The sequence below is a fragment of the Streptomyces sp. AB3(2024) genome, assembly GCF_041862025.1.
Classification (GTDB): Bacteria; Actinomycetota; Actinomycetes; order Streptomycetales; family Streptomycetaceae; genus Streptomyces.
Genome location: NZ_JBGWAB010000004.1, coordinates 55,774 through 156,518 on the forward strand (window position 1 = coordinate 55,774; position 100,745 = coordinate 156,518).

Genomic DNA, 100,745 nt, shown 5'->3' on the forward strand with positions numbered 1-100,745 from the left:
CCCGGACACGTAGGTGAACGACACCCCGTTGACGACGACGTCCCGGTCGGGGAGACAGGTCGCGGTGCTCTCCCGGGCGGTGGAGCCGTCCGGCGTGTAGCGGATCAGCAGGTCGATCCTGGGGCCGGTGTCGGTCGACCGGCGCCGGCCGCGGACCCTCCCCCGGCCGCCGGCCGACGGGGGACGCAGCGTCACCGCGCGGCCGGTCAGCACGACGCGGTCGGTGAAGGCGTCACCGAACACCCGGGTCACCAGCAGCTCGCCCCGCAGGGGCGGCCGGTGGATCCTGCGCCAGTACAGCCAGCCGGCCAGCAGCACGAGCGCGCCGCCGCCCAGCACCCCGGGCAGGAAGGCCGCCGACCCCACCGTGGCCCGCAGTGGCACCGCCGCCCGCGTGACGCGTACCCGCTCGGGCACGTTCAGCCGTACGTCCGGGGCGAGCGCCCGCTCCCACGGGGAGGTCACCCGGCCGGACAGCTCCAGCGTGGTGTCGGTGTCCTTCACCCGGCGGTACGGCAGGGGCCCCGCCGACAGCCGGCCCCTCAGCCGTACGTCGAAGGACCGGGACTCGCCCGGCTGGAGGGTCAGTTGTCCCGGCAGTCCGTCCAGCGTGACGGACGGGTCGCCGACCGAGGCGCTCGCGCCGGTGACCGTCAGGGGGACGTGCCGGGAGGTCGAGCGGAGCGTGAGCTTCGCGGTCGCCGACCCGTCCGTGAGATCGCTGCGCCCGGCGTCCTGCCACTCCGCGGTCACCCCCTGGCCGACGTCCCCGGCCAGCAGCAGCTGCGCCTTGCGGATCCGGGTGCGTTCCCCGGCCCTGGCCAGGTACGAGCCGAGGTCCTGGATGCTGTCGGGGCGCAGGACGGTGGTGTTCTTCACGACGTCGCCCAGCAGGCCCGCGCCCGTCGCTCCGTTGCCCAGCGGCAGCGCGTACCCGGCCAGTTCGGTGCGTTCGACGAGGGCCTGCGCGCGCCCGCGCAGCGCGGTCCAGGCGGGACCGGTGGAATCGGGGTAGCCGGAGCCGGCGACGGGGTGGTGCTCGCCGTCGGTGAGCAGCACCACGGAGGCGACCGCCGAGGCGTGGTCGCGTTCCAGTTCGGTCAGTGCCGCGTCGAGCGCCGCGCCGATGTCGGTGTCCCCGGCGGGGTCGGGTGCGGCGGGCAGCCTGGACATGATCGCGGCGCTGTCGCCGGCCGAGCCGACGTAGCGCGGCTGCGGACGGGAGTCGAAGGTGAAGAGCGCGACGTGGTCCTTGGGTGACATGCCGTTCAGGAAGCCGCCGAGGGTCGAGCGGACCGTGTCGTAGCGGCCGTCCTGGTTCATCGACCCGGAGGTGTCGACGAGGACGACGTAGTCGGCGGGCTGGTCGTCGAGCCCGAGGGCCTGGTAGACCTCCGCGCGGGAGGGGACCGGGTCGGTGGTCGTCGCCCGTGCGGTCGCCGGCGGGGCGGCCAGCAGGACGGCGGTCACCAGAGCGGCCCCTCCCCGCGCGGCGCGCGCGAACCGGGGTGCCCGTGGCGGGGTGGGGTGCTTCACGGACCTGCTCCCTTGAGGTCGGTCGGCAGGGTGCCGAGGGGGATTTCGCCGGGCGCCGCGGAGCCCAGCGGGTGCAGCACGAGATGGGCCGTGCCGTCGACGGCGATGCGTACTCCCACGTGGAAGCGGTCGCCCTCGCCCCCCGCGGGGAGGGTCAGGGTGCCCACGGCCTCGGCGCGCTCGCCCCGGGCGTCGCGCACCCGCACCCGTACGGGCGGCGCGGGACCGGCGGGGGGCGCCGTCCCCGTGGCCACCGGGACGCGGTGTCCGCCGGTTTCGGCGAAGACGGTGGCGCCGCCGGGTTCCAGCACTCCGGCGGGGCTGATCACCAGTTCCTCGGACCGCGGAGCGCCGCCGACGACGCGGTGGGTGCCCACGCAGACGGCGTGCGGGTAGCGGTCGCCCGGGTCGGCCCGGCCGGCGGCGACCAGCGCGGCGCCGAAGACGGCGGCGAGGGCGGGGTCCGTGGCACCGGGCAGCGCCACGAGCGGCCCGTGCCGGGCGGCGAGGTGCCCGACCAGCGGGCCGAAGCGGGCCGCACCCCCCACCGCGATCACCGGCGGGGCCGGCGCGCCGCCCAGGGCCTCGTCGAGCGCCCGGTCGAGTCCTTCCGTGAGCCGTCCGAGGGCCCGGCGCACCACGCCCGCGGTGATCTCCCGCCCGTCCACCCGGTGGACCGCCGTGTCGTCGTACCGCCCGCGATGGCTGTCCGCGCGGCGCAGGGCGATGCCGAGGCGCTCGGCGGCACCCGTCTCTCCCCGGGCCCCGGCCAGCGCCCGCAGTCCCGCGCCGTCGTCCGGCAGCCCGACGGCGGCGAGCAGCGCCCGGTCGAACCCGCCTCCGTAGCCGTCGGCGGGAGCGTGCCACGCCCGGCCGGTGACGGCCACGGTGCCGGAGACCGGTACGCACACCGACACCTCCGCCGCGCTCGCGCCGAGGTCGCAGACGGTGTAGCGCGCCGAGGGCGGCGCGCCCTCGTGCCGGAGCAGCGCCAGCACCGCGTGCGGCGTGCCCAGTACCCGGATCGGCGGTGCCGGGCGCGTGCCGTGGACGGCGGTCAGCGCGTCGGCCGCCCGGTCCGCGGCCCCGGCACGGTCCTGCTCCCGTACGACCAGCACCACCCGGTCGGGGATTCCGTGGCTCTCGCAGTACTCCCCGTAGGCGGCCCGCAGAGCGGCGCCGCGGCGGTCGGCCGTGTCCTGCGGTACGGGCACGCCCTCGCCGGGTACCGAGCCGGACAGCCGGGCCAGCTCCGGGGCACCGTAGGCGCCGAGCACGGCGATGCGCGTGAAGCGGGCGCCCGCGTCGACGGCGACCGCGACGGCCGCGGCGGTCACGGTTTCCCCCAGGGGAGCCGGTCGCGCAGCTTTCCCTTCTTCTTCTCCTCCTGCGACGGCTGCCACGGATCGGGCTCGTGGTGAGCCGGCGGTGCCTGACCCGGTGGAGAGGGCGGAGGGGATTGAGGGGGCGGAGTCTGGGGGGCGCCCCGGCGGGGGGCGCCCAGCCGGGTGAGGATCTGGTGGTGGCGTTCCGTCTCGGCGTAGCTGAACTGGCGCAGCTGCCCGCACAGGTCCCGGGCCCACTCGTTCCGCCCGAGTTCCCGGTACAGGGCCAGGCCCAGTCCGGGCGCCCGTCGGTCCAGCTCGCACCCGAGCTCGTACACGGCCAGGGGTCCCCGGCTGTACAGCAGGGGAACGAGCTCGACCACCAGCGGCGGGGAGACGTTCCGGTCGGGACAGGCCTCGACGATGACCCTGGCCAGCTCCCCGAGGTCCTCACCGGCGAGGACGGCCTTGCGCAGCTTCCAGACGGGACGCAGCCAGCCCAGCCGCTGCCGGCGGCCGAAGGCCGTCACCAGCTCCTCGGGCAGTACGTCGATCCACAGGCCGGGGTCCTCGGCGAGCCGCCGTTCCAGGCTGTCGCAGACGACCTCCTCGGTGCTGGGACGTTGTTTCATCAGCTGGGTCAGCACGGTCCACGAGGCGGGGTCGGGGGTGTCGCCCAGCAGCGCCTCGACCGCGAGCCTCTTCAGGTCGGGATCGGCGTCGATCCGCTGGATCACGGCGGACGCGTAGGGCCGGGCGGCGCCGGGGGCGGTGAGCTGCCGGAGCCGGGGCATCGTCGGGACCGGCCGGCGGCCGTCGTGCACGATGGCGCCGGCGATCGCGCACAGCAGGTCCGCGTCGGCGGCCACCTGAGGATCGAGTCCGGGCGCGCCCGGTGCGGCGACCCTGTCCAGCTCGGTGATCAGCTGCCGGGGGGCCGTCCTCAGCGCGACCTCGCGCAGGCGCGGCCACATGAGACCGACGACGTCCGGCGTGCCGTTGCGTGCGGCGGCGTCCAGCGCGATCAGCCAGGCGTCCTCACCGGCGTCGGTGAACTCGGTGACGTCGGAGGCCACCACCTGGCCGGCGCGCAGGTCACCGGTGAGCACCGCGGCGAACCGCAGCCATCCGGCAGGGCCGTTCCCCCCGTCCCGCAGGGCCGACCGGACGATCCGGCGGAGCGGCGAGAGGTCGTGGCTGCGGTCCTTCAGCAGCGTGCGCAGCCATGCGTCCCGCACCTCGCGCGAGCCGGTCAGTACCCGGTCGGCGGCTTCCGCGGTGTGCCCGAGCTCGTGCTCCGTCCGGTAGATGAGCGCGGCCACCCAGCCGGGCTCCTGGACCGGCGCCGTCGCCATGGCCGTGAACAGCGCGTCGAACGCGCCCGGCTGGTACGCCTCCAGGCCGCGCAGCACCCTCAGGTAGTCCGTGGCACGGGTGAAGGTGGCCTGCGACGCCCTTGCGGCCAGGACGTCTTCGGCGAGCAGCCGCGGGGTCAGCGGGCTCCAGTACCGCAGCAGCACCTCTGGCGGTGCGTGGCGGGCGAGGAAGGGCAGGAGCAGTCCCAGCTGCCGCTCGGTCAGGCCGTTCGGCGTGTACGTGTCCAGCACCCGCGTCACGTCGGCGAGTTCACCGCCGCCCCGGCCGATCTCCGTGAGCACGCTGTCCAGCAGGTCCGCCTCGCGCAGCGCCCGCAGGGCGGCCTTCGGGTCCTGGGAGGAGATGGCGTCGCCGGCGCCCAGGAGGTGCGCGACGAGTTCGGCGGTGGACTCCCGCCCGGCCCGGAGCCTGAGCAGCTCGTTCAGGTACTCGCGCCCCACGGCGGTCTGCGGCTCCGGCGGCCGGCTGCCCGCGTCCAGCCGGGCCTCGGCCTGGCCGGTCCGCGCGGCGGCCGCGAAGACCAGCATCAGGCGGTGCTCGGACTGGCCGGTCCAGGTGGCCGCGCTCAGCCAGGCGCGGCACCCGTACGGCAGGAGCGAGCAGACGGCGTCGAGGACCACGACCCGGTCGTCGGTGTCGGGGAGCCCGGCACCGGGGGCCGGCACGATCGCCACCTGCCGGCCTTCCAGCAGCAGGGCCGCGATCCCGGCCGTCCAGTCGAAGCCCAGCCGGTCGACGGTCCGGGCGAGTTCGTCGGCCGTGGTCCGTCCGGCCTCGATGCCCACGGCGCCCTCCGCCGGGTCCGGCCGCGTGTGGGGGGCGGCCCGGTCCAGTGCGGTCCACGTCAGCCGGACGGTGCTCGCGGGGATCCAGTCCACGACGAGCAGGCGCCAGGTGTAACTGGGGGCGCCGGTGCCGTCGACGCTGCCGTCCCAGGTCGTCTCGACCCGGGCGCAGGTGGGGCGTTCTTCTCCCGGCACACCGCTGAGGAACACCCGCCAGGGCAGTCCCCCGGCGGTCTCCCGGTCGTCGGGGGTGCCGGTGGCGGCACCCCAGTAGTAGCGCTCGGCCCGGTCGGAGGGGAGGCTGCCGCGCAGGACCTCGTAGCCCATGGTCCGCCCCGGATACTTGCCCACCACCGACCAGTCGGCGGACAGCGGGTGGGTGTCGGGGCCCTCGTTCACTGACCGCTCCGCTTCGCTCCGAAGAGGCCCGGCCTGGTGTGGATCCTGCGCTCCAGGTCGATCAGGGGTTCCAGGACGTTGATGGGCTCGGGGGAGGTGCAGATCCGCGGGCGCTCGTCGACCATCTCCACGTTGGCGTAGTTGTGGTAGTCGAAGACGTGCTGCGGGTTGAGCCGGAACCCGATGGCCGAGGTCGCGTAGTAGGAGATGCGGTCGGGGTGGAAGAAGGTGGCCAGCCCGTCGCGCACCATCCGGGCGGTGGACCCGCGGAACTCCTCGCACATCCACTGGAAGAAGCGGGCGCTGTGGTGCGCGGGCACGCGGGGCAGCCGGGATCCCACGGAGTCCTGGGTGACCCAGCCCGCCCGCACGGCGGGCTCGAAGATGGCGGGGTGGTCGAACTTGGCGACGCAGACGGAGACGTGGTGCGGAAGCCGGTTGTCGTGGTGCGCTCCCCTGTCCCGGACCCGGGTGTTCAGTTCGTTGAGCGTCGCGAAGAAGAAGCTGAAGCTCTCCGTCGCCTCCTCGGCGTCACCGAGCGGGTCGAAGAGGTAGATCAGCCCCTGGGCGCGTGCCAGTTGGTCGGTGATCTGCTCGTGCAGCGGATTGTTGCCCTGGAACACCTCGCCCGCGGCGTCGTTGATGTCCAGTACGAAGCTGGTCCTGCGACTGCGCTTGCGCAGGACGCCCGAGGACGGTTCCTCCCCCTGGACGGACCAGCTCATGCCGCGCAGGCCCACGCTCGCCTCCGGGAAGATCCGGCGGGTCGAGAGCCGCGTCACGCTGTCGTTCAGGAAGCTGTTCGCCTCCCTGCTCATGCCGCTGATCCGCCAGCTGCCCTGCCCGTACCGCTGGGCCTGCATCGCCGCGATCGGCAGCGCGCCGAGGAAGCTGGTCTTGCCGGAGCGCGGCGCGCCCCACAGTCCTATGCGGACGTGGTCCGTGGCATCCGCGCCGGCGGGCGCGGTGGGGATGGGCGCCGGAGCCGAGTTGCCGTCCATGACGGGAACCTGGTCCTGCTGGTACGGGTTCCCCGCGGGCCGGGTGGGGGGGCCGGACCACGGCTGCCCGTTGGGGTGCGGGGGCGGGGACTTCAGGGGACCGCCCGCCAGGGGTATCGGGGAGCCGTCGGCCGGCGCACCGCCCGGGGGCCTGTCGTTCGGGTCGTAGTATTCCTCGGCCATGGGGTCTCCTCGTGCCGGAGCGGTCGATCACAGCAAGGGGCTTGCGAAGGCCAACGGGCAGGGCGGACCCTCCCATTGCCAGGTGGGACCGAGCGCCTCGGCCACGTCGGCGGCCGTGTCCGCGCCGGGGTGGAAGGAACCGTCGCGGGACAGCTCGGCCCACGCCGTGGCCGCGTAGCGCTCGACGGCGGCCCGTGCCCGGTCGGGGGGCGTCTGCCCGGCCCGCGGGTCCGCCCTGGTCATCACGCGGACTCCGGCGGCGCGCAGCCGGTCGGCTTCGGCCCGCCAGTCGGTGCCGAGCGGGCAGGACGGCACCATGCCGTGCTGCCGGGGCGGCGCGGGCGGCCTGCGGGCGACGATCAGGGCGACCCGTCGTACGGCCTCGTCTCCGTGGGGCGGCGCCGTGGCGAGCGGCACCAGTGTCCTGAGCGCGTCCTCCAGCGAGGACACCGTGTCCTGGCGGCGCCGGGCGGGCTCCCAGGAGTCCAGCGCGGCGAGCGCGGCCGCGGCGGGCCCGGCCGGGACCGGTGGCATCAGCAGGATCCGCCGGGGGGCGTAGCCGTTCTCGTGGATCGCGTGGTCGTAGTGGCCCACGGCGCCGACGCGCAGGGCGCTCCCGGCACCGCGGTGGCGGGCCAGTGAACCGATGAGGTCCCGTACGAAGGCCAGCCGCTCTTCGGTCTCGGCCGCGTCCGCGCCGCTCAGCTCGACGGTGCAGTAGACCTCCAGCCGCGGCGGGCGGACGATCCGCCGGGGCAGGCCGGTGACCAGCGCGGTCAGGTTCAGATCGGGATCGTCCAGGGCGGTCGGGTTCGGATCGGGATCGTCCAGTGTGGTCGGGGCCGGTGTCGCCCCGTCCGGTGAGGGCGGCGCCTGCGCCCCGCCGCGCTCGCGGGGCGCGGGCGGGCCGTCGCCGGTCCCGGCGAGGGCGACCTCCCCGGGAGCCCGCAGTACGAAGGTGAGGCTGGCCGGTTCCAGGGCCCCGAGGGCGGTCCGCCCCACGCCCAGGACCGTCGGGCCCGTGTCGCGGCCCGCCGGGGGACCGGCCAGCACGGGGAGGAGCACGGAGGTGTTGCCGGTGACCCCACCGTGCACCGTGACGGTGGCGGTCGCGTCCGCCCCGGGACGGAGCCGGACGCCCGCGGGGAAGAGCACGTGGCGGTGGACGTGCACCGCGCCGGTCCGCCGGTCGGCGCTGGCCAGCAGCAGGCAGTGGTCCACGGGAAGCGGCGCGGTACGCAGTACCCCCCGCACGGCGTCCGCCGTCGTGGTGCCGTACGCCGGCCCGTCCCGCCGGTGCAGCTCGGCCCTCAGGGGACGGCTGCGGCGGAGCGTGGCGACGGCGCGGTCCAGCAGGGTCCAGCCGGGGTGGCCCACCAGCAGCACCGTGGAGCGGTCGCGGGGCGGCGGTAAGGACGCCGTCAGCCGGCGCAGCACCGCCGCGTCGAAATCCCTCCTGTCGACCGGGGACATCTCGCCGATGCCCCCGGCGAGCTGGAAGCGGCGGATTTCCGGGTGCGGGTCCAGTGCGGGGGCGAGGAACTCCCAGTCCACGGTCCCGGCGTCCTTCTGGCGGGGTATTCCGCTCTCGTCCAGATACGCCTTGATCACGTTCACGCGATCGGGGTCGAATTCGACGAAGAGCAATTCCCCGACGCGCCCGAAGATCAAATCGTCGAGTATTTCAAGCCACTGCGCCGGCCTCCGGACCGACACTTCCTCCCACGGACCCGCCGGCTGCTCCCGCAGGGCCCCCGACGCGCCCGGCCCGCCCTCCGGCAGCCCTCCCCGCACCACCGCGGCGAGCCGCCCGGAGGTGCTGCCGGCAGGCGCTTCCGGGCCCGTTTCGGCTCCCGTTTCGGCTCCCGTTTCGGCGCCTGCTTGGGTACTCGCTCCGGCGCCCGGCCCGGCACCCGGCCCGGCGCCCGGAGCCACGCTCCCGCACAGCGCCGCCGCCCGTACGTCCCAGCCGTGCGCGGCGGCCGCCAACGCGTCGGCCGCCCGGCGCGCGGCCTCCTCGGTCAGGTCCCCGAGGACCGGGTCGCCCCGCATCCGCCAACGACAGACCGTGCACAGGTCCCCCTCTTCGGGAGTTCCGCACACGGGGCATGCTTGATCAATACGGGTCCCCCGCATTCGACGACTCCCGCCCCCCGCCGCACAAACCGTCAGCACCGTTCACGCGTACGTGGTTCCGAAACCCGGCTGTCGCCCGACATGTAACCGGGATCACGTAGCGTTCAGCGGAATCATGGTGGCACAACCGAGCCGGAATGTGACGCGTTTTGCACAGCCCCCGGCCCGGCGGTCATCTGTTTGGTTCCGGGACTCCCCTTCGCCCCGCTCCCGGGCGGTCCGGGGCGGCCGGGCGGGCCGCCCCGGACCGCTCCGGACCGCCCGCCGTAGGCGGCTCGGCGCCGCCGGACCGGAGCCGGTCGGCGCGCGGCCGTACGGCCGGACACATCGCCGGTCAGTTGACCCCGCGGTCCAGGGCGGACCAGTAGGGCTCGCGGAGCTTGAACTTCTGGATCTTGCCCGTGGCCGTGCGCGGGATCGCCTCGCGGAACTCAACGCTCGTCGGCGCCTTGTAGCCGGCCATCCGCTGTTTGCAGTGGGCGATGATGTCGGCCTCCCCCGCCTCGGCGCCCTCGGTGAGGACCACGAGCGCCTTGATCGTCTCGCCCCACTTCTCGTGCGGCACGCCGATGACGGCGACCTCGGCGACCGCCGGGTGGCTGAAGATCGCGTCCTCGACCTCGATCGACGACACGTTCTCGCCGCCGGTGATGATCACGTCCTTCTTCCGGTCGGAGATCGTCAGGTGCCCGTCGGCCTCGTCGACGGTGCCGCCGTCGCCGGTGTGGAACCAGCCGTCCTCCAGCGCCGCCGAGGTCTCCTCGGGCTTGTCCCAGTAGCCGTCGAGCACGACGTTCGAGCGCGCCAGGACCTCACCGGACTCGGAGACCCTGAGCTTGACCCCGAGCGCCGGCAGTCCGGCGCGCGACAGCTTGCGCGCCCGCTCCTCGGCGGGCAGCTCCGCGTCGGAGGGCCGGGCCCGGTTGAAGGTGAGCAGGGGCGAGGTCTCGGTCAGGCCGTAGATCTGGGAGAACTCCCAGCCCAGCTCCTCGTCCATCCGCCGGATCATCTTGCTCGGCGGCGGGGCGCCGGCGCACACGACGCGCACCCGGTCACGGCCGGGGATCTCGCCCTCCCAGGTCGCCGCGGCGTCGAGGACCGCGTTCCAGACGGCGGGCGCCCCGCACATGAGGGTCACGCCGTGCTCCTCCACACGTCGCAGGATCTCGCCGCCGTCGACCTTGCGCAGGACCACCTGCTTCACGCCGAGGCCGGCCATCACGTAGGGCATGCCCCAGCCGTTGCAGTGGAACATCGGCAGCGTGTGCATGTAGACGTCGCGTTCCCACACCCGGGTGTGCAGGCCGAAGGTCAGCCCGTTGACCCAGATGTTGCGGTGCGTCAGCTGCACCCCCTTGGGGCGGGCGGTGGTGCCCGAGGTGTAGTTGATCGTCGCGGTGGCGTCCTCGTCCGGCTTCGACCACGGGCGCGGCTCGACGCCGAAGCGCATCAGCTCGGTCTCGGTCCGCTCGCCCAGGACGAACCGGTGGCGCGCCGTGACACCGGACAGCACGCCGTCCAGCTCCGGGTCGACGAGCAGGACGGAGGCCCCGCTCTGCCGCACCACGTACGCGACCTCCTCGGGCTTGAGCCGGAAGTTGACCGGCACGCACACGCGACCGCTCATCGGCACCGCGAACAACAGCTCCAGCAGCCGGGCCGAGTTGTGGCTGACCACGGCCACTCTCTCGCCCTCGCCGACACCGAGCGCGTCGAAGCCCGCCTGCCAGGCCCGTACGCGCTCGCCCAGCCGCCCGTACGTCGACACCGGCACCGGCGCGCCGGGCTGGTCCGGCTCGTCGATCACGCCGGCACTGGACGGGAACCCCAGCTCGGCCCGGTCGAGGAAGTCCGCAACAGTCATTGGAACCCGCATAGCCCACTCACTCCTGAATCCCGGATCGCCAGAACACCCGTACGGAGGAACGGCACCGCACGGCGGGGGCCGCCGGCGGCGCCGGACTCCGATCATGAAGGCATCGTGCCGTGCCGGACGGGCGCTCCACCAGGGTGGCGTCAGCCGTGGATCGACCCGAAGCGCACGGGCCCCGGACCTCGCCCCATGCCGGCGAGCAGTGCCTCCCCCTCGGCGACGATCTCCTCCTCGACGCCCCGGGGGTGCGTCCCGAACAGCTCCACGACCAGCCCGTCGCCCTCCGTCCGCCACAGCCCGGCGAGGAACCCGTCGACGAGCAGGGTGCGGTGGGCCTGGTTCCCGGTCCAGGCACGGCCCTTGTGCTCGGGAGCCACGACGCGGGAACGGTCGGCGTGGGAGAGCAGCAGGTTGTCGAACTCGGGGAGGAAGCGGGGCGGTGCCGGGGTGTCGGCGTCGGGGCGGGGCGCGTCGGGCAGGTCGAAGAGCTCGACCCCGTTCTCGTCGCGGAAGACGAGCAGCCGGGGCCGGAGCCGCTCGAAGGCCGCGCGCAGGCGGGTGAGACCGGCCCAGGTCTGCATGTCCTTGACGGAGGCGGGCCCGAAGGCACCGAGATAGCGCAGCACCACGTCGTCGACCGCCTGCGCCCGCGCTCCGTCGGCGTCCGCTCCCAGCCACCGCTCGACGGTGGTCAGCCGCACCTGCCCGCTGCGCCCCCACACCCCGCGGGGGGTGACCTGCACGAGCGGGAGCAGGCAGCGGGCGGCGACGGCCAGCGACTGGGGGTCGGCCGCGGGCCACGCCCGGAGCAGCTCCTCGCGGATCTCCCCCATGGTGCGCGGCTCGTCCTCGACGAAGGCCCTGGCGCGCGCGCCGAGCCGGTCGAGGTCCACGCCGGTCAGGCCCTTGCGGAAGTAACCCACCTCGCGGTCGCGGGCCGCCTGCACGAGCGGGCGCAGGGTGAGGGCGTCGTGGGCGGTGTGCGTGTGGATGGTGGAGCGCATGGTGACCATCCGGACCACCTCCCGCGACTCCATGAGCCCGGCCAGCCGCTCGGGCCCGAACCCGGCGAGGCGGGCGTGCAGCTGGTAGTAGGGCGGCTTCACGTTCTGGGCCTGGAGTCCGATGAGGTGCGCGACGGCGTCCCGCGCGGACATCTCGGCGCGGCTCAGCAGCAGCTGGCGGGCGAGCGTGGCACGGTTCAGAGCGCGGATGCCGAGTACGGGATTCGTCGTGGAGGCCATACACCCACGCTAGCCCGCCTTGCGGACACCTCCTGTCCGCAATCCCCACTCCCACCCTCACCCCCCTCTCCCCAAACCATTCCCCCTCCCCTCTCCCCTCCCCCTCCCTGCCCTATATCCTGCCTTTTGCCCGTAAACACCCGTTCGACCGGGAGCTGACCTGCGATGTCGGAGCGCCCAGACCGCCGCCCCTCCTCCCTGTCCGCGAAGCGCTCGGGGTGGCTGCGCCCGTCCGGCCCCTCCTCCCCGACCCCGCCGACCGCCTCCGGCCCGGCGGGCGCGGCCGCCCCCGTCCCCGCGGACCACCGCAGCGTGATCGACTCCGCGGTCTACCGCGACGGCCGCCGGGTCGCCTCCCCCGCCACCCTCGCGGACACCTTCCGGCAGCTGCGCGAACAGCACGGCGGCATGGCATGGATCGGCCTGCACCGCCCGACGGAGTCCGAACTCCACTCCCTGGCAGCGGAGTTCAACCTCCACCCGCTCGCGGTCGAGGACGCCATGGAGGCCCACCAACGCCCCAAGCTGGAGCGCTACGGCCACACCCTCTTCGTGGTCCTGCGCGCGGCCCGCTACCTGGACGCCCCGGAGGAGGTCGACTTCGGGGAACTCCACGTCTTCGTCGGCCCGGACTTCCTCATCACGGTCCGCCACGGCGCGGCCCCCGACCTCTCGGCGGTCCGCCGCCGCATGGAGGAGACCCCGGACCTCCTCTCCCTGGGCCCGGAGGCGGCGCTCTACGCGATCCTCGACGCCGTGGTCGACGGCTACGCCCCGGTCGTCGCGGGCGTCCAGAACGACATGGACGAGATCGAGACCGAGGTCTTCCGCGGCGACCCCGAGGTCTCCCGCCGCATCTACGAACTCTCCCGCGAAATGGTCGAGTTCCAGCGCGCCACCCGCCCCCTGGTCGGCATGCTCCACGCGCTGATGGCCGGCTTCGCCAAGTACGGCACGGACGAGGAACTCCAGCGCTACCTCCGCGACGTGGCGGACCACGTCACCCACACCAGCGAACGCGTCGACGGCTTCCGCCAGGCCCTCACCGAAATCCTCACGGTCAACGCCACCCTCGTCTCCCAACAACAGAACGCCGAAATGCGCGCCCTGGCCGAAGCCGGCTTCGAACAGAACGAGGAGATCAAGAAGATTTCCGCCTGGGCCGCCATCCTCTTCGCACCCACCCTCGTCGGCACCATCTACGGAATGAACTTCGACAGCATGCCGGAGCTGCACTGGACGGGCGGATATCCGTTCGCGATCGGCTTGATGGCGGTTGTCTGCACCGGTTTGTACATGATTTTCAAGCGGCGGGACTGGCTCTAGGGAGCGATCGGTCCCGCTCATGCCGCGTGCATGGCTGCTTCTGTACTCCCTCTACAAACCGCTGGTTTCGGGCTCTGGGGAGCCTCCGGGGAGAAGTGGAGCCGCTATCCGCTCCTCACGCCTGCGCCATCAAGCCCGCCCGCCGGTCGGTCGGTCGACGACTGGCCCGGTCCCGCTCCTGTCGTCGCGGAGGTCGGTCGGTCAGCTCGTCGCCCGTACCGCGTCCCTGATCAGGTCGGCGACCCGCGTGGGCTCGGAGAGGACGACGGCGTGGGAGGCGTCCGGAAGTTCGACGACGACGGCGCCGGCCCGTGCCGCGCCGAAGCGCTGGACCTCGGGGCTGATCGTGCGGTCCGCCCCGGCCACCAGGGCCCAGGACGGTTTGGTCCGCCACGCCGCCACGGAGGCGGTCTCGGTGAAGGCGGCCGTGGCGAGCGGGCGTTGGGCCGCTGCCAGGACGCCGGCGACGTCCTCGGGCACGTCCGCCGCGAACACGGAGGGAAAGGCCTTCTCCTCGATGGTGACCTCGACCCCAACGTCGCCGTCGAGGAGCGGGTAGGTCCACTCCTTCAGGCTGCTCGTCAGCGGAGACTCGGGGAAGCTCCCTTGGAGCCGGCCGAGGCTCTCGCCCTCGTGGGGCACGTAGGCGGCCACGTAGACGAGCCCCACGACGTTCTCCGCGGCGCCGGCCACGGTAATCAGCGCACCGCCGTACGAGTGGCCGACGAGTACGGCCGGGCCGTCGATCTGGGCCAGGACGGAGGCGAGGTAGGCGGCGTCCGACGTCAGGCCCCGCAGCGGGTTCGGCGGAGCGATCACCGGGATACCGCTGCTCCGCAGTTCCGAGATGACGCCTATCCAGCCTGTCGCGTCGGCGAAGGCGCCGTGCACGAGGACGACGGTGGGGTGGGGCATGCGAGTTCTCTTCTCGATATCGGGCTACCTGTGGGGCGTCGTCACGACGGTCAGGGCTCGGCCCGGAATTCGGCAAGAGGTCCGTGCGACTGTTACTCACGGTAGAGCCGTGGAAGTGGCACCTCTTGTACGTGCGCGTATCCGCGCCGTCATGACGGCGCACACGCGTCTCAGCGCCTTCGCTCGTCCCGGGCGCCGGCAGTCGTCGTCGCGCAGGCCGAGGTCGCCAGCGCCTGCCATTCGCTGGGGCTCATGCCGAAGGCCCCGCGGAACGTGCGGCTGAAGTGCGAGGGGCTGCTGAAGCCCCAGCGGTGTGCCACCGCGGCCATGGTGATCCTCCGGTTGGAGCGGCCCAGTTCGAGCCGGCAGAACTCGAGCCTGCGCTGCCGCACCCATTGGCTCACCGTGCTGCCGTCGTTCTGGAAGAGCTTCTGCAGGTAACGGACGGAGATGTGGTGGGCGCGTGCGATCGACTCCGGTGAGAGGTCCGGGTCCATCAGATGTTCTTCGATGTAGACGCGAATACGCGACAGCATCTCGTTGACGGTCCCGGACGCGTCGTCGGCCTCGTCCGTCGCGTCCGCTTCGAGGAGCTCCATGACCAGGACGGAGAGGAGATGTACGGCTGTCCGGGCACGCCGGTCCCCGATCGTGGAGTGGCGGAACCCCACCTTGGCGGCGAGCGCGGTCAGAAAGTCGGACACCAGCGCCCCGAGCCCCTCCCCGCCGCGTACGGGCACGCCGAGCACCCGGTCCAGTTCCGACTCCTTGACGCCCAGATAGCACCGGGGCACCCGGAAGAAGATCATCTGGCAGTCCTCGCCGAACCGCAGCAGATGCCGCCGGGCCGGGTCGCAGAAGAACAGGTCGTTCGGCTCCAACGGGGTCTTGGCGCGCTCGTGGTCGATGGTGACGGGCCCACGGACATGGACGCCGAGGTAGACGTGGGTCCGGTCGTTCGTCTCCGGCATCTCGGAAAGCATCTGGACCAGCCACCCCGAGGGGGAGGAGGGCGAGGTCGGATCGGGCGCTTGCCGGGGCACGCGTTGGGGCGCACGTGACATCAGTGTGAGGGTCATGGGGATTCCTGGCCGTAGGTGCGTGCGGGCGGAGGGCGGGTTCACACCCCGTTCGCCGGCTCCTCGGCCAGGAACTTCTCCACCACGGCATTGAAGGCCGGCGGGTTCTCCAGGAAGGGGAAGTGCGAGCTCGCCACGTCGGAGGCGAAGACGTGCAGGCGTGCACCGGGAATCCGCTCGGCGACGAAGCGCTGCGAATCGGGGTGGACATGGCTTCCCTCACAGCCGATCACCAGGGTCGGCACATCGATCCGGGGAAGCACGTCGCGCCAGTCCTGCGCGCAGTGGTCGAACAGCAGCGGCACGCCCGCGTAGGCGGGTGTCGACCGGATCTCCTCGCCGACGAAGGCCAGCACCTCGGGGTCGGGCTCGCCGGAGAACATGCCGCGCACGAAGTCGGCGCGGACCGCGTCGCCCTCCGGCCCCGCGAGGGCCGCACCCAGGTACAACAGCCCCGACACATCGAAGATGGCACCGGAGTCCCGTTGTTCCCGCTCGGTCATCCAGGGCACGGCGGCGACCGCCGCGGGCTGGTCGACGGCGACGAAGCGCCGGATCCGTCCGGTCCCGTACTGGTCGATGAAGCTCCACCACACCGAGACACCCATGGACCAGCCCAGTGCGTCGAAACGGTCAAGACCGAGATGGTCGACGAGTTCGAGCACATCGCGGGAGAGCCGGGCGATGCGGTAGCCGTGACGCGGCTTGCCGGACTTCCCATGGCCGCGGAGGTCGACGGTGACGACGCGACGGCCGGGCGCCAACCCCTCGATCTGGTGGCGGAACATCGCCTGCGTCTGCCCCCAGCCGTGCAGCATCACCAGCGGGACGCCCTGGCCGCCGGTGTCCTGGTACGCCAGCCGTGCGCCGTCCGTCGTGATCAGTTCCTTCATGACCTCTCCCCTGGTCAGAGGCGGTACATCAGTCCCGCCCGTCCCGAACATCATCGAGTGGGGCCCGCCGCCCGCACCACCGCGAGCTGTAGGAATCGGGCCGTGGATCCTCCTCGCTTTGTCGAAGCGAGTCCGTGGTCAGACGGCCCCGTCGCCGCCCGGGGCGAGAAGTTCCTCGATCCTGAGGCCGAGGTGCAGGGTGAGCCGCTGGGCGCCGTCGTCGAGGTCGAGTCCGGTGATCTCCTGAATCTGGCGCAGGCGGTAGTAGAGCGAGGTGCGGTGGATTCCCAGCGTGTCCGCGGTCCGCGGAATCGATCCCGCGCATTCGAGGAAGCAGCGCAGGGTGTCCCGCAGGCGGTCGCCGCCATGAGTGTCGCTCAGGGTACGGAGCGGCTTTGGAACCAAAGACGCGTTCAGGGCGTGCTCGGGGAGCTGGAGCAACACCGCGAGCTCCCCGAGCAGCTCCCAGTCGCCGACGCTCTTCAGGGTGGGCAGTCGGCGTGCCGCGCGTGCCGCCACGAGCGCCTGCTCGTACGACGTCCATGCGTCGTCCAGGCCGGGGTGCCGGCCGCCGACGCCGATCACGGGGGCAGCCGACGGATCCAGGAAGGTGCGGAGTTCGTCCAGGATGCGAGCGGACTGTGCGGTGACCTCGTCCTGGCCGGGCGGGCGGTCGCGCAGCTGGAGCAGTGTCGCCCGCTCCTTGCCGATCGCGATGAGGCCCGTGGCCGAACGCGTCTGCCTGAACCCCTCCAGCGCCCCCCACAGGGCCGCCTCGGACTGCCGCACCAGCTCCGTCGCGCAGCTCAGCTGGACGACGGTGACCAGGACGTGCTCGGCTGCTCCGAGCAGTCCGAGTTCCTTGCCCCGCCGCCGTGCGGTGCTACGGGCGGCGACGTCGGTGCCGACGAGTTCGAGGACGAGGTCCCGCTCCTCGGCCCTCCGGGTGTCGGTGGCGATGTGCTCTCCGTGCATCTGGGCGGCCATGGCGTCCGCGGCCCGGGCGATGGCACGTGTCTCGTCCTCTGGGAGCGTTTTCTCGGGCGCGACCACCAGGAGCAGTCCGAGGAGATGCCCGCGCTCGCGCAGGGGCACGACGTATCGGGGCAGCAGTCCGAGGTCGTCACGGCCATCGATGAATCCGGCTCGGGACCACTGGGTCACGCCCTGGGCGAGGACGTAGCGGATGGCCGCGTTGTCGGCACGGCCCTGCAACAGGGTGCCGATGCGGACCGGGTCCTCGTCGCCGAAGTGGCGGCTCGTGCAGACCATGCGGACCAGCGGGTCGTCGACGGCGACGGACCGGCCGAGCCGCTCCGCGAGCTCGTCGACAAGCGCCTGGAGCTCGGGGCTGCCGGGGCGGGCTCGCTGGAGCCTTACGGTCATGCGCTGTTCCTCTCTCGACCAACGGTTCCCCGCGGACTTCTCCATTCCGCGGCTGTTGATCATTCTGAGGAAACGGCGACGACGGCACATCACACGAATCGTCCATTGCGATGGTGCCCACGTGGGATACGAAGCGACTACTCTCCGCTGTCGCGATGCTTCACCAGCCGGGTCAGCTCCACGCGCGAGGTGATGTCCAGCTTGGTGAAGGCCCGGCGCAGGTGCGAACTCACCGTGTGCGGCGAGAGGGAGAGGTTCTCGGCCGCCTGTTGGTTGGTCAGCCCTCGGGCCACGAGCCGTACCACCCGTACCTCCGCGGCCGTCAGCTCGGGCCATGCACCGGAGAGTCCGGCCGTCGAGGGCCGACGGCGGACACCAACGGCCCGCAGGCGCCGGCGGACGCGTGCGACGTCCCGCTCGGCGCCCGCTCGCGCGTAGAGCGCGAGGGCCGTGTCGAAGTACGGCACCGCTTCGGACGTGCGGGTGGCCGCCAGCTTGCGTCCGGTGTCCTCCAGTGCCGATGCCCGGGCCAACGGCCGAGGGCAGTCCTCGTACAGCCGGACCGCGCGTACGAGAGGGGCGAGGTCGTTGTCGAGGAGCCCCCGGGCGTGCGCGGCGGTGGCGGTGAGGAACGTGAGGTCGGGGTTGAGCACGGCCAGTCGCTCGGCCAGGGCCACTGCCTGCGCGGCCCGTTCGTGCGCGCCGGCACGCAGCGCCAGGCGGACGAGGAACGGGGCATCGGCGGGGTCGACCAAGCCGGCGTAAGCCGGCCGGTCCGCGGCGGGCGACGTCATCACCTCGTCGAGTTCGGCCATGGCACGGTCGGGCCGGCCTTCGAAGTCGGCCATCAGTGCCAGCATCCAGGAGCCGAAGTGCCGGACGACGGGTGCGCCGTCGCTCCGCATGCGCCTCGCCTCCGCCGCGTACGTTCGTGCGGTCTGCTGGTCGTTGGTGTGGAGGGCGACGCGCATCATCACGTACCGGAGCGTGACGTCGGCGAAGTTTCCCGGGCCGAGATCGTCGGTCGTCGCGGACGCGGCTTCGGCGTCGGCCCGGGCGTCCGTCAGCCGTCCGGCCTCCAGAAGGATGCGGGACCTGGTCATGAGCCACATACGGGTGGCCGCCGTCCGGCCCTGCTCCCTGGTGATCCGGATGCCGTCCTCAGCGGCGGCGAGCGCCTCAGCTGAGCGCCCGGTGGTGTTCGACAGGAGAGCGTGCCACAAGGCCTCCGGAACCCACAGCGAGGTGCTGACGCCCAGGGCGTCGGCCAGCGCGGCGGCCCGCTCGGCCTGCCGGAACGCCTCGGTCAAGTCCATGCGGTGGAAACTCACGGCCGAGCGGACCGTCGTCAACGTGGCCTCGGCGGAGCGGTCCCGCGCTGCCGCTGCGGTCTCCCACGCCTCCGCGGCGACCTGCTCGGCCGCCGAGTGCTCGCCCGACATCGACAGGCCGACGGCGAGCATGGCGAGCAGTCGCCCCCTCACGTCCACGGGGATCCCGGGCACTGCCGCCCCGGCGCGGGCCTGCCGGACCGCCTCGGAGAAGTCGAACGGTGCGGCGAGGCGTGCCAGGGCAAGGCGTATGCGCGCCTCGTCCTCAGGTCCGAGACCGCCGGTCGCCAGGGCGGAGGCTCCCAGCTCACGCGCCTGGGCGGCCCGACCCGTCTGCCAGAGCAGCGGGATCGTCTCGGCGATGACCCTCGGCCGCTCCGGAGCGTCCGCCGCGGTGAGTTCCAGGGCCTTGAGGCTGCGTTCCGCAGCGGGTCCGGGAGCGGTGGCCGCGAGTTCCGCCGCGGCGGTGCGCAGCCGGTCGGCCTCCGCCGCGTCTCCCGGCCCCGCTCTCCCGGCCTCCGCCGCATCTGCCGGTGCTCTCCCCGTCGAAGGCCCGGGACCCTCGACGGGGGAGGCCGCGCTCCCCGGCGGCAGCTGGGCGGCTTGACCACGCAGGGCCTGACGCAGGGGCAGCGGGAGGCCGGCTTCCACCGCCTCGCGGATCAGGTCGTGGCGGAAGGCGAGGCGATCTCCGTTTTCGGTGAGCAGATCGGCGTCGAGGGATTCCCGTACCGCTGTGATGAGCGCCGCCGAGGGCCTGCCGAGCAGTTCGGCCAGCAGCGCGACGGTAACCGGGCCGCCCATGGCGGCCGCCGTCTGCACCAGCTCCCGTGCCTCGTCGGACAGCTGGTCGAGGCGGCGCACGACCGAGGGGAGTTCCCGTGGGGCGGGTGGTCCGGCCGACAGCCTGGCCGTGCCGTTCTCGATCGTCACTGCCTCCCGCAGCGAGCCGAGCAGCTCGACCAGCAGCTGCGGGACTCCTTCGGCGCGGCGGGCGACGCGGAGGACGTCCGGGTCGGGAGCGGCGCCGAGGACGTCCTCGGTGATCCGTGTGGTGGCCTGGTCGTCCAGCGCTCCCAGCGCCAGCTCGTGTGCGCCTGCCCGCCGGATCCGGTCCAGGGTCGTGCGCACTCCCGACGGCACGCTGCCGCCGCGCACGGCGACCAGCCACAGGATGGCGTACGACGAGAGTCCGGCCGCGAGGGTGTTGAAGGTGAGAAGGGTCAGGTCGTCGCACCACTGGAGGTCGTCGAGGACGACGAGCAGGGGGCCGTTTCGAGCCGTCTCCCGCAGGCGGTCCCCCAGTTCCTGGAGCAGCCAGAAGCGCTGGCCGGGCGTCGTGGCGAGGTCCCTGAGACGGACGGCGCCCGACAGCGGTTCCTCGCCGGAGAGCAGACCGTCGAGGAGCGGGCCCAGCGGCACGAACTGTTCGTCGGGGTCCGCCGCTCCCTCGAACACCCTCGTCCCGCGCCGCCTCGCGGCTGCCGCGGACTCCGCGAGGATCCTGGACCTGCCGATGCCGACGGGGCCTTCGACGCGGATGATCCCGCCTTCGCCCCGGTCGAGCGCGTCGAGCCGTGCCTCCATGAACGCCAGTTCGGCGTCCCTGCCGCGGAGGGGCGTCCGTACACCCGCGAGTTCCTCGGGCACGGTCCTTGTGGTCACTCGGTTCACGCTCATACGGCGGAACAGTATGAACCATATGAACCACCTCGCCGTCGCCCGGCCCAGGGGCCCGTCTCAGTCGAAGCGCAGGTCGGCGAGTTGCCGTTCGAGGACGGTGACGTCGTCCTCGGGCTCTTCACCGACCGGGCGCGCCGCCATGAGCGCGGCGAGCTCGACGCCCGCCCGGCGGACGCGGCCGGGAAGGCCGTCGGTGTACTCGTCTCCCCCCGAGCCCCAGTCCTCGGACGCCGCGAACACGGCGGTGGGGACGACGACGGCGCGGAGATAGGCGAAGAGCGGGCGCACGGCGTGCTCAAGGACCAGGGAGTGGCGGGCGGTACCGCCCGTCGCCGCGATCACGACCGGCTTCCCGGAGAGGGCGTCCGGATCGATCACGTCGAAGAAGGACTTGAAGAGACCGCTGTAGGAAGCCGCGAACACGGGAGTCACCACGATCAGGCCGTCGGCCGCCGTCACCGCGTCGATCGCGGCGCTCAGTCGCGGCGGCGGAAAGCCGGTCACGAGGTGGTTGGCGATGTCGCCGGCCAGTTCCCGCAGCTCCACGACCTCGGTCGACGGCGCCTGCCCCCGGGCGGCGAGTTCGTCGCGGGCCGCCTCGGCCAGCCGGTCCGCGAGCAGGCGGGTGGAGGAGGGGGTGCTCAGCCCCGCGGAGACGACGATCAGCTTCATGCGGCGGACACCTCCCGGGCGGCTCGAAGGGACGCGTGCGTGGGAGCCTCCGGCACGTCGGCCGGACGCCCCTTGGCGAATTCCCTCCGCAGCACTGGCACGACCTCTTCGCCGAGGATGTCGAGCTGTTCAAGGACGGTCTTCAGGGGCAGGCCCGCGTGGTCCATCAGGAACAGCTGGCGCTGGTAGTCGCCGACGGCTTCCCGGAACGACAGGGTCCGCTCGATGACCTGCTGGGGAGAGCCCACCGTCAGCGGGGTCTGCTCGGTGAAGTCCTCCAGCGACGGGCCGTGGCCGTACACGGGAGCGTTGTCGAAGTAGGGCCGGAACTCCCGTACGGCGTCCTGGGAGTTCTTGCGCATGAAGACCTGTCCGCCCAGGCCGACGACGGCGTCCTCCGGCCGGCCGTGGCCGTGGTGCGCGAACCGGCGCCGGTAGAGCTGCACCATGCGCCTGGTGTGGTCGGCCGGCCAGAAGATGTTGTTGTGGAAGAAGCCGTCGCCGTAGTAGGCGGCCTGCTCCGCGATCTCGGGGGACCTGATGGAGCCGTGCCAGACGAAGGGCGGGACGCCGTCCAGGGGCCGCGGTGTCGAGGTGAAGGCCTGGAGCGGCGTACGGAAGGTGCCCTCCCAGTCCACGACGTCCTCGCGCCACAGCCGGCGCAGCAGCGCGTAGTTCTCCTTGGCGAGGTTGATGCCCTGGCGGATGTCCTGTCCGAACCACGGGTAGACCGGACCGGTGTTGCCGCGCCCCAGCATGAGGTCGACCCGGCCGTCGGCCAGGTGCTGGAGCATCGCGTAGTCCTCGGCGATCTTCACCGGGTCGTTCGTGGTGATCAGCGTCGTGGAGGTGGACAGGATCAGTTTCTCGGTGCGGGCGGCGATGTAGCCGAGCATGGTGGTCGGCGACGACGGTACGAACGGCGGGTTGTGGTGCTCGCCGGTCGCGAAGACGTCCAGGCCGACTTCCTCGGCCTTGAGCGCGATGGCGACCATCGCCTTGATGCGCTCGCGTTCGGTCGGAGTGCGACCGTTGGTGGGGTCGGGGGTCACGTCCCCGACGGTGAAAATGCCGAACTGCATGGGGCGTCTGCTCTCCTGAGCTCGTCCGGTTCCCGCGCCGGGGAACCGGGGGCCGGGGTGACGCCGGGGGCTCCGGCGTCGCCCGGCGGGTCAACGGTGCGGCGTCACTTCGCCAGGAAGGCGAGGAGGGCGGTGTTGACCTCCTCGGCGTGGGTCCACAGCAGACCGTGCGGGGCGCCCTCGATCTCGACGTAGTCGGCCGACGGGAGCGCCTTGTGGAACGGGCGCGCCGTGCCCTCGGCCGGCAGGATGCGGTCGGCGGTGCCGTGCAGGATCAGGGCCGGCACGTCGACCGCGGGGATGTCGGCGCGGAAGTCGGTGTACCAGGTCGCCGGCGCGGCGGACGCGGCGAAGGAGCCGCCCCGGGCCGCGGTGTTCCAGCTGTTGCGGACGGCCTCCTCGCTGATGCGGGTGCCCAGGTTCTCGTCGAGGTTGTAGAAGTCGTTGAAGAAGGCCGTGTAGTAGGCGTAGCGGTCGGCCTTGACGGCGGCGACGACGCCGTCGAAGAACTCCTTCGGGGCGACGCCGTCCGGGTTGTCGTCGCTCTGGAGCAGGCAGGGCTCGAGCGAGGCCAGGAAGGCGACCTTGGCGACCCGGCCGGAGCCGTACGTGGACACGTAGCGGGCGACCTCGCCGGTGCCCATGGAGAAGCCGACCAGGACGGCGTCGTTCAGGTCGAGGGTCTCCATCACGGTGTTCAGGTCGGCCGCGAAGGTGTCGTAGTCGTAGCCGGTGGTCGGCTGCGAGGACTGCCCGAATCCGCGGCGGTCGTACGTAATCACGCGGTAGCCGGCGTCGAGCAGCGCGGCGCTCTGGCGTTCCCAGGAACGGCCGTCGAGCGGGAAGCCGTGGATGAGGACGACGGGCTGCCCGCCACCCTGGTCCTCGAAGTACAGCTCGATGGGGTTGGTGTTCTCCTGGCCCACGGTGATGTACGGCATGGGGATGCTTCCTCGATTCGGGTCGGCTGGTCCGCGCGTCGAAGCGGCGCGGTGTGCCCGTCACGCTAGGACCGGTCCCGCACCTCCTGTTGCCGTACCGCGCACCACACCTTGCACGGGGGCGCAGAGGTCACTCAGCCGCCGGTGGCGGTTGCGGTGTCGCCCTCCGCAAGCGCGATCCGGGCCAGGTGGACCCGTGAGCGCACCGAGAGCTTGCGGAAGATCGACGCCAGATGGGTGTTGACCGTGTGCGGGGAGACGACGAGGGCCTCCGCGGCGGACCGGTTGGTGTGGCCCGCGGCGATCAGCCGGGCCACCTTGCGTTCCGAGGCCGTGAGCGCGTCCCAGCCCTGGGCGGGGCGCGGCCGGAGGCTTCCGGTGCGCCGGCCGGAGCGGCTTGTGGCCCGTTCCAGATCGGCCCGGACCCGGTCGGCCTCGGCATCGGCCCCCGCCTGGGCGTAGATGTCGTGGGCCCTGGTCAGGGCGAGTGTCGCGGCGGGGTCGCCTGCTGTGAGGAGCGCGCGCCCGAGGTCGGCGGATGCGGCGGCGAGGGGCAGCGGCCGGGGGCCGGTGAGGAGGATGCGCACCGACCGCTCCAGGAGTCCGTGGTCGGCGTTCGCCAGGCCGGCCGCGTGGGCGGCCGTCCCCTGTACGGTCGGCACGGAAGGGTTGCGGGTGGCGTGCTCTGCCACCTGGGCCTCGAGGTCCTCGGCCAGGTTCCGGTCCCCGCCGCGCAGGGCGATCCGCACGGCCTGGACGACATGGGGGCGCAGGAGCCGCCATCGGAGGAAGGGATGGTCACGCTGCGCGGATCGGACCAGTTCGGCCGCTGCCGCGTGGTCGCCGTCGGCGTCGGTGACGACGGCCTCGAAGTACTGGTGCGCGGCGTGGTTGCCCGTGTTCGGCCGCTCGGCCACGGCCGCCCGCACGACGTCCAGGTGTTCCCGTGCGGCATCGCGGTCGCCGCGCAGCATCGCGAGGAGGCCCCGGTTGACGCGGATGTTGACCAGGTTGCCGGGCACGTGGAGGTCCGCTTCGAGCCGCTCGGCGGTGACGAGGTCGGCGTCCGCGTCGTCGAGCCGGCCGAGCCCCATGTTCAGGGTTCCCTGGGCCCAGATCAGCATGGCGGGGCGCAGGGGAGCGTCGCCGGCCGTCCGGAGCAGTCGCCGTACGGTGTCGAAGTCGTCCATGTGGATCCGGGCGACGGCCTCCTCGGGCAGGAAGGCCGTGTCGAACACGCTCAGTGCCGTGTGGTGTTCGACGGCGGCGGCGCAGTCGCCCGCGTTGAGGGCGATCTCACCGAGGCACCACAACGCGAGGACACGGGCCTCCCGGTCACCGGACCGCTCCGCCTCGGCGAGCGCCCGTTCGCCGGTCTCGCGAGCGGCCCCGAGGTCGCGCCCGCGGGACCGGGCGAGGGCCTGCCGGGCGGTGAGCCGGGCGCGGATCGTCGGGTCGGTGACGGCTGCCAGTGCTGCCGTCGAGCGGCGGGTCAGCTGGTGGACGTCGTCGAGGTGCCACAGCGCGTCGCCGAGTACGGACTGCAGACGGGCGAAGACGTCCAGGGGCGGCTGCCGGGCGAGCAGCGTGTCGCCGGTGTCCCGTGCCTGGGTGTACCGGCCCGCGCGGGTCAGCGCGACGATGGCCCGTTCTCCCACGTCGAACGCCATGGGCGCATGGGGCGGTACGAGTTCCAGGGCGCGTACGGCCAGGTCGGCGGCGAGGTCGGGCATCACGGCGATCACGGCCGTGGCGGCCGTGCCGAGCAGCCCGATCGCCTCCTGGTCGCCGGATTCGGCGCTCTTCAGCAGATGCGGGACCGCGTCGGTGGAGCTCCGGCCCGCCGCGACGAGCCGGCTCGCGGCCTCACGGTGGAGCGCCCGGCGTACGGAGGGGGCGAGATCGGCGTACACCGCCTGCCGGAGCAGGTCGTGGCGGAACAGGAGACGTTCGCCGTCGTCGTGGAGGAGGGCGGCGGCTCTCGCCTCGTCCACTTCGGCGCTGAGTCCGGAGGCGGGCCGGCCGCACAGGGCGGCGGCGTCCGCGAGCGAGAACGCGCGGCCGAGGACCGAGCCGATCCGCAGGAAGTGGAGGGTGTCCGGCCGGAGGTCGGCCAGCCGGTCGCGTACACCGAGGACCAGCCGCTCCGGCGGCTCCGGCGCCTCCGCGCCCGACGCCGCGATGCCCGTGAGCATCTCGGCGGCGAGGAAGGGGTTGCCTCCCGCCCCGTCGAGAAGTTCCGCGACCTGCGTCGGGACGTCCCCGCCGAGGACGTCCCGTGCCAGCTCGGCCAGGGCCGTGTCGGACAGCGGCCGGAGGGGGAGGGTCGTCGTCCGCGGCCCCTGCCCGTACGGTTCCGGGTCGTTCCTGCCCGTGAGCAGCCAGAGGACCGGGGAGCTGAGCAGCCGTGCCGGCATGACGCTCAGGGCGAACCGGCTCAGCGGGTCGGCCCATTGGACGTCGTCGACCGCGATCAGCACGGGTGTGCCCGCCGAGCGTTCCTCGATCAGCTGGGCCAGTCGTTCGACGAGCCAGATGCGCTGGTCGTGATGGCCCGCGAGGTCTGCGAAGTCCGTGCTGGACAGCAGTGGCGGGTCACCGTGCAGGAGGCCGGAGGCCAGTGAGGCGAGCGGTGCCAGCGCGTGCAGTTCCTCGGCGCGTCCATGGCTGACGACGAACCCGTGGGCCCGCGCGATCGAGACGGTCTCCTGCATCAGTACGGTCTTTCCGATCCCGGGCTCGCCCAGGAGCAGCGCGATCGCTCCTCCCTCGCCGTCGCGCACCGCCTCGACCAGGGCGCGCAGCCGCTCCAGCTCGGCTTCGCGGCCCCGCAGCCCGGGCCGGCTCAGCCCCGCGCTCCCGGGCACCGCCCGGCCTTCTCCCCCGGGCCGGTCGGGGCTCATCCCTTGACCGATCCGGCGAGCAGTCCGCGCGCGAAGTGCCGCCGGAGGGAGAAGAAGACGAGCAGCGGGACGAACGCCGCCACGAAGGCTCCTGCGGTGAGCCGCTGCCACTCGTTGCCGTACGTCCCGGCCAGGCTCGCCAGTCTGACCGTCATCGGCGCGGTCTCGGCCGTCCCGCCCGACAGCGTCAGTGCCACGAGGAGGTCGTTCCACACCCAGATGAACTGGATGATGGCGAAGGAGACCAGGGCCGGGCGGGCCAGGGGCAGCACGATCCGGAGCAGCAGCGTCCCGTGCGACGCGCCGTCGACGCGGGCGGCCTCGATCAGGTCCCGGGGCAGCCCCGCCAGGAAGTTGTGCAGGAGGAACACCGCGAACGGCAGCGCGAAGACCGTGTGGGCGAACCAGACCTGGCCGAAACGCGCGGGACCGGTGAGGTGCCACGCGGGCAGGAACAGCCAGCCCTGGGAGAACAGCTTCAGGAGGGGGACGAGCGCCATCTGGAGCGGCACGACCTGGAGCGCGAAGATGCCGACGACGAGCGCGTCCCGTCCCCTGAAGTCGATCCACGCCAGGGCGTACGCCGCGAAGAGCGCCAGCACGAGCGGGAACAGCACCGAGGGAAGGGTGATGACGACGGAGTTGACGAAGTACTCCGCGAGCCGCCCCGACCCGTTCCCGCCGCCGGACAGCACCTCGCCGTAGTTGTCGAGCGTGAGGTGCGGCGTACCGAACACGGTCCACCAGCCCGTCGTCTTGATCTCCTCCTCGGGACGGAACGAGGAGAGCAGCAGGCCGAGGGTCGGTGTCGTCCAGAGGACCGCGATCACCACGGCGATCGACGTGAAGGCGCGGGAGGCCAGACGCTCCCGGACGCCGTTCACGCTGTCCTCCGCTGTGCCCGGACCTGGTGGGCGACGAAGGGGGTGACGAGGACGAAGAGGAGCACGGCGAGCGCCGCACCGCGGCCCGTCTCGCCGTAGCGGAAGGCCTGGTCGTACATCTCGTGGGCGATGACGCCCGTGTCGAACTGTCCGCCGGTCATGGTCTTGACCACGTCGAAGGCCTTGAAGGTGCCGATCGCCTGGGCGAGGACCACGACGAGCAGCGTGGGCCTGATCGACGGCACGGTGATGCGCCAGAAGATCTGCCGGGGGGACGCGCCGTCGAGTCGGGCCGCCTCGGTCAGCTCGCCGGGAACGGCTCTGATCGCGCCGACCAGCAGGGCGGCTGCGAAGCCCGCCTGCGTCCACACCATCACCACGATGAGGAACAGGACGTTCCAGGGAGAGTCCACGAGCCATTGCCTCGGTTCGCCGCCGAACGCGACGACGAGCTGGTTCAGCAGCCCGATCTGCCCGGCCTCCGCGGGACGGTAGGCGTAGACGAACTTCCAGACGACACCCGCGCCGACGGAGGAGATCACCATCGGCATCAGGACGAGGGACAGCGCGAACGCCCTGAACCGCGACCGTACGACGGCCGCCGCGTAGAGCAGACCGACCGAGGCTGACAGCAACGGCACGAGCACCACCCACGCCAGGGTGTTGCGCAGCGCCACCAGCGCCCGGGGGTCGGTGACCATCCACACGTAGTTGTCGAAGCCGGCCCGCGCGTCTCCCCCGTTCTCCGTGAACGACAGCGCCAGGGTGCGCAGACCGGGCAGGAGGAGACCCACCGTGAGCAGCAGCAGAGCGGGGGCCAGCAGGATCAGGGCCGCGGCCCTTCTCCGTACCGGCCCCCGGTGCAGCGCCAGCAGGATCAGGGAGACCACCGCCGCGAAGGCGGCGACGCCCTGGAGCAGGTACAGCAGCTTGGGCTGCTGGGCGACGGCGTCGAACGACATCAGTGGCTCGGCCAGGACCGTTCGATGGCGTCGGCGACCTGCCGGGTGCTCGCGCCGCCGATCCAGTCGACGGATCCCTTCCAGAACGTCCCGGCACCGACCGAAGCGGGCATCAGGTCCGAACCGTCGAACCTGAACTGTGTCCTGGGGTCCTGGAGCAGCTGGATCGAGAGCCTGTCGACCGGGGTCGCGGCGTTCGCCGGATCCACGCCCCTGTTCGCCGAGACGAACGGGCCCTTCTTCATACGCGCGTTCGCGAAGTCCGCGGAGGCCAGATACTCCTGGAACGCCCGCACTTCGGGACGGTCGGCGAACGCCGCGGTGAACACGCCACCGCCCAGTACGGGGCGGGTGGCCGGGTCGGCCCCCGGCAGGAGGAAGGCGTAGACGTCCTTGTCCGGTCCGATCTCGGTGCCCTTCGGCCACATGCCGGCATAGAACGAGGCCTGGCGGTGCATCGCACAGCCGCCGGAGAGGATCGGTGTGCCGGCCTCCTGGAAGGAGATCGACGCCATCGAACGGGCCGGACCGAAACCGCCGTTGGCGTACCGGTCGTTCTTGAGGATGGACCCCACGGTGTCCATGGCCTTGATCACCCGCGGGTCGTTGAACGGGATCGTGTGGGTGACCCACTGGCCGTAGACGTCCGTGCCCTGCTGACGCAGCAGGACGTCCTCGATCCAGTCCGTCACGGGCCAGCCGGTCGCCTCGGCGGACTCGATGCCCGCGCACCACGGCTTGACACCCGACGCCGCGACCTTCTCCGTCACGGCCATCAGCTCGGACCACGTGCGGGGAACGCTCAGTCCCCTGTCGCGGAAGAACTTCGGCGAGTACCAGACGAACGACTTCACGTTCGCGACCAGCGGTGTGCCGTAGAGGGTGCCGTCCACGGTCGCGTAGCTGTTCCAGTCGGCCGACCAGCCCTGCTTCGCGAGGGCCACGACCCCGGCGCTCGCGGGCTTGAGCTTCCCCGCCCGCGCAAAGCGTTCCAGGAGCCCGGGCTGAGGGAAGAACGCCACATCCGGGGCACTCCCGCCGTCGACGCGGAGCTGAATCTGGGCCTCGAACTCCCCGTCCCCCTCGTACTGGACGTCGATTCCCGTGCAGTCCGCGAAGTCCGCCCAGGTCTCTTCGAACAGGTCGGCCTCGCGGTCCCGGTTCTCCGCGTAGACGGTGACCTTGGTGCCGGGGTGCTTGCCGTACCTGGCGTACGGCCCACAGTTCACCGCGGCGTGCGACTGCGAACCACTGTCCTGAAGAACACCGCAGGCGGTGGCAAGGGCGGCGAGGGCGATGACGGCGAGCGCGAGCCTCGCGCCGAACCTCATGGGTGTAGCTCCTCCGATCGCCCGCCGAAGGGTCTTCGGGGGCGATCAGAAGCTACCAGCGCTCGAACATCATCGACTAATCGTTCGATCCTGAACGATCGGGTCAGCGGGCGGTGGACCGGGCCGCGTCCTGGATCAGCTCGGCCACGGCCTTGGGCTGAGCGAGCATGACCAGATGGGAGGAGTCGACCTCGACGGTGGTCATGCCGGCGCGCTCGTACCCGTAGCGCTCCACATCGGGGTTGATCGTGCGGTCGGAGGAGGCGACCAGACCCCACGAGGGCTTGGTCTTCCACGCCGCGACAGGCGCCGCCTCCGAGAAGGCACGTGCGGCCAGGGGGCGCTGGGAGACGGCGAGCACCGCGGCGAGGTCGGGGTCGACGTCCGCCGCGAAGAGGGCGGGGAACTTCTCGATCTCCACCGAGACGTCGGTGCCGGTCTCGGTGGAGCCGGCCACCGGGAACGGGGTGTAGACGAGCGCGTCGGCGAGACCGGAGTCGGGGAAGCGGCCCTGCAGCTCGCCCAGGCTCTCGCCCTCCTCCAGCGCGTATCCCGCGAGGTACACCAGTGCGCGGACGTTGTCCTCCGTGCCGGCGAGGGTGATGACGGCACCGCCGTACGAGTGCCCGACCAGGATCACGGGGCCTTCGACGGCGCGGATCACCGAGGCGATGTACGCGGCGTCGTCGACGAGGCTGCGGTTGGGCACCGCCGGGGCCACCACGTCCATGCCGGCGGCGGTCAGCTCGGGGATGACGCCGGCGAAGCTGGAGGCGTCGGCGAAGGCGCCGTGGACCAGGACGACGGTGGGGCGGGCGTGTCGGGACATGAGGGAACTCCTCGGTGCGTGAGGGGGGATGGGACTGGGGATCCGGGAGATGGATGCGCGGTGCTTCACAGGCCGAAGCGGGCGCGCCTCGCCTCGGGCACCAGGTCGGTGTACTCGGGATGCTTGCCGATCCAGCCCCGGATGAAGGGGCAGTACGGCAGGACGCGCAGCCCACGGGCCCGGGCGTCGTCGAGCGCTCCCCGGGCAAGGAGACCGCCCAAGCCCTGGCCGGCGAACCGGCTGTCGATCTCGGTGTGGATGAAGGCGATCTCGCCCTGCGAGAGGTGGTACTCGGCGAAGCCCGCGGTCTCGGTGCCGTCGCCGCCGGCGAGGATCTCGTACCGAGACTTCTGGGGCCGGTCCGTCACCTGCGGTTCCATGGGTGCTCCTGTGCGGTCGTGGTGTGACGGGGTGGGTGGGCGCGGTCAGAGCGTGCGGCGTACGCCCGCCTGGCGTTCCAGGTTGCGGAGCTGGACGGCCAGGTCGCCTTCCACGGCGAGGTGAGCGGGGCCGCTGCGGCCGATGGGCAGGACCTGCTCGCTGCGCATGTCCTCGAGCATCAGGGCGAACGCCGTGTACATCGCGACCAGCGCCACCACGAGGCCGAGCGCACCGGACGTGCGCGTCAGCCATTCGGCGCCGGTGATGCCCCCGAGGCCGGTGGCCGCCCAGCGAGGGAGGGAGACCGCGAGGACGAGCCACAGCGCGCGCTTGGGCCGGGTCACGGCGGTCATCAGGGCCCCGAAGCAGAGGAGCGCCAGGTTGAACACGCCGAGGACCTGAAGGCCGTCGGCCGCGCCGCTGAGCATGATGAGCGAGTAGGGCAGCCAGCTGCCGGCGAAGACCGCCATCAGCGTCGCCGCGATCACGTCACGGGCGCCGAAGGCCAGTAAACTCACCAGGAGTTGGAGGACGAAGGCCGGAAGCACGGTGAAGGCGACGGCGGCGCGGGCCGCCTCGTCGAAGAGCCCTAGCTGGAGGCAGCCCGTCATCACGGAGGCGATGGCTATCGTGAAGAAGCCGAGCGGCATGGGTGAGGCGATGGGGCGCAGGTTGATCCGTGTCATCGACCGGAGGTCCGGTTCGAAACTGCGCCCCGGGGGCGCGTCCGGCGAGGTCGCCGGGGTGTCGCCGCCGGCGGCGGGGGAGGCTGCGGACATCGGGTGGATCTCTCTTTCAGTGCTCGAAGCAGGGGTCGACGAAGGACGGCGTCGTGTCGGGGACGGAGCCGCGGGCGACGCGCCAGCGGCGGTGCTGCTCGGACTCGGCGACGGCCTCGGCCACGGACACCGCCTGTTGCGCACCGCTCCGGTAACCGCCGAAGTGGGCCACCGGGCTCCACTCAGGGCTCACCGGCGGGACCGCCTCGTCGAGGCCCTCGTACTCGGCGGTCGCGTAGACGATGCGGCCGCCGACGACGGTGAGGACGGACTCGATGTCGGGGATGAAGGCCTCGGGCACGGTGAGGTAGTCGTCCGAAAGGACCGCGAGGTCGCCGTAACACCCCTCGCGCAGCACGCCCTTGACGTCCTGTTCGCCGGTGAGCTCCGCCCCGCCCCGGGTGTAGAGGCCGAGGGCGGTCGCCCGGTCGATCAGGTTGCCGGCCGGATAGAGGGCCGTGCCGCCGACGGTGCGCCCGGTGACCAGCCAGTGGAGGGCGACCCACGGGTTGTACGAGGAGACTCGGGTGGCGTCGGTTCCGGCGGCGACGGTCAGGCCTCGGTCGAGCATGGCCCGGACCGGCGGGGTGTGGGCGGCGGCCTCGGCTCCGTAACGGTCGAGGAACGCGGCGCCCTGGAAGGACATGCGGTTCTGGACGGAGAGGGCGCCGCCGAGGGCCGCGATCCGGTCGAGGCTGTCGGCCGAGACCGTCTCAGCGTGGTCGAAGAGCCAGCGGTTGCCGCCGGGGAAGAGCCCTTCGGCCGCGAGCTTCTCGAAGACGGCCAGGTCGCGGCGGATCGTCTCGTCGTAGGTCGCGTGGAGCCGGAAGCCCCAGCCGTTCTCGAGCAGCAGCCGGACGGCGCTCTCGAATTCGGTCTCGTAGCCGGCGGCGAGTTCGGGCCGGGGTTCGGAGAAGTTCTCGAAGTCGGCGGCGGCCCACGTCAGGTTCTCTCCCGCGCCGTTGAGCCGGAGCCACTCGTCCCCGTCCCCGGGCTTGACCATCTCGGTCCAGCGCTTCAGGTCGGCGAGCTCCTGACCGGCCGTCTGCGGAAAGAGGTGGTAGGCGATCCGAAGGGTCAGCTCCCCCGACCGGGCGAGGTCGACGACCGTGGCGTAGTTGTCGGGGAAGTTCTGGAACCCGCCGGCGGCGTCGACCGCGGACGTCAGTCCGAAGCGGTTCAGCTCGCGCAGGAAATGGCGCGTCGACGTCCGCTTGTCGGCCTCGTCGAGAGCCGGCGCCTTGGCCAGGGTCGAGTACAGGATGAGGGCGCTCGGGGCCGCGAGGAGCACGCCATTGGCTTCGCCGTCCCGGCCTCGGACGATCTGCCCGCCGCGGGGATCCGGGGTGTCGCGGGTGAATCCGGCTGCCTGCACCGCGGCCCGGTTCATCAGCGCCGACTGGTACAGGTGCAGGACGAACACCGGGGTGTCGGGGGCGGCGGCGTTCAGCTCCGCGACGGTCGGCATCCTGCGCTCGGCGAACTGCTCGGCGGTCCAGCCGCCCACCACCCGGATCCACTGCCCCTTCGGGGTGCGGCCGGCCTGCTCGCGCAGCATCGCGAGGGCGTGTCGGAGGCTTCGTACGCCGTCCCAGCGCAGCTCCAGGACGTAGTTCAGGCCGCCCCGGATGACATGCAGGTGCGAGTCGTTGAGGCCGGGGATCACCCGGCGGCCGAGGGCGTCGACGACCTTCGTTCCCGGCCCGACGAAGTGGGCGAGGTCGTGGTCGTCGCCGAGGGCCGCGACCCTGCCGTCGCGGATCGCGACGGCACGGGCCTCGGGCCGGTCGGGGTCACCGGTGAAGACCTTGGCGTTGCGGACGAGGAGGTCGGCGTGCTCGTGCTCCCGACGCGGGGCGGGGACGAGGCCCGCCACCGGCATGCTCGTCGACGGCCCGGTCATGCGAGGGCCTTGCGCAGGGTGTCGGTGGCGAGACCGATGGCGAGTTCCGCGGCCTGAGTCTCGCGCAGTGCGTTCAGCATCACGAAGTCGTGGATGACGCCCTGGACGCGCAGGGCGGTGACGGGGACGCCGGCGGCACGGAGCTTCGCCGCGTACGCCTCGCCCTCGTCGCGCAGGACGTCGGCCTCGGCGGTGATGACCAGGGTCGGCGGCAGGCCGCTGAGCTGCTCGGTGGAGGCGCGCAGCGGGGAGGCGGTGATCTGGGCCCGCTCGGCCTCGTCGGTCGTGTACTGGTCCCAGAACCACTTCATGGCGTCGCGGCGCAGGAAGTAGCCCTCGCCGAACCGGTGGTACGAGTCGGTGTCGAAGCTCGCGTCCGTGACCGGGTAGAAGAGGACCTGCTGGACGAGCATGACGTCGCCGCGCTGCTTGGCCATGAGGGTGAGGGCGGCGCTCATGTTGCCGCCGACCGAGTCGCCCGCGACGGCGATCCGCGTGCCGTCGAGGTCCTTGTGGTGTCCCTCGCGGGCGACCCACTGGGCGACGCTGTAGTTCTGTTCGATCGCGACGGGGTAGCGCGCCTCGGGCGAGAGGTCGTACTCGGGGAACACCACGGCCGCCCGGGTGCCGACGGCGAGTTCGCGGACGAGCCGGTCGTGGGTGTGGGCGTTGCCGAAGACCCAGCCCGCGCCGTGGATGTAGAGGATGACGGGAAGCGGGCCGGTGGCGCCGCGGGGGCGGACGATCCGGGCGCGGACGTCACCGGTCGGGCCGCCGTGGACGGTGATCCACTCCTCGTCGACCTCGGGCAGGGGGACGCCCTCACCGCTCTGGACACCGTCCACGGCCTTACGGCCTTCGGCGACGGGGATCTGGTAGAGGTACGGCGGCCGGGCGGTGGCGTCGGCGAAGGCCTGGGCGGCGGGTTCGAGGATCGGACGGTTCTTCATGAGGGCTTCTCCTTCTGGGGATGTACGAGAGGGCGCAGGTCCGGGGCTCAGCGGGTCGCCCGTACGGCGTCGAGGATCACGTCGGTGACCACGGCCGGACGGGAGACGGCCACGGCGTGCGACGCGTCCACTTCGGTGATGTGCGAGCCGGCGCGCCGGGCCATCCACCGTTCGGCGGCCGGCGGGATGTTCTTGTCGGCGGTGGCGATCAGCGCCCAGGACGGGATCGTCTTCCAGGCCACTTCCCCGGCCTTCTCCTCCAGGGCGGCGGTGGCGACCGGGCGCTGGGTCGCGGCCATGACGGCCGCGTCGGCGGCGGGGACGTCGGCGGCGAACTGCCGGTGGAACTTGGCCCGTTCGATGACGAGTTCGGTGCCGGTGCCACCGCCGGGCAGCGGGTACGACCGCGGGTTCACGGTGTCTCCGAGGGTGGAGCCGGGGAACTTGGCGGCGAGCTCGGCCGCGCTCTCGCCCTTGTCCGGGGTGAACGCGGCGATGTAGACGAGGGCCTTCACACGGATGTCGCCCAGCGCGGCGCCACTGATGACGGCGCCGCCGTAGGAGTGGCCGACGAGGACGACGGGTCCCTCGACGGCGGCCAACACGCTGCGGAGGTAGGCGGTGTCCGCGGCGAGACCGCGCAGCGGGTTGGCCGGGGCCAGGACGGGGTAGCCGGCGCGCTGAAGCCGCCTGATCGTGCCGCTCCAGCTGGAGGCGTCGGCGAACGCCCCGTGGACCAGGACGATCGTGGGCTTGGGACCGTGCCGGTCGGCGCCGGCGGCGGCCGGGACGCTCGCGGGTGCGGCGGGTGCGGCGGATGTGGCGGGTGCGGCGCCCAGCAGGGAGGCCACCGCGGCCGGCAGGGCGAAAGCGAGGGTGCGCCTCTTGGGATGCATGGGGTTTCCTTGTCGGGTGGTGGAGCATTCGGGTGCGCTCGGGCGGGCGGGGGTGCCTCGGTCGGGTGGGGCCTCGCCTCAGAGGCCGTACGCCTCCAGGAGCCGGAGCCAGACCTCGCTGACCGTCGGGAAGGCGGGCACGGCGTGCCACAGGCGCTCCAGGGGGACCTCGCCCACGATGGCCACGGTGGCGGTGTGGACGAGTTCGGTCGCCATCGGGCCGGTGAGCGTGCAGCCGACGACGACTCCCCGGGTCTCGTCGACGACGAGCTTGGCGAGGCCGCGGTAGTCGTCCGCGTGGAGCGCGGCGCCGGCGACGTCGTCGATGCGGTACTCCACCGTGCGTACCGCGAGACCCGCTTCGCGTGCCGCGCGTTCCGTGAGACCGACGCTCGCGACCTCGGGACGGGTGAAGACGGCCTGCGGGACGGCGACGTGGTCGGCTTCCGCGCTCCACGGCTGCCGGCCTCCGGTGACGGCCGGGCGCCCCGCGGCTCGCTCGGCGATCGCCGCCGCGCAGGCGCGGGCCTGGTACTTGGCCATGTGGGTCAGCGGCGCACGGTGGTTCACGTCGCCGACGGCGTAGAGCCATGCGCCCTCGACCGCGGTGACCCGACAGGTGTCGTCGACCGGGAGCCAGTCGCCTGCCGGCAGTCCGACGGAGTCCAGGCCGAGGTCTGCGGTGCGCGGGCGCCGACCGACGGCGGCCAGCACCTCGTCGCAGACGAGGGCGGTGCCGTCGTCGGTGTCCACGGTCACCGCGCGGGTGTCCTCGTCACGGGCGACCCGGACGGCCGACACCCCGAAGCGAATCGTGACGCCCAGATCGCTCAGACCCCGGGCGACCTCTTCGCCGGCGCACGGCTCCCAGCCGGTCAGCAGGGTCTGGTCGCGAACCAGCAGGGTGACGGAGGAGCCGAGCGAGCGCCACGCGGTGGCCATCTCGCAAGCCACCACTCCCCCGCCGATGACGACGAGCCGCTCGGGCACCGCGTCGGCCGTGGTGGCCTGTCGGCTGGTCCACACACCGATCCGGTCGAGCCCCTCGACTGACGGAAGGGCGGGTTCCGTGCCGGTACACACCACGACCGCGCGCCGGGCCCGCAGGGTACGGACCGTGCCGTCGGCCCCCGTCACCTCCACCCGGCGCTCACCGGCGAGCCGTCCGTGCCCCCGTACGAGCGCGATGCCCGCACCGTCGAGCCAGTCGGCCTGCCCGGTGTCGTCACCGCGCCCGGTGAAACGGTCACGGCGGGCCAGGACGCGCGCCGGGTCGAGTGCCGCCGTGACCGCCTGCCGGGCCCCGTGGACCGAGCGGGCCTCCGCCCGCGCGGCGCCGGGTCGCAGCAGGGCCTTGCTCGGCACGCAGGCACGGTAGGAGCACTCTCCGCCGACCGTCTCGGCCTCGACGACGACGGCTGTCAGCCCCGACCGGACGGTCCGGTCTGCGACGACCTCGCCGGCCGGACCGCCGCCGACCACGACGACGTCGTACGTGTCCATCAGCCGCGCACCAGAGGGGTGTCCACGAGGTGCTCGGCCAGGAACCACACCTGCGCCTCGCCGGTGCGGATGACATCGGAGACGAGCAGGTCGGCGCTGCCCTCGTCGCCCTCCCCGGAGAGCCGGGCGGCGGCGTCCCGCGCGTCGATCAGGATCCGCTCGTGCGCGTCGAGGAGCCGCGACAGCATGACGGGCACCGGCTCCACCCCGTCCGGCGGCCGGGGTATCGCGGTCAGCTCCGCGACGTGGCGCGGGTCTCCGACGGCGACGCCGCCGAGGCTCTGGACCCGCTCGGCCAGCGCGTCCACGATGGCCAGCTGGGCCTCCGCGTGCTTGTCCAGCATCAGGTGGAGCGAGTAGAAGGTCGCCCCGCGCATGAGCCAGTGGTGCTTCTTGTAGAGGGAGTAGAGGATCTGCGTGTCGGCGAGTACGCGGTTCAGCCGCTGGCAGGCGTACATGCGGGTGTCGTGGCCGAGGCCGATCGGCAGCTGCTTGAGCGTGCCGAACGCCTGGGTCTCGGCGCCCTTCTGGTGCAGCAGCGGCTGGCCGCCACCGTGCGGGGACGTGAGGGTGTCCATCGGGTGCTCCTGTTCGGGAGAGAAGGTGGGAAGGGCCCGGCCGCCCGGTCGGGGGTACGCGGGCGGCCGGACCCGGTCTGCGCGGCTCGCGCTCAGCGCTCGGCGATCGCCGGGGCGGCGGTCCGGTGCAGGACGAGCCGGGTGAGCAGTCCGCTGCCGAGGCCGGCCACGAGCGCGAGGGCGGCCCACCACAGCGGGTACGGCGTGAGGCCGAGGGCCGCGTCGAGGGACCAGGCGCCGGGGCCGGTGGCGGCGAGGGCGGCGGCGGTGCCGATGAGGACGAGCGGGTACTCGTACCCGTCGTTCTGCACCCAGAGCCCGTGGCGCCATTTCACGGTGAGCGCGACCGTCATGACCCCGATGGCGCCGGTCGCGGCGAGCGGGGTCAGGAGGCCGGCGGCGAGCAGCAGGCCCGATCCGATCTGACCACCGCCCGCCGCCAGGGCGGTGAGGGCACCGCCGCGGAAGCCGTCGGCGCGGAACTCCTCGGTACCGCCCTCGAGTCCCTTGCCGCCCAGGTGCGAGCTGATCTTCTGCACACCGTGGCCGGCGACGAGCAGTCCCACCAGCAGACGCAGGATCAGAATGCCGGTGTCCACAGGGGTCAGCCGGCGGCGTGCGCGCCGATGACGCTCTGCGCGTACACGACGCCCAGGCCGTACGCACCCGCGTGAGCCTTGACGATCTCCATGACCGCGCCGTACGACTCCTGGCGCGCCCAGTCGCGCTGGAGTTCCAGGAGCACCTGCACCCAGGTCACGGGCACCGCGCCGGCGGCGATCATCCGCTGCAGCGCGTGCTCGTGGGCGGCGGGGCTGACACCACCGGAGGCGTCGGAGACCACGTACACCTCGTATCCCTGCTCAAGCGCGGACAGCGCGGGCAGCACCAGGCAGACCTCGGTCCACAGGCCGGACAGGATGATCTTCTTGCGCCCGGTCGCCTTGACCGCCGCGACGAGCGCCTCGTCCTCCCAGGCGTTCATGGTGGTGCGGTCGATCACCTCGTGCTTGGGGAACACCTCGGCGAGCTGCGGCAGCAGCGGCCCGGAGAACGACTCGGCGGCGACCGTGGTCAGGACGGCCGGCACATCGAAGGCCTGAGCCGCCTTGGCGAGACCCACGGTGCTGTTGATGATCGCGGCGCGATCGCCACTCCCGGTGCCGAAGAACATCTGCGGCTGGTGGTCCACGAAGAGCATGACCGAGTTGTCGGGCGTGAGCAGGTCCTTGCTCGGGGCGGCCTGCACCTTGCTGATGTCGAACATGAGGGGTCCTCTCGAAGCAATCGGTAACGTGCCCGCCGCGTCCGCGGCTCGGCACTTCTGCAAGCTACGAGCGACCCGACGGACCGCGTTGACCTTCTGCGCCCAGGAGTTGGCACGACAGCGCACAACCGGTCAAGGACGAGATCCGCGCAGTGTCACGGGCGCGAACGCGCAAGGTCGCGACGCCGGCACAGATGTGCCGCGGAGGGGCGACCACGCTCAGCGCCGCCGCCTCGGCGCGAAGGCTCGCGCCGGGGCAGCGCCGCTGGTCCGGCCGTGCCTGCCCGAGCTGGCTGCCGCCGGGCTCATCCCGGCGGCAGCAGCCGCCGGTCAACGGGCCGAGTAGGCGGCCTGCACCTCGTCGGCGCGATCGGTCCACCAGTTCAGCAGTGCCTCGTCCGCCAGGAACATCTCGCCGAAGGCGGGGTCCTGGCGGACGAGGTAGAACTCCAGCTGCCAGAAGTCGGTCAGCCGCTTCCACCACAGCCGCTTCACCGCGTCGGCAAGGTCGTCTTCGGACAGATCGATCACGGACCGGTATCCGGAACGGAACGCGGCGACGCGGTCGAGGTCGAAGGCACCACCCACCCCGAACTGCACCTGCGCGGTCCGCGCGACCTCCTCCCCGTACGGCCGGACCCCGAGCCGGTCCCAGTCCAGGACCGCCACCACCCGGCCGTCGCGCCGCAGCAGGTTGCGGTACTGGAAGTCGCCGTGCGTCCACCCGTACGGCCCGGCCGGCGCCCCGCCGTCCGGCCGGGCATCGGCGTACCGGGCGAGGAGGCCTCGGCGGCCGCGCAGGGCCTCGGCGGCGGTCTTGTCGAGGTCGCTCACCGGATCGGTCGGGAGGCGGCTCGCGAGAGCAACGGCGGCCCGGTCGGCCTCGGCCACGTCGCGGACCTTCGCAACCGGTGCCCGCTCCGGAACCGGGCCGGGCCCATGCCGCCGCAAGCCCTCGTGCAGGCGTCCGAGGAGAGCACCGAGATCGCGCACCTGGTCGAGCGGGAGGTCCGTCCCTTGAACGTGCTCGCCGTCCACCCACGGCAGGACGCAGTAGCCGCGACCACCGACTTCCACCACACGGTCCCCACCGGCGTCGAACAGTGGCGCCGGCACCGGGACGCCCTCACGAGCCAGGTCCACGAGGACCGCGAGGTTCCTGCGAACCTTCGGCAGAGGAACGTCGGTGATCTCCTTGAGCGCGTACACCCCCGTAGCCGTCACGAGCCGCCAGTTCCGGTTCATCAGGCCATGGGCAAGGAACCGCTGATCGCGTACCTCGCCCAGCCCGAAGGCGCCGGACAGGGTGGGCAGTACTGCCGCCAGACCGTCTTCCCGAGTCGTGTCCGTCACCCCGAGCACGGTACGCCGAAGCCGAATCCCGCACCCGAATTCGTCACCCGGGTCTCTGCAGAGAGTCAGAGGGAGACGCGAGCCGGGGATCCCCCTCCACCGCCCGAATCGAAGACCTCCTCCAGACCGGCGTGCGCGAGGAGGTCTACCCCGGCGCGGTGTGGGCGGTCGGGGACGCCGACGGCATCCGCGCGAGCGGAGCCGTCGGCCTCCTCGCCCCCGGCCGGCCCGACGAGCCCATGCGGCCAGCCTCCTCACCAACAAGCTTCCAGCCACGTGACACTGTCGGGCTTCGTGTGTCCGCCCCTCTGCTACTCGGACCGCGGCACGGTCCGGTCCCGACGTGGAGCAGCCCGTTGTCCGGTCAGGTCGCGGAGGCATCGTCGGCGCCGCCGTCCGTACGGGATCGGCGTACGGCGAAGAGGGTGCCCGCGCCGGCAGCCAGCAGCACGCCCGCGCCGCCGAGTAGCCACGGGGCCGGATCGACTCCGGTGTCGGGGAGCATGCTGCCGTGCCGTGTGGACCCGGTGGCGCCCGTGGCGCCCGTCGCGCTGGACGCGGTCCCGTCGGTCGACGGTGCGCCGGGGGCAGCGGGTGTACCGGCGGTTCCTGTTGCCGCGGATGTGGGCGGGTCCGTGGCCGGGTCCGGGTCCGGGTGCGGGTGCGTGGCCGGGTCCGTGGCCGTACCGGGACCGGGACCGGTGATGTGGAACGAAGCCAAGGCGTTGCTCTGCCCGGCATCCGGTGTGCACCGGGCGTCGATCTCGCCCGGGTAGACGACGCCGCCACCCGCGTCCTTCAGCGCGAGGTGCGCGACGAGGTCGCCGACGGTGATCCGCGCGCTGCCCGCGCGTCTGAAGGTGAGCGGCGGTGCGGAGCCGTACGCCTTGACGGGGAAGGACCCGGACGCCGGAATTTCGGTTTTCATGTCGACCGGCACCTTCACCCGGATGTCCCCCTCCGGGGCCGTCACCCGCGCCTGGGCCACCACCGTGCCCTCGATGGTCTTCGCACCGATCCCGCCCAGCATCTTCGCGGCGTCCGCGGGCACCAGCACCGCCGCGTGGACGGGGAAGACCGGGGTGGCCTTTCCGACCTCGGCCCACCCGGGGACATCCGAGTCGATCCGCACCGTGACGGGCAGGTTCCCGATCAGCCCGGTCGAGCACGTGTACCGCATGGTGAGCGACACCGGATCCGCGGCAGCGGGTCCGGCTCCCGCAAGTCCCAGCACTCCTCCCGCGACCGCTGCGACCAGCGCCGTGCGCAGCGGGCCGCGTGGCGCCGCAGTGCTCCGGACGGCGGGGGCCGGCCGATTCCGTTCCCGCGGGTTCTGGGTGCGCTCGCCAGTGCTCATGCCGACCCCCATCAGGGTGTTTCGATCTCTCGGAGACATGCGTGGTGCGGTGATGTGCCGGCCACGGCCGGTTCGGTGCGTCACCGGCTCGGCCGGGTCCGGCGATGCCGGCCCGGCGAACCGGCGCCGGCGCCGGCGGGCACGGGACGGGCCGCCGGCTCCGGGTCCGCGTCGCCCGCGGTACACGACGCAGCGGCGGTGGCCGGCGGGCCGCTGCTGTCGCGGCCCGCACGATGGACCCGGGTCAGGTGGTCCTGGAGTCGGGCGTGCCGGAACTGATAGACGGCGCCGGCCTGACGCAGCACGTCCCGCTCGCACGCGTCGTCGAGGAAGGTGACCAGCCGCCAGGGCAGTCGCCCCGTGAGCGGCAGCCAGATGCGCGCGAGGGCCACCCACTGACCCCAGGCGGTGAAAGCGAGTCCGTACGCGAGTCCGCCCGCGAAGGCGGCTTCGATCCCGAACGCCAGCCCCAGCAGGAGTCCCCACACGGGCCCTCCCGTGACGGCGTTGGCGCATCCGGCTCCCGTCCCGAACACGAGGGCCCACACCAGCAGATGGAAGACCACGTTCCTGCGGTCCTGGGCGAGCAGCTCCGAGGAACTGACGCCGGATCTGATGTCGACGGGCACTTCCAGCCAGGCCATGAGCCCGAATACCGACCCGGCTCCGAGCCCGAGCCCGGGCACGAACACGAGGGCCCCCGCGAGCCCGCCGTCCAGGCCGTCCCCGAGCCCCAGGGACTCGACCACGACCCTGTCCAGGAACAGGAGCACGAGCGCGGCCAGGACCCCGCACCCGAGCCCCAGCCCGAACCTGCGCAAGACCCCCGTGCCCCTGCGCCCGGTCCGGCCGAAGACCTGTACGCGTACGCGCGACGGCTCCGCCCCGCCCCGCGACACGAATCCGTACACGAGCCCGAAGAACAGCCCGTTCACGAGCGCGTGCAGGAGCCCGATCACGAGCCCCCGCACGAGCGCGAACCTGAGCCCGAACGATGTCGCCACCAAATCCGCGGGAACGTTCCCGACGGCGGTCGTCACCCCGAGGGCCAGTGCGGCCAGGAACCCGATCACGAGCATCCGCGAGGAACGGCTCATCGTGGTGCCCAGTTGCCACCAGGCGAGGTCACGTGCCGGAGCGCCCGTAGCCGCCCTGCCGAGTCGGTCCAGGTGCGCGGCGAGGTAGCCGAGCCACTGCTGCGCACGGTCGGGGTTCCAGTCCGGCCGCCGCCGACGGCCGTTGCCGCCGTCGGCCGGCGAGGGCTCGTAGGCGGCCGGGGTGAACGCGGCCAGGAGGTGTCTCTGCAGGGCTTCCGGAGAGGCGAAGGTGGTGGTGTCCAGGAGTCGTACGGGATCGCACCCGGGGGTGTCGCTGTAGACGGCGCGGGCCATGGCGACCATCAGCGGGGTGGTGAGCACCCTGGCGAGGTTCTCCGCACCCGGGCCGCGCCGTTCTTTGCGCAGCGCGTCCATGACGGGTTCCCACACGGTGCCGCCCGTACCGCCGTCCGTCCCCGGACGGCTGGTGAGCGGCAGGTAGAGGGCGACGTCGGCCAGGGCCAGGTCGGCCAGCTCGACCACGGCAGCCTTCGGGAACGGGCGGGTCTCCACGGCTTCGGCGTACTCCCGGGGACGGCTGGTGAGGAGCAGCGCGGTGGTGGTGCGGTCGAGCTCTTTGAGCGCCGCACGCCGCAGGCCGCCCGCGATCTCGTCGAACCCGTCCATGACGGGCAGGATCCAGCCGCTGTCGACCAGCGCCCCGGCCAGGTTCCCTCCGCGTGCGGCAGGAACGGCGAGGCCGTGGTCGCGTACCAGCTGGTGGCACATCCAGTCGCGCAGGGAGACGGTGGTCGGGTCCCATGACCCCAGGCTGAAGATCACCGGTACGGGCTCGTCGGGCGTGCGGGCGCCCAGCCAGTCGAGGACGAAGCGCAGGGTCAGGATCGTCTTGCCCCCCCCCGGCCGCGCCGAGCACCACCAGCCGGCGGGACGGAACGGACCGGTACACGTCCACGATCCGGTCGATGCGGCCGGCCAGTGCGAGCGGCGCCGGATCCGCCCCGGGTGGAGCGTCGCAGATCGTGGCCCAGTGATCGAGCAGACGCGCGTCGGCGTTCCGGAAGGCCACGGGGAGCGGGAACGGGTCGTGCACCTGCCGCCGCCGCTCCTCTTTCCGCCATTGTCCGGCCACCTTGGCGGCGAGCAGCCCGGCGGCCTCCCGCAGCTCCGGCGCACCGGGCAGCGGCGCCGCACGAGGAAGCGCTTCGAGTCGGCCGGGATGCGCCGGCAGACCGATCAGCGAGCTGAGTTCGCCGATCTCCCGCGGACTCACCTGTCGGTACCAGCGGTCCACCGGGCTTGCCGCGAGCGTGCTCAGTCCGTCGGACCGGTAGTGCCTGGTGATGACGCCGATCACGTACCCGCCGCTCCACACCGGGGCCCCCGACATGCCCTCCCACGGCGAACGACCCCGCTGGGGGTCGTACTCCGGGGAGGACTTCAGGGTGATCTCCAGACTGCCCTCACGCTGGTTCGACAACGGGGTGGTCTCACCGCGCGCGTGGTGGGAATCCCGGTACGACACGGGCCCGCCGCCATCCGGCGACGTGGTCCCGGAACGCAGTCTGAACCTCGGGAATCCGAGCGCTTCGCACTCCACCGGCTTCGCGACACGGGCGAACCGGACCACCGGAACCGCGGCGGCGGCCGGGCTGCCCGGGCCGGAACCGTCCACGATGGCGATCAGCGCGACGTCCGAGGCGGAGTTCGCCCAGACCGGCGCGCCCGGCACTTCCCGCGTGCCGCCGTCCTCGGTGAGGAAACGCACCCGCACCGTCCTCGCGCCGCACACCACGTGCGCGGCCGTGAGCACCAGGTTCGCGGCCACCAGGTAGCCCGATCCGCGCCCTCCGGCGCCCGTGCCGTGCGTGGTGAGGACCTGGACGGCCCGCCGCCGGTCGAGTCCGCCCGGCTCCGTCCCTTCGCCCACGACGGCCCTCACCGCTCGTGCGCGTCAGCGCTGCCGGAGATGAACGGCGTGGCGTGCGACCCCGCCAGAGCCGGTTGCAACGCCAGCGAGATGCGCTGGGCGGAGGCGGCGCCCACGGCCGCCTCCGCATCGGACTCCACCACCCAGAACCGCACTTTCGCCCCCGCCCGCCCCGACCGCTCCAGTGCGACCGACAGCTCCAACTCGATCGGCCCCAGCTCGAAGCGCAGCGCCTCGCCCTCCGCCGCGACGATCGCCCGTCCCAGCTCCTCCCGTAGGTCCCTGATCACACTCGCCAGTTCGATCACTCCGCGCCCCTCGCGCTCCCCGGCTTCTCAGCCGTTGTCCGTCGCATCTCTGCAACCATGAGCGGACACGCTGCAAAGCAGATGAAATTCCGATGATGTGCGAAAGCGGGGCTCCTCCATGGACGGCGCACCTCCCGAGCAGCTCCGGTTCGCGGTGCTCGGTCCGTTACGGGCGTGGCGGGGCGCGGCGCCACTGGATCTGGGGCCGGTCAAACGGCAAGCCGTGCTGGCCGCGTTGTTGCTCGGCAAGGGTGCCGTGCTGAGCCATGAGCAGTTGATGCGCGGAGTGTGGGGGTCGGAGCCGCCCGCATCCGGTCACAAGGTGCTGGCCAGTCACGTCAACCCGCTGCGCCGGGCGCTCGACACGGAGGGCACGCGGCACACGGAGTCGGTGATCCGCAGCGGAAAGGGCTGGTACCGCTTCGCCCTCGACGGGGTCCGGCTCGATGTGGCGGATGTGACCGAACGGGCTGACGAGGCGCGACGTACGAAGGAGTCCGGCGATCTGGCCGGGGCCGCCGAGCGGTTGTCCGCGGCACTCGCACTGTTCCGGGGCGAGCCCCTGACCGGCCTGCCGGGGTTGTTCGCGCAGTCCGAGCGGGAGCGGCTGTCCGAGCGCCGGCGGGGGCTCCGGCTGGAGAAACTCAACTGCCTGGTTCTGCTCGGGCGGTTCGGTGAGGTCCTGGACGACCTCGGCGTCCTGTCCCCGTCCGACCGGTACGACGAGTCGTTGCTGGCGCTGCGGATGCGGGCCCTGTACGGCTGTGAACGCCAGGCGGAAGCGCTGAACGCCTACCAGGGCTTGCGCGTACGGCTGCGTGACGAGCTCGGCGTCGGCCCGGGGGAAGAGCTCCGCCGGCTGTACGAAGCGGTGCTGCGCCGCGACGACGAACTCCTTCTCGGTACGGGCGCCGCACGCTCCGCCGCACGTCCCGGCCGGCCCGGGACCCGCCGCTCCGTCAATGAGCTGCCGGGCGACGCCGGCCGCCTCATCGGCCAGGAGGCCGCGCTCGCGCAACTGACCGGGCCTTCCGCGCCCGGATCCGTATCGATCGTGACCGTGGACGGTACGGCCGGGGTCGGCAAGACCGCGCTCGTCGTACGCGCGGCCCGTGAGCTCAGCGACCGGTACCCGGACGGAAGTCTGTTCGTGGACCTGCGCGCGCACAGCACGCAGCGGCGCCAGTCCCCCGAGCAGGCGCTGCAGCGCCTGCTGCGCTCCCTGGGCGCGGCCCACGGCGAGTTGCCGAGCGACCTCGAGGAACTCGCCGCCGCCTGGCGCGCGGCGACCAGCGCGCTACGACTGCTCCTCGTACTGGACGACGTCCTGGACGCCGACCAGGTGCGACCGCTGCTGCCCGCGGGAGCCGGAAGCAGGGTGCTGGTGGCCGGACGTCGGCGGCTGGCCGAACTGGACGCCGACCGGCGGGTCACGCTGGAACCGCTGACCGGCAGGGATGCGGTGCTGCTGCTCACGCACCTCATCGGAGAGGAGCGCGCGAGCCGCGAGCCGGAGGCGACCCGACAGCTCGTCGGACTGTGCGACGGTCTGCCGCTGGCGCTGCGCATCGCCGGATCGCGGCTGCAGAACCGCCACACCTGGACGGTGGAGCACCTGGTGGGCCGGATGGCGGGCGACGAGCGCCGGCTCGGTGAACTGAGCGTCGGGAACCGCAGCGTCGAGGCTGCCTTCCGGCTGTCCTACGACCAGCTCGCACCCGAGCAGCAGCGCGGATTCCGCGCCCTGGGCCAGGCGCCGACGGTCGAGTTCGACGTACTGACGCCCGCGGCCATGCTCGGCGGGTCGTCCGACGACACCGAGCAGATCCTGGAGAGCCTGGTCGACACGAGCCTTCTGCAACAGCCGCGTCCGGGCCGCTACCGGTTGCACGACCTGGTTCGCGTGCACGCCCGGCGCCTCGCGGAAGCCCTGCCCGCCGAGGCCGCCGGCACGCGCACGGCCGCCCTCCGGCTCTACCTGGACGCCGCCCGGATCACCAGTGACTGGGGTCTTGCCACCGGTTTCCCCACCGGGCCCCGACCCGCCGGAGCACCGTTCACGCACTGGAAGGACGCGGAGGTCTGGCTGGACGCGGCCGGCGGGGAGCTCGCCGACGTCGTCGGGCACGCCGTGGCCCTCGGCGAGGTCGACCACGCGTGCTGGATCGCCGAGGCGCTGGTCGACTACTTCACACGGCAGGGCCGCTACCACGAGTGCCAGACCGCCCTGGAGATCGCACTCGCGCGCGTCGACGAGGCCACCGACCCGCGGATGGCCGTCGCCCTGCGCAACTGCCTGGCCTTCACGGGCGTGTACCAACGCCGGTACGCGCAGTCGCGGGCCTTGTTCACCGAGGCGCTCCACCTCAGCCGGCGCGGCCGCGACCCGATCGAAGAGACCCGGGCTCTCGTCGGGCTGGCGTCCGTCGACCTGAGCGTGGGCGAGGGCGGGCAGGCGATCGCCCGTGTCACCGCGGCGCTGGGCCTGTCCCGGCCGGCGGACAACGACTGGGTCGCCTCGATGGCATGCGTCATCCAGGGCCTCTCCCACCAGTTGGAGGGACGCAACGAGGAGGCGCTGGACTGCTTCGCCGCGGCCCGTACCCACGCCGACCGCAGCGGCAGACCGCGCATGCTCGGCAGGGTGCTGAGCTTCGCCGCCGACGTCCACCTCCGCCTCGGCCGGTACGCCGAGGCCGGGATCCTGCTCCGCCAGGCGGTCCACCTGGTCGAGGAGGGCGGGGACGTGTTCCTCTGCGCGCGCGGCCTGACCCGGCTGGGCACGGCGGTGCAGGCCGAGGGAGATCCGGACGCGGCGGTGGCCCTCCACCACCAGGCGCTGCGCCAGCACCGGTTGCTGTCCCCCCTCACCGAACCCGGCTACAACTGGCTGGAGATGGACATCCGCTCGCGGCTGGGCCGCGCCTACGTGGCGACCGGCCGTATCGACGAGGCGCTCGGGCAGTTTCAGGCCGTGCTGGACGTACCCGGGCGCCCGGGCTCGTCGCGCTGACCGTGCGTCGGCGACCGGGGAGCCCGAGGACCACGAAGAATGAAGCCGCATTGGGGATTCCGGCCGCCCGCAATCAGGGGGATCTGAAATGCGCCAGTGGCGGAAAATCGACCTGGAGAAAACGCGGGATTCGGCGCACGGGCGCCCGTCGGCCGCCGGTGGGGTCCTTCAGGAGTTCGGTCGGCGGGGCCCCGGGGCGATGTGAGAGATTGACGCTGCTCTCGTGAAGAACTCCTTGACGGACCGACAACGAAGGGGGTTGCCGGCGGCGGATGCGGAGCCGAAAGGGGCATGTCAACCCGCTGCCACGACGGCCCGGTTGAGCGCATGCGGAGCCGTGGTGGGGGTCAGGGGGGCGGAGATCCGGGTGATAGCATCCCGACATCTGTGATCTTGATCAATATTTGACTCAGATGCTGATCTGCGATCGGCGGCTTCATCTCCGCGTAACCGCAGGCGAACCGTGCCGATCAGCCGTGTTGCGGGGCCTCGCGAGGTGTATCTGCAGCCGTCGGCATGCCATGCGCCGGGAAAGGTTTCCATGAATCGAGACGCACTTGTGTGGTGCTTGGTTGCGGTGGCGGCGATAGCCGTTGCCGCAGTCGCGGCACTCGTCGCCCGCAACCGGGCGCTGGGGGCGAAGAAGCGGCACACCGAGGCCGAACTGAGGCAGGCGCTGCTCACGGCAGACGGCCACCTGCACTCCCTCCACGCCGACCTGCAGAGGTTCCGGAGCGAGCAGGACGCCACGCTCCGCGAAGCCCAGGAAGCGGCGGAGGAGAACACCAAGACCGTCCTCAAGGGTGCCGCCAGGTTCCTGCAGAGCCTCGCGGCCGAGCAGACGACGCTCCTGGACGACATCCAGCGCAAGTACGGCGGACACGCCGTCCTCAGCGACCTGATGGACGTCAACCACGCCAACGCGCAGATGGCGCGCAAGGCCCAGGGCATCGCCGTCATGTGCGGTGCGCCGCTCGGCCGTCGCAACAGGCCCGCCAGCGTCTACGACGTGGTGCGCAGCGCCCAGGGCCAGATCCGCAACTTCCACCGGGTCGCCATCATGCAGCAGACCGGTCTCGCGCTGAAGGCGTCCGCGGTCGCGCCCGTCGCACTCGCCGTGGCGGAGCTGCTCGACAACGCCGCGAGCTTCTCGCAGCACGACGCACCGATCGAGGTGACGTTCCAGCGCGTCCAGAACAACCTGTGCATCGTCATCGACGACGCCGGTGTGAGCATGAACGACGAGGACCGGCAGCGGGCGACCATGCTGCTCTCCGGAGAGGTCGCCCCCCGCCTGTCGGAGCTCGGGACCCAGCCGAAGTTCGGTTTCCCGGTGATCGGCCTGATCGCGCGTCAGTACGGTTTCAAGGTGGACGTCACCGGAGTCTCCCGATACGGCGGCGTCAGGGCCGTCGTCCTCTTGCCCGAGGAGCTGTGGACCATGGAGGAGATACCGCCCGCCCCCGCCCCCCAGGAGGCCCCGGTCAGCAACATCCGGCGCGCCGCCGAGAGCCGGCCCCAGAGCCCGCCGTCGCGCACGATGCACGGCCTGCCCAAGCGCGGCGCACGCCAGGCGCCCATCGCGAGCGTTCCCGATCCCGACGCCGCCCCGCCGGCGCCGCGGACCCCGGGAGAGCCGGGCCGCGCTTCCGGGCGCGGGCTGGGGGCCTTCCAGCGCGGCACGCTCTCCGGCCGCAACCTTGACGCCACCTCGTTCGAAGGGCCCGAAGACGCATGACCGCAGACCTGTCGTGGATGCTTGAGGACATCGTGCACAACGTGCCCCGCGCACGGCACGCCGTCCTGCTGTCCGCGGACGGCCTCCCTCGCGGCGCTACGGAAGGCCTGGCCGAGAAGGATGTACGCACCATCTCCGCCGCCATGGCCGGGATGCAGTCGCTCAGCCGGGCGACGGCCCACTTCGCCGGAACGGACGAGGACCGGCAGTGGAACCAGACCATCATCGAGTTCTCGCACGGCTGGAGCTTCCTGATCGGAGCCGGGCAGGGCTCCTATCTCGCCGCCGCGGCCGCGCCCGACGTGGACATGCAGCAGATCTCCTTCCGCATGCACCGCCTCGTCGCCCGACTGGGCACCAACCTCACCTCGCCCCCGAGGGTGAGCGCCGAGGACGCCGCAGGTGCCCGGCGCGGCGCCCCCCGGCCGCAGCGCGCCGGTGACTCGGGATTCGTCCTCCGCGAGCTCGACCAGGTGGTGTCCCGGGTCGAGGGCGCCCTCCACGCGGTGCTGCTGGGATCGGACGGCCTTCCCCGCGGGGCGACCGACGGGATGAGCCGCGACCTCGCGGACACGATCTCCGCGGCCATGACGGGAATCCACGCCTACAGCCGGGTGACCTCCCAGTTCGCGGGGGTCGTCGAGGACGCGGAATGGCGTCAGACGGTCATCGAGTTCCAGCACGGCTGGATCTTCCTGATCGCGGCCGGCCCCGATGCCCTCCTGGCCGCTGCCGCCGAACACGACTGTGACATAGAGGAGTTCACCATGCGTCTGCACGAGGTGGTTCCCAGACTGACCGCGGGGGCGACACCGGGGAAGGGAACAGGCCGTGCCTGACGGACCCGAACACGACGAACATCTGGAACTGACGTCTCCATTAGTCCCCCTCTTCGTGATCACGAACGGACGGGCGCTGCCCCCGGAGCACGAGTACGAGCACACGACGCTCGTGACGGCGACGGCGGCGGAGAGCGGACAGGTCACGGCGCGCACGCTCTCCCCGGAAGCGGGGCAGGTCATGGACCTGGTCGCGAACGGCTTCCTGTCCGTGGCCGAGGTGGCGGGGCACACGCACCTGCCCCTGGGCATCGTCCGCATCCTGCTGGCGCAGCTGGAGGAGGACCGTCTCATCCTCGCGAGGAGACCGATACCGCGTGCCGAACGTGTCGACAGAGAACTGGTCAGCGCCGTGCTCGAGGGCCTGAAGAATCGATTCGGAGCTTAGCCCGTGTACCTGGATCCAGACGTCTCCCACGCGGTGAAGATCCTCATAGTGGGGCACTTCGGGGTCGGCAAGACCACCTGCATCGGCAGTCTCTCCGAGATCGAGCCGCTGCGGACCGAGGAAGAGATCACCGAGGCCAGCATGGGCTTCGATGACCTGTCGGGCACGCCCGGCAAGAAGACCACCACCGTCGCCATGGACTTCGGCCGGCTCACCCTGAGCGACACCCTGGTGCTCTACCTCTTCGGAACGCCCGGCCAGGAACGCTTCAAGGAGATGTGGGAGGAGCTCTCCCGCGGTGCTCTGGGCGCGCTGGTCCTGGTCGACCCGGAGCGACTGCACGAGTCCTTCCCCGTCCTGGACCTCGTCGAGCGTTTCGGCCTGACGTACGCCATCGCCGTGAACCACTTCGAGGGCACCACGGACTACCCGCTCGACGAGGTGCGCGAGGCCCTGAACCTCACCGCCGAGACCCCCGTCGTCAAGTGCGACGTACGGGACCAGAACTCCTCGGCGCAGGCCCTCATCACCCTCGCGAAACACCTCATGTCCCAACTCGGCTAGGAGCGCAGGAATGCAACAGCCACGTGAACCGCAAGAGATACCCCCCGGCTGCCCCGCGCACGGGAACGTCCGGATGTACGGCCCCTCGTTCGGAGCCGACCCCGACAGCCACTACGCACAGCTGCGTCCGTACGGTCCCAGCGCGCCCGTGGACATCGCCCCCGACGTCGCGGCCGAGCTCGTCACCAGCTACGACGCCGCGCTGTACGTCCTGCAGAACCCCGCCTCCTTCGTACGCGACTCCCGCCGCTGGAACGCGCTGAGCGAAGGGCGCGTCCCGGCCGACAGCCCGGCACTGCCCATGATGGGTTACCGCCCCAACGCACTGTTCAGTGACGGTGCGGCGCACGCCCGACTGCGCAGGGCCGTCACCGACAGCCTCGCCACCGTCAACGAGCACCAGCTCATCAGGCAGACTCAGCAGTCCGCCAACTACCTGATCAGCCAGTTCAGTACCGACATCCGCGGGCAGGCGGAGCTGATGGCCGAGTACGCCCAGCCGCTGCCCCTGCTGGTGTTCAGCGAGCTGTTCGGCTGCCCGCCCGAGATCGGCGACCGGGTGATCGCCGGCATCAGTGGCATCTTCGAGGGAACGTCCGGGGCCGACGAGGTGCTCGGCGGTGCGCTCACCGAGCTGATCGCCCTCAAGCGGCGGCGCCCGAGGGCCGACCTGACGACGCGCCTGATGGAGCACTCGGCCCAGCTGAGCGACGAGGAGGTGCTCCACCAGCTGGTCACCCTCCTCTCCGGTGGCACCGCGCCGCTGGCCGCGGCCATCGGCACCAGCAGCGCCCTGTACCTCGGCGAGGACTGGCAGATCGGCCTCCCGGTCGAGGACGCGGTCTCCCAGACCCTCTGGAACTACGCGCCGATCGCCAACTACGCGGCGCACTACCCGACCCACGACGTCGAGCTCGGCGACAGGCTGGTCCGGGCCAACGACCCGGTCCTGATCTCGTTCGCCGCGGCCAACACCGACCCGAAGCTGACCAGGCACCGCGAACAGCTCAGCGCGAAGGCACACTTGGCGTTCGGGGCGGGCCCGCACGCCTGCCCCGCCAAGGACCCGGCTTTCATGATCGCCGTGACGGCCGTCGAGACGCTGCTCAACCAGCTTCCCGACGTCGAGATGCGCGTCCCGTTCAAGGCGCTCACCTGGGCGCCGAGCCCGTGGATCCGCTCGCTGGTCACCCTCCCGATCCGCTTCACCCCGAGGGCCGCTCCCCCGGCGGCCGAGTCGGCCGGATCGAACGCGGGCCAAACGTCCCAGCAGCAGGCAGCCGCCTCCTCTCCCTCCGGCACCGGCCCGTCGCGTGCGGGGGCCGGCGCCGCGCCGCAGCCCAAGGGCGGTCTTTTCAGCCGTTTCCTGGCGTGGACCAAGGGCGGGTGAATCGAGTGTGATTCTAGTAACGTCCTGAGTACTCAGTGGTAGTGGAGTCTTTAACGATCATGTGGGTATGCATGGCGGCTGGTTCTCAGAAAGGAGCCGCCATCATGGGCGTTGCCACAAGTCCGTCGTACGACCGCCGGGCGTCCGCCTCCCTCTTCTCCCGTCTGCGGACGGCCAGAGGGCAGGCCGACCCCTTCCCCATATACGCCGAACTCCTCTCGCGGGGCGAAGTGGTGCCCGCACCCTGGGGAGGCTCGGCGGTCACGGGCTTCGCCGCCTGCGACCAGGTTCTGCGCAGCCGGCAATGGCTGGAGCCCGACAGGGAATGGCGGGAGCGCCAGGGGCCGGGGACACGCTGGAACGCACCCAGCTCGCGCGAGATGAGCAACACGCTCGCCGCGCTCAACCCCCCGGACCACACCAGGGTGCGGCGGGCGGCGGGCACGTTCGACCGGGGCAGCGTGGAGCGCATCGGCCGCAACGTGCACCGGACCGCGGATCAGCTCCTCGACGCCTTCACGGAGCGAATACGCACCGGCGAGGCGGACATCTCGGAGCTCGTCTGCGAGGAGCTGCCCGTGGCCACCATCGGTGACTGGCTGGGGCTGCCCCGGGCCGACTGGCCCAGGCTCCGGCAGTTGACGCACGATCAGGTCTTCACCCAGGAACTCCTGCCCTCGGCCAGCCAGCTGGCTCTGTCCGACGCGGCCACGGCCGAACTCCGCACCTATTTCATGGAACTGGTGCGTGACCGGCGCTCCCACCCCGGCGATGACCCCGTCACCCGGTGGATCCGGACGTGGGACACGATCGAGCCCGACCGGGACAAGGCCGACGAGGCGGTCTACTTCCTGGTGTTGTTCGTCCTGCTGGCGGCCCTGGAAACCACCGCGACCCTCCTCTCGACGATGACGCTCCGGCTCGTCGAGAGCCCGGACCGCTGGGACATGGTCGCCGACAACCCGGACCTCGTGCCCGGGTTCGTGGAGGAGACGCTCCGCTACGACCCGCCCACCCATGTGATCAGCAGGGTCGCCTCGCAGGACTGCGTGCTGGGAGGCATCGAGATCCGCCGCGACGAGATGGTCCACCTCATGGTCGGAGCGGCGCACCGGGACCCGGCCAGGCACAGCGACCCGGACCGGTTCGACCCCGAGCGCACGCCCGGCCACCTCGCCTTCAGCGGCGGCATCCACTACTGCCTCGGCGCGCCGCTGGCCCGCCTCGAAGCCCAGACCCTCCTCCGCCAGCTGATCCGGCGGCTTCCCCGCCTCACCCTCGTACGCCCCCCGTCGATGGCGCCCCGCGTGGCGTTCCGGCGCCTTCTGAACCTGGACGTGGCCGTCGCATGACCGAATCCACCCACACCCGGACCGTTCCCAAGGCGGTCGTCGCCGAGCAGGACGGCCCCGTACTGCGCGTGCGCCTCAACCCCTGGGGGCAGGAGGACACCTTGGACTCCGCGGTCCTGGACGACCTCATCACCCTGCTGGACGACCTCCACGAGAGACCCGACGTCCGGATCCTGACGCTGTCGTCCATGGGTGCGGACTTCTGCCTGGGTGCCGACCGCGGCGAGTACGGGGAGGCACTGGCCGCCGATCCGTCCGGAGCGGGCCTGCGGCGCATCGCCGACAAGGCGCACCGGCTGTGCCAGGCCCTGGAGAACACGCACGCGGTCACCATCGCCCGGTTGCACGGGCGGGTCATCGGCGCGGGTCTCGCCCTCGCCTCCTTCTGCGATCTGCGCGCCGGGGCCGACACCAGCCGCTTCCGCATGCCGGAGGTCGGCATCGGGCTGCCGCCGGCGTGGGGCGGTGCGATGGGGCGGCTGGTCTCCGAGGTGGGCGCCTCAAGGATCCGCGAGCTCATGCTCACCTGCGACGTGTTCGACGCCGACACGGCCCACCGGATCGGTCTGCTGCACCGGACCGCCCCGCTCGACCAGCTGGACAAGGTCATCGATTCCTGGACCGGGCCCCTCGTCCGGCGCTCGCCCGAAGCGCTCGTCCTGACGAAGCGGATGCTGGCCGGCTACGCACGGGCGGACAGGACGGCGGACGTCTCCCTCCTCGACTCCCATCTCCTGGCGGCCACGCTCCAGCGGCACGCGACGGGCTGATCCTCCCGGGCCGACGCGGGCGGCCGGCCCCCTGCGGGTCGGCCACGGGGCCGTGGGCCGCCGGGCCGTGGGCCGCCGGGCCGTGGGCCGCCGGGCCGTGGTCCACCGGGCCGTGGGCCGCCGGCCCGGCTCACCGGCCGGGGTGGAGGGGTGCCGGTCAGGAGTCCGGGTGTGAGCGGTGCGCGGCCGGCGTGGATGCCCGGCGGTGTCGGATGTTGACCACCGCGGCCCTGGTCAGTGCCACGGGGTTCAGGAAGCGCGGCGGACCGATCAGGCGGGAGGCGAACAGGTACATGTGCCGCGCCATCGCCTCGTCGCGCGCCGCCGCCGAGAAGACCAGCCGCTCCCCGGGGTTGAACGGGCGGGCCTTGGCGAAGTCGACCGCCAGGTTCTGGTGGCCGCGCAGCCGGCGGCGGTGGGTACGGGCGTACGCCGCGAGGGACCTGTCGAGGTCGCCGCGGCCGGCCGCGGCCGGGGCCACCGCCCGCGCCAGCCAGTGCGCCGACTGCAGGGCCCAGCCGCAGCCCACTCCCCACAGGGGATCCCCGGTCAGGGCGGCGTCGCCGATCAGGGCGATGCCCGGTGCGGTCGGATCCCGGGTGACGAGGGGGTAGTCGACCGTACCGATGATCTTGGTGATGCGTTCGGCGGAGTCGATGGGCGGCGCCTCTGGCAGGGCGCGGACGAAGTCGAGGAAGCTGCCCTCCAGGTCTTCCCGGAAGGCCGGCAGTCGCTTCTTGTCCGGGAGCACCGCGAGGACCGTCACCCCGTCGTCGTTCGGGAACGCGTAGGCCATGTCGGGTTCGAGGAACCAGGTCTGCCCGATCCCGCCGTGCAGCGGAAGGTCGCGGAAGTGGGCGAGGTAGCCGAATCGCCCGTTCTCGTGCAGCCGGGTGGGCACCTCCGCGAGCTTCGCCACCGCCGAGTCCTTGCCGTCGGCGCCGACCACCAGGCGGGCCCGGATCTCCCGTTCGCCCCGCGGTGTCGACGCGCGCACGCCCACGGTCCGCCCGGCCTCCCGGATCAGCCCGGTCACCCGGTGGCCGGGGAGCAGGTCGACGCCGGGGGTCTGCGCCGCGCGGGATCTGATCAGCGGGTCGAGGACGCTGCGCCGGATGTTGTACGCGTACGGGAGCTCGGGGCCGCCCGGCGCGGCCCTCGGCTCGATCCAGCCCCAACGGGTGTACCAGCGCGCCTCGTTGCGGACGGCTCCGGCCTCTTCGAGAGCGGGAACGAGGCCGAGTTCGTCCAGCACGGGGTAGGCGTTGGCCGTGATGGAATGGGTGCACAGCACCTTGTACGCCCCGGGGTCCGAGTGGCGTTCCAGCAGTGCGACGCGGACACCGCGTCGAGCGAGCAGGATCGCCGCGGCGCTGCCGGCCGGGCCGGCTCCGCCGATGACGACGTCGTAGTCGTGTCCCGCGCTCTCAGGGTTGGTCATGCTCTGATCGCCCCCCTCGGGTAGTGCAGTGGCACTGCTGTCAGGAACATGACCAACTGTAGGCGGACTACCGTTTCTCCGGCACTCGTTCCAGTGCGCGGATCGCGGGGACGCCCAGCATCACGCCGATGCACACGACGCCCACGGCCGAGGAGAACAGCAGCACCCGGTCCGCTCCGAAGGCGGCCGCCGCCGGGCCGGCCAGGGCGCGGCCCACGGGGATGACCATGATCGAGCCGGCCACGTCGTAGGCCGAGACGCGGCTCAGGACGGCCAGCGGGATGTGGGACTGCACGCTCGTCGCCCACATGACGCCCCAGAACGCGAACCCGCAGCCCGCCACGGCCCCGGTCACCGCCGTCACGGTGAAGGACCAGCCCAGGGCGGGCGCGAGGGGGTTGAGGGAGAAGAAGAACATCGCGCAGGCCCCCGCGACGAGCGGGCGCCGGGGGCGGACCCGCATGCCGAGCAGGCCGCCGACGATCGTCCCGGCGCCGTCGGCCGAGGCGATCCAGCCGTATCCGCCGGCGCCGTGCTGTTCGGTGAGCAGCGTCGCGCCCAGCGGAAGGGCCGGGCCGAAGACGAAGAGGCCGTACACCGCCCATACGGAGATGACCCCCCACAGCCAGGAGCGGGACCGGAACTCGTGCCATCCGGCGGCCAGTCGGTGCCACATCGGGTCGTCGCTCTCGTCCCGGGCGGTGCCGAGCCCGCGCAGCGGCGCCAGGCCCAGGGCGCTGAGCGCGTACGCCGCCGCGATGACCACGAACGATCCCGCCACGTTCCAGTAGGCCACGAGGAGACCGGCAACCCCGGGACCGAGCAGGGTGCAGATGGCCTCGGAGATCCTCAGGAGGGCGTTGGCCCGCTGGATGTCCTCGGCGACCCGGGGCACCAGGCTCGCCAGGCCCGGCTGGAACATGGCGGTGGCGGCGCCGCTGAGGGCCAGCAGCGCCATGACGTGCCACAGCCGTACGTGGTCGCCGATCAGCAGCAGCGCGAGCGCGAGCATGACCACCGTGCGCACCACGTCCGCGCCGACCATCATCACCTGGGGGGTGAACCGGTCGGCGAGGACCCCGCCGAACAGCACGAGCAGGACGATCGGCGCCATCCACGCGGCCAGCGCGTAGCCGACGCCGGCCGCCCCGTATCCCGCCCCGAGCACGGCGGTCGTCAGCGACACCATCAGCATGCCGTCGCCGAGCAGCGAGGTGCTGCGGGCGGTGAAGAACAGCCGGAAGCGGCTCGACCGCCACGGGCTGGGCGGCGGGGTCTGCTGTTCCCGCCGCGCGGTTGCCTCATCCATCGTCATGTCACATCGGCCGCTGCCGGCCGGTCCCTTCCCTGAGGATCTTCCGGTGGAGCCAGGCGTCGCCGCGGTCCGCCTCGGCCGGCGGGTGCCGGACGATCACGTACCGGCTCGGGGCCAGTACTCCGGGGCGGCCTGGGAGCGCGTCCATCAGCGCGGTGTGGGCCTGCGCCGGGGTGAGCGGGGTGTCGCCCGCGGCGATGTACGCCGTCAGGGCGCTCTCCGCCGGCGCGTTCCCGGCCGGCGCGCTCCCGGCCGGGGCGTCCGCGGTGACGTGTACGGGCAGGCCGTCCAGGGCCCGGCTCAGCGTCGCGGCCACGAGCGGCGGCGAGGTCCAGGAGCCGTCCACCCGGAGCCAGTGGGGGCCGCGTTCCACCGGCCGGACCCCCGTCTCCCCGGTGAGCGACGCGAGCGGCACGTCCCGCGCGGCGACGGCCTCCAGGAGCCGCACCAGACCGGTGAGGAGACCCTCGGCCTCCTCCCGCCCGAACAGCACGGGGTCGGCCCACATGCCGAGGTGCAGCAGCGGATCGGTCGCGTGGACGAAGACGAGGGCGCGGGTCGGCAGGACCTGCTCCGGGCCCCAGGTCAGCTCCAGCTCCGGCCCGTACGGGTCCCGGCCCTGCGGCGGGCCGTCCGCGGTGAGGGAGGCCACGGTGGCGGGGAGCGTGCTCACGTCGTTGAACACGACGTCGCGCGCGAACCGGCTGCCGCGCTCGAAGGTGGCCCTGCCGATCACCTCCCACAGGCCGAGCGCGTCGAACCGGCTGTGCCGGTAGGCGTTCAGGGCCGCTCCCCAGGCCTTCTTGAGGAGCACGTCGAAGGACGGCACCCGGACGTCGAGGGAGAGCAGGGCGTCCTGGGAGAGGGTGTTCACCGAGCGCGCGAGCCGGGGGTGGTACCGGTTGGAGGTCGGGGCGGCGATGACGCAGGCGTCCTGCCCGGTGCGGTGGGCGACGAGCGCGCACCAGGCGGTCAGCAGGACGGTGGACGGCAGGGCGCCGGTGCGTTCGGCCGCGCCTGCCAGCGCTCGGGCGGCCCGCCGCGACCGGAGGGTGAGCAGGGGCGCCCGTACCTCGGTGCCCTCGGCGCCCGGCTCCGCGAACATCGCCTGGGGTCCGGTGCGGATGATCCGCTCCCAGTGCCGCAGCGATGCCTCGGACCTGCGCAGACCGGCCGGGGTGGCCTCCTCCGCGGCGAGGCCGAGCGGGGTGAGCGCGGCGGGCGGGGCGAGCTCCTCGCCCGCGAGCAGGCCGAGCCATTCCTCCTTCAGGACCGCGAGGGCGCCGGCGTCGGTCAGGGCGTGGCTCGCCGCCATGGCCACGCACACGGGCGTGCCGGCGCGTGTCACCAGGGAGAGGCGGAGGGGGAAGTCCCGGTCCAGCCGGAAGGGTTCCTCGCGCGCCCGTCGGGCCAGCGACTCGGCGTACCCGACGGGGTCCCCGGGGAGTTCCCCGTGGTCGAGGACGGTGACGGTGAACGTTCCCCGGGCCGCCACGGCCTGCTCGCGGGGCGCGCCGCCCGGGGCGTGCGGGAAGGTCGTGCGCAGGGCCTCGTGCCGTACGACGAGGGCGCGCAGGGCTTCGACCACCGAGTCCGTCCGGGTCCCCTCGGGGACCGGCCACACGTCGTGGATGTTGATGTGATCGGGCTCGTCCCGCAGCATGCAGCGGATCATGTTGGCCTGCCCCATCGTGACGGGGCCCCGGCGCTCCTCCCCGCCCGCGTACGTGACGGTGAGGACGTGCGTGCCGTTCGGCCGGCGGGAGCGGCTCATGCGGTGCATCGCGCGGACTCCCGGTGCGTCGGGCCGGGACGGCCCTGCGCCCGGCTCGCGCGGGTCAGGTCCTCCCAGGCGTCGGTCAGGACGGCGAAGTCCTCCATGTCCTGCCGGGCGTCGTCGAGGAGCCGTGCGCGGCGGGCGGTGAGCACGTCCGCGGCCGTGGTGTAGCGGCCGCCCAGGGTCCGGTAGGAGCGGTCGAGGACGTCGAGCCGTCCGGCGCCCTCCTCGGGGCCGACGCGGGCGCCGTCCCTGAGGAAGCCCGCGACGGCGGCGGCGCGGACGTGGCCGTCGGGGTCGAGCAGCGCCTCACCGGCCTGCCGCGTGGCGGCGTACACGGCGTCGAGGTGCGGGCCGGAGAGGAGGAACTTGGCGAAGCGCAGCTGGTAGGCGAGGAAGCCTTCGTCGGAACGGCGTTCGCGCGTATGGAAGTTGACGATGTGCCGGTTGTGGAGGACTCCCGGCAGCCGTGCGTCGTGGACCAGGTGGAGGAGGAAGTAGTCGCTGCCGATGGTGTCGGTGGCCGGCGGCAGGGGCACCCGGGCGTAGACCTCGCGGTCGAGGGCGATGTTGCACATGTCGACGCGCAGGGGGCTGACGCGGGTGAGGGTGGTGGTGTCGCCGGTGAACGCGGCGGTACCGGCGCCCCGGAAGGACTCGGCGATCAGGTTCCTGCGCCAGATCTCGGGGTGGCCTGCGGGGACGGAGAGGCCCACCACGTCCTCGTAGACGGACGGGTCGAGGCGGCGGATCTCCTCCACGTCCACGGACATCTCGCCGACGAAGGAGCCCCCGACCAGGGCCACCGGCCGGTCCGCGCAGGCGGGGTCGAGCCTGCTGCGGGTGACCAGGGCGGACACGTCGGCGGCGGGCCGCCCGAGGGACGTCAGCTCGTGGTGGAGGGGGAAGACCGGTTCTCCGTCCAGGTACTGGTAGCGGCTGTCCGAGTCCCGGCGGTGGACGGAGGTGCAGCCCAGGGCCTCCGCGATGAGGAAGGCGCGGTTGGTGCAGGCTCCGTAGGAGACGCGGGACGGCAGCATCAGGTCCAGCAGCCGTCCGGGTGCGGCGGCTGCGGACCGGGTGATCACCTCGTGCAGGAAGGCCCGTTGGGCGTCTTCGTCGAGGTGGTGCACGACCACTCCCGGGACCGCGGGCAGGGCGGCGACCGCCTCCCGGTGCCCGGCGAGCGCCGGGGCGTCGCAGGAGTCGAGGACGAGGAGGTGCACCTCGGCGCCGAAACGGCGGGCGCCGTACGCGGCCTCCTCGGCCACGGCCCTGATCGTCGCCGCGCAGGGCCGGTTGGTGGGAAGGGTCAGGCAGACACGGCGCACGCCGGCTCCCCGCTCCGGTCGGCGCGGGTGGCGGTGCCCGTCTCCTTCCAGGACGTGAGCCCGAGCAGCCGGCTGCCGAGCTCGTTCAGGGTGGCCGTGGGGTAGCGCTCGGACTCGTGCAGGACGGGGTCGCCGACCAGGGTGCGGTTCCAGCGCGGGGTCCTCAGGTGCCGCCAGGCGTCGACGCGGGAGCGCTTCAGCCGCTCGTGTTCCTCCAGGGCCGGCATCATCGACAGGTACTGGACCGCCCGCACCTGGTCCCGGGAGGTGTTGCGCGCCACGCCGTGGGCGAGCAGGCCGTTCCAGATCAGCAGGTCGCCGGGGTGCAGGTCGGGGCGTACGACGGGGTACTCCGCCCGGTCGGCGCCGGGGCGCAGGGGGTCCCGGTCGGCCGCCTGGCCGACCCTCCAGGCGTCGAACCGGCGGAACAGCTCCGGGCTGCACTGGAAGCCGCCCGACTCCGGCCGGGTGTCGTTGAGCGCGATGATCCCCTGGACGCGCTGCGGCGGAACGCCGAGCGTGGTGTCGATGTCCCAGTGCAGTTCGATGTCGAAGCCCCGGTCCGTGGGCTCGATCAGGGCGCGGTCGCGGTTCCCGACGTTGGGCGGGTTGAGGTTGAGCCGGTCCTGGGTGACCCAGAGTTCCTCGCAGTCCCATACGTCGACGAAGGCGTCGTAGACGCGCTGGGCCTGCCGGTTGTCCCAGAGGAGCTGGTGGTGGTACGCCTCCACGAAGCCGTACACGTGCAGTTGCCGGTCCAGGTCGGAGCGGAACGGCCGGTCCTCGTACCAGCTGTCCGGCCGGTCCGGGTCGAGGCCCTGGAATTGCCAGGTGAAGTCGAGGAGGCGCCGCGCCGCTTCCGCCGGGACCGCCTCGCGGACGATGACGTAGCCGTACGTCTGCCAGTGGGCGAAGTCCTCCTCGGACAGCACCCGCAGCGGTCTCGACTTCTTCAGCTCCCGCAGGGTGGTCTGGGCAAGGTAGGACTCGCCGTCCGCGCTGAAGTACGGCAGGTCCGAGGCCGCCCGGTGGAGACGGGGGCGGCGGGGAGCAGATGTCGTCATGCGGTCCCTCCAGAAAGGGAGTCGGGGCGGCGGTTCGGCTCGTCGGCGGGCGCGGCCGCGCCGCCGGGTACGAGGGGGAAGGGCAGCGGTGACGCGCGCTCCTCCTCGGCCGGAGGACAGCGCGGGGCGGCCCTCGGCGCGGGCCGGTGGCGGACGGCGGGGACGGGTGGTCACGCCGTGGCGCGGGTGCGTGGGCCGCGCCGTTCGACGGAATTGGTTTAGACCATAACCGCTGCCAAGTGGCATCTCAAGAGACGGAGTTGCGCCGAAACGGAGCCTGGAACTCCACTCGACCGTCCGCCAGGTTTGGTCTAGACAATAGCCGTGCGGGCGGCTTAGTGTCCTGATGCGCAGTCCACCCCTAATCGGACATTCGGCTTCTTCGCCGTCGCGCACCCGTCGCGGTCGACGCCGACCGCACGCGCGGACCTCCCCACCCGTCCGCGCCCCGGTGCAAGCGCGTCGGCGGCACCGCGCGGACGCCGTGGCGAGATCGCCGCGCCCACCCGTGCGGCCGACGCCGTCGACCGTCCACCCACGCCCAGAGGAAGCGGTTCCCATGAGCACACCCAGCACCACGGCCCTGCCGGACGGCGGCCTGAAGAGCCCAGGTGCGGGCCTGATCACGCTGGATCCGGTCCGCACCACCCTCCTGCGCGGACTGGACGACCTGCTCACGGGGCTGGCCGCACGGCTCCACGCCCCCGAGGTCATCGGTCCGCCGCTGCTGTCCGTGGAGGGGCTGGCCCGGCTCGACTTCTTCCGCAACTTCCCCCACCTCGGCGTCTCCGCCGGGCGTTTCGCCCCGGACGCGCTCGACGGGCTCGCCGCCGGCGAGGCGCCGGGAGAGCTGCCGCTGCGGCCGACCGGCTACCTCCTGCCGTCCGCCACCTGCTACGGGCTGCTGCTCTCCCTGGAGGGCAGGGACGTGGGCGAGGAAGGCCTGCGCCTCTCCGCCGCCGGCCGTTGCTTCCGCAATGAGACCCACTACGACGGGCTGCGCCGCCTGTGGGGCTTCCACATGCGGGAGGTGCTCTACCTCGGCACCAAACAGGGCGCGGTCGAGCACCTGGAACAGGGAGCAGGGTTCATCCTGGAGGCAGCCGCGCGCCTCGGACTGGAACTGGACAGGGCCGTCGCCGACGACCCGTTCTACGACAAGGGGGGCGCCCGGGCCCGGCTGATGGCCCTGGACCCCGTCAAGCACGAGTTCTGCGCCCCCGACGGCACGGCCATCGCCTCCGTGAACCGGCACCGCAACTTCTTCGGCGAGCGGCTGGACATCCGTGCGGGCTCCGGCGGCCCGGCGTACAGCGCCTGCGTCGCCTTCGGCCTCGAACGCTGGGTCCACGCGATGGTCCTCGCCCACGGCACCCCCGAGCGGGCCCTGGACCGGCTCCGCGACGCCGCCCTCTGAGGCGGCCCGCCCCACCCTCACGTCACCGCAACAGCAGCAAGGAGCGACTCTCCCCCATGGACCGCATCGCCACGTGGCTTCACGAGAAGAACCCCGGCCTCGACGGCCCCATCGGCACCGACGAGGACCTCATCGAGGCACGCCTCATCGACTCGATGGACTTCCTGGAGTTCGTCGACCTCCTGGAGGAGCTGTCCGGCACCACCATCGACCTCCAGGAGGTCACCATCGACGACTTCCGCACCCTCGACAACGTCCAGAAGCGCTTCCTGAGCGCGTGCCCCTGACCGACGGCGCGGCGCGGGGCCGGGACACGGGCATCGCGGTGGTGGCGACCACCCGGGAGGTCCTGGCCCGCCCCGGGCTCCACGAGGGCCTGCTCGCGCCCTGGGAACGGCGGCGGCTCGCCGGGATACGGGTGCCGGGCCGCCGTGACGACGTACTGGCGGCGCGGCTCCTCGTCCGGCTGTGCGTCGCCCGCCACACGGGCCTGACCCTGCACGAGTCGGCCCCGGCGCAGCTGTGCCCCGGGTGCGGACGGCACGGCCACGGGCGCCCGTACCTGCGCGTCCGTCCCGGGCTGGGGGTGAGCATGAGCCACGCGGACGGTCTGGTCGCGGCGGCCGTCGGTCCGGGCGCCGTCGGCATCGACGTCGAGCCCTCGACGCGCCGCCCGGGCCCGCCGCGCGTGCTCCGCCGCCTGCTGCCCGAGGCGGACCTCCGCGAGGCCGGCGCCGGTCCGGATCCCGGCCCGGCGCTGCTCCGGCTGTGGGTCCGCGCCGAAGCCCTGCTGAAGGCGGGCCGCCGCGACCTCCACGTCCTCGAATGGCAGGACCACGACCGGGCGGCCGTCGCGGCCGTGGCCGCCACCGCCCCCATCGCGGTCCTGCCCGCCGGCGCCGCCCTCGCCGGCCGCGCAGACCGCGGGGACGAGGGCGGGGACGGCGGTGGGGTGGTCACACGGGCCGGGCCGCGTCGGCTTCGTGGTGGATGCCCGTGAGCAGGGCCCAGACGACGAGGAGGTTCACGGCGATCAGCACCATGGCCCACCAGGGGTAGTACGGCAGCCAGAGGAAGTTGGCGATCGCTCCCAGGCCGGCGACGGTGACGCCGAAGTAGCGGGCCCACAGGGCCTCGCGGAGCACGGCGACGCCCGCGAAGACGAGCAGGGCGCCGAGGATGATGTGCACCCAGCCCCAGCCCACCAGGCTGAACTCGAACACGTAGTGGCGCGTCGCGACGAACACGGGGTCCCTGGAAGCGGCGGATATCCCTTCGAGGAGCGCCATCACGCCACCGAAGATCATCAGCGCCGCGGCCAGTTGGGTGCGGCCTGACGCGTGCGCATGATGGGGCCTGGGGTGTTCTTGCCCTGCGCGGGCTCTGCTGGCGTCACTGGCCATGTCGGCCTCCATGGGTTGCGGAGCCGGTCCGAAGTGACCGCGACCGGCGGAATACCCCGTTTCAGCCTGGCACGGCGGGCCCGCATCGGCACTCCGGGCGCCCCGGCACCGCCCGGAGCTACGCCGACGCCGGGTGCGGTGGGTACGGCGGGCGGGCCGGGGCGACCGAGGGCGCGGGCAGGGGCGGGAGCTCGGGGGTGTGCAGCCAGGCGGTGAGGAGGTCGTCCAGGGGTTCGGTGGCGTAGCGGGCCACGTGGGCGGTGAACACGGCGGTGGTGACCACCCCGTGGCGGTGCACGGCCGCCCAGTCGCGGAGCATGCGGAAGAACGCGGTGTCGCCCAGGGCGCAGCGAATCGCGTGGACGGTCAGCCCCCCGCGCTGGTAGAGGCGGTCGTCGAACATCAGCTTGCGGCCCGGGTCGGCCAGGCGCAGGTCCTGTGGCTGCGCGGAGAGCAGCCGGTGGGCGGTGGCGGCGAGGTCGTGCGCGGGGCGGCCGCCGGAGCGCTCCGACCAGAGCCATTCCGCGTACTTCGCGAGGCCCTCGTTGAGCCAGATGTGTCGCCAGTCGGCGATGGTGACGCTGTTGCCGAACCACTGGTGCGCGAGTTCGTGCGCGATGAGGCGCTCCGATCCGCGGGCGCCGTCGACATGGTTGGCGCCGAAGAGGGAGAGCCCCTGGGCCTCGACGGGGACGTCGAGTTCCTCGTCGGCGATGACGACGGCGTACTCGCCGAAGGGGTAGGGCCCGAAGAGTTCCTCGAAGAGGCGCATCATGGCGGGCTGCCGGGCGAAGTCGCGGGAGAACCGCGGCAGCAGGTGCGCCGGTACGTGGGCGGTCTGCGCGACGCCGTCGAGGCCGGGGTCGCCGAGCAGCACCGTCTGGTACAGGCCGATGGAGAGGCCGACCAGGTAGCTGGAGGTCGGTGCGGGCTGCTCGTAGACCCAGGTGGTGGTGCTGGCCCGGGTGGTCCGGGTGAGGAGGCGGCCGCCCGCCACGACGGTGTACGCGGAGGGCGTGTTGACGGAGATGTGGTACGAGGCCTTGTCGGCGGGCCGGTCGTTGCACGGGTACCAGGAGGGTGCGCCGACGGGCTGGCTGGCCACGAGCGCGCCGTCGGCCAGTTCCTCCCAGCCGAGGCCGCCCCAGGGGCTGCGCACGGGCTTGGGGTTGCCCGCCCAGTGCACCTCCACGGTGAAGGCGGCACCGGCGGGCAGGGGCTTGGCGGGTCGTATGCGCAGCTTGCCGCCCCGGTGGGCGTAGTGCGGGACGCGGCCGTCGACCAGGACGCGGCCCACCTTGAACTCGGCCAGGTTCAGGGCGAACTCGGCGAGCGGGGCCCGGCCGGCGATCGCGCTGAGCCGGGCCGTCCCGGACAGCCGGTTGGGGCCGGGTCGGTACTCCAGAGCGAGTTCGTACCGGTGCACGCGGTAACGGGAGTCGCCGTTGGCCGGAAAGTACGGGTCCGATGCCGCTGTCTTCTGGCCGCTGAGGTTCATGGCCGTCCCTGCTCCCTGCGGTGTGCCGCTGTGCCGCTGTGCCCGGCCGTTCAGGACCGCCACGCCTCGATCGGATTGCCCAGCCACCGGGTGTCGGCGGGGACGGATTCCCCGGCCATCACGAGCGAGGCGGGCCCCAGTGTGCTCCGGGCCCCGACCGTGCTCCCGGGCAGGACGATGCCGCCCGGGCCCAGGGTGGCGCCCTCGCGGAGGACCACAGTATCCGTCCTCAAGATCCGGTCGTGGAAGAGGTGCGTCTGCAGGACGCAGCCCCGGTTCACGCTGACGCCGTCGCCGAGGACCACCAGGTCCGTCTCGGGCAGCCAGTAGCTCTCGCACCACACTCCGCGCCCGATCCGGGCACCCAGCGCGCGCAGCCACAGGGACAGCAGCGAGGTGCCGGGCACCGATCCGACGAGCCACGGCACCGCCAGGACCTCGACGAAGGTGTCGGCCAGTTCGTTGCGCCAGACGAAGCCGCTCCACAGCGGGTGCTCGCCGGTGCGGTGGCGGCCGACCAGCAGCCATTTGGCGGCCACGGCGACCGCGCAGGCTGCGGTTCCGGCGGCGAGCAGGACGGCGCCGGAGAGCAGCGCGGCCTGCCAGAGCCCGGGGCCGGGCGCCGTGATCAGGGCGCAGAGCGCGGCCGTGGTCAGCACGGCCAGCGCGGCCGAGCAGAACACGGGGACGAGCCGGCACAGCTCGACCAGGCCGCGCGCCCACAGCAGGCGGGCGGGCGGGTCGTAGGTGCGGCTGTGGTCGGCGCCGACGGCGGACCTCGGCAGTCTGACCGGCGGCAGGCCCAGGTAGGAGCTGCCCTTCTTGGCCTTCTTCGGGGTGGCGGACAGGACCCCGACCAGTCCGTCGTCGGGGACGCTGCGGCCCGGCGCGGTCATCCCGGAGTTGCCGAGGAAGGCCCGGCGGCCGATCTCGGAGTGTCCGACCCGCATCCAGCCTCCGCCCAGCTCGTAGGGGGCGGTCAGGGTGTCGTCCGCGAGGAAGGCGCCCTCGCCCACGGTGGTCAGGCTGGGCAGGGCGAGCACGGTCGAGACCTCGGCACCGCGGCCGATCTTCATGCCGAGGAGCCGCAGCCACACCGGGGTGATCAGCCCGGCGTACAGGGGGAAGAGCGTCTCCCGGGCCAGGTCCATCAGCCGGGTGACGGTCCAGGCCTGCCAGCCGGTACGGCTGTGGGTGGGGTGGGTGCCCGTACGCAGTCCGAGGCTGAGCAGGCGTACGGAGACCAGCAGCAGCAGCGCGTACGCGAACCCGAAGGCGAGCGCCCCGGGAACCACGGCGAGCAGGGCCCCGCGCAGCGCCTGCGCGAAGCCGGCGTCGGCGGGCACGAACCGGCCCACCACGAGCAGGGCCGGCAGGGCGGCGAGCACGGGCAGGGCCGTGAGGCCGAAGCCGGCCGCCCCGTAGGCGGCCCGCCAGGGCAGCCCGCGCGGCGGGCGTTCCCTGGGCCAGTTCCGCTTGGCCCGGCCGAGTTTGACGGCGGGCGCCCCGGCCCAGCGCTGCCCGGTCGGGATCTGCCCGGCCACGGCGGAGCCGGGTGCCACCTCGGCCCGCTTGCCGACCCGCGCGCCGGGGAACAGCATGCTGCGGGTGCCGACCACCGCGCCCGCACCGACCTTGACCGGGCCGATCTCCAGCCGGTCCCCGTCCAGCCAGTGCCCGCAGAGGTCCACCTCGGATTCGACGGCGCAGCCGCGGCCGAGCTTGAGCATGCCCGTCACCGGCGGCAGCGAGTGCAGGTCCACCTCGGGGCCGACCTTGGCGCCGAGCGCCCGCGCGTAGCGCTCCAGCCAGGAACCGGTGAGCGAGGTCGCGCCGACGTACTCGGCCAGCCGCTCGGCCGTCCACAGCCTCAGGTGCACGCTTCCGCCGCGCGGGTACCGCCCGGCCTTCACCCCGCGCAGCAGCAGGCGCGCCCCGCCGGCCGCGATCGCGAGGCGGCCCGGCGGGCTGAAGAGCAGCGCCGCGCCGGCGGCGACGAGCCACCACGAGGCGGTCGGCGCCCACGGATAGGGCCCGAAGTGGTGCAGTACGTTGCCCAGGGCCAGCAGCGCCACCGTCCAGCGGGCTCCTACCAGGGTGAACAGGGGGAGCAGCAGGAGCGCCTGCGCCGCCTTGGTGCGCCGCGGCACGGGCGCGACGGTGCGGGTGGCGTCGTCCTCCCGTACGGACTTCTCCAGGCGCCGGGCCAGCTTGCGCAGGACGGGCTGCTGGTAGATGTCGAGGACGGCCGCTCTGGGGTAGCGGGTGCGCAGGCGGGTGGTGAGCTGCGCCGCGGCGAGGCTGTTGCCGCCGATCGCGAAGAAGTCGTCGGCCGCGCCGGTGACGGCCACCCCGAGGGTCTCGCTCCACTGTTCGGCGAGCCAGGCCTCGGTGCCGTACAGCTGTTCCGCCGGTCCGGTGGTCTCCAGGTCGGGCAGCGGCCAGGGCAGGGCGTCGCGGTCGACCTTGCCGGAGGTGCGGGTCGGCAGTTCGGTGACGGGTGCGAGCAGGGGGACGAGCGCGGCGGGCAGTTCGGCGCGCAGCCGGGTGACGGCCGCCGCGTGGTCCCAGCCGTCCTGGGTGACGAGGTAGCCGACGAGCAGCTGGTTGCCGCTGCGCGCGGTGCGGACGGCCGCGGCGGCGCCGGCGACGCCGGGCAGGGCCTGGAGGGCGGCGTCGACCTCGCCGAGTTCGATGCGGCGGCCGCCGAGTTTGATCTGCTCGTCGGCGCGGCCGAGGAAGACCAGCCCTTCCGGTTCGGCGCGGACGAGGTCGCCGCTGCGGTAGGCGCGCCGCCAGCCGAGGGATTCCAGCGGGGCGTACTTCTCGGCGTCCTTCTCGGGGTCGAGGTAGCGGGCGAGCCCGACGCCGCCGATGACGAGCTGGCCGCTGCCGCCCATGGGCACCGGTTCACCGGCCCCGTCGACGACGGCCAGCTCCCAGCCGGCGAGAGGAAGGCCGATTCTGATCGGTTCCTCGCCGGTCAGGAGCGCGGCGCAGGCGACGACGGTGGCCTCGGTGGGGCCGTAGGTGTTCCAGACCTCGCGGCCCTCGGTGACCAGGCGCTGGGTCAGTTCGGGCGGGCAGGCCTCGCCGCCGAAGATCAGCAGCCGGACCTCGTCGAGGGTCTCCGGTTCCCAGAGGGCGGCCAGGGTCGGCACGGTGGAGACGACGGTGATCTCCTGCTCCACCAGCCAGGGGCCGAGGTCGGCACCGCTGCGCACCTGGGAACGGGGTACGGGGACGAGGCAGGCGCCGTAGCGCCAGGCGAGCCACATCTCCTCGCAGGAGGCGTCGAAGGCGACGGAGAGCCCGGCCATGACGCGGTCGCCGGGGCCGATCGGTTCGTCGGTGAGGAACAGGGCGGCTTCGGCGTCGACGAAGGCGGCGGCGCTGCGGTGGCTGACGGCGACGCCCTTGGGTCTGCCGGTGGAGCCGGAGGTGAAGATGATCCAGGCGTCGTGCTCGGGTCCGGGCCGCGCGGCCGGTGCGCGGACCCCGGCGCCGCCGGGGGTTTCGACGGGGTCGATGCGGCCTCCGGCGCCCAGGACGGCCCGTACGCCGGCTTCGCCGAAGACCAGCTCGGCGCGTTCGTCGGGGTCCTCGGCGTCGACCGGCACATAGGCGGCGCCCGCGGCGAGGACGGCGAGGATGCCCGCGTACAGCTCGTTGGTGCCCGAGGGCACGCGGACGCCGACGCGGTCGCCGAGGCCCACTCCGGCGGCGTCCAGGGCGCGCCGGCGGCGTTCCACCTCGGCGGCGAGGGCCCGGTAGGTCAGACGGGTGGTGCCGTCGTCGAGGGCGAGCTCGTCGGGGTGGGCCCGTAGGGACGCCTCGAAGACGTCGACGAGGGTGCGTACCGGGGCCGCGGGGCCCGCGGTGAACCGGGCGGACTTCCCGGGCTCCTCGTACGGGTGCCCGTCCGTGCGCCCGCCGTCGTCGAGCAGGGTGACTTCACCGTGTTCCGGTGTGGCTGTCATGGGCCCTCGCGTCTCGTTCCCGGAAACGTCCGGGTCGCCGGACGGAGCCCGGGTTCGCCCGGGTTGTTCCGGTCCAGCGCCAAACAACCCGCCAGTCTAGTGCGGCATCAAGGATTTTCTCGTTGAAGCCTGTGGCGTGGCCGGGAAGGAGACACCGTCCGGCGGCCCGTCCGAAGGCGTTCGGACGCGGTCGGGCGCCGGATTCAGACGCGCACCAAGCGCGAGACGGCGCGCGAGGCCTCCGCGACCTTGTCGCGGGCGGCGTCCCCGCCTTCGGCGACGGCGTCGGCGACGCAGGAGTGGAGGTGGTCTTCGAGCATGGCGAGCCCGAAGGACTGCAGGGCCTTGGTGGTGGCGCTCACCTGGGTGAGCACGTCGACGCAGTACGTCTCCTCCTCGACCATGCGCTGGAGGCCGCGCACCTGGCCCTCGATGCGGCGCAGCCGCTTGAGGACGTCGTCCTTGTGTCCGCTGTACCCCTGCACGGCGGTTCCTTCCCTGGCGGTATCCATGCAACGACGGCCGGCGGCCCCGTGTTCCGCCGGGGCGCTCCGCACGCGCGGCGCCCCGGCCCGCGACGGGGCGTCGCGGGCCGGGGCGGGCGCGGTCAGTGGGAGTGCCCGTCCGACTGCTCGGGGGCGGCCGGGGAGGCCGGGGACGCGGGCGATGCGGCGGGGGCTGCCTCGGGAGCGGCGGCGCCCGCCCGGACGGTGAAGGCCGCGGTGCGGACCGTGCCCTGGTGCTGGAAGTCCAGGAAGAGCCGGTAGGTCCCCGCGCTCGGGGCCGTGGCGGTGAAGGAGACGTCGGGGCCGGGCCCGCCCTCGTTGGGGTGGACGTGGAGGTAGGCCAGGTCCCCGTCGCGCAGGGCGACCAGGTGGCCGTAGGCCCCGAGGTACGGCTCCAGGTCGGTGACCGGCTTGCCGTCCTTGCTGACGGTCAGTTTGAGCTCGCCGGCCTTGCCGGGGTCGAGGTCGCCGGCGAGGGCGACCCGGTAGCCGTCCACCTCCGCGGTCCTCTCCGCCGGGGGCAGCGCCTCGGGGGTGTAGGCGCCCGCGACCGACAGGTCCGCGCCGAGGGTGACGCCCTCGGCGCCTTCGGCGGCGGGGGTGAAGTCGGCGAAGGCCTTGTACGCGCCCGCCGCCGGGAGGTCGACGGGGGTCGACCAGGTGCCGTCGGAGGCCCGCACCGGGTGGAGGTGGCGGTAGACGGTGAGGTCGCGCGAGGCGACGATGAAGTGCAGTTCCTTGCCGTGCTCGGTCTTGAAGGCGGTGACGGGGCGGCCCGCGGCGTCCTTGACGGAGAACCGCAGCTCACCCTGCCCCGATGTCCTGCGCGGGGATTCCAGGCTCAGCGTGTACCCGCCCTCGGAGACCTGGAGCCCGCCGGCCGCCGGGCCCTTGCCGGGCTTCTCGTGCTCCGCGTGTCCTGCGGCTCCCCCACCGGCCGGCGCCGTGTGGCCCGCCGCGTGTGCCGCACCGGCCGGGGCGCCCACGGGGCCCACGCCCACGCCGACCCCGTACGCGGTCCCGAAGGTCGCTGCTAGCGCGGCGGCGAAGACGGCGATCCTCACTCCGGTGTTCATGGCTGCTCTCCCGTACGAGGTAGACGACGTAAGGCCGCATCCAGCGGTTTCATGACTTCACCATACCCCGGGGGGGTACCAAGTCAAGCCCGGCCGACGCTTGCGCCGGATACCTGTGGGGGGTATATCTGAGAGCAGAAACCGGATACCCCCAGTGGGTATCTGAACGGATCAAGGAGAAACGTATGTCTTCCTGCTGCACCCCTGACGGCAGCTGCGGTACCGCCGCCACCACCGTCACGGCCGTCGTCGACAGCACCGCCACCGCCTACCGCGTGTCCGGCATGAGCTGCGGCCACTGCAGGACCGCCATCACCGCCTCCGTCGGCGCCCTCGAAGGAGTCCTCTCCGTGGACGTGGACGTGGACGGCGGCCTGGTCACCGTGACGACGGCGGGGGCCCCCGACGACGCCGCGATCGGCGCCGCGATCGACGACGCCGGCTACGAGCTGACCGGCCGGGCCTGACACACCGCCCGGCCCCGATCCACCGGCCGCCGGGGCCCCGTCCGCATCCCACCGGGCCCCGGCCCCCACCCCGCGCTCGAACGAGGAGCAGCCCTCATGACCACCATCACTCCCGGCGCCGCCCAGGTCGAGCTCGCCATCGGCGGCATGACCTGTGCCTCCTGCGCCGCCCGCATCGAGAAGAAGCTCAACCGCATGGACGGGGTCGAGGCCACCGTCAACTACGCCACCGAGAAGGCCAGGGTCACCTTCGACGCCGACATCTCCGTCGCGGACCTGATCGCCACGGTCGAGGCCACCGGCTACACCGCCAAGGAGCCGGCCCCCGCCCGCGCCCAGGGCCCGTCCGGCGCCGGGGAGGAGCCGGAGGAGGCCGACGAACTGCGCCCCCTGCGCCAGCGGCTCACCGCCGCCGTCGCCCTGGCCGTGCCGGTCATCGCGATGGCCATGGTCCCGGCCCTGCAGATCGACTACTGGCAGTGGCTGTCGCTGACCCTGGCCGCCCCCGTCGTCACCTACGCCGCCTGGCCCTTCCACCGCGCCGCCTGGACCAACGCCCGGCACGGCGCGGCCACCATGGACACGCTGATCTCGGTGGGCACGACCGCCGCCTTCCTCTGGTCGCTGTGGGCCCTGTTCTTCGGCACCGCGGGCACGCCCGGCATGACCCACGCCTTCGAGTTCACCATCGCCCGCACCGACGGCGCCGGGAACATCTACCTGGAGGCCGCCGCCGGCGTCACCGCCTTCATCCTCGCCGGCCGCTACTTCGAGGCCCGCTCCAAGCGCAAGGCCGGCGCGGCCCTCAAGGCGCTGCTCGAACTGGGCGCCAAGGAGGTCACGGTGCTCCGCGACGGCCACGAGGTCACGGTGCCGACTGCCGACCTCCAGGCCGGGATGCGCTTCCTGGTCCGCCCCGGCGAGAAGATCGCCACCGACGGCACCGTGGTCGAGGGCTCCTCCGCCGTGGACGCCTCCATGCTCACCGGCGAGTCCGTGCCCGTCGAGGTCTCCGTCGGGGACTCCGTCACCGGTGCCACTCTCAACGCGGGCGGCCGCCTGGTCGTCGAGGCCACCCGGGTCGGCGCCGACACCCAACTGGCCCGGATGGCCAAGATGGTGGAGGACGCGCAGAACGGCAAGGCCGCCGCGCAGCGCCTCGCCGACAAGATCTCCGCGGTGTTCGTCCCGGTCGTCATCGGCCTCGCCCTGGCCACCCTCGGCTTCTGGCTCGGCACCGGCTCCGGCCTCGCGGCCTCCTTCACCGCCGCCGTCGCCGTACTGATCATCGCCTGCCCCTGCGCCCTGGGCCTGGCCACCCCCACCGCCCTGATGGTCGGCACCGGCCGCGGCGCCCAGCTCGGCATCCTGATCAAGGGACCCGAGATCCTGGAGACCACGCGCAAGGTCGACACCATCGTCCTCGACAAGACCGGCACCGTCACCACCGGCCGGATGACCCTGCTCGCCGTGCACACCGCGGAGGGCGTCGCCGAGAACGACGTACTGCGCCTGGCGGGCGCGCTGGAGCACTCCTCCGAGCACCCGATCGCCCAGGCCGTCGCGACCGGCGCGGCCGCCCGGGTCGGCTCCCTGCCCACCCCCGAGGACTTCGCCAACATCCCCGGCCTCGGCGTCCAGGGCGTCGTCGACGGGCACGCGGTCCTGGTGGGCCGGGAGAAGCTGCTCGCCGAGTGGGCGATGGCGCTGCCCCCGCACCTGGAGCGCGCCAAGGCCGCGGCGGAGGGCGCCGGCCGCACCGCCATCGCGGTGGCCTGGGACGGTGAGGCACGCGCGGTCCTGGAGGTCGCGGACGCCGTCAAGGACACCAGCGCCGAGGCGATCCGCCGGCTGCGCGCCCTGGGCCTGACCCCGATCCTGCTGACCGGCGACAACAAGGCCGTCGCGGAGTCGGTCGCGGCCGAGGTCGGCATCGACGAGGTCATCGCCGAGGTCATGCCGCAGGACAAGGTCGACGTCGTGAAGCGGCTGCAGTCCGAGGGCCGCAGCGTCGCGATGGTGGGCGACGGGGTCAACGACGCGGCCGCGCTCGCCCAGGCCGACCTGGGCCTGGCCATGGGCACCGGCACCGACGCCGCCATCGAGGCCGGTGACCTGACCCTCGTACGGGGTGACCTGCGGGCCGCGGCCGACGCGATCCGCCTCGCCCGCAAGACGCTCGGCACCATCCGCTCGAACCTGTTCTGGGCCTTCGCCTACAACGTGGCCGCCCTGCCGCTCGCCGCGGCCGGACTGCTCAACCCGATGATCGCCGGAGCGGCCATGGCCTTCTCCTCGGTCTTCGTCGTCGGCAACAGCCTGCGTCTGCGCGGCTTCCGGGCCGCCGCCAACTGAGGAGCTCCCGTGGCCGGTTACGAACCACACAAGGAAGACGTCATCAGACGCCTGCGGCGGATCGAGGGCCAGGTCCGCGGCGTGCAGCGGATGGTCGCCGAGGACGTCTACTGCATCGACGTGCTCACCCAGGTGTCCGCCGTCAGCGCCGCGCTCCAGTCCTGTGCCGTGACTCTGCTCGACGGGCACCTGGGCTCCTGCGTCACCGAGGCCATCGCCGAGGGCGGGGACGCGGCCAAGGTCAAGGTGGACGAGGCCACCCGGGCCATCGCCCGGCTGATCCGCGCATAACCCGCCCGGCGCGCCGGCCGCCCCTCCACACACGGGACTTCGTGGAGGGGCGGCCGGCGTCCGCGCGCCCGGGACCCGCGTACCGGACCCAACCCGGCTGCCCGACCACCCGAATTGCCCGCCATTCTGGGCCCGTGCGGGCTCAGGACCGGCATCAGGGGAGTTTCAAAGTCCCGTTGATCACGCGAGTCTGCAGGCCACAGCAGCGCGAGGGGTCTGGGCTAGCCCATCACGAACGCAACGAAACTCCGGTTGCACGGGGCGACCTTGCCAAGTCGCCCTGGACCAAGGGAGTTTCGAGCTGCCGCCGGTCTGCCACCGCCTGCCTCGTCAAGTCGCCCGCTCTGGATGGCGTGGCGGGACTCTCGCTGATGGAGCGGCTGCGGATGCTGCCCGATCCGCGTCGACGGCGCGGTGTGCGTCACCCGTTCGTGACAGTGCTGCTGCTTGCCGCGTCAGCGGTGGTCGCCGACGCGCGCTCGTACGCGGCGATCGGCCAGTGGGCCGCGAGCGCACCGCAGCACGCCCTGACCCGCCTCGGTGCCCGCACGGTCGGCGTGTTCGGGGTGTGTGTCGCGCCGAGTGCCGCCACGATTCGACGGGGCGGCAACCTGGTCCGTACCGGTGGCCTGGCCGACCTGACCGGCGCCGATCCCGGCGGCGCCAACTCGGTGCCCGTGGACGGCAAGGCCGCCCGCGGCTCCCGGCACGGCCAGACGCCCGCCGCCCACCTCCTTGCCCGCCTGACCAGCACTCTCACAAGATTACGGGGCTTCGCAACGGCCCTGCCCTGCCCTCGACCCTGCCCGTTCGGACATTGTTCACTCAAGGACCAGGTGGTTGCATTTGAAACCGGTTGAACAGTCAGGTAACAACTGTTCCACCGGAATCCATTTCAGAGCTAGAAACCGGAGGAATTTCTCATGGTTCGTCACCACGCCGTCAGCCTGCGCCCTCGCCTCGACAAGATCCGGGTGCGCGCCGGTAAGTGATTGACCGGTGTGCCGCGGGTCCCGTACCCGCGGCACACCGTCCCCACTCGTACTGCCGGAAGTCGGAACATCGCGGCGTGAAATCGCGCCGGTAATTCAGGAGAAGTGGATCCGTACATGAGAGTCACTGAGGAAGGCCACGGCGTTCCGGTCCTGATCGGGGCTGATTCAGCGCGGCGTACGACGTCCCTCTGCTTCTCCATCGCGTTCGGCGGGCGGCACGACTCGCCGGAGGGCTCGGGCGCGGCACACCTGATGGAGCACTTGCTGATGTCCGCTCCGCTGGACGGTGGCGCCTCGCTGGCCGAGCGCATCGAAGGCCTCGGCGGTGAATGCAATGCTTCCACCGGGCCTGAATCTCTCCTGTTCTTTGCCCAGGTGATGAACGAGGATGCCTGTGCCGTTGCGCAGTGGATGACGCAGGCGGTACTCCATCCGGAAATAGACAACAAGATATTCGAGTCCGAGCGCCGCGTCGTGCTCACGGAATTGGCCGCCGCAGCGGCCGACCCGAGTGACATCGTCCAGGAGAGGTTCCTCGCCGAGCTCTTCCGGGGGCACCCCCTTTCGCAGCCCTCCGGTGGCACCGAGGAGAGCGTCCGGGAATTGTCCCTGAACATTGTCGAGGAGTCGCACCGGAGGGCGACGACGACACGCCCCATGGCCTTCTCCGCAGTCGGCGGAGTAGATCCGGAAGCCCTTCGCGCCACGCTCGGCAACTCGGCGCTGGCCTCGGCCGCGGTCGCACCGCTGACGTCTGGCGGACCAGTGGCCGAACCGCCTGCGCTGCCCCTCGTTTCGCAGCGGACCGACCCGTCCTGGCCCGACGAGTTCTGCTGGCTGGTTGCCGGCGGACGGGCCCCGCGGCTCGCGGACCGGGAGCGGTTCGCCTCCGTCGTGCTGGGCCATCTCCTCGGTTCGAGTGCCGCCTCCCCGCTCTACCAGCGGCTCCGCGGGGAGAACGCCCTCGCCTACATGTTCCGTTCCTGGTCCCGCAGCTACAGCGACACGGGCGCCTGGCGCTTCCTCGCCGGCGCCGAACCCGAGAACGCCCCGCGCGTCCTGGAGGAATTCCGCAGCGCCCTGTCCGAGGTCGCGAACAAGGGGCCGCTGGACGGGTCGCTGGCCGCGGCCCGCCGACTGGCGGTGATGGAGGCCGTGCGGGAGGCGGAGGACCCGCTGGAGCACGCGATCACCCTGGCGAACCAGCGTTGCGCGCTACCCGGGCCGTGGGATCCGGAGCAGCACATCCAGGCCGTGCTGGCGACGACCGGCGAGGAGGTCGCCGCAGCCGCAGCCCGGCTCTCCGACGAACTCCTGGTCGTGGCAAGCCCGGAGGGAGCATGACCTCCTTCGCTGTCGCACCTGCCTTCCTCGACGCCGTCGGCCCGGCCGGGATGCTGCTGCGGGTCCAGGGGCAGGACTGTGTCGCCGGTTCGTACCACGATCCGGTCGCCGACGAGACCCGCTGCCTCGTCGAGTACGCGGACCAGGCGCTCCTGGCCGACCTCTCTCCGCTCCTGCCGGTGCTCCGAGCACGGTACCCGGAGTGCACGAGCCTGCTGGTACGCGTCCTGCCGGGGGGCGAGGTCGACGCGAGGCTGAGCCCGTTCCTCACCTACGTGCGGTATGCGGCCGAGCCGGACGGGCCGGCGGCTGACGTGGCGGAGCCAACGATTCTGCGGGTGACCGAAGTCGACGACGACTGCGCCCCCCTGGTCGAGGAGTGGATGGCGCGGGCGATCAGTGACGGAGCGTCGGTCCAAGGGGGGCGGCCCGATCCTTCCGTGGCACTGGACGCGGCCCGCACGCTACTGGCCGGTGCGGAGCGCACCTCGTTCGTCGCCTGGCTGGACGGGATGGCGATCGGCCACGCCACGGTGCGCCGCGACGGCTACGACGACCCCAGTGATACCGAGTTCCTCGAGCTCATCGACATCCTCGTCGATTCCGACGCGCACCGGTCGGCCGCCACCCGAGCACTGGTGCGGGCCTGTGCGGAACTGGCCGGGACGACCGGCCTCCCGCTGGTCGGCCACGTCAGTCACCCGCTCCCCGGCACCGGAACGGACAGCGGAGCGCGGATCGTCGCCGGGCTGGTGAGCCAGGGTTGGCAGCCGGCCTTCGGCTACCGGCACCTACCGCTCGCCTGAGCTCAACGCCGCGGCCGTCCAGGCCGTCCGAGCCGTGCGCCCCATGAAGCCCTGTCACATCCGAAGCTCCGTCATGCCTGATGCCACGTCACGAAGGGACGCGCATGTCCGACTCTCCCCCCGCGTCGCCGCCGCTGCTCACCTTGGACCTGCTCTACACGGCGCTCGGCATGGATCCGCAGGAGCCGCTCCGTGACCTGGTCCGGGCCGCCCGTACCCAGCGCGGCCACCTGGCCCCGCTGGTCCTCTCCGTCGCCACCGGGCAGGGCGAGGCGTTGGGCAGCGGGTCGTCGGACGAACTGCGCCGGATGCGGTTACGGACGGACGACTACCGCACCCTCGCCGCCCAGCTGGCGGCCGCCGTTCCCGGAGCCCGCGTCCTCAAGGGGCCGGCGCTGGCACAGCACTACCCGCCCGCGGTCCTGCGCCCCAGCGGCGACCTCGACGTCTACCTGCCGGGCGAGTCCGCCCTGTGGCACGCCGTGCACGAGGTCTTCCGCACCCGGCCGGTGAACGACGTCGACATCACGCTCATCGGCCAGGGCGCCGGAGCGCACTGGGTCGTCGTACTGCGATGGTCCGCGGAGGACCCGGTCCTCGACCCCGACCACCGTGTCGAACTGGTGACCTTCGCCTACCCCGAGCGCGCCGGGGCCGCGCCGATGCGGGTGCGGCCCCCGCAGGACCAGGTCACCTCCGATCTGCTGGCGATCGCCGACGAGCGATTCGACCGCCCCTTCACCGTCAAGGACGTCCTCGACCTGGCCTTCACGCTCGACAGCCCGCACTGCCCGCCCCCGGAAGCACTGGTCTCGGCAGCGGACGCCTACCGGCTGGCTCCGGAACTGCTCCTGCTGAGCCAGGCGCTGCGCAATGCCGAGGAGTTGACCAGTCCGCGGAACGAACTGCTGCTGCCGCTGCTCACCGAAGCCGCCGCGCGCGAGGAGGCCGCACGCGAGGAGGCCCTGCGCAATGCCCAGGCCGCGCAAACCGCCGCCACGCCAACGGCCACAGCACAGACCGAGCCGAGCGCGCGAGAGTGCCTGGAGGACGGTCGGCCGCTGTACGGCCTGCGGCTGAACCCGGACCTGGCCCCGCGAGACGGCGACGCAGTACAGCTCCGCATCCTCGGCGACGACGTCCTGCTGCGCTGCCCCGTCGGGGACTTCCTCCTGGTGGCCTCGGAGCTGGTCGACCCCGGTGCCTACGAGGCGGCGCTCGAAGCGCTCGCGGCGGAGGAGAACAACCAGGCGGTGGCACGGGCATGAGCGCGGACATGGTTCAGGTCGAAGCCCTCACCCGCCGCTTCCGCAACCGCAAGGGCAACGAGGTCACCGCGCTCGACGGGGTCACCCTGCACGCACGGGAAGGGGAAGTCGTCGGTCTCCTTGGGCCCAACGGTGCCGGAAAGACGACGCTCTCGCGGATCCTGACGACACTGCTGCTCCCCACCAGTGGCATCGCTCGGGTCGACGGCCTCGACGTGGTCCACGACGCACGTCAGGTGCGGGAACGCATCGGGCTGGTGCTCGGTGGCGAGCGGGGCCTATACAACCGGCTGACTGCCCGTCAGAACTTGCGCTACTGGGGCGCGATGCAAGGACTGCAGGGAAAGGCCTGCCGCAGCCGCGCCGACGAGCTGCTGGAGCGGCTGGGCCTGAGTGCGCGTGCTGACGACCGAGTGCAGACGTACTCGCGCGGCATGGTCCAGCGCGTCCACCTGGCCAGAGCCCTGCTCCGCAGCCCCCGCCTGCTGATCATGGACGAGCCGACCAGCGGCATGGACCCGCATGCCGCGCAGGGCTTCCGCGGACTCGTCGAAGAGCTCCGCGACAGTGGTTCGACCATCCTGCTCGCCACCCATGACATGCAGGAGGCGCAGTCCCTCTGCTCGCGCGTCGCCCTGATCGACCACGGCCGGATCCTGCAGGAGGGGACAACCGAGGACCTCCTCCGCGCCATCGGTACGGGCCGCACCGTGACCGCTGCCGGCGTCGCGGCGCAGCTCGCCCTGAGCATTGCAGCGATCGCCGGAGTGAGCGTCCAGGAGTCGACGCCGGACGGGCTGTTGACCCTTCGGGCCGACGGCGACGGCGCGATCGCCGCGGTGCTCCAGGCCCTCACCGCCGCCGGTGTCCACGAGCTGTCCGTGGCCGCACCCTCCCTGACCGAGGTTTACCGCACCATCATCGAGGACCGGGAGTTCGCCCTCTGATGACCGCCTTCGTGCAACTGCAGTGGCTGCTCCTGATCCGCTCTCCGCGCCTTCTGGCCACGCTGGTCATCGTCCCGTTCTACTCGGTCGTCTTCTTCACCACCGTGCACGGGTACGGGGCGCCCGGACTGTCGGCCACCGTGGCTCTCACCGCGTTCGTTATGAGCATGTGGTCGCAGGCAATGTTCGTCGCGGCGGAGGTCGTGGACGATGACCGCTGGGACGGCACCCTCGAGCCGGCCCTGCTCACCCCGGACGCCTACGTGCGCGCGCTGGCGGTCAGGGTCTGCACGACCACCGCGCTGAGCCTGCCGGTGCTGGTCGAAGTGATCGCGATCGGCCGGATCGGCTTCGGTTTCCCGCTCCCCGTCCACCGGCCGCTCCTGGCGCTGACGGCCTCCCTGCTACTGGTCGTCGGCACCGCCGGCTTCGCGCTGATGGTCAGCGCGTTGATGATCCTCATGCCTGGTGGGCGCAACCTGCGGAACGCCCTGACCTACCCGTTCTACATCCTCGGCGGACTGATCCTGCCGGCGGCCGCGCTGCCGGTACCGGTCCGACAACTCACCAAGCTGTTCTTCCTCTCGTACGGCGCGCAGCTGCTGCGCGCGGCGATGGCCGGATCCTCCGGGAGCCACTGGAAGGACCTCTCGCTCCTGCTGCTCCTGACCGTCCTGCAGCTGGTCGCGGGCGCGGCCCTGCTGCGCCGCGCGCTGTCGCGAGCCCGTCACGGGGAGGCCCGACTCTATGCGTAAGGCCGAAGCGCTGATCCGTCAGATCGGCTACGGGCTGCTGAGCAGCTATCAGGACTACCGGGCTCTCTACACCTGGCGCTCCTGGCTGTTTGGCTGGCTGGCGCGGCTGCTCTGCCAGGTGCTGTTCTTCTCCATGGTAGGCTGGGCGATCGGCTCGGCCGACACCCAGCGGTACATGGCGCTGGGCAATGCGGTGGTCCTGGGGCCCCTCGGCGCCTTCGGGGTGGTCTCCTCCAGTGTCGGCGAACGCCGTGGCGGCACCTTGCAGTTCCTGCTGCTCAGCCGCAACGGACCGTTCCCCGTGCTGCTGGCGCGCGGGCTCTACTGGGCCGCCGACGGCATCGTCACCTCCTGCATCGCCCTGTTCGTCCTGCGCTGGCTGGCGGACGTCGAAGTGAGCCCGCCCATGCTCCTGGTCTGCTTCCTCCTCCAGGTACTGATCACCCTGAGCGGCTACAGCCTCGCGCTGGCACTGGCGGGAATCAGCCTCCGCTGGCCGGAGAGCCGGATGTACCTGACGGCCGGTACGACAATCCTGCTGATGACGCTGGCCGGGGTGAACACCCCACTCCCGCGTGGCGGAGTCGTCGGATCGATCGCCGCCGTACTGCCTGCCGCACACGGCCTCCAGGCGATCCGTGCGCTCGTCGCCCATGGCACGGTCCCGGCAGGCGAGGTGTTCGCGGAATTCGCAGTGCTCCTCCTCTGGGGCGCGGTGGGCTACTTGGCGCTCACCGGATCCCTTCGTCATCAGGTCCGTACCGGAACGCTCAACCTCCGCTGAAGGCGCGCTGCAGCCACACGGCAGCCCCCACGGCAGCCCCCGTTCCGGAACCGTCCGACCGTCCCCACCACGGAGAACCACCCCATGAGCAGAGCGAACGTCTTGAGCCTGGTCGGCCCACCGGGGTCGGGGAAGTCCACCCAGGCGGCGCGTCTGGTCGTCGCCCTGGGCCGGTCCCGGGGAACCCCGGTGCTGTGCGCCTCGGTCCCGGCACTACTACGCGGCGACCCTGCGCTGCACGAGCGGCTGACCCGGCAGGAGGCGGCCCAGGTGGCCGCCGTACGCCGCGCCGCGCACGAGTCCGCCGACCGGGGTGCGCTGATGCCCACGGAACTCGACCAGGTGCTGGTCGAGTTGGTGGCCAGGGCGGCCGCCGAGGGGCCGGTGGTGCTGGACAGCGTGCCGCGGGGACGGCAACAGGCGCGCATCCTGCTCGCCGGCGCCGTGCCGCTTGCCGAGCTGATGGTCCTTCATCTCCAGCTTCCAGGGGACGTCCTGGCGGCCTCCCTGGAGCGCCAGATCACCCGGGCTGCCTCCCGAGGGGAGTGGCCGCCCACGCAGCGGCAGCTCTCCCGGATGGCGGGCAAGGCGGGCGTCTATACCGACGAGACCCTCCCCGGCCTGGCCGAACTCGCCCGAGCTGGCGTCGACATCGCCCGGTTCGATGCTTCCGGCCCTGCCGACCTGGTCGCCGAGGAGATACACGCCCACCTGGTCCACCGGGGAGCCCTGCCGGCGTTCGCCGCCTCCGCTGCCGTCACCGGTGCCGTCATCCCCGCCGCCACCACCACTTCCACTCCCGCCCTCACCGCCGCCCTTGCCGGCGTCGACCCGGGGCAGCCGGAGGCCGGACCGTGCAGCTGATCCTCGCCCGACACGGACGCACCGAGTCCAACGCGCTCCACCGCTTCCCCCTCTCCCCCGCTGTACCGCTGGACCGGACCGGCATCGAGCAAGTCCGGTGCACCGGGCGGCAGATCGACGACTCCGGGTTCCACCCGACCGCCATCCACGCCAGTGACGCGGAACGGACCCTGCAGACCGCCCGCCTCCTCCGTGACCTGATCGCCCCGGAGCTGCCGGTCACCCCGCAGCCAGGCCTGCGGGAGCTGGACTGGGGCCTGCTGCGCGGCCGTTCCACGCTCTCCGGCCCCTCGGGCGACGCCGAGTACACCCGCTGGCAGCAGGACCCGCTGCGCAGGCTCCCCGGCGGGGAGAGCCTGGCCGACGTACAGGCCCGGGCAACCCCCGTGCTGGAGCGACTGATTGCCGACGGCCGCCCGGCACTCGTGGTCTCACACGCGGTCACCCTCACCGTCCTCACCGCCTGGCTGCGAGGTTGGGACCTCATCGAGACATGGCAGTCCCACCGGGCCCATCTCCCGACGGGCGGATACCGCCGGCTCGAACTCACCGGCCCCCCGGGCCTGCCCCACCCCCTACCCGTGTCGCAATGACAGGAGCAACCCCCATGGCCTATCCATCGCTGTCCCCGCTGGTCGAACAAGGTCTGCTGGACGAAATCCTGGACAACCTGGGCTTCATCCACGCGAATGACCACTGCCGCCGCAACTGCACGCACTGCCCGGCCTTCGGCGACACCTCACCCGTGCAGATGACCCCGTTCGCGACCCTGACCCGGCTGGTCCGGGACGTCGGCGAAGCCTTCCGGGACCGGGGCATCTCCCCCAAGCGCAGCATCGTCTCCTGGCGGATCAGCGACCCGCTCGACTACCACGTCAGGGACGGCGAGACCACGCGGAACACCTTCGACGTCGCCCGGATCTGGCGTGAACACCTGGGGCAGGGACTCTACCTGGTGACCAACGGCAGCGAGGGCAAGCGCTTCGCCCGGACCGCGCTGCGCCAGATCGCCGCCCGGCCCGACGTGCTCTCACAGGCCAAACTGACCATCACTCCCTGCGACCAGGGCTGGGGCAGCGAGCGTTACCTGCAGAACATCGCCGATGACATCTCGGTGCTCGCGCCGCTGTGGGATCTGGGCTCGACGCGGATGGAGGACCCCGACGGCCTGCGCTTCCGGATCAATCTGAAGTCGACGGCGGACCGGCGCGAGGAGGCACTGGAATTCATGGCCCGCGCAATGGACTTGGCCGGTCTGGACGCTGGCGCGGCGCAGAAGGCATTGGCCGATCCGCGCCGCATCTCGGCGAAGGACATCTACGACCTCGGCTCGTACGTCGGCGACAGCCCCGTGGTGAACGCGATCAGCATCAAGGGCGAGAGCGGCAAGCGCTTCAAGGACACCGCGCAGACCCGCTCCCACCACCAGTACGGCATCTACCCTGACGGGGCCGTCCGCGTCATTGACATGTACGAGTTCAAGGTCTACGAGGCGACCGGGGAGGGCGGCGCCCCGCTCCGGGTCGACCTGCGCGCCGCCTGACCCGCTATCCGACCCGGAGTCTGACTCACTGTCTGACTCAAGGTATGAGTCGCCGTCATGGCAGACCGGAAGCATCAAGGAACAGGAATCAAGTGAACGACATCCGAGTCGTCCCGCTGTACCGGGCCGACGAGCATCCCGTGCTGCTGACCGGCGCGAAGGCGCAGGCCCTGGCACGTCTGCACCGCGCCGGCTTCCGGGTCCCGGACGGCGTCTGCGTGACCTCGGCCTGGTTCCAGGACGTCATGTCCCGTACCGGGATCGGCGACACCGTCGAGCGGAACCTGCGGGATCTGAGCGCCGTCCCCACCGGTACCGGCCGCGCCCTGGAACTCATCCGACGGGCCGTCATCCAATCGCCGTGGCCGGCGGACCTGGTCGAGGAGGCAAGCGCCGCGGCGCAGTCGCTCCTCGACCAGGGGCCCGTCATGGTGCGCTCGTCCGTACCCGTCGAGGACGGCGCAGGGCAGTCCTATGCCGGAGTGTTCCACTCCGAGGGGCCACTGCACACGGTGCCGGAGGTACTGTCCTCACTCGCCCGCTGCTGGGCGGCGCTGTACTCGGCCCGCTGCTACTCCTACTCGCGCGGCCAATTGCCGCAGGAGTACGCCGCGTTCCTGCAGACCTGGGTGCAGCCGCAGGCACACGGTGTGCTGTTCACCAAGGACCTGTTCACGAGCGACGGCGGCCCGGTCACCGACTTCGCGTGGGGCAGTGCGACCGACTCCACCTCGGGCGAGGGTCCGACGAACCGGCTCCTCCTGTCGGACGAGGCCGCGCTGCCCGACGGGCTGCCGGATGCTCTGCCCGACGGTCTGCGCGAGGAGTTGCTCTCGCTGGCCAAGCGCAGCGAACAGCTCTTCGGTCTGCCGCTCGACGTGGAGTGGGTGTGGAACGAGGGCCTGTTGCACACGCTCCAGGCCCGACCCATCACCCACGGCCGGCCGCCCGCCAAGGTGACCGGCGGCTGGTGGCCGGATTCCGACGTCAGCGGCCTGTACGACGTCGACCTCGGCAACTGCCGCGCCCGTTTCGAGGGCGCGCTGCAGAAGCACATCTGGCTGCGCAGGCAGTGTGCGGCCGTCGGCGTGGAGACCTACCGCGAGGCGTACATCGTCTACGGGGAGCAGGACGTCCGCCGGCTCGCCGACGACCTGGCCGGCTACCTGCGCACCGAGTTCGTCCAGATCAACTGGGGTGGCCGCGGCACCGGAACCGTCGCGAAGCTGGCCGAGCTGGCCGACCACCTGCTGCGCGGACGCGAGCGCAACGCCCTGTCCGACCCCGCGTTCAGCGCCGCGCACATCGGCGAGATCGTCCCCGCGGAGGCCTCCGGCTTCTCCGCACTGCTCGGCGACGGAACCGTCATCGTCGAGGCTTTCCCCGCCGGCCTGCCCGGCATCAAGGAAGGCGGCCTCGTCCCGTCGGTCTTCACCATCGCCCCCGGCGGACCCATCGTCCGCGTGAACATCGCGGAATTCAGCCGTCGTTGTCACATCGAGCCCGGTGAGGGCTGGTGGTGGCGCCCCGAGGACACCGCCCCATACACCTTCGACCGTGCCGACGGCGAGGTCCTCGACATCGCCCGGATCACCCGCGACCTGTGCGGCGCCCTGGGCGAGGCCCGGCTGGAGTGGTACACCGCCGACGGCCGGGCGATGATCCGCGACGTCAGCCTTGAGGGCCGCGGTCTGGAGGCCCGCACGGCCGATGTCGGGAGGGTCATCTCCACCGGGATCGCCGCGGGCACGGTGCTCGCCTTGCCGGACCTCTCCGAACTCGACGAAGCGGCACGGGCATTGGAAGTCAGTGTGGTCGGCTTCGGCATGGACAACCCCGCAGTGCTGTCGGACGACCGCATCACCGCCGCCGTCGATGCCATCCGGCAGAAGAACGGTGTGATCGTCGTCGCCGAGTACCCCTCCGCCGGGCTCATCCCCCTGGTGGACCTCGCCTCGGGCTTCGTCTTCGAACGCGGCAACCTGCTCTGCCACACGGCCATCGTGCTGCGCGAGCGCGGCGTGCCGGCGATCGTGGCACCCGGCGCCGGGCAGTGGCTGCGTGACGGCATGAAGGTCGAGCTCTCCCCAGCAGGCCTGGCCGTCCTCGACCCCGAGGACCGGACTTGCTGAAGGACGAGCACCGGTGAACGCGCTACAGGTCGGCCTGTGTCCCCTCGACCTCACCGACGAACGGCACGTGCGGCGCCTTCTCTGCGACGACTCCCGGGGAAGCGCGGCAGGCAGTCGGCTGCTGACCCGCCCGGACTTCGTGCCGGACGGCTTCACCGTCGCCGAGCGGATGACGGGGCAGGTCCTGCTGCACCCCTCTGAGCGCGCGTTCGACCCCTGGCTCTCCCGGCTGATCGCGGACAAGCTGACCCGGATCGCCGCCCCGGCAGGGCGCAGCGCCGTCACCGACCCGGCGGTTGCCGCGTTCTGCCGGGACCAGACGCTTCGGCTGCTGGACCACACCCGGGAGGAATCGCCTGCGACACAATCCGCGAGCGACTGCCCAACCAACGCGCTGAGCAACCAGGAACTGCCGTCCGTAGTGGACCGGGTGATCGCCCACTGCGTGCTCGGTGATGTCCGCGCGCCGGTCGCCACCCACCTGCGGTACGCCGATCGCGGGGTGAGCGTCGCCTTGGCGCTCGCCCCGCTCGTCCTGGAGCGGTGCGGAACCGACCTGGCGCGCCTGCTGCGGTACAGCCTGGCGGCCGGCCTGCTCGGCGCCGAGCAGAAAGCACGTGCGCCCGGCCCTGGCGCGCGCCTGCCCATCGACGCGTCGACCACCCCCGTGGCCACCGCGCGGAAACTGTGGCCCAGGTACCGGGCGCTGGCCGAACGGCCGCTCCAGGTCGACCACTGGGCGGAGTTCGCGAGCGATGTACTCGACGGCCCGAGACGGCTGGTGTGGTTCTTCGACGACTGCGCCGAGACGGTGATCGACCTCCTCCTGCTCACCCGCTTGAAGGAAGCCAACCCCCAGCTGAAGATCACCATGGTGCCCAAGTCCCTGCCCTGCTACACGGACGCCGACACCGGCCTGCTGCTCCGGCTGCTCGCCACTCCCAGCCTGCAGGCGCTGGGCGTAGGAGAGGCGCTGCAGGCCTCGGACGTCTGCCGCACCGGCCCGACCATGGCCACGGCCAACCTGCGCAAGCTCTCCCCTGAACTGGCCGGGCAACTGGACGCGGCGGACTGCGTCTTCGTGAAGGGCACCAACATCCACGAGATGTTCCAGGGCGGGATCGACAGGCCGATGTACACCGGGTTCGTCCTGGTGAGCGAGTTCAACGAGAGTGCGATGGGGGTGGACGCCTCGTCCGCCCCCCTCTTCCTCGTCCACTCCGGGCCCGGCGAGTACGCCCACTGGGGCTTCGAAGGACGCGAATCCCGTACCGTCCGGTACTCGGACCAGCGCCTCGTCCGGCTTTGCTGGAGTACCTTGACGGATCATCAGCTCAGAAAGAACTGCGACGACCCCGCCGTACTGCGCGAGGAGCTACGCTGGCTGGACTCCCTCACCGAACGCGTGCTGCCCAGGACCCGCCCCGCACTCGACGGCGAAAAGGCACTCGTCCACCGGGCACTGCGGCGCGTCACCGGCAGCGCCCCGCGAATCCCGTGACCGACACCAGTGGAGCAGACGTGCACGACCCCCGAAACGACTGGCTCGACGACCTGGCGGCCCTGACCGCCGGAGCCGTCGAACGCTTCCCGCGCCACAACGACGCCTTCCACCTGGTCTCCCGCCTGGCCGAAGAGGCCGGTGAACTGGCCCAACAGGTCAACCACATGGAGGGCATGGGCCGCAAACGCGAAGCCCACGGCGAGCCTGACCCCGACCACCTCACCAAGGAGGTCCTCGACGTTGTCCGCTGCGCCGTCGCCATTGCCGCCCACTACGGCTGCCTGGCCAACCTCCGCACCCTCACGTCGGCGAAGCTGGACTCCTATCGCCGCGAAGGGTGGGCGCGCTGACCGTCGGTCCTCCGCCTGACCGCTCATCGCCGTGCCGTCAGTGCCGGTCCGCGGAATCGGTCCCTGGCCCTGGCAGCGTTCAGGCCGAATCGGTCCTGACCAGCACACTCACGAGGTCACGGGACTTTGCGACGGCCCTGGTTCCGGTACGGCGAGATCGGGCGGGCTTGTCCGCCGTCAACGCCGCGCTCCGGTCCTGTGCCGTGACCCTGCTCGACGAAGACCTGGGATCCTGCGTCACCGAGGCCATCGCCGAGGGCGGGGGCGCGGCGAAGGCCAAGGTGGGCGAGGCCACCCGCGCCACCGCCCGGCTGATCCGCGCATAACCCGCCCGGCGCGCCGACCGCCCCTCCACACAAGGGACTTCGTGGAGGGGCGGTCGGCGTCCGCGCGCCCGCCCGGGGCCGCGTACCGGACCGGGGTATGCCCCCGCCGCCGGCGCGGCCCGTACGATGAGCCGCTCGCGAGGGGGAAGGCGGAAAGCGATGCGCGTACGCCGGCTGGGAGAGCTGGAGGCCGAGATCATGGACCGGGTGTGGCTGTGGGAACGGCCCGTCTCCGTCCGTGAGGTCGTCGACGACATAAACCGGCGCCGCAAGGTCGCCTACACCACCGTGATGACCGTGGCCGACATCCTTTACCGCAAGGGCTGGCTGAGCCGCGAGAAGTCGGGCCGCGCCTGGATGTACGAGGCCGTGCGCAGCCGTGAGGAGTACACCGCGGCGCTCATGCAGGACGCGCTCGGCGACAGCCAGGACCGCAAGGCCGCGCTGCTGCGGTTCGTCGAGGTCATGTCCCACGAGGACGTGGAGGCGCTGGACGAGGCCCTGCGCGCCGCCCGTCCCGCCCGGCCGGCCGGCGAGCCGGAGGGCGGCCGGTGAACCACCACGTCCTGCCGCCCCTCGCACTGGCCCTGATCACCGGTCTGGTCGTCCCCTGGATGCTGGTCCGTGCCCGCTGGGCGCAGCAGGTGCCGCGGCTGGGACTGGCCGTGTGGATGCTGTGCGGAGCGGCCTTCGCGCTCTCCGCCGCGATCCTCCCGGCGCAGCTGCTGCTCCCCGAGGAGACCAGTCACCGGCTCGTCGACCTGGTCCTGACGCTGCACCCGCCCCCCTGGGACCGGCTGGCGTCCGGTACGGGCCGCGAGCACCTGGCCGCGGCGGCGGCGTTCGCCGTCCTGGCGCTGCCGGGGGCCGCCTTCGTGCGGGAGGTCGTGCGGGCGCGGCGCGCCCGCGGCCGGCACGCCGAACTGCTGCGGCTGGTCGGCCGCTACGACGCCCGGCTGGGCGCGACCGTACTGGACGACGCGCGCCCCGCGGTGTATTGCCTGCCGGGGCGCTCGCGCCGGGTCGTGGTCTCGTCCGGGGCGGTGGCGGTCCTGACGGAGCAGGAGCTGGCCGCGGCCCTCGCGCACGAGCGGGCCCACATCGGCGGCCGGCACCATCTGCTGGTCGCCGCGGCGGGGGCGTACGCGACGGTGTTCCGCAGGCTCCCGCTGGCCCGGATCGGCGGACGGACCGTACCGCTGCTGCTGGAGATGGCGGCCGACGACCGGGCGCTGCGCGGCTGTTCCCGTGACGCGCTGGCCACGGCGCTGTACGCGCTGGCGGCGGGGCACGCGCCGCGCAAGGCGTTCGCCGCGGGCGGGCCGTCGGCGGCCGTGCGAATGCGGCGCATCCTGGTTCCCCAGCGTGCGGGCCATCCGGTGCTGCGGGGGCTGCTCGCAGTGGCCACGGCAGTGGCCGCCATCGCCCCCACGGTCGTCGCCTGTTGCTGGACGGGCTGATAGCGCGGCCCCAACCCGGCTATTTACTAAGCCAATTCGTAGATTTACCCTCGCTCCCGACCAATCGAATTGCCCGCTATTCTGGGCCCGTGCGGGCTCAGGACCGGTACGGCGAGAGGTGCGGAAACAATGCTGCTGGCTGACGTGCGGACGGCAGCGCCCGGTGACGCGACGGCGATTTCGCGGCTCCTCGCCGAAGCGATTCGCACCGCCTACGGTGAGATCCTCGGGGATATCCGTGTCGGCCGGCTGGTGTCGGAGCATTGCGCACTGCCCCGTATTCGAGCGGAAATTGAAATTCCCGGCGGGGCGCCCGGCTGGCTCGGCTGGCTGGTGGCCACCGACGCGGACGGACGCGTGGTGGGGGCCGTCTCGGGCGGGCTCCCCGTCGCCGGGCAGGGCGAGGTCTACGCCCTGTGCGCGGATCCGGCGCGGCTGCGGCAGGGGATCGGCACGGCCCTGCTGGCGGGTGCCACCGAGCGGATGAGGGAGCACGGGGCGGTGGCCCAGCGGATCGGCCTGCCCGCCGAACAGGCTCCGGCGCTGCCGTTCTTCACCCACCACGGCTTCACCGCGCTAACCCCGGTCAGGCTCGGCCGCACCCTCTGACGGCCGCCCGGATCCGTGGCAGATCCACGCCATCGCGTGTTCACGCAGCCCGCCGCTCTGGTCCAAGTCCCGTGCCACAGGCCAGGATTTCACCAGCGGCGCGGTCCCCGGCGGCACGGGAGCCCCGCCCCCGGACCACCGGACCGAGCGAGCCCCTGGAGGAGCGATGCACACAACGAGCGGCACTTCCCTGCCCGTCAGGCCGGTCGTGCCCGCCGCGCTCGCGCAGGTCCCGCCGTCCGCGCACGCGATCACACACCCGCTCGCGCTCACGGGCACCCCGGCGGACTTCCCGCCCGGCCTGGAATCGGTCGCGCCGGCCGACGAGGACGCCGCCTGGCTGCACGACGCGCTGCTCGGCCCGCACAGCGCGGACGTCGTCGGCTATCTGCGCCTCGCGCGGCACTGTGGCGGCCCGGTCCTGGACCTGGGCTCCGGTGCCGGGAGGCTGGCGGTGCCGCTGGCCCGTCAGGGGTTCTCCGTCGAGGCCGTGGACCGGGACCCCGCCTGCCTGGAGCGGCTGCGCACCTGGGGGGCACGGATCGGGCCGCAGGTCTCGCGGCTGCTGGTCACCACCCGGGCCGAGCTGGCGGACCTGAGGCTGCGACGCACGTACCGGCTGGCCCTGCTGGCCGGGACGATGGTCTCGGCCGTGGCCCCCGACGCCCGCCCCGGGCTGCTGCGCGAGATCGCCGCGCACCTGGAGCCGGGCGGCGTGCTCGCCCTCGACTACACGGCGCACCGGATGCGGGACCTGGCACGGGAGCCCCGGCGCGCGTACGCGTTCCAGGTGCCCCGGTTCGACGGGGTCGAGGAGTGGGCCGCGGCCCGGCAGGTCTTCGACCTGGACGGCATGAGCGAGCACGTCACCTACCACTGCGTGCGCACCGGCAGGCTGAGTACGCAGCGGACGGTGCGCAGCACCCGCAAGTGGATCGTCGACCCGGAGCGGCTCGACGCCGAACTGCGGGCGGCGGGGCTGCGCGTGGAGCGCACGCGGCGCCACCGCCTCGACGAGCGGACCGAGAGCGTCCTCCTCGTCTGCCGCGCCGACGGCTGACCGGCCCGGCGCCGGCCCGGCACGGCCCCGGCCCCCCTCCCCTCCTCCGCCGCCCGCTCCGGAGGGACGGGCAAGAGGTACGATGGCCCCAAAGGTTTGATCGGACCAGATGGCGGAGAGTGGCGGAGTGGGGGCTGTCGTGCAGGAGCCGACCGGACGCGAGGCGGTGATCCAGCGCCTGCGCGACGTGGGCCTGCGCGTCACGGGACCGCGCCTCGAAGTGCTCCAGGTCCTGGCGGCGGGCGGCCACATGGACGTCGAGTCGATCACGGCCGCCGCCCGCGAGCGGCTCGGGACGCTGACCAGCCAGGCCGTCTACGAGATGCTGCGCCACTTCCTGGAGACCGGCCTGGCGACGAAGTTCGACCGTCCCGCACTGCCCGCCGTCTTCGAGATCGCGGGCCCGCCCCATCAGCACGCGCTCTGCGTGCGCTGCGGCCGGGTGGAGAACGTCGCGGCCGAGGTGCCGGAGCCCACCGACCCCGCGCTCCGCTCCTGGCGGATGGGCGAGGGCGCGGAGATCATCTTCAGGGGGCTGTGCCCCGACTGCCTCCGGGCGGAAGAGGACTAGACCCCTCCTCACCCCGACCGCAAGGGAGTTGGGCCCGCGGGACCGCTCCGGACCGGCTCCGCGGGGGCCGGGTGGCGACCCGCCCGAGGTCACCTGACGCGGAGGCGCGCACCCCAGAGGACCATTGTGACCCCCGTCACATCCGAAACGCGGGGGCACGGGCCCTCCCCCCGGCATGTGCCAAAGTGTGACTGTCGATTCGTAAGAAGAGGGGGTCGCTTCGCGATGGCAACGGGCGACGGCAGGGACGGCATCCAGTCCGCCGACAGGGTGCTGGCGCTCTATCAGGAGCTGCGCCTGCGCGGGGTGTCCAACCTCCACGAGGTCTTCCGGGAACTCGGCCTGGAGCCCGAGGAGTCCGAGAAGTGGCGCGCGGAGCTCGCCTCCCTCGGCCTGATCGTACCGACGGGCACCACCCACGCCACCCGCGACGACCTCCAGTCGGGGGCCTGGGAGCCGGGCCCCGACGCGGTCGCCGTCGTCGATCCGGAGATCGCGCTGCTGCGGATGCTCCAGGGCGAGCGCGAGCGGCTGCGCGAGCACCTGGACCAGTCCGACCGCGCGTACAGCGCGCTGGAGACCCTGGTCGGACGGTTCCTGCGCCCCGGATCGCTGAACGGTTCGGAGGTCGAGGTGGAGATCCTCGACGACTACGGGCGCATCCAGCAGGTGCTGGAGGACATCACGGACGTCATCCGGCACGATCTGACGTCCATGCACGTGACGGCCCTGGTCCGGGAGGTCGCGGACCGGGTGCTCAGTCGCGACCGCCGGCAGATCGACAACGGGGTCCGCATCCGCGCCATCTACCACCAGCGGATCACCACCTCCCCCGAGGCGGTGGAGATGCTCCGCCGCCGCGTCGAGGCCGGTGTCGAGATCAGGCTGTCGCCCGCCGTCCCGATGAACATGATCATCGCGGACCAGCAGTTCGCGGTGCTGCCCGTACACCCCGACGACCGCGGGGCCGGCGCGATCCTGGCCCGCGGCCCGGCCCTCGTCCGTTCCTACCTGGCGCTGTACGAGCACTGTTGGCACGCCGCGACCCCGTACGGCGACGACGTCGCCCCGGAACTCGGCGGCGACGGGCTGTCCGAACAGCAGCGGGCCGCGCTGAAAATGCTCGCCTCCGGCATGAAGGACGAGAAGGTCGCCCGCAATCTGGGAGTTTCCCTGCGGACGGTGAGCCGCATGCTGTCCGAGCTGATGCAGGAAATGGGCGCGTCGAGCCGCTTCGAGGCCGGCGTGCGCGCCCAGCGGCTCGGCTGGCTCGACTGACCCGAAATACCGCCGCAATACTCCGCAACACCCCGGGAACCGGAGAACGGGCCGCGGCGGGGGGCCTGGGAACGGAAAAGGCCCCGCGGTCGCCCGGGGGCGATCACGAGGCTTCGCCCCGCGGCGGCGTGACCGTCAGTCCCAGCCGTTGCCGTCGGTCCGGACCGACGACACAGTGGTGACTGCCGCGGTACAGCAAGGACGGGCGGTGACCGCGGGGCGGGCGGTGGCGGGCGTTCCGGTGGCGTGCGCAGCGGACATGATTTCCTCCAGGAATTCAGAACGTCAATTCCGTCTCCGGGGATCCGTGCCGCCGGTATTCCTTCGAAGACATCTCCATTGTCCTACGGAATCCACGACCGGGTCGGATTCCTGTAGCGCCTCTGAGGCAGAACTGAAGTCCGGGGCCCGGCATTCCGGGCGGAGTTCATACAGACGTTACGCCTGCGCACCTTTGGTCAGCCCAAAAGAGCTGTTAGGGTGGGCTTCCGGCCTTCTCGGCCCTCCAGGAGAGAGGCGCCGGCGAGGCAGGAGCGTGCCGTCGCTCCTGCCTCACCCGTATCCGCCGCCGTCCGCTCCTCGCGCAGTACGTCCCGGTACACCTCCAGCGTCCGGGCCGCCGCGGCTCGCCAGCTCAACGCCCGCGCGTGCCGCACCGCCGCCTCCCCCATCGCGGCGCCCGCCGCCGGGTGTTCGGCGAACCAGCGCAGCCAACGGGCGTACTCGACCGGGTCGTTGCCGTGCACCAGCACTCCCGTCACCCGGTCGCGCACGGCGGTCGGCAGTCCGCCGACCGCCGAGGCCAGGACCGGGGTCCCGCATGCCTGCGCCTCCAGCGCGACCAGCCCGAACGACTCGCTGCGGGAGGGCACCAGCAGGACGTCCGCCGCCCGGTACCAGTCGGCCAACTCGCCCTGTGGCACGGGCGGGTGGTGCCGCAGAACGTCCGACACCCCGAGCTCCCGGGCCAGTTCCCAGGCATCACCGCGCGGCCCGGCGCCCGAGTCCCCGCCCACCACCGCGACGAGCGTCCGCTCGCGCAGCCCCGGTGCGTCCGCCAGCAGGCGGGCGATCGCGCGCACCATCACGTCGGGCCCCTTGAGGGGCTGGATCCGGCCCGCGTACAGCGGGACGAACGCGTCGGCGGGCAGACCGAGCCGGGCCCGCGCCGCGGCCCGGCCCCGGCCGGGGCCGAACGTGCGCAGGTCGACGCCCGGCCGGACGATCTCGGTACGACGGGCCTCCGCCCCGTACAACTCCACCAGCGCCCACGCCTCTTCGCCCGTGTTCGCGATCAGCCGGTCGGCGGAGCCGACCACCTGGTGCTCGCCGCGCACGCGCAGCTCCGGCTCGGGGGTGTCGCCGTCGGCGAGGGCCGCGTTCTTCACCCGGGCCAGGGTGTGGGCGGTGTGCACGAGCGGGATCCGCCAGCCGGCGGCGGCGATGCGGCCCGCCTGGCCGGAGAGCCAGTAGTGCGAGTGGATCAGGTCGTAGCGCCGCCGCTCCTTGAGCAGCGCCAGCGAGAACGGCACCACGAGGGCGGGCATGTCCTCCTTGGCCAGGGCCGCGCGCGGGCCCGCCTCCAGATGGCGCACCCGGACCCCGGGGGCGAGGAGGTCCCGGGGCGGGCGGGCCTCGCCCCGGCAGCGGGTGAACAGGTCGACCTCGACGCCCTGTTCGGCGAGCGCGCGGGAGAGCTGGACCATGTAGACGTTCATGCCGCCCGCGTCCCCGGTGCCGGGCTGGTGCAACGGCGAGGTGTGGACGCTGAGCATGGCAACGCGCAAGGACACGTGGGGCTCCTACGGGGAAGGGCCACGTGCGCCCGCCGCCACCGGGCGACCGGCGCGCGGTCACGCGGCGAAGGAGGGATTCTGTCGTCGTGCAGTCGTGCGGTGCCGGGCCGCCTCTCCGGGCCGGGCGGCCGGAGCCGGTCAGAAGCCGAACACCGGCCCCGAGGGCGGGGCCAGCCGGGTGCCCGGCGCGGGCGGGGCGAGCGCCTCGGCCCGGACCGGGCCCCCCGCTTCCGTGCGCAGGGCCGCGGCGAGCCGGTCGGCGCCCTCCGGCATCACCGGGCGGGCCCAGGCGCCGAGGGCGCGGGCCACGGCCAACTGAGCCGCGAGCACCGGCAGATGCCGGCCGCCGGGGGTGGGGCGGTGCGCCTCGTGCGCGTTGACGTGGCCGAAGTCGGACACCGACCGCACCATCTCGTCGAGCAGCGCGACCGCCCTGCGGGGGTCGAAGGCCTCCGGCGAGTAGGCCTCGCGCAGGTCTTCCAGCCCGCGCAGCAGCCTGCGCTCCAGCACCTCCCATCCGGTGCCGCCGGGCAGCGCCTCCGGTACCCGTCCGGAGCTCTGCTCGCGCACGGCGGCGAACAGCCGGGACAGCCAGCTGTTCCAGCTCTCGTCCAGCTCGCGGCGGGCGGCGGCGAGCCGCTCAGGGTCGAAGGCGGTGCGGCGGCCCAGCGGCCGGGCCTGCAGGACGTGCCGGCGCAGGGTGTCCGACCCGTACTCGGTGATCAGGTCCAGCGCCCAGGCCTTCTGGCCGGTGCCCCAGACCAGCGCCTCGTCCTCGATGACGTACGCCTCGTTCACGCAGAAGTGCTGCGGCAGCTTGACGCCCCGGGCGAACAGCAGGACCGGCAGCAGGACGGCGTGGCAGAAGGCGTGGCCGAAGCCGCAGAAGTGGATGGCCCGCTCGGGCAGCGGGCGCTCGCCGTGGCCGAAGAGGTGCATCGCGGCGGCCTCGAAGCAGCCGTCGATGCGGTGTTCGGGGAAGCCGTCCACCGGGACGGGCAGCCCCCACTCGGCGGGGTGGGCCACCGCGATGTCCGGCAGCCCGTCCTCGACGAGCGACTCGCACAGCGCGGCCAGGCGCGGCGGCAGCCCGGTGGCGGCCCAGTACTCGGCGAGCGCCTCGCGGTGCGGCTCCAGCGGGATGTAGAGGCGGCGGCAGCGTCTGGGCACGGCCGGGGTGCCGCACTGGGCGCAGCGCGGCCCCAGCAGGTCCCCGCCGTCGTTGGGGCGGGCGCACTCGTGGCACATGCCGCCGTCGCTGACGGCCGCGCAGTGTGGGCAGGAGCCGGTGACGTGCGCTCCGTGGAGGAAGCGCCCGCAGGGTTCGCACCAGGGCGTCAGGCGGGTGCGGGCGGCGATGACCCCGTCCGCGTACAGCCGCCGGAAGAGGTCGCCCAGCCAGCGCGCGTAGCCCCGGTCCTGGCGCGGGCGGACGATGTGGTCGAACTCGACGCCCGAGCGCAGCCAGTCCGCCGTGATCGCGGCGCGGTACCCCTCGGCCACCTCCTCCGGCTTGCGCCCCGCGCGGAGCGCCCGGACGTGGACGGAGCTGGTGTGATCGGCGGTACCGGTGGTGAACAGGACGGGTTCGCCCTCGGCCCTGAGGTACCGGGACAGCACGTCCGCCGCGACGTACGGTCCGGCGAGGTGGCCGACGTGAAGTTCGCCGTGGGTGGCCGGCGGGGTCGCGGTGATCCAGACGGGGGTGCTCATGGGACCTCCTTGACGCTGAGGTGCGAAGTACGCAGCGAGGCTCGGAACGGAAGGGGCGTGACCCCTCCCCGCTCCGCACGGCGCACGAGGGGGGCGGCGGAAGCGGAGGAGAGCGGGGTGTCCACCTCAGAGTGACAGAGAAACGAACCGCGCGGTCTGGTATTGGCTTGCGCGTTCACGCCGTTGCGCGGACACGCCAGACGGGCGGCCGGGCGGGTGGCCGGGCGGGACCCGCCGGACCGGCGCGTGGCGTACTCGCGACATGACGCCTGTACGCCAAAGGGGCCGCCTTGCGGCCCACGGCCGCGCCCAACAGGCTGACGGCATGGAACACTTCGCGACCGATCGCATAGACCGCAGCGCCCCCGAATCCCTGCTGGTCGTGGCCGCGCACCCGGACGACATCGAGTTCTGCGTGAGCGGGACGGTCATGCGGTGGATCGCGCAGGGCACCACCCGCGTCACGTACTGCATCGTCACGGACGGCGGCGCCGGCGGGTACGACGAACAGCTCCCCCGCCAGGCCATGGGCGACCTGCGCCGCGCCGAGCAGGTGCATTCGGCCAAGCGCAGCGGCGTCGACGACGTCCGCTTCCTCGGCTACCCCGACAGCTACGTGGAGGCCGGCGTGGAGCTGCGCCGCGACCTGTGCCGGGTGATCCGGCAGGTCCGCCCGCAGCGCGCCGTCATCCCGAGCCCGGAGATCAACTGGTCCCGCATCGCCGACCTGCACCCCGACCACCGGGCGGTGGGCGACGCCGCGCTGCGGGCGATCTACCCGGAGGCGCGCAATCCGTTCGCGCACCCGTCGCTCCTCAAGGAGGAGGGCCTGGAGCCGTGGATCGTGCCGGAGCTGTGGCTGATGACGGGCCCGACGCCCAATCAGTACATCGACGTCACACCCGTCTTCGACCGCAAGGTGGAGGCCCTGCGCATCCACACCTCGCAGACCGCGCACTTCGACGATCTCGCGGGGCTGCTGCGGGAATGGCTGGGCGAGCACGCGCGGGCGGCGGGGTTGCCCCCGGGCCGGATGGCGGAGGCCTTCCAGGTCGTGCGGATCGACTGAGTCCCGCCCCCCCTCCTGATCGGTGGGGGCGGGACCCGTCGGTTCCGGCGCTCACCGGTAGATGAGCAGCTCCGCCTCGGTCGCGCCCACCAGCGCGTAACGCGTCGCGACCAGCGGGCGGCCCGAGTAGAGGCGGATCAGCGTCGTCGCGTCGCCGTCAAAGCGGGCGGCGGGACGGCTGGGCTCCTCACCGCCGAGGACCAGCGGCCCGGTGTGGCCGTCGACGGCCGCGACGAGCCGGGGCGTGCCCCGCTTGCGGCTGGTGGTGCCGAGCAGGGGCAGGGCGAGCGCCAGTCCGTCGCCGCCGTACGCCCCCGGCTCCCCCCACGCGTCACGGACGTCGCCCGCGTGGATCCACTCCCCCAGGGCCACCGCGTCCAGCGTGCCGTCGCCCGCGGCGATGGCCGCGCCGGCCTCACTGAGCCCGCGTTCCAGCTCGTCCACGATCCGGCCCACCGGCCAGTCCGCCCTCTCGGCCACGTCGGCGGCGTTGGCGGGGGGCAGGAAGACCCCCTCCTCCAGCCGCCCCTCGACGATCCGTACGAGGGCGGCCGCACAGTGGGCGAGGACGTCCCGCACGGTCCACCCCGGGCAGGCGGTGCGCAGCCCGTACGAGGCCTCGGGCGCACGGCGCAACAGCGGAAGCAGTGCGTCGCGTTCGGTGCGCAGCAGGAGGTCCGGGAGCCAGGGATCACGTACTGCTTCGTCGACGCTGTCCATGGCCGTCAGTAGCGGTAGTGGTCGGGCTTGTACGGGCCCTCGACGTCGACGCCGATGTAGGCGGCCTGTTCGGGGCGCAGGGTGGTGAGCCTGACGCCCAGCGCGTCGAGGTGGAGGCGGGCGACCTTCTCGTCGAGGTGCTTGGGGAGCACGTAGACGTCGGTCGGGTACTCCGAGGGCTTGGTGAAGAGCTCGATCTGGGCCAGGGTCTGGTCCGCGAAGGAGTTCGACATCACGAAGGACGGGTGGCCGGTCGCGTTGCCGAGGTTGAGGAGGCGGCCCTCGGAGAGGACGATGAGGACCTTGCCGTCGGGGAACTTCCAGGTGTGGACCTGGGGCTTGACCTCGTCCTTGACGATGCCCTCGATCTTGGCCAGGCCGGCCATGTCGATCTCGTTGTCGAAGTGGCCGATGTTGCCCACGATGGCCTGGTGCTTCATCTTGGCCATGTCGGCGGCCATGATGATGTCCTTGTTGCCCGTGGTCGTGATGAAGATGTCGGCGATCTCCACGACGTCGTCGAGGGTGGCGACCTGGTAGCCGTCCATCGCCGCCTGCAGGGCGCAGATCGGGTCGATCTCGGTGACGATGACGCGGGCGCCCTGGCCGCGCAGGGACTCGGCGCAGCCCTTGCCGACGTCGCCGTAACCGCAGACGACCGCGACCTTGCCGCCGATCAGGACATCGGTGGCACGGTTGATGCCGTCGATGAGGGAGTGGCGGCAGCCGTACTTGTTGTCGAACTTCGACTTGGTGACGGCGTCGTTCACGTTGATCGCGGGGAAGAGGAGGGTGCCGGCCTGGTGCATTTCGTAGAGGCGGTGGACGCCGGTGGTGGTTTCTTCGGTGACGCCGCGGATCTCGGACGCGAGGGCCGTCCAGTCGATGCCGGTCTTCGCCAGCAGGCCCAGGACCAGGGCCATTTCCTCGTTGTCGGCGGTGGACGGGTCCGGGACCGCGCCGGCCTTCTGGTACTCGACGCCCTTGTGGACCAGCAGGGTGGCGTCACCGCCGTCGTCGAGGATCATGTTCGGGCCGGAGTGGCCGGGCCAGGTCAGCGCCTGCTCCGTGCACCACCAGTACTCCTCCAGCGTCTCGCCCTTCCAGGCGAAGACCGGGATCCCGGCGGCGGCGATGGCGGCGGCCGCGTGGTCCTGCGTCGAGTAGATGTTGCACGACACCCAGCGGACCTCGGCGCCGAGGGCGACGAGGGTCTCGATCAGGACAGCGGTCTGCACCGTCATGTGCAGCGAACCGGTGATCCGCGCGCCGGCCAGCGGCCGCGCCTCGGCGTACTCCCGGCGGATCGACATCAGACCCGGCATCTCGTGCTCGGCCAGGGTGATCTCCTTGCGGCCGAAAGCGGCGAGGGAAAGGTCGGCGACCTTGAAATCCGTGAATGCGGCGGTCATGCGGTGCGCTCCTTGAAGGTGTCCGGCATCGGAGGTCATCTGCGGCCTCCCGCGTTGAAGTAATTGGCTTCGGGGTGGTGGACGACCAGAGCATCCGTGGACTGCTCGGGGTCGAGCTGGAACTCCTCCGAGAGGTGGACGCCGATCCGCTCCGGCCGGAGCAACTCGGCGATCTTCGCCCGGTCGGCGAGTTCGGGGCAGGCCGGGTAGCCCAGGGAGTAGCGGCAGCCCTGGTACTCGGTGCGGAACATGCCGTCGACCGAGGCCGGGTCCGACCCGTCGATGCCCAGTTCGGTACGGACGCGGGCGTGCCAGTACTCGGCCAGGGCCTCGGCGAGCTGGACGGACAGGCCGTGCAGTTCCATGTAGTCGCGATAGGCGTCGGCGGCGAAGAGACGGGCCGTCTCCCGGCCGATGCGACTGCCCACGGTGACCACCTGGAGGGCGACCACGTCGACCTCTCCGGAGTCCTCGGGGCGGAAGTAGTCCGCGAGGCACAGGCGGCGGCCGCGGCTCTGGCGCGGGAAGGCGAACCGGCTCCGCTCGCCCCCGTCCTCGTCGAGGACGATCAGGTCGTCGCCCTTGGAGACACAGGGGAAGTAGCCGTAGACCACAGCCGCTTCGAGGAGCCGGTCCGTGTGCAGGCGGTCCAGCCAGCCGCGCAGGCGAGGACGGCCCTCGACCGCGATCGACTCGGACGACTTGAGGCCCCACTGGCCCTTGAAGAGCGCCTGCTCGTCGAGCCAGTCCGCGTACTCCTTGAGCTGGATCCCCTTGACGACCCGGGTGCCGAGGAAGGGCGGCTCGGGCACCGGGTGGTCGACGGACACGTCCGAGCGGCCGGCCGGTTCGGGTTCCCGTACGTCGAGGACGGCGCCGCGCCGGGCCACCCGGCGCTGTTTGAGGGGTGGGAGGGTGGCGCCGGGGACGCCGCGTTTGATACCCATGAGGGCGTCCATGAGGCGCAGTCCTTCGAAGGCGTCGCGGGCGTAGCGGACTTCGCCTTCGTAGATCTCGTGGAGGTCCTGTTCGACGTAGGCGCGGGTGAGGGCGGCGCCGCCGAGGATGACGGGGTAGTCGGCGGCGAGCTTGCGCTGGTTGAGCTCCTCCAGGTTCTCCTTCATG

The 100,745-nt window shown here is 72.4% G+C and carries 84 protein-coding genes and 2 pseudogenes (1 of these 86 running past the window's edge); 37 read left to right on the top strand and 49 right to left on the bottom strand.

Annotation, left to right across the window (positions count from 1 at the left end; all coding sequences use genetic code 11):
- The 7 genes from ACEPPI_RS02775 to ACEPPI_RS02805 all read right to left on the bottom strand — a co-directional run.
- Positions 1-1,536, bottom strand: partial view of a VWA domain-containing protein gene (locus tag ACEPPI_RS02775; RefSeq protein WP_373913638.1) — the 5' portion only. Its footprint begins 48 nt before the window's first position; the window shows 1,536 of its 1,584 coding nt (coding positions 1-1,536); the start codon lies at positions 1,534-1,536; its stop codon lies beyond the left edge, outside the window.
- Positions 1,533-2,873 carry a hypothetical protein gene (locus ACEPPI_RS02780; RefSeq protein ID WP_373913639.1) on the bottom strand — a complete coding sequence of 447 codons (1,341 nt, stop codon included), beginning with the start codon at positions 2,871-2,873 and terminating at the stop codon, positions 1,533-1,535. The genes ACEPPI_RS02775 and ACEPPI_RS02780 overlap by 4 nt, the downstream gene beginning before the upstream one ends.
- A complete protein-coding gene (locus ACEPPI_RS02785) occupies positions 2,870-5,422 on the bottom strand; it encodes a hypothetical protein (protein WP_373913640.1) in 2,553 nt (850 codons plus the stop codon). Before ACEPPI_RS02785 ends, ACEPPI_RS02780 begins: the two co-directional genes overlap by 4 nt.
- Positions 5,419-6,606, bottom strand: coding sequence for a hypothetical protein (locus ACEPPI_RS02790; protein WP_373913641.1), 1,188 nt, complete (start codon positions 6,604-6,606; stop codon positions 5,419-5,421). The genes ACEPPI_RS02785 and ACEPPI_RS02790 overlap by 4 nt, the downstream gene beginning before the upstream one ends.
- 27 nt (positions 6,607-6,633) lie before the next feature.
- Positions 6,634-8,658, bottom strand: a complete 2,025-nt coding sequence (locus ACEPPI_RS02795; RefSeq protein WP_373913642.1) for a hypothetical protein — start codon at positions 8,656-8,658, stop codon at positions 6,634-6,636.
- Between the two features lie 418 nt (positions 8,659-9,076).
- Positions 9,077-10,618, bottom strand: coding sequence for an AMP-binding protein (locus ACEPPI_RS02800; RefSeq protein WP_373913643.1), 1,542 nt, complete (start codon positions 10,616-10,618; stop codon positions 9,077-9,079).
- Between the two features lie 140 nt (positions 10,619-10,758).
- Positions 10,759-11,859, bottom strand: coding sequence for a winged helix DNA-binding domain-containing protein (locus ACEPPI_RS02805; RefSeq protein ID WP_373913644.1), 1,101 nt, complete (start codon positions 11,857-11,859; stop codon positions 10,759-10,761).
- 165 nt (positions 11,860-12,024) lie between these two features.
- Here ACEPPI_RS02805 and ACEPPI_RS02810 point away from each other — a divergent pair, with 165 nt between their 5' ends.
- Positions 12,025-13,185 (top strand): magnesium and cobalt transport protein CorA, encoded by a 1,161-nt coding sequence (locus ACEPPI_RS02810; protein WP_373913645.1) that lies wholly within the window; start codon positions 12,025-12,027, stop codon positions 13,183-13,185.
- A 201-nt stretch (positions 13,186-13,386) separates the two neighbouring features.
- On the opposite strand, the gene ACEPPI_RS02815 is transcribed toward ACEPPI_RS02810, so the two are convergent.
- The 23 genes from ACEPPI_RS02815 to ACEPPI_RS02925 form a co-directional block, all read right to left on the bottom strand.
- Positions 13,387-14,100, bottom strand: a complete 714-nt coding sequence (locus ACEPPI_RS02815; RefSeq protein WP_373913646.1) for an alpha/beta fold hydrolase — start codon at positions 14,098-14,100, stop codon at positions 13,387-13,389.
- 170 nt (positions 14,101-14,270) lie between these two features.
- Positions 14,271-15,071, bottom strand: coding sequence for a helix-turn-helix domain-containing protein (locus tag ACEPPI_RS02820; RefSeq protein ID WP_373913647.1), 801 nt, complete (start codon positions 15,069-15,071; stop codon positions 14,271-14,273).
- A gap of 149 nt (positions 15,072-15,220) precedes the next feature.
- The gene (locus tag ACEPPI_RS02825; RefSeq protein WP_373913648.1) at positions 15,221-16,072 is read right to left on the bottom strand and encodes an alpha/beta fold hydrolase; all 852 of its coding nucleotides are present in this window, start codon (positions 16,070-16,072) and stop codon (positions 15,221-15,223) included.
- 138 nt (positions 16,073-16,210) lie between these two features.
- Entirely contained in the window at positions 16,211-17,458 is a 1,248-nt protein-coding gene (locus ACEPPI_RS02830; RefSeq protein WP_373913649.1) for a PucR family transcriptional regulator, read from the bottom strand.
- A gap of 137 nt (positions 17,459-17,595) precedes the next feature.
- Complete coding sequence (locus ACEPPI_RS02835) at positions 17,596-20,469, bottom strand: AAA family ATPase (protein WP_373913650.1); 2,874 nt, start codon at positions 20,467-20,469, stop codon at positions 17,596-17,598.
- Between the two features lie 60 nt (positions 20,470-20,529).
- Positions 20,530-21,144 carry an FMN reductase gene (locus ACEPPI_RS02840; RefSeq protein ID WP_373913651.1) on the bottom strand — a complete coding sequence of 205 codons (615 nt, stop codon included), beginning with the start codon at positions 21,142-21,144 and terminating at the stop codon, positions 20,530-20,532.
- Entirely contained in the window at positions 21,141-22,226 is a 1,086-nt protein-coding gene (locus ACEPPI_RS02845) for an LLM class flavin-dependent oxidoreductase (RefSeq protein WP_373913652.1), read from the bottom strand. The genes ACEPPI_RS02840 and ACEPPI_RS02845 overlap by 4 nt, the downstream gene beginning before the upstream one ends.
- Before the next feature lie 104 nt (positions 22,227-22,330).
- On the bottom strand, positions 22,331-23,167 hold the full coding sequence (locus tag ACEPPI_RS02850; protein WP_373913653.1) for an alpha/beta fold hydrolase: 837 nt from the start codon (positions 23,165-23,167) through the stop codon (positions 22,331-22,333).
- A gap of 134 nt (positions 23,168-23,301) precedes the next feature.
- Positions 23,302-26,070 (bottom strand): AAA family ATPase, encoded by a 2,769-nt coding sequence (locus tag ACEPPI_RS02855; RefSeq protein ID WP_373913654.1) that lies wholly within the window; start codon positions 26,068-26,070, stop codon positions 23,302-23,304.
- Positions 26,067-26,954, bottom strand: coding sequence for a carbohydrate ABC transporter permease (locus ACEPPI_RS02860; protein ID WP_373913655.1), 888 nt, complete (start codon positions 26,952-26,954; stop codon positions 26,067-26,069). Before ACEPPI_RS02860 ends, ACEPPI_RS02855 begins: the two co-directional genes overlap by 4 nt.
- Positions 26,951-27,916, bottom strand: a complete 966-nt coding sequence (locus tag ACEPPI_RS02865) for a carbohydrate ABC transporter permease (RefSeq protein WP_373913656.1) — start codon at positions 27,914-27,916, stop codon at positions 26,951-26,953. Before ACEPPI_RS02865 ends, ACEPPI_RS02860 begins: the two co-directional genes overlap by 4 nt.
- Positions 27,916-29,247 carry an ABC transporter substrate-binding protein gene (locus tag ACEPPI_RS02870; protein WP_373913657.1) on the bottom strand — a complete coding sequence of 444 codons (1,332 nt, stop codon included), beginning with the start codon at positions 29,245-29,247 and terminating at the stop codon, positions 27,916-27,918. The genes ACEPPI_RS02865 and ACEPPI_RS02870 overlap by 1 nt, the downstream gene beginning before the upstream one ends.
- A gap of 103 nt (positions 29,248-29,350) precedes the next feature.
- Positions 29,351-30,076, bottom strand: a complete 726-nt coding sequence (locus tag ACEPPI_RS02875; protein ID WP_373913658.1) for an alpha/beta fold hydrolase — start codon at positions 30,074-30,076, stop codon at positions 29,351-29,353.
- A gap of 65 nt (positions 30,077-30,141) precedes the next feature.
- The gene (locus tag ACEPPI_RS02880) at positions 30,142-30,456 is read right to left on the bottom strand and encodes a GNAT family N-acetyltransferase (protein ID WP_373913659.1); all 315 of its coding nucleotides are present in this window, start codon (positions 30,454-30,456) and stop codon (positions 30,142-30,144) included.
- 45 nt (positions 30,457-30,501) lie between these two features.
- The gene (locus ACEPPI_RS02885; RefSeq protein ID WP_373913660.1) at positions 30,502-31,236 is read right to left on the bottom strand and encodes a GPR1/FUN34/YaaH family transporter; all 735 of its coding nucleotides are present in this window, start codon (positions 31,234-31,236) and stop codon (positions 30,502-30,504) included.
- Positions 31,237-31,252: 16 nt separating this feature from the next.
- A complete protein-coding gene (locus ACEPPI_RS02890; RefSeq protein WP_373913661.1) occupies positions 31,253-33,139 on the bottom strand; it encodes an amidohydrolase in 1,887 nt (628 codons plus the stop codon).
- Entirely contained in the window at positions 33,136-34,089 is a 954-nt protein-coding gene (locus tag ACEPPI_RS02895; RefSeq protein ID WP_373913662.1) for an alpha/beta hydrolase, read from the bottom strand. Before ACEPPI_RS02895 ends, ACEPPI_RS02890 begins: the two co-directional genes overlap by 4 nt.
- Positions 34,090-34,136: 47 nt before the next feature.
- Positions 34,137-34,985, bottom strand: a complete 849-nt coding sequence (locus tag ACEPPI_RS02900; protein WP_373913663.1) for an alpha/beta fold hydrolase — start codon at positions 34,983-34,985, stop codon at positions 34,137-34,139.
- Between the two features lie 78 nt (positions 34,986-35,063).
- The gene (locus tag ACEPPI_RS02905; protein ID WP_373913664.1) at positions 35,064-36,488 is read right to left on the bottom strand and encodes an NAD(P)/FAD-dependent oxidoreductase; all 1,425 of its coding nucleotides are present in this window, start codon (positions 36,486-36,488) and stop codon (positions 35,064-35,066) included.
- Complete coding sequence (locus ACEPPI_RS02910; protein ID WP_373913665.1) at positions 36,488-37,066, bottom strand: Dps family protein; 579 nt, start codon at positions 37,064-37,066, stop codon at positions 36,488-36,490. The genes ACEPPI_RS02905 and ACEPPI_RS02910 overlap by 1 nt, the downstream gene beginning before the upstream one ends.
- A 92-nt stretch (positions 37,067-37,158) precedes the next feature.
- Positions 37,159-37,665 carry a DoxX family membrane protein gene (locus ACEPPI_RS02915; RefSeq protein WP_266614040.1) on the bottom strand — a complete coding sequence of 169 codons (507 nt, stop codon included), beginning with the start codon at positions 37,663-37,665 and terminating at the stop codon, positions 37,159-37,161.
- Positions 37,666-37,670: 5 nt separating this feature from the next.
- On the bottom strand, positions 37,671-38,333 hold the full coding sequence (locus ACEPPI_RS02920; RefSeq protein ID WP_373913666.1) for a hydrolase: 663 nt from the start codon (positions 38,331-38,333) through the stop codon (positions 37,671-37,673).
- Between the two features lie 330 nt (positions 38,334-38,663).
- Positions 38,664-39,686, bottom strand: coding sequence for a phosphotransferase (locus ACEPPI_RS02925; protein ID WP_373913667.1), 1,023 nt, complete (start codon positions 39,684-39,686; stop codon positions 38,664-38,666).
- A 107-nt stretch (positions 39,687-39,793) separates the two neighbouring features.
- Between ACEPPI_RS02925 and ACEPPI_RS02930 the strand changes: the two are divergent.
- A pseudogene (locus ACEPPI_RS02930) lies at positions 39,794-39,931 on the top strand (serine hydrolase); the annotation flags it as partial.
- Positions 39,932-40,050: 119 nt separating this feature from the next.
- Here ACEPPI_RS02930 and ACEPPI_RS02935 read toward each other — a convergent pair.
- From ACEPPI_RS02935 to ACEPPI_RS02950, 4 genes and pseudogenes are all read right to left on the bottom strand, one after another.
- Positions 40,051-40,866: a DUF6801 domain-containing protein gene (locus tag ACEPPI_RS02935; RefSeq protein WP_373913668.1), complete on the bottom strand. Its 816-nt coding sequence runs from the start codon at positions 40,864-40,866 to the stop codon at positions 40,051-40,053.
- Positions 40,867-41,123: 257 nt separating this feature from the next.
- A complete protein-coding gene (locus ACEPPI_RS02940; protein WP_373913669.1) occupies positions 41,124-42,923 on the bottom strand; it encodes a hypothetical protein in 1,800 nt (599 codons plus the stop codon).
- 571 nt (positions 42,924-43,494) lie between these two features.
- Positions 43,495-44,043, bottom strand: a pseudogene (locus ACEPPI_RS02945) (trypsin-like peptidase domain-containing protein); the annotation flags it as partial.
- Entirely contained in the window at positions 44,040-44,339 is a 300-nt protein-coding gene (locus ACEPPI_RS02950; protein WP_373913670.1) for a trypco2 family protein, read from the bottom strand. The gene ACEPPI_RS02950 and the pseudogene ACEPPI_RS02945, both read right to left, overlap by 4 nt.
- A 118-nt stretch (positions 44,340-44,457) precedes the next feature.
- Between ACEPPI_RS02950 and ACEPPI_RS02955 the strand changes: the two genes are divergently transcribed.
- The 8 genes from ACEPPI_RS02955 to ACEPPI_RS02990 all read left to right on the top strand — a co-directional run bounded on the left by ACEPPI_RS02955 (position 44,458) and on the right by ACEPPI_RS02990 (position 54,393).
- On the top strand, positions 44,458-47,352 hold the full coding sequence (locus ACEPPI_RS02955; protein WP_373913671.1) for a BTAD domain-containing putative transcriptional regulator: 2,895 nt from the start codon (positions 44,458-44,460) through the stop codon (positions 47,350-47,352).
- Between the two features lie 541 nt (positions 47,353-47,893).
- Positions 47,894-49,090: an ATP-binding protein gene (locus tag ACEPPI_RS02960; RefSeq protein WP_373913672.1), complete on the top strand. Its 1,197-nt coding sequence runs from the start codon at positions 47,894-47,896 to the stop codon at positions 49,088-49,090.
- Positions 49,087-49,929 carry a roadblock/LC7 domain-containing protein gene (locus tag ACEPPI_RS02965; protein ID WP_373913673.1) on the top strand — a complete coding sequence of 281 codons (843 nt, stop codon included), beginning with the start codon at positions 49,087-49,089 and terminating at the stop codon, positions 49,927-49,929. Before ACEPPI_RS02960 ends, ACEPPI_RS02965 begins: the two co-directional genes overlap by 4 nt.
- Positions 49,922-50,317, top strand: coding sequence for a DUF742 domain-containing protein (locus ACEPPI_RS02970; RefSeq protein WP_373913674.1), 396 nt, complete (start codon positions 49,922-49,924; stop codon positions 50,315-50,317). The genes ACEPPI_RS02965 and ACEPPI_RS02970 overlap by 8 nt, the downstream gene beginning before the upstream one ends.
- Positions 50,318-50,320: 3 nt before the next feature.
- Entirely contained in the window at positions 50,321-50,881 is a 561-nt protein-coding gene (locus tag ACEPPI_RS02975) for an ATP/GTP-binding protein (protein ID WP_356214947.1), read from the top strand.
- 10 nt (positions 50,882-50,891) lie between these two features.
- Complete coding sequence (locus ACEPPI_RS02980) at positions 50,892-52,271, top strand: cytochrome P450 (RefSeq protein WP_373913675.1); 1,380 nt, start codon at positions 50,892-50,894, stop codon at positions 52,269-52,271.
- Positions 52,272-52,375: 104 nt separating this feature from the next.
- Positions 52,376-53,623 (top strand): cytochrome P450, encoded by a 1,248-nt coding sequence (locus tag ACEPPI_RS02985; protein ID WP_373913676.1) that lies wholly within the window; start codon positions 52,376-52,378, stop codon positions 53,621-53,623.
- Positions 53,620-54,393: an enoyl-CoA hydratase/isomerase family protein gene (locus ACEPPI_RS02990; RefSeq protein ID WP_373913677.1), complete on the top strand. Its 774-nt coding sequence runs from the start codon at positions 53,620-53,622 to the stop codon at positions 54,391-54,393. Before ACEPPI_RS02985 ends, ACEPPI_RS02990 begins: the two co-directional genes overlap by 4 nt.
- Before the next feature lie 157 nt (positions 54,394-54,550).
- Here the strand turns inward: ACEPPI_RS02990 and ACEPPI_RS02995 are convergent, their stop codons facing one another.
- The 5 genes from ACEPPI_RS02995 to ACEPPI_RS03015 form a co-directional block, all read right to left on the bottom strand.
- A complete protein-coding gene (locus tag ACEPPI_RS02995) occupies positions 54,551-55,834 on the bottom strand; it encodes an NAD(P)/FAD-dependent oxidoreductase (protein WP_373913678.1) in 1,284 nt (427 codons plus the stop codon).
- Positions 55,835-55,901: 67 nt separating this feature from the next.
- On the bottom strand, positions 55,902-57,149 hold the full coding sequence (locus ACEPPI_RS03000; RefSeq protein ID WP_373913679.1) for an MFS transporter: 1,248 nt from the start codon (positions 57,147-57,149) through the stop codon (positions 55,902-55,904).
- A 1-nt stretch (position 57,150) separates the two neighbouring features.
- Positions 57,151-58,923, bottom strand: a complete 1,773-nt coding sequence (locus ACEPPI_RS03005) for a condensation domain-containing protein (RefSeq protein WP_373913680.1) — start codon at positions 58,921-58,923, stop codon at positions 57,151-57,153.
- Entirely contained in the window at positions 58,920-60,257 is a 1,338-nt protein-coding gene (locus ACEPPI_RS03010; RefSeq protein WP_373913681.1) for a DUF6271 family protein, read from the bottom strand. Before ACEPPI_RS03010 ends, ACEPPI_RS03005 begins: the two co-directional genes overlap by 4 nt.
- Positions 60,239-61,321 carry a phytanoyl-CoA dioxygenase family protein gene (locus tag ACEPPI_RS03015; RefSeq protein WP_373913682.1) on the bottom strand — a complete coding sequence of 361 codons (1,083 nt, stop codon included), beginning with the start codon at positions 61,319-61,321 and terminating at the stop codon, positions 60,239-60,241. Before ACEPPI_RS03015 ends, ACEPPI_RS03010 begins: the two co-directional genes overlap by 19 nt.
- 559 nt (positions 61,322-61,880) lie before the next feature.
- On the opposite strand from ACEPPI_RS03015, the gene ACEPPI_RS03020 reads away from it, so the two are divergent.
- Genes ACEPPI_RS03020 through ACEPPI_RS03030 form a run of 3 tightly spaced genes read left to right on the top strand, consistent with a single transcriptional unit; the run spans position 61,881 to position 63,738 of the window.
- Positions 61,881-62,738, top strand: coding sequence for a hypothetical protein (locus tag ACEPPI_RS03020; protein WP_373913683.1), 858 nt, complete (start codon positions 61,881-61,883; stop codon positions 62,736-62,738).
- 56 nt (positions 62,739-62,794) lie between these two features.
- A complete protein-coding gene (locus tag ACEPPI_RS03025) occupies positions 62,795-63,025 on the top strand; it encodes an acyl carrier protein (protein ID WP_373913684.1) in 231 nt (76 codons plus the stop codon).
- Positions 63,016-63,738, top strand: coding sequence for a 4'-phosphopantetheinyl transferase superfamily protein (locus ACEPPI_RS03030; RefSeq protein WP_373913685.1), 723 nt, complete (start codon positions 63,016-63,018; stop codon positions 63,736-63,738). Before ACEPPI_RS03025 ends, ACEPPI_RS03030 begins: the two co-directional genes overlap by 10 nt.
- On the opposite strand, the gene ACEPPI_RS03035 is transcribed toward ACEPPI_RS03030, so the two are convergent.
- The 5 genes from ACEPPI_RS03035 to ACEPPI_RS03055 all read right to left on the bottom strand — a co-directional run bounded on the left by ACEPPI_RS03035 (position 63,695) and on the right by ACEPPI_RS03055 (position 71,201).
- Positions 63,695-64,141, bottom strand: a complete 447-nt coding sequence (locus ACEPPI_RS03035) for a hypothetical protein (RefSeq protein WP_373913686.1) — start codon at positions 64,139-64,141, stop codon at positions 63,695-63,697. The genes ACEPPI_RS03030 and ACEPPI_RS03035 overlap by 44 nt on opposite strands.
- A 118-nt stretch (positions 64,142-64,259) precedes the next feature.
- On the bottom strand, positions 64,260-65,639 hold the full coding sequence (locus tag ACEPPI_RS03040; RefSeq protein WP_373913687.1) for a M1 family metallopeptidase: 1,380 nt from the start codon (positions 65,637-65,639) through the stop codon (positions 64,260-64,262).
- A 50-nt stretch (positions 65,640-65,689) separates the two neighbouring features.
- Positions 65,690-69,619, bottom strand: a complete 3,930-nt coding sequence (locus tag ACEPPI_RS03045) for a Pls/PosA family non-ribosomal peptide synthetase (protein ID WP_373913688.1) — start codon at positions 69,617-69,619, stop codon at positions 65,690-65,692.
- Positions 69,620-69,822: 203 nt separating this feature from the next.
- Positions 69,823-70,104: a metal-sensitive transcriptional regulator gene (locus ACEPPI_RS03050; protein ID WP_373913689.1), complete on the bottom strand. Its 282-nt coding sequence runs from the start codon at positions 70,102-70,104 to the stop codon at positions 69,823-69,825.
- 122 nt (positions 70,105-70,226) lie between these two features.
- The gene (locus tag ACEPPI_RS03055) at positions 70,227-71,201 is read right to left on the bottom strand and encodes a hypothetical protein (protein WP_373913690.1); all 975 of its coding nucleotides are present in this window, start codon (positions 71,199-71,201) and stop codon (positions 70,227-70,229) included.
- A 185-nt stretch (positions 71,202-71,386) separates the two neighbouring features.
- On the opposite strand from ACEPPI_RS03055, the gene ACEPPI_RS03060 reads away from it, so the two are divergent.
- The 23 genes from ACEPPI_RS03060 (at position 71,387) to ACEPPI_RS03170 (ending at position 92,910) form a co-directional block, all read left to right on the top strand.
- On the top strand, positions 71,387-71,668 hold the full coding sequence (locus ACEPPI_RS03060; protein ID WP_373913691.1) for a cation transporter: 282 nt from the start codon (positions 71,387-71,389) through the stop codon (positions 71,666-71,668).
- Positions 71,669-71,764: 96 nt separating this feature from the next.
- Positions 71,765-74,023 (top strand): heavy metal translocating P-type ATPase, encoded by a 2,259-nt coding sequence (locus ACEPPI_RS03065; protein ID WP_373913692.1) that lies wholly within the window; start codon positions 71,765-71,767, stop codon positions 74,021-74,023.
- A 9-nt stretch (positions 74,024-74,032) separates the two neighbouring features.
- Entirely contained in the window at positions 74,033-74,314 is a 282-nt protein-coding gene (locus ACEPPI_RS03070) for a metal-sensitive transcriptional regulator (RefSeq protein ID WP_373913693.1), read from the top strand.
- Positions 74,315-74,667: 353 nt separating this feature from the next.
- Positions 74,668-75,174, top strand: a complete 507-nt coding sequence (locus ACEPPI_RS03075; protein ID WP_373913694.1) for a transposase family protein — start codon at positions 74,668-74,670, stop codon at positions 75,172-75,174.
- 249 nt (positions 75,175-75,423) lie between these two features.
- On the top strand, positions 75,424-76,653 hold the full coding sequence (locus ACEPPI_RS03080; protein WP_373913695.1) for a M16 family metallopeptidase: 1,230 nt from the start codon (positions 75,424-75,426) through the stop codon (positions 76,651-76,653).
- Positions 76,650-77,459, top strand: a complete 810-nt coding sequence (locus ACEPPI_RS03085; RefSeq protein WP_373913696.1) for a GNAT family N-acetyltransferase — start codon at positions 76,650-76,652, stop codon at positions 77,457-77,459. The genes ACEPPI_RS03080 and ACEPPI_RS03085 overlap by 4 nt, the downstream gene beginning before the upstream one ends.
- Positions 77,460-77,563: 104 nt before the next feature.
- Positions 77,564-78,727 (top strand): hypothetical protein, encoded by a 1,164-nt coding sequence (locus ACEPPI_RS03090; RefSeq protein WP_373913697.1) that lies wholly within the window; start codon positions 77,564-77,566, stop codon positions 78,725-78,727.
- A complete protein-coding gene (locus ACEPPI_RS03095) occupies positions 78,724-79,674 on the top strand; it encodes an ABC transporter ATP-binding protein (protein WP_373913698.1) in 951 nt (316 codons plus the stop codon). The genes ACEPPI_RS03090 and ACEPPI_RS03095 overlap by 4 nt, the downstream gene beginning before the upstream one ends.
- Entirely contained in the window at positions 79,674-80,429 is a 756-nt protein-coding gene (locus tag ACEPPI_RS03100) for an ABC transporter permease (protein WP_373913699.1), read from the top strand. The genes ACEPPI_RS03095 and ACEPPI_RS03100 overlap by 1 nt, the downstream gene beginning before the upstream one ends.
- Entirely contained in the window at positions 80,422-81,213 is a 792-nt protein-coding gene (locus ACEPPI_RS03105) for an ABC transporter permease (protein WP_373913700.1), read from the top strand. Before ACEPPI_RS03100 ends, ACEPPI_RS03105 begins: the two co-directional genes overlap by 8 nt.
- 84 nt (positions 81,214-81,297) lie before the next feature.
- On the top strand, positions 81,298-82,077 hold the full coding sequence (locus ACEPPI_RS03110; RefSeq protein WP_373913701.1) for a hypothetical protein: 780 nt from the start codon (positions 81,298-81,300) through the stop codon (positions 82,075-82,077).
- Complete coding sequence (locus ACEPPI_RS03115) at positions 82,068-82,670, top strand: histidine phosphatase family protein (RefSeq protein WP_373913702.1); 603 nt, start codon at positions 82,068-82,070, stop codon at positions 82,668-82,670. Before ACEPPI_RS03110 ends, ACEPPI_RS03115 begins: the two co-directional genes overlap by 10 nt.
- Positions 82,671-82,684: 14 nt before the next feature.
- Complete coding sequence (locus ACEPPI_RS03120; RefSeq protein WP_373913703.1) at positions 82,685-83,620, top strand: hypothetical protein; 936 nt, start codon at positions 82,685-82,687, stop codon at positions 83,618-83,620.
- Positions 83,621-83,712: 92 nt separating this feature from the next.
- A complete protein-coding gene (locus tag ACEPPI_RS03125; protein ID WP_373913704.1) occupies positions 83,713-85,752 on the top strand; it encodes a PEP/pyruvate-binding domain-containing protein in 2,040 nt (679 codons plus the stop codon).
- Positions 85,753-85,765: 13 nt separating this feature from the next.
- The gene (locus ACEPPI_RS03130) at positions 85,766-87,253 is read left to right on the top strand and encodes an ARMT1-like domain-containing protein (protein ID WP_373913705.1); all 1,488 of its coding nucleotides are present in this window, start codon (positions 85,766-85,768) and stop codon (positions 87,251-87,253) included.
- Between the two features lie 20 nt (positions 87,254-87,273).
- Entirely contained in the window at positions 87,274-87,606 is a 333-nt protein-coding gene (locus ACEPPI_RS03135; RefSeq protein WP_373913706.1) for a hypothetical protein, read from the top strand.
- A gap of 203 nt (positions 87,607-87,809) precedes the next feature.
- Complete coding sequence (locus tag ACEPPI_RS03140; protein WP_373913707.1) at positions 87,810-87,932, top strand: hypothetical protein; 123 nt, start codon at positions 87,810-87,812, stop codon at positions 87,930-87,932.
- A gap of 159 nt (positions 87,933-88,091) precedes the next feature.
- The gene (locus ACEPPI_RS03145; RefSeq protein ID WP_373913708.1) at positions 88,092-88,487 is read left to right on the top strand and encodes a BlaI/MecI/CopY family transcriptional regulator; all 396 of its coding nucleotides are present in this window, start codon (positions 88,092-88,094) and stop codon (positions 88,485-88,487) included.
- Positions 88,484-89,392 (top strand): M48 family metalloprotease, encoded by a 909-nt coding sequence (locus ACEPPI_RS03150; protein WP_373913709.1) that lies wholly within the window; start codon positions 88,484-88,486, stop codon positions 89,390-89,392. The genes ACEPPI_RS03145 and ACEPPI_RS03150 overlap by 4 nt, the downstream gene beginning before the upstream one ends.
- Positions 89,393-89,521: 129 nt before the next feature.
- Positions 89,522-90,001, top strand: a complete 480-nt coding sequence (locus ACEPPI_RS03155; protein ID WP_373913710.1) for an N-acetyltransferase family protein — start codon at positions 89,522-89,524, stop codon at positions 89,999-90,001.
- A gap of 166 nt (positions 90,002-90,167) precedes the next feature.
- Entirely contained in the window at positions 90,168-91,061 is an 894-nt protein-coding gene (locus ACEPPI_RS03160; RefSeq protein WP_373913711.1) for a class I SAM-dependent methyltransferase, read from the top strand.
- Between the two features lie 127 nt (positions 91,062-91,188).
- Positions 91,189-91,632: a Fur family transcriptional regulator gene (locus ACEPPI_RS03165; RefSeq protein ID WP_373913712.1), complete on the top strand. Its 444-nt coding sequence runs from the start codon at positions 91,189-91,191 to the stop codon at positions 91,630-91,632.
- A gap of 225 nt (positions 91,633-91,857) precedes the next feature.
- Positions 91,858-92,910, top strand: coding sequence for a LuxR C-terminal-related transcriptional regulator (locus ACEPPI_RS03170; protein WP_373913713.1), 1,053 nt, complete (start codon positions 91,858-91,860; stop codon positions 92,908-92,910).
- Between the two features lie 458 nt (positions 92,911-93,368).
- On the opposite strand, the gene mshA is transcribed toward ACEPPI_RS03170, so the two are convergent.
- Together mshA and ACEPPI_RS03180 are read right to left on the bottom strand one after the other, a co-directional pair.
- Positions 93,369-94,685: a D-inositol-3-phosphate glycosyltransferase gene (gene mshA / locus ACEPPI_RS03175; RefSeq protein WP_373913720.1), complete on the bottom strand. Its 1,317-nt coding sequence runs from the start codon at positions 94,683-94,685 to the stop codon at positions 93,369-93,371.
- A 159-nt stretch (positions 94,686-94,844) separates the two neighbouring features.
- Complete coding sequence (locus ACEPPI_RS03180) at positions 94,845-96,419, bottom strand: class I tRNA ligase family protein (protein ID WP_373913714.1); 1,575 nt, start codon at positions 96,417-96,419, stop codon at positions 94,845-94,847.
- A gap of 325 nt (positions 96,420-96,744) precedes the next feature.
- Between ACEPPI_RS03180 and ACEPPI_RS03185 the strand changes: the two genes are divergently transcribed.
- The gene (locus ACEPPI_RS03185) at positions 96,745-97,488 is read left to right on the top strand and encodes a PIG-L deacetylase family protein (RefSeq protein WP_030237734.1); all 744 of its coding nucleotides are present in this window, start codon (positions 96,745-96,747) and stop codon (positions 97,486-97,488) included.
- 51 nt (positions 97,489-97,539) lie between these two features.
- Here ACEPPI_RS03185 and ACEPPI_RS03190 read toward each other — a convergent pair whose 3' ends face one another.
- The 3 genes from ACEPPI_RS03190 to ACEPPI_RS03200 form a co-directional block, all read right to left on the bottom strand.
- Complete coding sequence (locus ACEPPI_RS03190; RefSeq protein ID WP_373913715.1) at positions 97,540-98,208, bottom strand: maleylpyruvate isomerase family mycothiol-dependent enzyme; 669 nt, start codon at positions 98,206-98,208, stop codon at positions 97,540-97,542.
- Positions 98,209-98,213: 5 nt separating this feature from the next.
- Positions 98,214-99,620, bottom strand: a complete 1,407-nt coding sequence (gene ahcY / locus ACEPPI_RS03195; RefSeq protein WP_373913716.1) for an adenosylhomocysteinase — start codon at positions 99,618-99,620, stop codon at positions 98,214-98,216.
- Positions 99,621-99,655: 35 nt separating this feature from the next.
- The coding region (locus tag ACEPPI_RS03200; protein ID WP_373913717.1) for a vitamin B12 dependent-methionine synthase activation domain-containing protein at positions 99,656-100,745 on the bottom strand (1,090 nt) is incomplete at its 5' end.

Bases quoted from the DNA above. Each gene is read 5' to 3' on its own strand.
- ACEPPI_RS02790 (WP_373913641.1), bottom strand. From the start codon at position 6,606: ATGGCCGAGGAATACTACGACCCGAACGACAGGCCCCCGGGCGGTGCG.
- ACEPPI_RS02795 (WP_373913642.1), bottom strand. From the start codon at position 8,658: ATGCGGGGCGACCCGGTCCTCGGGGACCTGACCGAGGAGGCCGCGCGC.
- ACEPPI_RS02800 (WP_373913643.1), bottom strand. From the start codon at position 10,618: ATGCGGGTTCCAATGACTGTTGCGGACTTCCTCGACCGGGCCGAGCTG.
- ACEPPI_RS02805 (WP_373913644.1), bottom strand. From the start codon at position 11,859: ATGGCCTCCACGACGAATCCCGTACTCGGCATCCGCGCTCTGAACCGT.
- ACEPPI_RS02810 (WP_373913645.1), top strand. From the start codon at position 12,025: ATGTCGGAGCGCCCAGACCGCCGCCCCTCCTCCCTGTCCGCGAAGCGC.
- ACEPPI_RS02815 (WP_373913646.1), bottom strand. From the start codon at position 14,100: ATGCCCCACCCCACCGTCGTCCTCGTGCACGGCGCCTTCGCCGACGCG.
- ACEPPI_RS02820 (WP_373913647.1), bottom strand. From the start codon at position 15,071: ATGCCGGAGACGAACGACCGGACCCACGTCTACCTCGGCGTCCATGTC.
- ACEPPI_RS02825 (WP_373913648.1), bottom strand. From the start codon at position 16,072: ATGAAGGAACTGATCACGACGGACGGCGCACGGCTGGCGTACCAGGAC.
- ACEPPI_RS02830 (WP_373913649.1), bottom strand. From the start codon at position 17,458: ATGACCGTAAGGCTCCAGCGAGCCCGCCCCGGCAGCCCCGAGCTCCAG.
- ACEPPI_RS02835 (WP_373913650.1), bottom strand. From the start codon at position 20,469: ATGAGCGTGAACCGAGTGACCACAAGGACCGTGCCCGAGGAACTCGCG.
- ACEPPI_RS02840 (WP_373913651.1), bottom strand. From the start codon at position 21,144: ATGAAGCTGATCGTCGTCTCCGCGGGGCTGAGCACCCCCTCCTCCACC.
- ACEPPI_RS02845 (WP_373913652.1), bottom strand. From the start codon at position 22,226: ATGCAGTTCGGCATTTTCACCGTCGGGGACGTGACCCCCGACCCCACC.
- ACEPPI_RS02850 (WP_373913653.1), bottom strand. From the start codon at position 23,167: ATGCCGTACATCACCGTGGGCCAGGAGAACACCAACCCCATCGAGCTG.
- ACEPPI_RS02855 (WP_373913654.1), bottom strand. From the start codon at position 26,070: ATGAGCCCCGACCGGCCCGGGGGAGAAGGCCGGGCGGTGCCCGGGAGC.
- ACEPPI_RS02865 (WP_373913656.1), bottom strand. From the start codon at position 27,916: ATGTCGTTCGACGCCGTCGCCCAGCAGCCCAAGCTGCTGTACCTGCTC.
- ACEPPI_RS02870 (WP_373913657.1), bottom strand. From the start codon at position 29,247: ATGAGGTTCGGCGCGAGGCTCGCGCTCGCCGTCATCGCCCTCGCCGCC.
- ACEPPI_RS02875 (WP_373913658.1), bottom strand. From the start codon at position 30,076: ATGTCCCGACACGCCCGCCCCACCGTCGTCCTGGTCCACGGCGCCTTC.
- ACEPPI_RS02880 (WP_373913659.1), bottom strand. From the start codon at position 30,456: ATGGAACCGCAGGTGACGGACCGGCCCCAGAAGTCTCGGTACGAGATC.
- ACEPPI_RS02885 (WP_373913660.1), bottom strand. From the start codon at position 31,236: ATGTCCGCAGCCTCCCCCGCCGCCGGCGGCGACACCCCGGCGACCTCG.
- ACEPPI_RS02890 (WP_373913661.1), bottom strand. From the start codon at position 33,139: ATGACCGGGCCGTCGACGAGCATGCCGGTGGCGGGCCTCGTCCCCGCC.
- ACEPPI_RS02895 (WP_373913662.1), bottom strand. From the start codon at position 34,089: ATGAAGAACCGTCCGATCCTCGAACCCGCCGCCCAGGCCTTCGCCGAC.
- ACEPPI_RS02900 (WP_373913663.1), bottom strand. From the start codon at position 34,985: ATGCATCCCAAGAGGCGCACCCTCGCTTTCGCCCTGCCGGCCGCGGTG.
- ACEPPI_RS02905 (WP_373913664.1), bottom strand. From the start codon at position 36,488: ATGGACACGTACGACGTCGTCGTGGTCGGCGGCGGTCCGGCCGGCGAG.
- ACEPPI_RS02910 (WP_373913665.1), bottom strand. From the start codon at position 37,066: ATGGACACCCTCACGTCCCCGCACGGTGGCGGCCAGCCGCTGCTGCAC.
- ACEPPI_RS02920 (WP_373913666.1), bottom strand. From the start codon at position 38,333: ATGTTCGACATCAGCAAGGTGCAGGCCGCCCCGAGCAAGGACCTGCTC.
- ACEPPI_RS02935 (WP_373913668.1), bottom strand. From the start codon at position 40,866: ATGCGGTACACGTGCTCGACCGGGCTGATCGGGAACCTGCCCGTCACG.
- ACEPPI_RS02955 (WP_373913671.1), top strand. From the start codon at position 44,458: ATGGACGGCGCACCTCCCGAGCAGCTCCGGTTCGCGGTGCTCGGTCCG.
- ACEPPI_RS02960 (WP_373913672.1), top strand. From the start codon at position 47,894: ATGAATCGAGACGCACTTGTGTGGTGCTTGGTTGCGGTGGCGGCGATA.
- ACEPPI_RS02965 (WP_373913673.1), top strand. From the start codon at position 49,087: ATGACCGCAGACCTGTCGTGGATGCTTGAGGACATCGTGCACAACGTG.
- ACEPPI_RS02980 (WP_373913675.1), top strand. From the start codon at position 50,892: ATGCAACAGCCACGTGAACCGCAAGAGATACCCCCCGGCTGCCCCGCG.
- ACEPPI_RS02985 (WP_373913676.1), top strand. From the start codon at position 52,376: ATGGGCGTTGCCACAAGTCCGTCGTACGACCGCCGGGCGTCCGCCTCC.
- ACEPPI_RS02990 (WP_373913677.1), top strand. From the start codon at position 53,620: ATGACCGAATCCACCCACACCCGGACCGTTCCCAAGGCGGTCGTCGCC.
- ACEPPI_RS02995 (WP_373913678.1), bottom strand. From the start codon at position 55,834: ATGACCAACCCTGAGAGCGCGGGACACGACTACGACGTCGTCATCGGC.
- ACEPPI_RS03000 (WP_373913679.1), bottom strand. From the start codon at position 57,149: ATGACGATGGATGAGGCAACCGCGCGGCGGGAACAGCAGACCCCGCCG.
- ACEPPI_RS03005 (WP_373913680.1), bottom strand. From the start codon at position 58,923: ATGAGCCGCTCCCGCCGGCCGAACGGCACGCACGTCCTCACCGTCACG.
- ACEPPI_RS03015 (WP_373913682.1), bottom strand. From the start codon at position 61,321: ATGACGACATCTGCTCCCCGCCGCCCCCGTCTCCACCGGGCGGCCTCG.
- ACEPPI_RS03020 (WP_373913683.1), top strand. From the start codon at position 61,881: ATGAGCACACCCAGCACCACGGCCCTGCCGGACGGCGGCCTGAAGAGC.
- ACEPPI_RS03025 (WP_373913684.1), top strand. From the start codon at position 62,795: ATGGACCGCATCGCCACGTGGCTTCACGAGAAGAACCCCGGCCTCGAC.
- ACEPPI_RS03035 (WP_373913686.1), bottom strand. From the start codon at position 64,141: ATGGCCAGTGACGCCAGCAGAGCCCGCGCAGGGCAAGAACACCCCAGG.
- ACEPPI_RS03040 (WP_373913687.1), bottom strand. From the start codon at position 65,639: ATGAACCTCAGCGGCCAGAAGACAGCGGCATCGGACCCGTACTTTCCG.
- ACEPPI_RS03045 (WP_373913688.1), bottom strand. From the start codon at position 69,619: ATGACAGCCACACCGGAACACGGTGAAGTCACCCTGCTCGACGACGGC.
- ACEPPI_RS03055 (WP_373913690.1), bottom strand. From the start codon at position 71,201: ATGAACACCGGAGTGAGGATCGCCGTCTTCGCCGCCGCGCTAGCAGCG.
- ACEPPI_RS03060 (WP_373913691.1), top strand. From the start codon at position 71,387: ATGTCTTCCTGCTGCACCCCTGACGGCAGCTGCGGTACCGCCGCCACC.
- ACEPPI_RS03065 (WP_373913692.1), top strand. From the start codon at position 71,765: ATGACCACCATCACTCCCGGCGCCGCCCAGGTCGAGCTCGCCATCGGC.
- ACEPPI_RS03080 (WP_373913695.1), top strand. From the start codon at position 75,424: ATGAGAGTCACTGAGGAAGGCCACGGCGTTCCGGTCCTGATCGGGGCT.
- ACEPPI_RS03085 (WP_373913696.1), top strand. From the start codon at position 76,650: ATGACCTCCTTCGCTGTCGCACCTGCCTTCCTCGACGCCGTCGGCCCG.
- ACEPPI_RS03090 (WP_373913697.1), top strand. From the start codon at position 77,564: ATGTCCGACTCTCCCCCCGCGTCGCCGCCGCTGCTCACCTTGGACCTG.
- ACEPPI_RS03095 (WP_373913698.1), top strand. From the start codon at position 78,724: ATGAGCGCGGACATGGTTCAGGTCGAAGCCCTCACCCGCCGCTTCCGC.
- ACEPPI_RS03100 (WP_373913699.1), top strand. From the start codon at position 79,674: ATGACCGCCTTCGTGCAACTGCAGTGGCTGCTCCTGATCCGCTCTCCG.
- ACEPPI_RS03105 (WP_373913700.1), top strand. From the start codon at position 80,422: ATGCGTAAGGCCGAAGCGCTGATCCGTCAGATCGGCTACGGGCTGCTG.
- ACEPPI_RS03110 (WP_373913701.1), top strand. From the start codon at position 81,298: ATGAGCAGAGCGAACGTCTTGAGCCTGGTCGGCCCACCGGGGTCGGGG.
- ACEPPI_RS03120 (WP_373913703.1), top strand. From the start codon at position 82,685: ATGGCCTATCCATCGCTGTCCCCGCTGGTCGAACAAGGTCTGCTGGAC.
- ACEPPI_RS03145 (WP_373913708.1), top strand. From the start codon at position 88,092: ATGCGCGTACGCCGGCTGGGAGAGCTGGAGGCCGAGATCATGGACCGG.
- ACEPPI_RS03155 (WP_373913710.1), top strand. From the start codon at position 89,522: ATGCTGCTGGCTGACGTGCGGACGGCAGCGCCCGGTGACGCGACGGCG.
- ACEPPI_RS03160 (WP_373913711.1), top strand. From the start codon at position 90,168: ATGCACACAACGAGCGGCACTTCCCTGCCCGTCAGGCCGGTCGTGCCC.
- ACEPPI_RS03170 (WP_373913713.1), top strand. From the start codon at position 91,858: ATGGCAACGGGCGACGGCAGGGACGGCATCCAGTCCGCCGACAGGGTG.
- mshA (WP_373913720.1), bottom strand. From the start codon at position 94,685: ATGCTCAGCGTCCACACCTCGCCGTTGCACCAGCCCGGCACCGGGGAC.
- ACEPPI_RS03180 (WP_373913714.1), bottom strand. From the start codon at position 96,419: ATGAGCACCCCCGTCTGGATCACCGCGACCCCGCCGGCCACCCACGGC.
- ACEPPI_RS03185 (WP_030237734.1), top strand. From the start codon at position 96,745: ATGGAACACTTCGCGACCGATCGCATAGACCGCAGCGCCCCCGAATCC.
- ACEPPI_RS03190 (WP_373913715.1), bottom strand. From the start codon at position 98,208: ATGGACAGCGTCGACGAAGCAGTACGTGATCCCTGGCTCCCGGACCTC.
- ahcY (WP_373913716.1), bottom strand. From the start codon at position 99,620: ATGACCGCCGCATTCACGGATTTCAAGGTCGCCGACCTTTCCCTCGCC.